Source organism: Micromonospora sp. RTGN7 (genome assembly GCF_033804645.1).
GTDB lineage: Bacteria > Actinomycetota > Actinomycetes > Mycobacteriales > Micromonosporaceae > Micromonospora.
In genome coordinates this window covers 1-113546 of record NZ_JAPZLF010000012.1, presented here as the reverse complement: position 1 = coordinate 113546, position 113546 = coordinate 1, and the positions used below count along the sequence as shown (strand labels likewise).

The 113546-nt window shown below is 72.7% G+C and carries 108 protein-coding genes, 2 pseudogenes and 1 riboswitch (1 of these 111 running past the window's edge); of the genes and pseudogenes, 86 read left to right on the top strand and 24 right to left on the bottom strand.

All coding sequences use genetic code 11. The annotated features are described in order from the left end of the window. From ruvC to SNR22_RS19160, 8 genes are all read left to right on the top strand, one after another. A protein-coding gene (gene ruvC / locus SNR22_RS19195; protein ID WP_320067982.1) for a crossover junction endodeoxyribonuclease RuvC crosses the window boundary here: on the top strand, positions 1 to 415 show its 3' portion. Its footprint begins 113 nt before the window's first position; 415 of the gene's 528 nt are visible here — the last part of the coding sequence; the start codon falls outside the window, past its left edge; it ends in the stop codon at positions 413 to 415. Continuing rightward, a complete protein-coding gene (gene ruvA / locus SNR22_RS19190) occupies positions 412 to 1014 on the top strand; it encodes a Holliday junction branch migration protein RuvA (protein WP_320067981.1) in 603 nt (200 codons plus the stop codon). Before ruvC ends, ruvA begins: the two co-directional genes overlap by 4 nt. Then, complete coding sequence (ruvB, locus tag SNR22_RS19185) at positions 1011 to 2084, top strand: Holliday junction branch migration DNA helicase RuvB (protein WP_320067980.1); 1074 nt, start codon at positions 1011 to 1013, stop codon at positions 2082 to 2084. Before ruvA ends, ruvB begins: the two co-directional genes overlap by 4 nt. 139 nt (positions 2085 to 2223) lie before the next feature. Then, entirely contained in the window at positions 2224 to 2571 is a 348-nt protein-coding gene (yajC, locus tag SNR22_RS19180; RefSeq protein WP_320067979.1) for a preprotein translocase subunit YajC, read from the top strand. A gap of 243 nt (positions 2572 to 2814) precedes the next feature. Beyond that, positions 2815 to 4704, top strand: a complete 1890-nt coding sequence (gene secD, locus SNR22_RS19175; RefSeq protein ID WP_320068070.1) for a protein translocase subunit SecD — start codon at positions 2815 to 2817, stop codon at positions 4702 to 4704. 1 nt (position 4705) lies between these two features. Further along, positions 4706 to 5896 carry a protein translocase subunit SecF gene (gene secF, locus SNR22_RS19170; protein ID WP_320067978.1) on the top strand — a complete coding sequence of 397 codons (1191 nt, stop codon included), beginning with the start codon at positions 4706 to 4708 and terminating at the stop codon, positions 5894 to 5896. 104 nt (positions 5897 to 6000) lie between these two features. Then, on the top strand, positions 6001 to 6567 hold the full coding sequence (locus tag SNR22_RS19165) for an adenine phosphoribosyltransferase (protein ID WP_320067977.1): 567 nt from the start codon (positions 6001 to 6003) through the stop codon (positions 6565 to 6567). A gap of 272 nt (positions 6568 to 6839) precedes the next feature. Continuing rightward, on the top strand, positions 6840 to 9296 hold the full coding sequence (locus SNR22_RS19160; RefSeq protein WP_320068069.1) for a bifunctional (p)ppGpp synthetase/guanosine-3',5'-bis(diphosphate) 3'-pyrophosphohydrolase: 2457 nt from the start codon (positions 6840 to 6842) through the stop codon (positions 9294 to 9296). Positions 9297 to 9354: 58 nt separating this feature from the next. Here the strand turns inward: SNR22_RS19160 and SNR22_RS19155 are convergent, their stop codons facing one another. After that, the gene (locus SNR22_RS19155; RefSeq protein WP_320067976.1) at positions 9355 to 10194 is read right to left on the bottom strand and encodes a peptidylprolyl isomerase; all 840 of its coding nucleotides are present in this window, start codon (positions 10192 to 10194) and stop codon (positions 9355 to 9357) included. A gap of 62 nt (positions 10195 to 10256) precedes the next feature. Further along, on the bottom strand, positions 10257 to 11147 hold the full coding sequence (locus SNR22_RS19150) for a peptidylprolyl isomerase (protein WP_320067975.1): 891 nt from the start codon (positions 11145 to 11147) through the stop codon (positions 10257 to 10259). A gap of 250 nt (positions 11148 to 11397) precedes the next feature. Between SNR22_RS19150 and SNR22_RS19145 the strand changes: the two genes are divergently transcribed. The 4 genes from SNR22_RS19145 to SNR22_RS19130 all read left to right on the top strand — a co-directional run bounded on the left by SNR22_RS19145 (position 11398) and on the right by SNR22_RS19130 (position 15869). Continuing rightward, on the top strand, positions 11398 to 12117 hold the full coding sequence (locus SNR22_RS19145) for an MBL fold metallo-hydrolase (protein ID WP_320067974.1): 720 nt from the start codon (positions 11398 to 11400) through the stop codon (positions 12115 to 12117). A gap of 71 nt (positions 12118 to 12188) precedes the next feature. Further along, complete coding sequence (hisS, locus tag SNR22_RS19140) at positions 12189 to 13517, top strand: histidine--tRNA ligase (RefSeq protein WP_320067973.1); 1329 nt, start codon at positions 12189 to 12191, stop codon at positions 13515 to 13517. A gap of 86 nt (positions 13518 to 13603) precedes the next feature. Beyond that, the gene (locus tag SNR22_RS19135; RefSeq protein ID WP_320067972.1) at positions 13604 to 14542 is read left to right on the top strand and encodes an acyl-ACP desaturase; all 939 of its coding nucleotides are present in this window, start codon (positions 13604 to 13606) and stop codon (positions 14540 to 14542) included. Between the two features lie 280 nt (positions 14543 to 14822). Further along, positions 14823 to 15869 carry a S1 family peptidase gene (locus SNR22_RS19130; RefSeq protein WP_320067971.1) on the top strand — a complete coding sequence of 349 codons (1047 nt, stop codon included), beginning with the start codon at positions 14823 to 14825 and terminating at the stop codon, positions 15867 to 15869. A 174-nt stretch (positions 15870 to 16043) separates the two neighbouring features. On the opposite strand, the gene SNR22_RS19125 is transcribed toward SNR22_RS19130, so the two are convergent. After that, complete coding sequence (locus tag SNR22_RS19125) at positions 16044 to 16820, bottom strand: DUF998 domain-containing protein (protein ID WP_320067970.1); 777 nt, start codon at positions 16818 to 16820, stop codon at positions 16044 to 16046. 196 nt (positions 16821 to 17016) lie between these two features. On the opposite strand from SNR22_RS19125, the gene aspS reads away from it, so the two are divergent. The 6 genes from aspS to SNR22_RS19095 all read left to right on the top strand — a co-directional run bounded on the left by aspS (position 17017) and on the right by SNR22_RS19095 (position 23638). Then, a complete protein-coding gene (gene aspS, locus SNR22_RS19120) occupies positions 17017 to 18837 on the top strand; it encodes an aspartate--tRNA ligase (protein ID WP_320067969.1) in 1821 nt (606 codons plus the stop codon). A 68-nt stretch (positions 18838 to 18905) separates the two neighbouring features. Beyond that, entirely contained in the window at positions 18906 to 19721 is an 816-nt protein-coding gene (locus SNR22_RS19115) for a sugar nucleotide-binding protein (protein ID WP_320067968.1), read from the top strand. Positions 19722 to 19805: 84 nt separating this feature from the next. Beyond that, on the top strand, positions 19806 to 20399 hold the full coding sequence (locus tag SNR22_RS19110) for a winged helix-turn-helix domain-containing protein (protein WP_320067967.1): 594 nt from the start codon (positions 19806 to 19808) through the stop codon (positions 20397 to 20399). Then, on the top strand, positions 20396 to 21748 hold the full coding sequence (locus SNR22_RS19105; RefSeq protein ID WP_320067966.1) for an MFS transporter: 1353 nt from the start codon (positions 20396 to 20398) through the stop codon (positions 21746 to 21748). Before SNR22_RS19110 ends, SNR22_RS19105 begins: the two co-directional genes overlap by 4 nt. Positions 21749 to 21844: 96 nt before the next feature. After that, positions 21845 to 22066, top strand: coding sequence for a hypothetical protein (locus tag SNR22_RS19100; protein ID WP_320067965.1), 222 nt, complete (start codon positions 21845 to 21847; stop codon positions 22064 to 22066). A 75-nt stretch (positions 22067 to 22141) separates the two neighbouring features. Beyond that, positions 22142 to 23638 (top strand): replication-associated recombination protein A, encoded by a 1497-nt coding sequence (locus tag SNR22_RS19095; protein WP_320067964.1) that lies wholly within the window; start codon positions 22142 to 22144, stop codon positions 23636 to 23638. A gap of 398 nt (positions 23639 to 24036) precedes the next feature. Here the strand turns inward: SNR22_RS19095 and SNR22_RS19090 are convergent, their stop codons facing one another. Continuing rightward, complete coding sequence (locus SNR22_RS19090) at positions 24037 to 24942, bottom strand: hypothetical protein (RefSeq protein ID WP_320067963.1); 906 nt, start codon at positions 24940 to 24942, stop codon at positions 24037 to 24039. Positions 24943 to 26052: 1110 nt separating this feature from the next. Between SNR22_RS19090 and SNR22_RS19085 the strand changes: the two genes are divergently transcribed. From SNR22_RS19085 to mltG, 6 genes are all read left to right on the top strand, one after another. Then, on the top strand, positions 26053 to 26670 hold the full coding sequence (locus SNR22_RS19085; RefSeq protein WP_320068068.1) for a hypothetical protein: 618 nt from the start codon (positions 26053 to 26055) through the stop codon (positions 26668 to 26670). A gap of 146 nt (positions 26671 to 26816) precedes the next feature. Beyond that, complete coding sequence (locus SNR22_RS19080; RefSeq protein WP_320067962.1) at positions 26817 to 27278, top strand: DUF948 domain-containing protein; 462 nt, start codon at positions 26817 to 26819, stop codon at positions 27276 to 27278. 28 nt (positions 27279 to 27306) lie between these two features. Beyond that, positions 27307 to 27612: a hypothetical protein gene (locus tag SNR22_RS19075; protein WP_117671624.1), complete on the top strand. Its 306-nt coding sequence runs from the start codon at positions 27307 to 27309 to the stop codon at positions 27610 to 27612. Continuing rightward, entirely contained in the window at positions 27609 to 30287 is a 2679-nt protein-coding gene (gene alaS / locus SNR22_RS19070) for an alanine--tRNA ligase (protein ID WP_320067961.1), read from the top strand. The genes SNR22_RS19075 and alaS overlap by 4 nt, the downstream gene beginning before the upstream one ends. 73 nt (positions 30288 to 30360) lie before the next feature. Then, entirely contained in the window at positions 30361 to 30822 is a 462-nt protein-coding gene (ruvX, locus tag SNR22_RS19065; protein ID WP_320067960.1) for a Holliday junction resolvase RuvX, read from the top strand. Next, positions 30819 to 32018 carry an endolytic transglycosylase MltG gene (gene mltG, locus SNR22_RS19060; RefSeq protein ID WP_320067959.1) on the top strand — a complete coding sequence of 400 codons (1200 nt, stop codon included), beginning with the start codon at positions 30819 to 30821 and terminating at the stop codon, positions 32016 to 32018. Before ruvX ends, mltG begins: the two co-directional genes overlap by 4 nt. A 64-nt stretch (positions 32019 to 32082) precedes the next feature. Here mltG and SNR22_RS19055 read toward each other — a convergent pair whose 3' ends face one another. Then, entirely contained in the window at positions 32083 to 32343 is a 261-nt protein-coding gene (locus SNR22_RS19055) for a hypothetical protein (protein WP_320067958.1), read from the bottom strand. A gap of 277 nt (positions 32344 to 32620) precedes the next feature. Between SNR22_RS19055 and SNR22_RS19050 the strand changes: the two genes are divergently transcribed. From SNR22_RS19050 to SNR22_RS19040, 3 genes are all read left to right on the top strand, one after another. Beyond that, complete coding sequence (locus SNR22_RS19050) at positions 32621 to 33463, top strand: shikimate dehydrogenase (RefSeq protein ID WP_320067957.1); 843 nt, start codon at positions 32621 to 32623, stop codon at positions 33461 to 33463. Between the two features lie 146 nt (positions 33464 to 33609). Beyond that, complete coding sequence (gene aroC / locus SNR22_RS19045) at positions 33610 to 34788, top strand: chorismate synthase (protein WP_320067956.1); 1179 nt, start codon at positions 33610 to 33612, stop codon at positions 34786 to 34788. Between the two features lie 41 nt (positions 34789 to 34829). Next, positions 34830 to 35342, top strand: a complete 513-nt coding sequence (locus SNR22_RS19040; protein WP_320067955.1) for a shikimate kinase — start codon at positions 34830 to 34832, stop codon at positions 35340 to 35342. Here SNR22_RS19040 and SNR22_RS19035 read toward each other — a convergent pair. Both SNR22_RS19035 and SNR22_RS19030 read right to left on the bottom strand, forming a co-directional pair. Continuing rightward, complete coding sequence (locus tag SNR22_RS19035; protein ID WP_320067954.1) at positions 35332 to 36297, bottom strand: cytochrome c oxidase assembly protein; 966 nt, start codon at positions 36295 to 36297, stop codon at positions 35332 to 35334. The two genes, SNR22_RS19040 and SNR22_RS19035, sit on opposite strands and share 11 nt — an antisense overlap. Next, complete coding sequence (locus tag SNR22_RS19030; RefSeq protein ID WP_320067953.1) at positions 36294 to 36869, bottom strand: DUF2243 domain-containing protein; 576 nt, start codon at positions 36867 to 36869, stop codon at positions 36294 to 36296. Before SNR22_RS19030 ends, SNR22_RS19035 begins: the two co-directional genes overlap by 4 nt. A 166-nt stretch (positions 36870 to 37035) precedes the next feature. Here SNR22_RS19030 and aroB point away from each other — a divergent pair, with 166 nt between their 5' ends. From aroB to nusB, 4 genes are all read left to right on the top strand, one after another. Continuing rightward, positions 37036 to 38115 (top strand): 3-dehydroquinate synthase, encoded by a 1080-nt coding sequence (gene aroB / locus SNR22_RS19025; protein ID WP_320067952.1) that lies wholly within the window; start codon positions 37036 to 37038, stop codon positions 38113 to 38115. After that, a complete protein-coding gene (aroQ, locus tag SNR22_RS19020) occupies positions 38112 to 38561 on the top strand; it encodes a type II 3-dehydroquinate dehydratase (RefSeq protein ID WP_320067951.1) in 450 nt (149 codons plus the stop codon). The genes aroB and aroQ overlap by 4 nt, the downstream gene beginning before the upstream one ends. 73 nt (positions 38562 to 38634) lie before the next feature. Next, positions 38635 to 39192: an elongation factor P gene (efp, locus tag SNR22_RS19015; protein ID WP_320067950.1), complete on the top strand. Its 558-nt coding sequence runs from the start codon at positions 38635 to 38637 to the stop codon at positions 39190 to 39192. Positions 39193 to 39215: 23 nt separating this feature from the next. Then, complete coding sequence (gene nusB / locus SNR22_RS19010; protein WP_320068067.1) at positions 39216 to 39626, top strand: transcription antitermination factor NusB; 411 nt, start codon at positions 39216 to 39218, stop codon at positions 39624 to 39626. A 72-nt stretch (positions 39627 to 39698) separates the two neighbouring features. Here nusB and SNR22_RS19005 read toward each other — a convergent pair whose 3' ends face one another. After that, positions 39699 to 40187: a transcriptional regulator gene (locus SNR22_RS19005; RefSeq protein WP_320067949.1), complete on the bottom strand. Its 489-nt coding sequence runs from the start codon at positions 40185 to 40187 to the stop codon at positions 39699 to 39701. A gap of 284 nt (positions 40188 to 40471) precedes the next feature. Between SNR22_RS19005 and pyrR the strand changes: the two genes are divergently transcribed. From pyrR to SNR22_RS18910, 19 genes and pseudogenes are all read left to right on the top strand, one after another. Further along, positions 40472 to 41053 (top strand): bifunctional pyr operon transcriptional regulator/uracil phosphoribosyltransferase PyrR, encoded by a 582-nt coding sequence (pyrR, locus tag SNR22_RS19000; protein ID WP_320067948.1) that lies wholly within the window; start codon positions 40472 to 40474, stop codon positions 41051 to 41053. Positions 41054 to 41174: 121 nt separating this feature from the next. Beyond that, complete coding sequence (locus SNR22_RS18995; RefSeq protein ID WP_320067947.1) at positions 41175 to 42101, top strand: aspartate carbamoyltransferase catalytic subunit; 927 nt, start codon at positions 41175 to 41177, stop codon at positions 42099 to 42101. Then, positions 42098 to 43375: a dihydroorotase gene (locus SNR22_RS18990; protein ID WP_320067946.1), complete on the top strand. Its 1278-nt coding sequence runs from the start codon at positions 42098 to 42100 to the stop codon at positions 43373 to 43375. Before SNR22_RS18995 ends, SNR22_RS18990 begins: the two co-directional genes overlap by 4 nt. Positions 43376 to 43496: 121 nt before the next feature. Further along, complete coding sequence (carA, locus tag SNR22_RS18985) at positions 43497 to 44681, top strand: glutamine-hydrolyzing carbamoyl-phosphate synthase small subunit (protein ID WP_320067945.1); 1185 nt, start codon at positions 43497 to 43499, stop codon at positions 44679 to 44681. Then, on the top strand, positions 44674 to 48021 hold the full coding sequence (gene carB / locus SNR22_RS18980; RefSeq protein WP_320067944.1) for a carbamoyl-phosphate synthase large subunit: 3348 nt from the start codon (positions 44674 to 44676) through the stop codon (positions 48019 to 48021). Before carA ends, carB begins: the two co-directional genes overlap by 8 nt. A 108-nt stretch (positions 48022 to 48129) precedes the next feature. Beyond that, positions 48130 to 49167 carry a quinone-dependent dihydroorotate dehydrogenase gene (locus SNR22_RS18975; RefSeq protein WP_320067943.1) on the top strand — a complete coding sequence of 346 codons (1038 nt, stop codon included), beginning with the start codon at positions 48130 to 48132 and terminating at the stop codon, positions 49165 to 49167. 88 nt (positions 49168 to 49255) lie between these two features. Continuing rightward, positions 49256 to 50530 (top strand): adenosylmethionine--8-amino-7-oxononanoate transaminase, encoded by a 1275-nt coding sequence (locus SNR22_RS18970; RefSeq protein ID WP_320067942.1) that lies wholly within the window; start codon positions 49256 to 49258, stop codon positions 50528 to 50530. Between the two features lie 167 nt (positions 50531 to 50697). After that, entirely contained in the window at positions 50698 to 51543 is an 846-nt protein-coding gene (gene pyrF / locus SNR22_RS18965; protein ID WP_320067941.1) for an orotidine-5'-phosphate decarboxylase, read from the top strand. 171 nt (positions 51544 to 51714) lie between these two features. Then, positions 51715 to 52032: an integration host factor, actinobacterial type gene (gene mihF, locus SNR22_RS18960; RefSeq protein WP_320067940.1), complete on the top strand. Its 318-nt coding sequence runs from the start codon at positions 51715 to 51717 to the stop codon at positions 52030 to 52032. A 49-nt stretch (positions 52033 to 52081) separates the two neighbouring features. Continuing rightward, positions 52082 to 52258 (top strand): annotated as a pseudogene (locus SNR22_RS18955) (guanylate kinase); the annotation flags it as partial. A 141-nt stretch (positions 52259 to 52399) separates the two neighbouring features. Beyond that, entirely contained in the window at positions 52400 to 52663 is a 264-nt protein-coding gene (rpoZ, locus tag SNR22_RS18950) for a DNA-directed RNA polymerase subunit omega (RefSeq protein ID WP_030335666.1), read from the top strand. A gap of 15 nt (positions 52664 to 52678) precedes the next feature. Next, positions 52679 to 53902: a bifunctional phosphopantothenoylcysteine decarboxylase/phosphopantothenate--cysteine ligase CoaBC gene (gene coaBC, locus SNR22_RS18945; RefSeq protein WP_320067938.1), complete on the top strand. Its 1224-nt coding sequence runs from the start codon at positions 52679 to 52681 to the stop codon at positions 53900 to 53902. 71 nt (positions 53903 to 53973) lie between these two features. Next, positions 53974 to 55167 (top strand): methionine adenosyltransferase, encoded by a 1194-nt coding sequence (gene metK / locus SNR22_RS18940; RefSeq protein WP_320067937.1) that lies wholly within the window; start codon positions 53974 to 53976, stop codon positions 55165 to 55167. A gap of 59 nt (positions 55168 to 55226) precedes the next feature. Then, positions 55227 to 57137 carry a primosomal protein N' gene (locus SNR22_RS18935; protein ID WP_320067936.1) on the top strand — a complete coding sequence of 637 codons (1911 nt, stop codon included), beginning with the start codon at positions 55227 to 55229 and terminating at the stop codon, positions 57135 to 57137. Between the two features lie 145 nt (positions 57138 to 57282). Next, complete coding sequence (locus tag SNR22_RS18930) at positions 57283 to 58260, top strand: AAA family ATPase (protein ID WP_320067935.1); 978 nt, start codon at positions 57283 to 57285, stop codon at positions 58258 to 58260. A gap of 99 nt (positions 58261 to 58359) precedes the next feature. Continuing rightward, positions 58360 to 59631 carry a cytochrome P450 gene (locus SNR22_RS18925; RefSeq protein ID WP_320067934.1) on the top strand — a complete coding sequence of 424 codons (1272 nt, stop codon included), beginning with the start codon at positions 58360 to 58362 and terminating at the stop codon, positions 59629 to 59631. A gap of 42 nt (positions 59632 to 59673) precedes the next feature. Further along, on the top strand, positions 59674 to 60234 hold the full coding sequence (def, locus tag SNR22_RS18920; RefSeq protein ID WP_320067933.1) for a peptide deformylase: 561 nt from the start codon (positions 59674 to 59676) through the stop codon (positions 60232 to 60234). 5 nt (positions 60235 to 60239) lie between these two features. After that, positions 60240 to 61166 (top strand): methionyl-tRNA formyltransferase, encoded by a 927-nt coding sequence (gene fmt / locus SNR22_RS18915; RefSeq protein WP_320068066.1) that lies wholly within the window; start codon positions 60240 to 60242, stop codon positions 61164 to 61166. Between the two features lie 272 nt (positions 61167 to 61438). Continuing rightward, entirely contained in the window at positions 61439 to 62791 is a 1353-nt protein-coding gene (locus tag SNR22_RS18910; protein WP_320068065.1) for an RsmB/NOP family class I SAM-dependent RNA methyltransferase, read from the top strand. A 77-nt stretch (positions 62792 to 62868) separates the two neighbouring features. On the opposite strand, the gene SNR22_RS18905 is transcribed toward SNR22_RS18910, so the two are convergent. Continuing rightward, positions 62869 to 63750: a septum formation family protein gene (locus tag SNR22_RS18905; RefSeq protein WP_320067932.1), complete on the bottom strand. Its 882-nt coding sequence runs from the start codon at positions 63748 to 63750 to the stop codon at positions 62869 to 62871. A 179-nt stretch (positions 63751 to 63929) separates the two neighbouring features. Here SNR22_RS18905 and rpe point away from each other — a divergent pair, with 179 nt between their 5' ends. The 7 genes from rpe (at position 63930) to ribH (ending at position 70152) form a co-directional block, all read left to right on the top strand. Next, complete coding sequence (gene rpe / locus SNR22_RS18900; RefSeq protein WP_320067931.1) at positions 63930 to 64610, top strand: ribulose-phosphate 3-epimerase; 681 nt, start codon at positions 63930 to 63932, stop codon at positions 64608 to 64610. 1 nt (position 64611) lies between these two features. Beyond that, entirely contained in the window at positions 64612 to 65568 is a 957-nt protein-coding gene (locus tag SNR22_RS18895; protein WP_320067930.1) for a response regulator, read from the top strand. Between the two features lie 79 nt (positions 65569 to 65647). Further along, positions 65648 to 65819: riboswitch (FMN riboswitch) on the top strand. Positions 65820 to 65964: 145 nt separating this feature from the next. After that, positions 65965 to 67026: a bifunctional diaminohydroxyphosphoribosylaminopyrimidine deaminase/5-amino-6-(5-phosphoribosylamino)uracil reductase RibD gene (ribD, locus tag SNR22_RS18890; RefSeq protein WP_320067929.1), complete on the top strand. Its 1062-nt coding sequence runs from the start codon at positions 65965 to 65967 to the stop codon at positions 67024 to 67026. A gap of 1 nt (position 67027) precedes the next feature. Beyond that, positions 67028 to 67642: a riboflavin synthase gene (locus SNR22_RS18885; protein ID WP_320067928.1), complete on the top strand. Its 615-nt coding sequence runs from the start codon at positions 67028 to 67030 to the stop codon at positions 67640 to 67642. Next, on the top strand, positions 67642 to 68343 hold the full coding sequence (pnuC, locus tag SNR22_RS18880; protein WP_320068064.1) for a nicotinamide riboside transporter PnuC: 702 nt from the start codon (positions 67642 to 67644) through the stop codon (positions 68341 to 68343). The genes SNR22_RS18885 and pnuC overlap by 1 nt, the downstream gene beginning before the upstream one ends. Positions 68344 to 68374: 31 nt before the next feature. Next, complete coding sequence (locus tag SNR22_RS18875; RefSeq protein ID WP_320067927.1) at positions 68375 to 69649, top strand: bifunctional 3,4-dihydroxy-2-butanone-4-phosphate synthase/GTP cyclohydrolase II; 1275 nt, start codon at positions 68375 to 68377, stop codon at positions 69647 to 69649. Between the two features lie 2 nt (positions 69650 to 69651). Next, positions 69652 to 70152, top strand: coding sequence for a 6,7-dimethyl-8-ribityllumazine synthase (gene ribH, locus SNR22_RS18870; RefSeq protein WP_320067926.1), 501 nt, complete (start codon positions 69652 to 69654; stop codon positions 70150 to 70152). Between the two features lie 107 nt (positions 70153 to 70259). Here ribH and SNR22_RS18865 read toward each other — a convergent pair. The 4 genes and pseudogenes from SNR22_RS18865 to SNR22_RS18850 form a co-directional block, all read right to left on the bottom strand. Then, positions 70260 to 70919 (bottom strand): annotated as a pseudogene (locus SNR22_RS18865) (endo alpha-1,4 polygalactosaminidase); the annotation flags it as partial. A gap of 175 nt (positions 70920 to 71094) precedes the next feature. After that, complete coding sequence (locus SNR22_RS18860) at positions 71095 to 71838, bottom strand: amino acid ABC transporter ATP-binding protein (protein ID WP_320067925.1); 744 nt, start codon at positions 71836 to 71838, stop codon at positions 71095 to 71097. A 2-nt stretch (positions 71839 to 71840) separates the two neighbouring features. Next, the gene (locus SNR22_RS18855; protein WP_320067924.1) at positions 71841 to 72686 is read right to left on the bottom strand and encodes an ABC transporter permease subunit; all 846 of its coding nucleotides are present in this window, start codon (positions 72684 to 72686) and stop codon (positions 71841 to 71843) included. After that, positions 72683 to 73558, bottom strand: coding sequence for an ABC transporter substrate-binding protein (locus SNR22_RS18850; protein WP_320067923.1), 876 nt, complete (start codon positions 73556 to 73558; stop codon positions 72683 to 72685). The genes SNR22_RS18855 and SNR22_RS18850 overlap by 4 nt, the downstream gene beginning before the upstream one ends. Positions 73559 to 73757: 199 nt before the next feature. Between SNR22_RS18850 and SNR22_RS18845 the strand changes: the two genes are divergently transcribed. From SNR22_RS18845 to argH, 18 genes are all read left to right on the top strand, one after another. Further along, positions 73758 to 74030: a phosphoribosyl-ATP diphosphatase gene (locus SNR22_RS18845; protein ID WP_320068063.1), complete on the top strand. Its 273-nt coding sequence runs from the start codon at positions 73758 to 73760 to the stop codon at positions 74028 to 74030. 46 nt (positions 74031 to 74076) lie between these two features. After that, on the top strand, positions 74077 to 74922 hold the full coding sequence (hisG, locus tag SNR22_RS18840; RefSeq protein ID WP_320067922.1) for an ATP phosphoribosyltransferase: 846 nt from the start codon (positions 74077 to 74079) through the stop codon (positions 74920 to 74922). Continuing rightward, positions 74919 to 75896 carry a DMT family transporter gene (locus SNR22_RS18835; RefSeq protein ID WP_320067921.1) on the top strand — a complete coding sequence of 326 codons (978 nt, stop codon included), beginning with the start codon at positions 74919 to 74921 and terminating at the stop codon, positions 75894 to 75896. The genes hisG and SNR22_RS18835 overlap by 4 nt, the downstream gene beginning before the upstream one ends. 117 nt (positions 75897 to 76013) lie before the next feature. Next, complete coding sequence (locus SNR22_RS18830; protein WP_320067920.1) at positions 76014 to 76487, top strand: PH domain-containing protein; 474 nt, start codon at positions 76014 to 76016, stop codon at positions 76485 to 76487. Positions 76488 to 76861: 374 nt separating this feature from the next. Further along, positions 76862 to 77512, top strand: coding sequence for a translation initiation factor IF-3 (gene infC, locus SNR22_RS18825; protein WP_320067919.1), 651 nt, complete (start codon positions 76862 to 76864; stop codon positions 77510 to 77512). 18 nt (positions 77513 to 77530) lie between these two features. Next, on the top strand, positions 77531 to 77725 hold the full coding sequence (gene rpmI / locus SNR22_RS18820; RefSeq protein WP_320067918.1) for a 50S ribosomal protein L35: 195 nt from the start codon (positions 77531 to 77533) through the stop codon (positions 77723 to 77725). Positions 77726 to 77757: 32 nt separating this feature from the next. Then, complete coding sequence (rplT, locus tag SNR22_RS18815) at positions 77758 to 78150, top strand: 50S ribosomal protein L20 (RefSeq protein WP_320067917.1); 393 nt, start codon at positions 77758 to 77760, stop codon at positions 78148 to 78150. Positions 78151 to 78233: 83 nt separating this feature from the next. Beyond that, positions 78234 to 79031, top strand: a complete 798-nt coding sequence (locus SNR22_RS18810) for an RNA methyltransferase (RefSeq protein ID WP_320067916.1) — start codon at positions 78234 to 78236, stop codon at positions 79029 to 79031. A 259-nt stretch (positions 79032 to 79290) separates the two neighbouring features. Then, positions 79291 to 80370, top strand: coding sequence for a phenylalanine--tRNA ligase subunit alpha (pheS, locus tag SNR22_RS18805; protein WP_320067915.1), 1080 nt, complete (start codon positions 79291 to 79293; stop codon positions 80368 to 80370). Between the two features lie 42 nt (positions 80371 to 80412). Further along, positions 80413 to 82995, top strand: a complete 2583-nt coding sequence (pheT, locus tag SNR22_RS18800) for a phenylalanine--tRNA ligase subunit beta (protein ID WP_320067914.1) — start codon at positions 80413 to 80415, stop codon at positions 82993 to 82995. 278 nt (positions 82996 to 83273) lie between these two features. Beyond that, positions 83274 to 84275, top strand: a complete 1002-nt coding sequence (gene argC / locus SNR22_RS18795; RefSeq protein ID WP_320067913.1) for an N-acetyl-gamma-glutamyl-phosphate reductase — start codon at positions 83274 to 83276, stop codon at positions 84273 to 84275. 115 nt (positions 84276 to 84390) lie between these two features. Next, positions 84391 to 85563, top strand: a complete 1173-nt coding sequence (gene argJ / locus SNR22_RS18790; protein ID WP_320067912.1) for a bifunctional glutamate N-acetyltransferase/amino-acid acetyltransferase ArgJ — start codon at positions 84391 to 84393, stop codon at positions 85561 to 85563. 175 nt (positions 85564 to 85738) lie between these two features. Further along, positions 85739 to 86788, top strand: a complete 1050-nt coding sequence (argB, locus tag SNR22_RS18785; RefSeq protein ID WP_320067911.1) for an acetylglutamate kinase — start codon at positions 85739 to 85741, stop codon at positions 86786 to 86788. Then, positions 86785 to 87966: an acetylornithine transaminase gene (locus tag SNR22_RS18780; RefSeq protein WP_320067910.1), complete on the top strand. Its 1182-nt coding sequence runs from the start codon at positions 86785 to 86787 to the stop codon at positions 87964 to 87966. Before argB ends, SNR22_RS18780 begins: the two co-directional genes overlap by 4 nt. Next, complete coding sequence (gene argF, locus SNR22_RS18775) at positions 87963 to 88889, top strand: ornithine carbamoyltransferase (RefSeq protein WP_320067909.1); 927 nt, start codon at positions 87963 to 87965, stop codon at positions 88887 to 88889. Before SNR22_RS18780 ends, argF begins: the two co-directional genes overlap by 4 nt. Further along, a complete protein-coding gene (locus tag SNR22_RS18770) occupies positions 88886 to 89404 on the top strand; it encodes an arginine repressor (RefSeq protein ID WP_320067908.1) in 519 nt (172 codons plus the stop codon). The genes argF and SNR22_RS18770 overlap by 4 nt, the downstream gene beginning before the upstream one ends. Further along, entirely contained in the window at positions 89401 to 90603 is a 1203-nt protein-coding gene (locus tag SNR22_RS18765) for an argininosuccinate synthase (RefSeq protein WP_320067907.1), read from the top strand. The genes SNR22_RS18770 and SNR22_RS18765 overlap by 4 nt, the downstream gene beginning before the upstream one ends. A 17-nt stretch (positions 90604 to 90620) precedes the next feature. After that, entirely contained in the window at positions 90621 to 92084 is a 1464-nt protein-coding gene (gene argH, locus SNR22_RS18760; protein ID WP_320067906.1) for an argininosuccinate lyase, read from the top strand. An 89-nt stretch (positions 92085 to 92173) separates the two neighbouring features. On the opposite strand, the gene SNR22_RS18755 is transcribed toward argH, so the two are convergent. The 4 genes from SNR22_RS18755 to SNR22_RS18745 all read right to left on the bottom strand — a co-directional run bounded on the left by SNR22_RS18755 (position 92174) and on the right by SNR22_RS18745 (position 93912). After that, entirely contained in the window at positions 92174 to 92530 is a 357-nt protein-coding gene (locus tag SNR22_RS18755; protein WP_320067905.1) for an MmcQ/YjbR family DNA-binding protein, read from the bottom strand. Continuing rightward, the gene (locus SNR22_RS18750; protein ID WP_320067904.1) at positions 92527 to 93090 is read right to left on the bottom strand and encodes a DNA-binding protein; all 564 of its coding nucleotides are present in this window, start codon (positions 93088 to 93090) and stop codon (positions 92527 to 92529) included. Before SNR22_RS18750 ends, SNR22_RS18755 begins: the two co-directional genes overlap by 4 nt. Positions 93091 to 93134: 44 nt before the next feature. Continuing rightward, positions 93135 to 93374 (bottom strand): hypothetical protein, encoded by a 240-nt coding sequence (locus SNR22_RS29415; RefSeq protein ID WP_413775660.1) that lies wholly within the window; start codon positions 93372 to 93374, stop codon positions 93135 to 93137. A gap of 412 nt (positions 93375 to 93786) precedes the next feature. Continuing rightward, positions 93787 to 93912, bottom strand: a complete 126-nt coding sequence (locus SNR22_RS18745; RefSeq protein WP_320067903.1) for a hypothetical protein — start codon at positions 93910 to 93912, stop codon at positions 93787 to 93789. Between the two features lie 247 nt (positions 93913 to 94159). Here SNR22_RS18745 and SNR22_RS18740 point away from each other — a divergent pair, with 247 nt between their 5' ends. The 7 genes from SNR22_RS18740 (at position 94160) to SNR22_RS18710 (ending at position 100785) form a co-directional block, all read left to right on the top strand. Then, complete coding sequence (locus tag SNR22_RS18740; protein WP_320067902.1) at positions 94160 to 95470, top strand: MFS transporter; 1311 nt, start codon at positions 94160 to 94162, stop codon at positions 95468 to 95470. A 173-nt stretch (positions 95471 to 95643) separates the two neighbouring features. Continuing rightward, positions 95644 to 96285 (top strand): DNA-3-methyladenine glycosylase, encoded by a 642-nt coding sequence (locus SNR22_RS18735; RefSeq protein WP_320067901.1) that lies wholly within the window; start codon positions 95644 to 95646, stop codon positions 96283 to 96285. Positions 96286 to 96390: 105 nt separating this feature from the next. Beyond that, positions 96391 to 97476, top strand: coding sequence for an exo-alpha-sialidase (locus tag SNR22_RS18730; protein ID WP_320067900.1), 1086 nt, complete (start codon positions 96391 to 96393; stop codon positions 97474 to 97476). Then, positions 97477 to 97752, top strand: a complete 276-nt coding sequence (locus tag SNR22_RS18725) for a ubiquitin-like small modifier protein 1 (RefSeq protein WP_320067899.1) — start codon at positions 97477 to 97479, stop codon at positions 97750 to 97752. A gap of 109 nt (positions 97753 to 97861) precedes the next feature. Next, positions 97862 to 99004 (top strand): LLM class flavin-dependent oxidoreductase, encoded by a 1143-nt coding sequence (locus tag SNR22_RS18720; protein WP_320067898.1) that lies wholly within the window; start codon positions 97862 to 97864, stop codon positions 99002 to 99004. After that, positions 99001 to 99624 carry an FMN reductase gene (locus tag SNR22_RS18715; RefSeq protein ID WP_320067897.1) on the top strand — a complete coding sequence of 208 codons (624 nt, stop codon included), beginning with the start codon at positions 99001 to 99003 and terminating at the stop codon, positions 99622 to 99624. Before SNR22_RS18720 ends, SNR22_RS18715 begins: the two co-directional genes overlap by 4 nt. Positions 99625 to 99873: 249 nt before the next feature. Then, positions 99874 to 100785 carry an aminoglycoside phosphotransferase family protein gene (locus SNR22_RS18710; RefSeq protein ID WP_320067896.1) on the top strand — a complete coding sequence of 304 codons (912 nt, stop codon included), beginning with the start codon at positions 99874 to 99876 and terminating at the stop codon, positions 100783 to 100785. Positions 100786 to 101132: 347 nt separating this feature from the next. Here SNR22_RS18710 and SNR22_RS18705 read toward each other — a convergent pair whose 3' ends face one another. The 3 genes from SNR22_RS18705 to SNR22_RS18695 all read right to left on the bottom strand — a co-directional run bounded on the left by SNR22_RS18705 (position 101133) and on the right by SNR22_RS18695 (position 106149). Further along, positions 101133 to 101588 carry an Mth938-like domain-containing protein gene (locus SNR22_RS18705; RefSeq protein WP_320068062.1) on the bottom strand — a complete coding sequence of 152 codons (456 nt, stop codon included), beginning with the start codon at positions 101586 to 101588 and terminating at the stop codon, positions 101133 to 101135. 363 nt (positions 101589 to 101951) lie between these two features. Next, positions 101952 to 102836 carry a universal stress protein gene (locus SNR22_RS18700; protein ID WP_320068061.1) on the bottom strand — a complete coding sequence of 295 codons (885 nt, stop codon included), beginning with the start codon at positions 102834 to 102836 and terminating at the stop codon, positions 101952 to 101954. 619 nt (positions 102837 to 103455) lie between these two features. Continuing rightward, positions 103456 to 106149, bottom strand: coding sequence for a cation-transporting P-type ATPase (locus tag SNR22_RS18695; protein WP_320067895.1), 2694 nt, complete (start codon positions 106147 to 106149; stop codon positions 103456 to 103458). 212 nt (positions 106150 to 106361) lie between these two features. Between SNR22_RS18695 and SNR22_RS18690 the strand changes: the two genes are divergently transcribed. The 3 genes from SNR22_RS18690 to SNR22_RS18680 all read left to right on the top strand — a co-directional run bounded on the left by SNR22_RS18690 (position 106362) and on the right by SNR22_RS18680 (position 109064). Continuing rightward, the gene (locus SNR22_RS18690) at positions 106362 to 106841 is read left to right on the top strand and encodes a GNAT family N-acetyltransferase (protein ID WP_320068060.1); all 480 of its coding nucleotides are present in this window, start codon (positions 106362 to 106364) and stop codon (positions 106839 to 106841) included. Positions 106842 to 106908: 67 nt separating this feature from the next. Further along, positions 106909 to 107547: a hypothetical protein gene (locus SNR22_RS18685; protein ID WP_320067894.1), complete on the top strand. Its 639-nt coding sequence runs from the start codon at positions 106909 to 106911 to the stop codon at positions 107545 to 107547. A 179-nt stretch (positions 107548 to 107726) separates the two neighbouring features. After that, the gene (locus tag SNR22_RS18680; RefSeq protein WP_320067893.1) at positions 107727 to 109064 is read left to right on the top strand and encodes a hemolysin family protein; all 1338 of its coding nucleotides are present in this window, start codon (positions 107727 to 107729) and stop codon (positions 109062 to 109064) included. Between the two features lie 120 nt (positions 109065 to 109184). On the opposite strand, the gene SNR22_RS18675 is transcribed toward SNR22_RS18680, so the two are convergent. From SNR22_RS18675 to SNR22_RS18660, 4 genes are all read right to left on the bottom strand, one after another. Next, the gene (locus SNR22_RS18675) at positions 109185 to 109502 is read right to left on the bottom strand and encodes a PRC-barrel domain containing protein (protein WP_320067892.1); all 318 of its coding nucleotides are present in this window, start codon (positions 109500 to 109502) and stop codon (positions 109185 to 109187) included. Continuing rightward, complete coding sequence (locus tag SNR22_RS18670; RefSeq protein ID WP_320067891.1) at positions 109489 to 109869, bottom strand: PRC-barrel domain-containing protein; 381 nt, start codon at positions 109867 to 109869, stop codon at positions 109489 to 109491. The genes SNR22_RS18675 and SNR22_RS18670 overlap by 14 nt, the downstream gene beginning before the upstream one ends. 9 nt (positions 109870 to 109878) lie before the next feature. Next, complete coding sequence (locus SNR22_RS18665; RefSeq protein WP_320067890.1) at positions 109879 to 111108, bottom strand: NRAMP family divalent metal transporter; 1230 nt, start codon at positions 111106 to 111108, stop codon at positions 109879 to 109881. A gap of 87 nt (positions 111109 to 111195) precedes the next feature. Next, positions 111196 to 111579, bottom strand: a complete 384-nt coding sequence (locus SNR22_RS18660) for a PaaI family thioesterase (protein WP_320068059.1) — start codon at positions 111577 to 111579, stop codon at positions 111196 to 111198. 106 nt (positions 111580 to 111685) lie between these two features. On the opposite strand from SNR22_RS18660, the gene tyrS reads away from it, so the two are divergent. Further along, positions 111686 to 112972: a tyrosine--tRNA ligase gene (gene tyrS, locus SNR22_RS18655; protein ID WP_320068058.1), complete on the top strand. Its 1287-nt coding sequence runs from the start codon at positions 111686 to 111688 to the stop codon at positions 112970 to 112972. Positions 112973 to 113546 lie beyond the last annotated feature (574 nt).

The window sequence follows — 113546 nt, the reverse complement described above, 5'->3', positions numbered from 1 at the left end:
CGAGGACGATCTGCCGCTGCGCCTGCTGCACCTGGACCGTTCGCTTGCCGACCTGGTCGCCGAGCACCGGCCGGACGCGGTCGCGGTGGAGCGGGTGTTCAGCCAGCACAACGTGCGCACGGTGATGGGCACCGCCCAGGCCAGCGGCATCGCGGTGCTGGCCGGTGCGCGGGCCGGCCTGCCCGTGCAGACCTACACCCCGAGCGAGGTCAAGGCGGCCGTCACCGGCTCGGGCACCGCGGACAAGGCACAGATGACGGCCATGGTCACCCGGCTGCTGCGGCTGGCCGAGCCACCGAAGCCGGCCGACGCGGCCGACGCCCTCGCGCTGGCCATCTGCCACGTCTGGCGCGGCGGCACCCGCTCGAAGCTGGCCGAGGCGGCCGACCGGGCACGACGAGGAGGAACGCGATGATCGCCAGCGTGCGCGGCACGGTGACGGCGACCGGCCCGGACCACGCGGTGGTGGAGGTCGGCGGGGTGGGCCTGGCGGTGTACTGCGCCCCCGGCACGCTCGCCGACCTGCGGGTGGGCCAGCCGGCCCGGCTGGCCACCAGCCTGGTCGTCCGCGAGGACTCGCTGACCCTCTACGGCTTCGCCGACGACGATGCCAAGCAGCTGTTCGAGCTGCTCCAGACCGCCAGCGGGGTGGGGCCCCGGCTCGCCCAGGCGGTGCTCGCCGTGCATTCCCCGGGCGCGGTCCGCAAGGCGATCGCGAACGCCGACACCGCGGCGCTGACCCGGGTGCCCGGCATCGGCAAGAAGGGCGCCGAGCGCCTGGTGCTGGAGCTGCGGGACCGGATCGGCCCGGTGCCGGTGGGCGCCGACGGGGCGGTCGGGGTGATCGGGGGCGTCTGGCCCGACCAGGTCCGCCAGGCGCTGGTCGGGCTGGGCTGGACGGCCGGGCAGGCCGACCAGGCGGTGGCCGCCGTGGCGGAGACCGTCGACGGCCCGCCCCCGCCCGTGCCGGTGCTGCTCAAGCAGGCCATCCGCCTCCTCGGTCGGACCCGATGACGGGGCCGGACGGCAGCGACCTGGTCTCGGCGTACGCCACCGACGCCGAGCGGGACGCCGAGGTCAGCGTCCGGCCGAAGCGGCTGGAGGAGTTCATCGCCCAGCACCGGGTCCGCGACCAGCTCGACCTGCTGCTCCAGGGTGCGATGCGGCGCGGCTCCCCGCCCGACCACATTTTGCTGTCGGGCCCGCCAGGATTGGGTAAGACCACCCTGGCCAACATCGTGGCGGCCGAGCTGGGCGCCGGCCTAAGGGTGACCAGCGGCCCGGTGATCGAGCGCTCCGGCGACCTCGCGGCGATCCTGACCAGCCTCGCCGAGGGCGACGTGCTCTTCATCGACGAGATCCACCGGATCGCCAAGCCGGCCGAGGAGCTGCTCTACAGCGCGATGGAGGACTTCCGGGTCGACGTGATCGTCGGCAAGGGGCCGGGGGCCACCGCCATCCCGCTGGACGTGGAGCCGTTCACCCTGGTCGGCGCGACCACCCGGTCCGGCCTGCTGACCGGGCCGATGCGGGACCGTTTCGGCTTCGTCGCGCATCTGGACTTCTACTCCCCGGCCGACCTGGAGGTGCTGCTGCGCCGGTCCGCGCGGATCCTGGGCGTGCCGATCACCGACGAGGGCGCCGTGGAGATCGCCGGCCGGTCCCGGGGGACCCCGCGGATCGCCAACCGGCTGCTGCGCCGGGTGCGGGACTTCGCCGAGGTCCGGGCCGACGGCGTGGTCACCGTGGAGACCGCCCGGGCGGCCCTGACGGTGTACGACGTCGACGCGCTCGGGCTGGACCGGCTGGACCGGGCCGTGCTCACCGCGCTGGTCGACTCGTTCCGGGGTGGGCCCGTCGGGCTCTCCACCCTGGCGGTGGCCGTGGGGGAGCAGCCGGACACGGTCGAGGAGGTCTGTGAGCCGTTCCTGGTTCGGGCGGGGCTGCTCGCCCGGACGCCCCGGGGGCGGGTGGCGACCGAGGGGGCCTGGCGTCATCTGGGCCGCACCCCACCAAATGGTACATTTGGCCTTGATGTTCCCACCGCGCCCGATCTCTTCTCCGCCGCGCCCGACCAGCCGTGATCCCACCGTGATCAACGCCGCATGCGGCGTTCCCAGGTGCAGGGACTAGACTTCGCCGCGGTCTGTACAGGACGTGAGAATTCGCCTCCGCTCCGGCACCCTGGTGTCGAGCCGGAGGCCAACCGGAAGGTCAGTAACCGTGCTTTACGCAGCAGCGGGCGGCGGGGGAGCCGGCGGACTCACGCCGATCCTCATGATCGCCCTGCTCTTCGGCGTCATGTACTTCATGATGATCCGCCCCCAGCAGAAGCGCCGCCGCGAGGCGGAGCGGATGCAGTCCGCCCTCGGTGCCGGCGACGAGGTGGTCACCATCGGCGGCCTCTACGGCACGGTCATCGGCGTGGACGACGACACGGTCCTGCTCGAGGTGGCCCCCGGCGTGCAGACCCGGTACGCCCGCCCGGCCATCGCCCGGGTGGTCACCCAGGCGGAGCGCGTCGAGTCGACGGAGCCGCTCAGCGAGGACGTCGAGACCGTCAAGGAATGACCGCCTCCCCAACGGGGCAGCGGAAACGCCGTTGAAACTGGATAGTTGGGTCGACACCCGACGCCGACACCCGAAAGCTGTCGATCGATGCCCCCGCGTCGACCGTGGTCAGCTGTGTCGGCGTCGGGCCGCCGGCCCGGACACCCGTCGCCGGGACCCCCGGCCCGACTCTCGCGTCGCCGTAGCGGCGGCGCGACCGTAACAGGGAGACAGACAGCCGTGGCACCACCACCCCAGGGACAGATGCGGCCCGGACGGCAACTCGCCGTGCTCGGGCTGATCTTTGTCGTCCTCTATCTCATGGTGTTCTTCTCGGGCGGCGCCAGTGGTGGCTTCAAGGACCGGCTCGAGCCTCGGCTCGGTCTGGACCTGATCGGCGGCACCCGGATGACGCTCGAGGCGACGAACAGCATCGACGGCAAGCCCCCGACGACGGAGAACCTCGAAGAGGCCCGCCAGATCATCGAGAGCCGGGTCAACGCGTACGGCGTGGCCGAGGCCGAGGTGGTCACCGAGGGCAACCGGAACATCGTCATCTCCCTGCCCGGCGAGAACCGCGACCTTACCGACGTCGGCAGCGCCGCCGAGCTGCGCTTCCGCAAGGTGCTCAAGGCCGCCGACGGCAGCGGCGCGGTGGCTCCTCCGGCGGCCACTCCGACTCCGGCCCCCTCCGGCAGTGCCTCACCGGCCCCCTCCGGTAGTGCCTCCGCCAAGCCGTCCGCCAGCGCCTCCGGTGGGGCGAAGGCGAGCGCGTCGCCGAGCGCCGGCGGTCAGGGCGGCATGGCGCCGGCCCCGAGCGCGACCCCGTCGGCGTCCGCGTCGCCGAGCGCCGCCGCCGCGTCGCCGAGCGCCAGCGCCGAACCGGTGCCGCAGGGTATCGAGGAGCAGCGCAAGACCGTCCAGCAGAAGGTCGGCGCCGCCGCCTGGGGGGCCGCCAGCGGTCTCCAGGCCCCGGCCGACCTGACCGCGGACCCGTCGCTGAGCGCGACGCTCAAGCCGTTCGGCACGCTCTCCCCGCGCGAGGTCGCGGTGCTGCCGGTGCAGATGCAGTTCAACGTCCCCACCATCGGCTGCGCCCAGCTCGACCAGCGCCCGGCGGCATCGATCAAGGACGAGAAGCAGCAGGCGGTCGCCTGCGAGGACGGCGTCCAGAAATACCTCCTCGATCAGGCAAAGGTGCTCGGCACCGACGTCGGTGACGCCAGCGCGGTGCTGGACCAGACCAGCTCGTGGGTGGTCAGCCTCGACTTCAAGGGCAAGGGCCAGGAGAAGTGGACCAGCCTGACCCGGGAGGCGTTCACCAACGAGGGCCAGGCGTGTGACCAGACCGCGCTGGGCCAGGACGGCAAGTGCCGGGTCGCCGTCGTCCTGGACAACAAGGTGGTCTCCTCGCCCGAGATCCAGGGCGTGCTGACCGGTGACTCGCAGATCACCGGCAGCTTCGACAACAAGACGGCCAGCGCCCTGGCCAGCCAGCTGCGCTACGGCGCCCTGCCGGTCACCTTCGAGCCGCAGGAGCAGCAGAACATCACCGCCACGCTCGGCGCCAGCCACCTGCGCGCGGGGCTGCTCGCCGCCGGCATCGGCATGCTGCTGGTCATCATCTACTCGTTCTTCTACTACCGCCTGCTCGGCTCGGTCATCTTCCTGAGCCTGGTGCTGTCGGCGCTGCTGGTCTTCGGCGCGCTGGTGGTGCTCGGCCGGCAGATCGGCTTCACCCTTACCCTCGCCGGCATCGCCGGCATGATCGTCTCGCTCGGTGTGGCGGCGGACTCGTTCGTCATCTACTTCGAGCGGCTCAAGGACGAGATCCGCGAGGGACGCAGCCCGCGTAGTGCGGTGCCGCGGGCCTGGATCCGGGCCCGCCGGACGATCATCTCGGCCAACGCGATCACCCTCATGTCGGCCGTGGTGCTCTACGTCGTCTCGGTCGGCACGGTGAAGGGCTTCGCCTTCGCGCTCGGCCTGGCCACGGTGCTCGACCTGCTCGTTGTCTTCCTCTTCCGTCACCCGATCATGACGATGTTCGCTCGGACCCGGGCGTTCCTGTCCCCGCGGGTCAGCGGTCTCGGCCGCGCCCTTCCCGCGCGGACCGAGCAGGCCCCCCGCACCTCGCGCGTCAAGGAGGCCTGAGATGGCTAAGACTGGATTGGCGAGCCGCCTCTACCGGGGCGAGGCCGGCGTCGACGTCATCGGCCGGCGCAAGCTGTGGTTCACCGTGGCCGGGGTGCTGATCCTCATCTCGGTGCTCAGCTTCGGGATCCAGAAGTTCAGCCTGGGCATCGAGTTCGCCGGCGGTAACTCGTTCCAGGTGCCGGCCAGCGTCGGGACGCTGGAGCAGGCCGAGGAGAAGGTCGACGCGGCGCTGGCGAGCACCGCGGCCGGGGCCGAGGTGGCCACCGCGCAGAAGGTCGGCGGCACCGGCGGCGACTACTACGAGATGCGCACCTCGCAGCTCACCCCCGAGCAGGCCACCGCGGCCAAGGCGGAGATGGCCCGGGAGTTCGGCATCCAGCCGGACCAGATCAGTGGCAACCAGGTCAGCGAGGCGTGGGGCAGCCAGGTCACCTCCCGCGCACTGCTCGGCCTGGTGATCTTCGTCGCGCTGGTGATGGTCTACCTGATCCTGCGCTTCGAGTGGCGGATGGCGGTCGCTGCCGTCGCCTCGCTGTTCATGAACCTGATCCTCACCGCAGGCATCTACTCGATGGTCGGTTTCGAGGTGACCCCGTCGACGATCATCGGGTTCCTCACCATCCTCGGCTTCGCGCTCTACGACGTCGTGGTGGTCTTCGACAAGGTCCAGGAGAACACCCGGGGCATCACCGCGAACAACAACCAGACGTACGGCGAGGCGGCCAACCTGGCGATCAACCAGAGCCTCATGCGGTCGCTGAACACGTCGGTGGTGGCCCTGCTCCCGGTCGGTGGTCTGCTCTTCATCGGCGCGGGCCTGCTGGGCGCGGGCACCCTGAAGGACCTCGGCCTGGTGCTCTTCGTCGGCATGGCGATCGCGTTCCTGACCTCGATCCTGCTGGCCACCCCGCTGCTGGTCACGCTGAAGAACTACGAGCCGCGGATCCAGGCGCACAACAAGCGGGTCCTGGCTCGGCGGAGCGCCCTGGCCCGGGGTGAGATCACCCCGAAGGGCGTGCCGCGTCCGGACGGGGAGGACGACGAGCCCATCGATCCGGAGATGGGGGCCCTGGCCGGGGCCGCGCCGAAGGTGGGTGCCCGGCCCGCCGCCAAGCGTCCGAGCGGTGCCCGGGGCGGCCGCCCCGCGGGCGGCGGCGGCAACCGGCCGGGCGGCGCGAAGCGCCGCTGACCCGACCGGGAGACACCCGCCGGAGACGGTGACGACGGCGTCCTTCATGCTGTGCGAGCGGCGTGGAGGACGCCGTCGTCGTTACGAAGGGAGACGGGACCGCCGTGACGGAGACGTACAGCGCCGGGGTACGGGGAGACAGTGGCCCGCAGGTCGCCGAGTTGGTTGCCAGCCGGGTGCTGGACGTGCCGGACTTCCCGAAGCCGGGCGTCATGTTCAAGGACCTGATGCCGCTCTTCGCCGATGGCGGGGTGTTCCGTGAGGTGATCGACGGGATCGTGGCGTACCACGGGCGGGACTCGTTCGACGCCGTGGTGGGGATCGAGGCCCGGGGATTCGTGATCGCCGCTGCCATCGCGTACGCCACCGGGCTCGGTGTGGTGCCGGTGCGCAAGGCCGGCAAGCTGCCCCGCCCCGCCTACTCGGCCTCGTACGCGCTGGAGTACGGCGAGGCGACGCTGGAGCTGCACGAGGACGCGTTCACCGCCGGGCACCGGGTGCTGGTGGTCGACGACGTGCTGGCCACCGGGGGGACCGCCGAGGCCACCCTCGACCTGGTGGAGCGGGCCGGCGGCACGGTCGCCGGCTTCACCGTACTGCTGGAGCTGGGTTTCCTGGGTGGGCGCGATCGGCTGGCCCCGCGTCCGGTGCATGCCCTGCTCCGGGTCTGAGCGCCTCCTGCGGGGCGGGGCGACGGCCCGGCCCCAGCGGTCCGTGACGTCCGGTCCGTGCCGCCGTGACCGATTGGTCGTGACGACCGCCGGGACGACCCGACGTGGTCCGTCCGGCGGAGCGGCGGGGCACCGTGCGTGCGGGTAGCATTGCCCTTTGCTGACCGGGCGGGAGACCGTCCGGGGCGGCGGAAGACCAGGCCGGCCGGCGCACGGCTGGCGTACCCCGGCGAGCGGTGAGGAGGCCGGTGTCCCACGATGTCGTTCCTCCGGTGGAGGGCACGGTGCACCCGACAGGCGACGCTGACGGTTCGGTGACCGACCGGGGGGCTGACGCCCGGGGCGTGGCCGTCGGAGGCGACGCGGGTCCCGCCCGCGTCGACGGTGGCACCCCGGAGGCCGGTGTCGTGACGCCGTCGCCCGTCGAGGGCGACCTCGACGACTCGTTGCCGAGCGCTGGTTTCGCCCTTTCCAACGCGCCCACCGGCCGGCGGGTGCGGGCCCGGCTGGCCCGGTTCAACGCCCCCTGGCAGACCTCGCAGGTCAGCGAGGTGCTGGAGCCGCTGATCTCGTCCCACCGGGTGAACCACCCGAAGGCCGACGCGCGGCTGCTCCAGCGCGCGTTCGACCTTGCGGCCCGCTGGCACTCGGGTCAGTACCGCAAGTCCGGCGACCCGTACATCACCCACCCCCTGGCGGTGGCCACCATCCTGGCCAACCTGGGGATGGACACCACCACGTTGGTCGCCGCGCTGCTGCACGACACGATCGAGGACACCGAATACACCCTCGACCAGATGAAGGTGGACTTCGGCGGCGAGGTCGCGCTGCTCGTCGACGGGGTGACGAAGCTCGACAAGGTCAAGCTCGGCGACGCCGCCAAGGCGGAGACGATCCGCAAGATGGTCGTGGCGATGGCGAAGGACCCGCGGGTCCTGGTGATCAAGCTGGCCGACCGGCTGCACAACATGCGCACCCTGACCTTCCTGCCCCGCCCGAAGCAGGAGCAGAAGGCGAAGGAGACGCTGGAGATCCTGGCGCCCCTGGCCCACCGGCTCGGCATGAACACGATCAAGTGGGAGTTGGAGGACCTCGCCTTCGGCACGCTGTTCCCGAAGCGCTACGAGGAGATCCTCCGCCTGATCGGGGAGCACCAGCCGCAGCGTGAGGTGCTGCTGCGCCAGGTGACGCAGAAGGTGCAGACCGACCTGAAGGCCGCCAAGATCAAGGCGGAGACGACGGGTCGACCGAAGCACCTCTACTCGATCTACCAGAAGATGATCGTGCGGGGTCGCGAGTTCAACGACATCTACGACCTGGTGGGTGTGCGGATCCTGGTCGACACGGTGCGGGACTGCTACGCGGCGCTGGGTGTGATCCACGCGAACTGGCAGCCGGTGCCGGGCCGGTTCAAGGACTACATCGCGATGCCCAAGTTCAACATGTACCAGTCCCTGCACACGACGGTCATCGGGCCCACCGGCAAGCCGGTGGAGATGCAGATCCGCACGTACGCGATGCACCGCACCGCCGAGTTCGGCATCGCCGCACACTGGAAGTACAAGGAGCACAAGGGCACCCAGGTCGTCGGCCCGCCGGCGCACATCGACGAGATGACCTGGCTGCGGCAGTTGCTGGACTGGCAGCGGGAGGCGGCCGACCCGAGCGAGTTCCTGGACGCGCTGCGCTTCGACCTGTCCAGCCAGGAGGTGTACGTCTTCACCCCCAAGGGTGACGTCATCCCGCTGCCGACCGGGTCGACGCCGGTGGACTTCGCGTACGCGGTGCACACCGAGGTGGGGCACAAGTGCATCGGGGCGCGGGTCAACGGCAAGCTGGTGCCGCTGGAGTCGACGCTGTCCAACGGTGACGTGATCGAGATCTTCACCTCGAAGTCCGAGACGGCCGGCCCGACCCAGGACTGGCTGGGCTTCGTCAAGAGCCCCCGGGCGCGGACGAAGATCCGTCAGTACTTCAACAAGGAGCGGCGCGAGGAGGCGATCGAGGCCGGCAAGGACTCGATCGTCAAGGCGATGCGCAAGCAGGGCATGCCGTTGCAGCGGATGCTCACCTCCGACGCGTTGATGGCGATCGCCCGGGACCTGCACCTGGCCGACGTGGCGTCGCTGTACGCGGCGGTCGGCGACAGCCAGGTCTCGGCCCAGTCGGTGGTGCAGAAGCTGATGGCCTCGTACGGCGGCGAGGAGGGCGCGGCGGAGGACATCGCCGAGACCGCCGTCGCCACCCGACCACCGCGCAGCCGGCAGAGCAGCGCCGACCCGGGCGTGGTGGTCCGCGGCGTCAGCGACGTCTGGATCAAGCTGGCCCGGTGCTGCACCCCGGTGCCACCCGACGCGGTCTTCGGGTTCGTCACCCGATCCGGCGGGGTGAGTGTGCACCGGGTGGACTGCGCCAACGCCGGGGACCTCAAGGTCCAGGAGGAGCGGATGGTCGAGGTGAGCTGGAAGCTCACCTCCGCCTCGACGTTCCTGGTGGCCATCCAGGTCGAGGCGCTGGACCGGCACAAGCTGCTCGCCGACGTGACCCGGATGCTCTCCGAGGAGCGGGTCAACATCCTCTCCGCGACGGTCACCACCACCCGGGACCGGGTGGCGGTGAGCAGGTTCACCTTCGAGATGGCCGACCCGAAGCACCTGGGGCACCTGCTGGCCGCGGTCCGCAAGGTCGACGGGGTCTTCGACGCGTACCGGGTCACCTCGGGGGCCTGAGGCCCGCACGACAGCGCCCGCCGGTTTCCGCCGGCGGGCGCTGTCGTGCGGGGAGGGCTCAGCCCTGCGGCTCGCTCATCGTCAGCTTCTTGATGACGACCTCCTTCTTGGGGTGGCCACCGCCGGCCTGCTGGGCGAACGCCTTGTCGTCGCCGGCCTTGGCGACGTCCTTGACGATCTCCATGCCGCCGGTGATCGTGCCCAGGACGGTGTATTTTGGTTCGAGCTGCGAGTCGCCGTAGACGATGAAGAACTGGCTGCCGGTGCTGCCGGGCTGCCCCGAGTTGGCCATCGCGATGACGCCGTCCGGATAGGCGGGGCGCTTGTCGGTGGGCAGGTTCTCCTCCGTCAGCCGGTAGGCCGGGCCGCCGGTGCCGTCGGTCTCCCGCCAGCCCTTGCCGGTCGCGCTCGGGTCACCGCACTGGAGCACCTTGATTCCCTCGGTGACCAGCCGGTGGCACTTGCTGTTGTCGAAGAAGCCCTTGCTGGCCAGGTGGGTGAAGCTGGCCGCCGTGCACGGCGAGGCGGACCGGTCGACCTTGGCGGTGATCGGGCCCAGGTTGGTGTCCATCGTCAGGGTCTGGACGCCGGTGTTCGCCTGCTGGGCCGGCGGCATCCCGACGTCCTTGATCTGCTTGGGGCGGCCCTCCTTGGGGACCTCGGTGAACGCGCACTGCACGACACCGTCCCCGGCGGCGGTGTCCTGCGACTTGTCGTCGTCGTCGCCGAGGGTGGTGGCCAGCCACACGGTGCCGGCGACCACGAGCAACAGGGCCGCCCCGGCGCCGACGATCGCCTGCGTCTGCCGGCGCTTGCGGGCCCTGGCCGACTGCGCGGCCATGTTCCGCTGGAGTCGGGCCTTCGCCGCCGCGCGCTGCCGCTCTTTCGTGGACGTCACGGTCGATCCTCCTGGGCTGGGTCTTAGGCGCGGCGGAGCCGCAGTATGTGGTTCGGGGCCGGTCAGCCGGCGCTCGGGCTGGCTGCCGGGGCGTCCGATGCCGGAGCGGTCGCGGCCGGTTCCGACCCCGTTGTCGGCTCACCGACGGTGAGACTCTGGAGCACCACGTCGGTCTTCGGCTTGACCTTCGCCCCGCTCCCATTGTCCACGGTCGTCAGGGCACCGATCTTGGTGATCACGTCGAGCCCGCCGGTGACCTTGCCGACGACCGGGTAGGCCGGCTTGGCGGGATTGAAGTCCTTGAAGAAGACGAGGAACTGGCTGCCGTTGGCGCCCGGCGGGTTGGCGATCATCGCGACCGTGCCCTTCGGGTACGCCGGGGGCTGGCCGGGGGCGGGGCTGGCCGACGGGCTCGCCTCGGGCACCACGGGGACGTTCTCGTCGTAGAACGAGTAGCTCGGGCCACCCAGGCCGGTGCCGCTCGGGTCGCCGCAGCGCAGCGCGCCCTCGGCGGTGATCTCGTGGCACTTCGTGTTGTCGTAGAAGCCCCGGCTCGCCAGGTGGGCGATGCTCGCCCCGCCGCAGGGGGCCGAGGCGAGGTCGAGCGCCACGGTGACCGGTGCGCCCTGGTTCGTGGTGACGGTCATCGCCCGGGTGCCGTCGGTCGGCAGGTCCTTCGTTGCCGGGGTGCCGACGTCCTTGAGGTTGGTGTTCGCCGTGGCATTCTGCGGGGTCCAGAGGCAGGCGTCCTCGGCGGCCGTCTTCTTCTCCGGGTCGTCGTCGAAGGCGCCCAGCGCCCACGCCGAGCCGGCCACGATCAGCACGAGCACCACGGCCGCGCCGACACCGGCCTGGATCTGCCGACGGCGCCTGGTCCGGGCTGCTCGTCGGGCCAGTTGCCGGTCGAGCTTGGCCCGGGCCAGTTTGCGGTGCCGGTCCCTGCTGGAAGCCACCCGCGCTCCCCTTTCCTCTACCCTGATGGACACCGGCGGGCAGGCGTTGCGCCCCGTCGGGTGCGTACGTGCGCCACGCCACACGCCCGCCAGAGTGTACGGGTAGCGGCGGTGAAAATGGTGTACAGGCCTAGCGCAGTTGTGCACTGCGCCCGGTGGGACCCTCGTGGCGGGTGCGGTGGCGCGATTCGCTCGGCGCTGCGGCTAGGCTGCCGGTGCAGGTACGACAGCTCGACGGAAGGGGACCGGCGTGCTCGTGGCGAGCTTTCCCGCGGACGCCTTCGGCACCAACTGCTATGTGGTGGCGACCGGGCCGGGGGAGCAGTGCGTGGTGGTCGACCCGGGCATCGGGGTGATCGACCGGCTCGACGCCGTGCTCGCCGAGCATCGTCTGCACCCGGCCGCGGTGCTGCTCACCCACGGCCACCTCGACCACACGTTCTCCGTCGCGCCGGTCTGCGGCGCCCGGGGCATCACCGCGTACATCCACCCCGACGACCGGGAGCTGCTGGCCGACCCGGGCCGGGCGCTGTCGATGGACCTCACCCAGCTCTTCGGCGGGCGGCTGCCCTACGCCGAGCCCGACGACATCGCCGAGCTGACCGACGGCGCCACGCTCTCCCTCGCCGGCCTGGAGATCAGCGTCGACCACGCCCCGGGCCATACCGGCGGGTCGGTGCTGTTCCGGCTGCCCGGTGCCGGCTCGCGTTGGGAGGCCGATCAGGTCTGCCTCTCCGGCGACGTGCTCTTCGCCGGCTCGATCGGCCGTACCGACCTGTGGGGCGGCAGCATGCCCCGGATGCTCACCAGCCTCCGGGAGAAGATTCTCCCGTTGGCCGACGACACCGTGGTCCTGCCCGGCCACGGCCCCGTGACCACAATCGGTCGCGAGCGGGTGAGTAATCCGTACCTCGTCGAGGTGGCGGCCCTGGGCGACGCGCGCCCGGCCGGGCCCGCCCGCGGCCTCTAGATCCTCCGCCCGCCGCGCGCGGGCCCACGACCTCACCGCGCCCTGCGACGCGGAGCTGCAAGGAGCACGCCATGAGCAAACCCACGCCCATCTCCGGCTTCCCCGAGTGGACCCCGGGGCAGCGGATGATCGAGCAGTTCGTCCTCGACCGGATCCGCGCCACCTTCGAGCTGTACGGCTTCGCGCCCCTGGAGACCCGCTCGGTCGAGCCGCTGGACCAACTGCTGCGCAAGGGGGAGACCTCCAAGGAGGTCTACGTGCTGCGCCGGCTCCAGGCCGACGCCGACGGCCCGGCCGGCGACGACTCCCTCGGCCTGCACTTCGACCTGACCGTGCCGTTCGCCCGGTACGTGCTGGAGAACGCCGGGAAGCTCCAGTTCCCGTTCCGCCGCTACCAGATCCAGAAGGTGTGGCGGGGCGAGCGCCCGCAGGAGGGGCGGTACCGGGAGTTCCTCCAGGCCGACATCGACATCGTCGACCGGGACACCCTGCCCGCGCACTACGAGGCGGAGATGCCGCTGGTCATCGGCGACGCGCTGCGGTCCCTGCCGATCCCGCCGGTGCGGATCCAGGTCAACAACCGCAAGATCTGCGAGGGCTTCTACCGGGGCATCGGGCTGACCGACCCGGAGGCAGCACTGCGCGCGGTCGACAAACTCGACAAGATCGGCCCGGCGCGGGTGGTCGAGTTGCTGGCCGCCACGGCCGGGGCCAGTGAGGCGCAGGCCAAGGCGTGTCTCGCGCTGGCCGAGATCTCCGCCCCCGACGCCTCCTTCGCCGACGCGGTGCGCGCCCTCGGGGTGACTGACCCGCTGCTGGACGAGGGCATCGCCGAGCTGGTCGCGGTGGTGGAGACCGCCGCCGCGCACTCGCCGGGGCTCTGCGTGGCCGACCTGCGCATCGCCCGTGGCCTGGACTACTACACCGGAACCGTGTACGAGACGTCTCTGCTGGGCTACGAGCGGTTCGGTTCGATCTGCTCGGGTGGCCGGTACGACAACCTGGCCAGCTCCGGCGCCGTCCGCTTCCCCGGGGTCGGCATCTCGATCGGGGTGACCCGGCTGCTCGGCCTGCTCTTCGGCGCCGACGCGCTGTCGGTGTCCCGCAGCGTGCCGACCTGCGTGTTGGTCGCGGTCACCACCGAAGAGCAGCGGACGGCGAGCAACGCCGTCGCCGACGCGCTGCGCCGAAGGGGCGTGGCCACCGAGGTGTCGCCGAGCGCGGCGAAGTTCGGCAAGCAGATCCGGTACGCCGAGCGGCGCGGCATCCCGTACGTGTGGTTCCCGGGGGTCGAGGGCGCGGCGGACGAGGTCAAGGACATCCGCTCCGGCGAGCAGATGGCCGCCGCGGCCGGGGAGTGGACCCCGCCCAGGGCGGATCTGACGCCGCTGGTCGGCTGAGACAGGGCTCACGACCTGGCGTTACTGGCGCGTACGGCGGGGACGACCTACGGTGGCGTAAGTTACGCCACCGTAGGGAGATCGTCGTGACCGCACTGAATGAGACCGCTCTGCTCGTCGAGCTCGAACCCGTCGTGGAGAAGAACCTCGACCGGCACCTCTCGATGGCCAAGGAGTGGTTCCCGCACGAGTACGTGCCGTGGAGCGAGGGGCGCACCTTCGACGGCCCGCTCGGTGGCGAGGCGTGGTCGAAGTCGGACTCGACGCTCCCCGAGATCGCGCGTACCGCGCTGATCGTGAACCTGCTGACCGAGGACAACCTTCCGTCGTACCACCACCAGATCGCCACCCTCTTCGGCCCGGACGGGGCATGGGGGACCTGGGTCGGCCGGTGGACGGCGGAGGAGGGGCGGCACGGCACCGCCATCCGGGACTACCTGACGGTTACCCGGGCGGTGGACCCGGTAGCGCTGGAGCGGGCCCGGATGGTGCACATGACGGCCGGCTACACCAACTCGCACGACGCCTCGATGCTGCGTTCGCTGGCGTACGTGTCGTTCCAGGAGTTGGCGACCCGGATCTCGCACCGCAACACCGGCCGGGTGACCGGCGACCCGGCCTGTGAGGCGCTGCTGGCCCGCGTCGCCGCCGACGAGAACCTGCACATGGTCTTCTACCGCAACCTGCTCGCCGCCGCCCTCGATCTGGCCCCGAGCCAGGCGATGCGCGCGATCGCCGAGGTGCTGGCCGACTTCCAGATGCCCGGGGTGGGTATCGAGGGCTTCACCCGCAAGTCGGTGGCGATCGCCCTGGCCGGCATCTACGACCTGCGCCAGCACCGCGACGAGGTGGTCATGCCGGTGCTGCGCCAGTGGGACGTGTTCAACGTCGCCGGCCTGGACGCCGACGGCGAGGCCGCCCGCGACGAGATCGCCGCGCACCTGGACATCCTGGAGACCCAGGCGTCCCGCTTCGAGCAGAAGCGCGACGCGCGCGCCGCCCGCCTGGCGGCCCAGCGCTCCTGACCGCCGGCCCCGCCGCCGCGAGGGCTGACGGGGTGGGCCGGGCGGGGCTCGTGCCGGCCTTTTGATCGCGCGGTTGGCGAGACGGATCGAGGCGAATCGACGCATGTGATTGCGTGGTGGTGACCCCCGGGTGGGGTGGCGGAGTGGGATCGGGTCTTGTTAGTGATCTTAAGTATGTGAATACTTCACTTCAGTCGGCCGGTCTCCCCAGCTCCGGCCGCCGCCCTTCGGGTCCGTCACCCCCGGCGCGACCCGTCACCCCCTCCCGGGAGGCTGTTACATGCGACCCACGAGGTCATCGCTCCTCCGCGCCGCGTCCTTCGCTGCGGCCGGCACCCTGGCCGCCACCGCGCTGATCGGCGTGCCCGTCCAGGCCGCCCCCGCCGCCACGCCCGACGCCGCGGCCACCCTGGCCGACCGGCTCGGTGACCGCTCCGCCGGCACGTACGCCGACGCCAGCGGCAAGATGGTCGTCACCGTGACCGACGAGGCCGCCGCCCGTCAGGTCCGCGCCTCCGGCGCGACCGCGAAGATCGTGAAGCGGGGCGCCACGGAGCTCAACCGGGCCACCGCCGAGCTGGAGCGCTCGGCGAAGATCCCGGGCACCGCCTGGTGGACCGACGCGATCACCAACCAGGTCGTCGTCTCCGTCGACAGCACCGTCACCGGCGCCAAGCTGGAGCGGGTCAAGGCCGCCGCCGCCCGCACCGGCGGCGCCGTCCGGGTCGAGGCCGAGGCCGGCGTGCTGAGCACCCGGATCTCCGGCGGCCAGGCGATCTACACCGGCGGCGGTCGCTGCTCGCTCGGCTTCAACGTGCGCAACAGCGCCGGCACGACGTTCTTCCTGACCGCCGGGCACTGCACCAACATCGGCTCGACCTGGTACTCCAACTCGAGCCAGAGCAGCGTCCTGGGCACCCGCACCGGCACCAGCTTCCCGGGCAACGACTACGGCATCGTCCGGCACAGCAACTCCGCCAACGCGACCGGCAACGTCTCCCTCTACAACGGCAGCTTCCAGGACGTCACCGGCGCCTCCAACGCCTACAGCGGACAGAGCGTGCGGCGCTCCGGCAGCACCACCGGCGTCAAGAGCGGCTCGGTGACCGCCACCAACGCCACGGTGAACTACGCCGAGGGCTCGGTCTCCGGCCTGATCCGCACCACCGTCTGCGCCGAGCCCGGCGACAGCGGCGGCTCGCTCTTCGCCGGCACCAGCGCCCTCGGCCTCACCTCCGGCGGCAACGGCAACTGCACCTCCGGCGGCACCACCTACTTCCAGCCGGTCACCGAGGCGCTGAGCGCCTACGGCGTCAGCATCATCTGATCCCACGCGCACACCCCGTGAAGCGGGCCGCCGTTCCCGGCGGCCCGCTTCCGGCGTACCGGAGTCCGTCGGCGACCGACGGGCGCAGGCCGGGACGGGTTCTCGAATTCGGCCTCGGCGTCGGGCCGGCGCTGACCCCGCCGGCCTGGCAGGCCCTGATCCCGGAGCTGCCACCTACTCCCCGCCGAGGAGGGATGAACGGCGATCCCCACGCAGCCACCCGACGACCAGCAGGGGACAGAGCGCCTCCACGCCGGCGGCCACCCGCTCGGAGAGGCCGACCCGCCCGCCGTCGGTGACGAACTCGACCGCGAACCAGAGCACCGGGACCAGCAGCCCGACCGACAGCGCCACCCAGCCGGCCCGGCCGCCGACGTACCCGCCGGTGGTGGCCCGTGCCCGCCCTCGGCGGTCCGCCCCGGCGGCGACCGGCGACCCGTCGCCGGGCCCGGCGGGCCCGGCCTCGGCCGGTGACCCGGGCGACCCGTCGTTGGGCGCGGCCGGCTGGGCCTCGGCCGGTGACCCGAGCGGCCGTGGTCCTGGCGGGGACGGTCGCCAACCGACTCCGGTGGGGGCGAGGGCGGGCCAGACTGCCAACGCGGCGAAGGCGACGACGGCGGCGAGCGTGTGTGGTGTCGAGCTGCCATCGACCGGCCGCGGAAGCGCGGCGACCGCGAGAATGCCGACCCCGCCCAGCGCGAGCAGCGCCCGGCCGCCGGGGGCCAGGGGCCGCAGCGCGGCGGCGGTCGCGCAGTGGCACAGCCCGAGACCGACCAGGCCGAGCGTCATGATCCAGCGGTCCGCCGCGCCGACGGCGGCGAGCGCGCTGATCGTCTCGGCCACCTGGTCGAAACCGCCGGGTTGCCGGGCCGTGCCGAGCGTCCAGCCGCCGACGAGGAAGACCGGCGCCGCGCCGGCGCAGAGCAGGGCCCAACGGGGTACGACACGCATCCGCCACACCGTACGCCGTGCGGGCCTGGTCCGGCTCGGTCGGCGGTGGCACGTGCTAACAGGGGGCCCCTCTACAACGGAATGCGGTAAGAAGGCGCCCTTCCTCACCTCGTCACCGCGCCCGGTGGCGGCGGTGGCCGGGGCACCCTGACAGAATGCGGGGGCAGACCGAACGTAGACGAGGGAGACGCAAGCCGTGATCCGTACCCATGACGCCGGCAGCCTGCGCGCGGCGGACGCCGGCACCACGGTGACGCTCGCCGGGTGGGTGGCCCGCCGGCGCGACCACGGCGGTGTCATCTTCGTCGACCTGCGCGACGGCTCCGGCGTCGTCCAGGTGGTCTTCCGCGAGGAGGACGCACACGCGCTGCGCAACGAGTTCTGCGTGAAGGTGACCGGCGAGGTGACCCGCCGCCCCGAGGGCAACGAGAACCCGGAGCTGCCCACCGGCGAGATCGAGGTGACCGCCGTCGCGCTGGAGGTGCTCTCCGAGGCCGCGCCGCTGCCGCTGCCCGTCGACGACCAGGTCGAGGCCGGCGACGACATCCGGCTCCGGTACCGCTACCTCGACCTGCGCCGCAGCGGCCCGGCGAAGGCGATGCGGCTGCGTTCGCGGGCCAACCAGCTCGCCCGCGGCGTGCTGCACTCCCGGGACTTCCTGGAGATCGAGACCCCCACGCTGACCCGGTCCACCCCGGAGGGCGCCCGCGACTTCCTGGTCCCGGTGCGCCTGCAGCCCGGCAGCTGGTACGCGCTGCCCCAGTCCCCGCAGCTGTTCAAGCAGCTGCTGATGGTCGGCGGCATGGAGCGGTACTACCAGATCGCCCGCTGCTACCGCGACGAGGACTTCCGCGCCGACCGGCAGCCGGAGTTCACCCAGCTCGACATCGAGATGTCCTTCGTCACCGAGGACGATGTCATCGCCCTCGGCGAGGAGATCGTCTCGGCGCTCTGGTCCGACCTGGCCGGCCACGAGATCTCCCGGCCGATCCCGCGGATCACCTGGCACGACGCGATGGCCCGGTACGGCTCGGACAAGCCGGACCTGCGCTACGGCGTCGAGCTGACCGAGCTGACCGAATACCTGCGCGGCACGACGTTCCGGGTCTTCGCCGGCGCGATCGACGCGGGCGGGTACGTCGGCGCGGTCGTGATGCCGGGCGGGGCGAGCCAGAGCCGCAAGGAGCTCGACGGCTGGCAGGACTGGGCCAAGGCGCGCGGCGCGAAGGGCCTGGCGTACGTGGTGCTCGACGCCGAGACCGGCGAGGCACGCGGCCCGGTGGCGAAGAACCTCTCCGAGGCGCACCTGGCCGGGCTGGCCGACGCGGTCGGCGCGAAGCCGGGCGACGCGGTCTTCTTCGCCGCCGGCACCGAGGCCCGTCAGGCGCAGGAACTGCTCGGCGCGGCCCGGGTCGAGATCGCCAAGCGGGCCAAGCTGATCGACGAGAGCGCCTGGGCGTTCTGCTGGGTGGTCGACGCGCCGATGTTCGAACGGACCTCGGACGACAATGGCGGGGCGGGCGGCTGGACGGCCGTGCACCACCCGTTCACCTCTCCGAATTCCGATTGGGTCGACCGGTTCGAGCAGGCCCCGGACCGGGCCCTGGCGTACGCGTACGACATCGTCTGCAACGGCAACGAGATCGGCGGCGGTTCCATCCGTATCCACCGGGGCGACGTGCAGAAGCGGGTCTTCGACCTGCTCGGCATCACCCCGGCCGAGGCGCAGGACAAGTTCGGCTTCCTGCTGGAGGCGTTCAAGTACGGCGCCCCGCCGCACGGCGGCATCGCGTTCGGCTGGGACCGGGTCTGCATGCTGCTGGCCGGCGCGGACTCGATCCGCGAGGTCATCGCGTTCCCGAAGACCCGGGGCGGCTTCGATCCGCTGACCGGTGCGCCCACCCCGATCACCGGGCAGCAGCGCGCCGAGGCGGGCATCGACGCCAAGCCGAAGCCGGCCGCCGCGCCGCACACCGGCACCGCCGGCCCGGCCGCCCCGGTGGCCGACCCGGTCTGACCGGTCTTTCGCAGGATGCAGCGGGGCGTCACCTCGGTGACGCCCTGCTGCCGTAGAGGGGGATACGTGTGACGCTGCTCGTGGTGGGTGCCAGCGGGTACCTCGGCGCGGAGGTGTGCCGGCAGGCCGTGGCGGCGGGGCGGCGGGTGGTCGGCACGTACCACGCCAACCCCGTCGAGCTGGCTGGGGTCGAGGCGCATCGGGTCGACGTGACCGACCGGGCCGCCGTGCGTGCGCTGGTCGCGGCCGTGCGGCCCGCCGCCGTGGTGAGCACCCCCTACCGGTACGACGACTGGACGGTCACCGCCGACGGCGCGGCGAACGTGGCGTACGCGGCCGCCGAGGCGGGGGCCCGGCTGGTGCACCTGTCCAGCGACGCACTGCACGCCGGCCGGCCCGAGCCGTACGCCGACGACGAGGTTCCCACCCCGGTCTTCGCGTACGGGGCGGCGAAGGCGGCGGCGGAGACCGCCGTGCGGGCGATCGACCCAGGGGCGGTGCTGGTGCGTACCTCGTTGATCGTCGGCGACGAGCGGAGCAAGCAGATCCGGCTCTGCCTGGACGCCCTCGCCGGCCGGGCGAGCCTGTTCACCGACGAGGTCCGCTGCCCGGTCGACGTGACCGACCTGGCCGCCGCCGTGCTGGAGTTGGTGGAGGGCGACCACGCCGGCCTGCTCAACGTGGCCGGCCCGGAGGCGGTCAGTCGGGCCGAGCTGGGGCTGCTGGTGGCCCGCGGGTTCGGCATCGACCCGGCCGGCTTGCGGACCGGCACCCGAGCGGAGACGGGCCTGATCCGCCCCACCGAGGTACGCCTCGACAGCTCCCGCGCCGCCGGCCTGCTGAGCATCCGCCTGCGCGGGGTCAGCGAACTCCTGGCTCTCTGAGCTCTCCACGGCCACTGTCAGATGTTGCACACTTTCTATGCACAACTATTGTGCATAGAAAGTGTGCATGGATATTGTGCAGGCATGGACAGCGGAACCTCGCCAGGAACGCCCAGTGCCGTCCGGCTGGACCACCGACAGGTGCGGGTGCTCGCGCATCCGCTGCGGCTGCGGCTGCTCGGCGCGCTGCGGGTCGACGGCCCGGCGACCGCCACGGCCCTCGCCGGGAAGCTCGACACCAACACCGGCGCCACCAGCTACCACCTGCGCCAGCTTGCCGAGGTAGGGCTGGTCGTGGAGGACCCGGATCGGGCCATCGGCCGGCAGCGCTGGTGGCGCGCCGCGCACGACGTGACCGACTGGGAGCCGACGGACTTCGACGACGACCCGGACGCCCGGGCCGCGATCGAGTGGATCCAGGGTGACCAGGTGCGACTGCTCGCCGAGCGGGCCGAGCGGTGGTTCGCCGCCCGCCCGGACTGGTCGCCCGCGTGGCGGGACGCCGCCGGCATGAGCGACGCCCTGCTCCACCTGGGACCGGCCCGGCTCCAGGCGCTCGAAGCGGAGATGTGGCAGGTCCTCATGCGCTACCGCGAGGAGTCCGTCCCCGACGAGCCGGATGCCCAGCCGGTGCACGTCTTCCTGGCCGGGTACCCGATGATCGGAGAGACCCGGTGAGTATCCTCACCGTGCGCCAGGTCCGGTTCCGCTTCCTCGCCCTCGGCGGCTTGCGCTGGCTGCCCACCGGCCTGCTGATCCCGGTCATGATCCTGCTGATGCAGGAGCGCGGTCTGTCGCTGTCGGAGATCGGCCTGGCGGTCACCGCGCAGGGGCTGGTGGTGCTGGCGCTGGAACTGCCCACCGGCGGGTTCGCCGACGCGCTCGGCCGCAAGCCGGTGCTGGTCGCCGCCGGGGCGCTCAACCTGGTTTCCCTGGCGCTGTTCGTGGTGGCCGACTCCGTCGCACTGTTCTTCCTGGTCTTCGCGGTGCAGGGGGCCTACCGGGCGCTGGACAGCGGCCCGCTGGAGTCCTGGTACGTCGACGCCACCCTCGCCGCCGACCCCGACGCGGAGTACGAGCGCGGCCTCGGGCACGCCGGCACGGTCACCGGCCTTGCCATCGCCGGCGGCGCGCTGCTCAGCGGTGGACTGATCGCGCTCGGCCCCGTCGGCCCGGTGAGCACGCTGACCGGGCCGGTGCTGGCGGCCTTCGCAGCGCAGGCGGTGGCGCTGGCCGCCCTGCTGGCGCTGCTGGTTGAGGTCCGGCCCGGTCGGGGATCTGGGGCGCTGCGGGCCTCGGTCGCCGCGGCGCCCCGGATGGTCGGGCAGGCGATCGGGCTGCTGCGCCGCTCCCGGGTGTTGCTCGCCCTGGTCGCGGTAGAGCTGTTCTGGGGCTTCGGCATGGTGACCTTCGAGTCGTTGCTGCCGGTCCGGCTCGCCGAGGTGGTCGGTGACCCCGAGCGGGCCGCCGCGCTGCTCGGCCCCGCCAACTCCGCGGCCTGGCTGGCCTCGGCGGCCGGGGCCGCGCTGACCCCGCTGCTGCTGCGCTGGCCGGGTGCTGCGGCCGGCGCCGCCCTGCTGCGCGTCGGCCAGGGCGCGACCGTCGTCGGGATGGGCCTGCTCGCCGGCCCGGTCGGGGTGCTGATCGCCTACCTGGCCTGCTACGCCGTGCACGGCGCGTCGAACCCACTGCACACGGGGCTGCTGCACCGCCAGGTCGACGGCCCGTACCGGACCAGCGTGCTCTCGCTGAACTCGATGATGGCCCAGCCGGCCGGCGCGCTCGGCGCGCTGGCACTGACCGCGCTCGCCGGCCGCAGCAGTGTCAGTACGGCGATGCTGGCCGGCGCGGTGGTGCTGGCCCTCGCCGCGCCGCTCTACCTGCCGGCCTGGCGAGCCGGTCGGCACGCCGCCCCGGCCCCCGCCCCCACACCGGAGAAGGTCCGCCGGCCGGTGCCCGTGAACGACTCGACGGCTGACGCGGTGGACGGGTCGCTTCCATCCCCGGCCGCTTGCCGGGGCGGATGACGGTGAACGGCGGGCGGATCCACCCCGGAGATTGACGCGAGGACCGATTGGGTACATCAGGCGTCGACCTACTGGTAACCCCCACCGGAGGACCACATGCTCGCCATTCTTGCGGCAATCGTCTTTGGCTTCGCCCTGCTGATCGACCTGCTCGACACCAACTTCGGTGCGCCGGACCTGTTCAATGTGCACACCCTGCTGATGCTCGGTCTGCTGCTGCTCTCCCTCTACCTGGCCGGGGTCGGCAGCGCCCCCCGCGGCGGTGGCGGTGGTGGCGGCGGCCGCTGGTACCGAGGCCGTCGTCCCGGCCGCGGCTGACCGCAAACGATCATTGCGGGCCGGGTCCGCGGCGCAGTTCCGGCGTCGCGGACCCGGCCCGGTACTGTCTTCCTGATGGAGTCCGACGCCCTCTTCTCCCTCGGTGCGTCCGTCGGGGCACCCAGCGCCCCCACGGGTTCCGTCGGCGTCGACGGTTTCACTCCGGCGTCGGCCGACTCGCCCCTTCCTGTCCGGATGCGTCCGGCCAGCATCGACGAGCTGGTCGGGCAGGAGCACCTGCTCGCCCCGGGCGCCCCGCTGCGCCAGCTCGTCGGCGGTGCCACTCCGATGTCGGTGATCCTCTGGGGCCCGCCCGGGTGCGGCAAGACCACCATCGCCCACCTGGTGGCGCACGCCACCGACCGCCGTTTCGTGGCGATGTCGGCGCTCTCCGCCGGGGTCAAGGACGTCCGCGCGGTGATCGAGGCCGCCCGCCGGCAGCGCCGTTCTGGCGGCCCGCAGACGGTGCTCTTCATCGACGAGGTGCACCGGTTCAGCAAGACCCAGCAGGACTCGCTGCTCGCCGCCGTCGAGGACCGGACGGTCACGCTGCTGGCGGCCACCACGGAGAACCCGTACTTCTCGGTCATCTCGCCGCTGCTGTCCCGGTGCGTGCTGCTCACCCTCCAACCGCTGGACGACACGGCCGTGCGCGGCCTACTGCGCCGCGCGGTCGCCGACTCCCGGGGCCTCGGTGGCGCGCTCGCCCTGGAGTCCGACGCCGAGGACCATCTCGTCCGCCTCGCCGGTGGCGACGTGCGCAAGGCGCTGACCGCGCTGGAGGCGGCTGCCGCCTCGGCCGCGGCGCTGGGCGTCGAGCGGATCGACCTGGCCACCGCCGAGCAGGCGGTGGACGTCGCGGCGGTGCGGTACGACCGCGACGGCGACGCCCACTACGACGTCACCAGCGCCCTCATCAAGAGCATGCGCGGCTCCGACGTGGACGCGGCGCTGCACTGGCTGGCCCGGATGTTGGTGGCCGGCGAGGACGCCCGGTTCATCGCCCGCCGCCTGGTCATCTTCGCCAGCGAGGACGTCGGGATGGCCGACCCGGGCGCGTTGGGCGTTGCCACCGCCGCCGCCCACGCGGTGGAGTTCGTCGGCCTGCCCGAGGTGCAGCTCAACCTCGCCCAGGCGGTGATCCACCTGGCGACCGCGCCGAAGTCCAACTCGGCGACCACCGCGATCGGCGCCGCGATGGCCGACGTCCGCGCCGGCCGGGGCGGGCCGGTGCCCCGCAACCTGCGAGACGCCCACTACTCCGGGGCCCGGGGGCTCGGCCACGGCACGGGCTACCGCTATCCGCACGACGACGCCCGTGGGGTGGTCACCCAGCAGTACGCTCCGGACGATCTTGTCGGAGCCGACTACTACCGTCCCAGCGGGCACGGTGCCGAGCGGTCGGTGGCCACCCGGCTGCCGCTGCTACGCCGGATCGTCCGAGGGCTGCCCGCCCCGGCGCGTCCGGACGACTCGACTACCGCACGGAACGGCCGCCACCCGTCGGGCAACGGGCACGCCACCGTGGCGGACGAGGACGGCGCAGACGCCGTCGGGGAGGGCCAGCAGTGAGATCCCGTGGTTCGGAGCGACCGGAGGACGACCCCGACGACCGGCGTGACCAGCGCGCCAAGGGGCGCCGGTGGGGCCGGGGCCGACCCGACAGCGAGCCCGAGGAGCCGGTCAGCGGCGAGGAGTTCGGCTGGATCGACGACCTGCGCTCCGCCAAGCAGCAGCGCACCGAGTTGGGCCCCGCCGCCGGTACGCCCGGACAGGCCCCGCCGCCGGGTCGCCCCGACCCGGAGTCCCGGCGCGTCCCGGCCGACCCGCAGGCCGTGCCGCCGGCCCGTCCCGCCGAGCCCGGCCCCGCCCGGCCCCGCCCGGCCGCCGGCCCGTGGCCCGGCTCGCCCGAGCAGGGCCGCCGTCCCGACCCGGCCGAGCCGCCCCGCCCGCCGCAAGGCTCGCCCCCGTCACCGGCGGTCCCGCCCGGGCGCGCGGCGCAGGGCCAGCCCCAGGGCCAGCCCCAAGGCCAGCCGTCCCCACCGTCGCCGACGGGCCCGCCCGCCCGTCCGGGGCAGAATCCGGTCCAACCGCCCCCGCCGCCGGTGGGCGTGGCCCGTCCGCCGCACCCCGGAGGGCAGCCGGCCCGTCCGCCGTATCCGGCGGACAACGCGCCCCGGCGACTGCCGGCCGACGGCGCGCAGCCCCGTTCGGCGGGGCAGACCGGGCCGGTGAGCGGTCCGCCGGGTGCCGTTCCGGTCCCCGGCGTCCCGGGGCAGGCATCCCGGCCGCCGGGCTCGTTCGGAGCCCCGGCCACTCCTCCCGTACGCGGCGGACAGCCCCCGACCGGCGGATGGCCGGTCGGTCCGGCCGCGCCGCCTACGGCCGGCCGCGCCGCAGCCCCGGTTGCCCCTGTCGGGCGTCGTGCCGTCCCGGAGCAGCCTCCCGCCGGCACACCTCAGCCGTCTGCTGTCGACGGCCCCCGGGTCGAGCAGGGGGAGCATCCCCGCGGTTCCGTCGCGGCCGGGCCGGGCGTGCCGACCGGTCGAGGCGCGGCAGGGCCGGTCCCGCCCCCCGCTCTCCCGGCGGGTCGTCGGCGCGCCGCCGAGGAACAGCCGACGGTGGTTCCGCTCAGCGGCAACGCCCCCCCGGTGCCCGGAGTGCCGTCCGGTCCCCAGCCGACCGTTGCGCAGGCCGGAGCCGGCCGGCGGGGTCGACCCGACCCGGACCCGGGTGAGGAGACCGCGCACCGGCGGGCCGCACCCGCCGAGCCGGTGGGCGACGCCCCCGGCGAGCGGGGCGGGCCGACGCCGGGCCAGGGCGACCGTCCGCAGCGTCCGGCGCAGTGGCTGCGCCAGGCCGGTCGCGGCACCCACACCGACCCGGCCATGCCGATGGTCAACCGGGCCCCCGGGCCGCCGCCTCCGCCGTCGTCCGTCGTGCCGCCGTCGTCGACCGCGTCGACCGGCCCCCGCCGGCCCGTCGGTGACGCCGCTCGGGCGTCGGTCGGCCGTGACCGACCCGGCGACGGGCACGGGGACTCCGGCCCGCCGCCCGCCGCCCGCGCCGGAGTACCGTCCCACCCGCCGGCGGATGCCCGCCCGGGCGAGGGCCGGCCGCCGCACGAACCGGGCGCCGGCGAGGTCGGGCCGTCGCGTGAGCGCGGTACCGGTGAGGTCCGCGGGCCCAGGGACCCCGGCACCGGTGAGTTCCGGCAGCCGGGAGCGGCCCGGGGTGCCGCCCGCCCGGGTGCGCCCGTCGACGGTCCGAACACGGGCCGCGCGTCCGGTTCCGGGGAGCGCCGGTCTCCAGCTATTCCGACCGGGGGAGCTCCGCGACCGGGTGAGGCTCACCCCCCCAGGGCGGCATCCGCCCCGGGGACCGTCCCCGTCCAGGGCGCGGCCACCGGTTCCCGGCCGGCCCCGGGCGCCCGATTCGGCCCGGCCGTTCCGCAGCCCGGCGTCGAGCCCGGTTCGGGCCGCCCGCCTGAACCCGGAACCCGTCCCGGCGTCCCCGCCGGCCGGGCCGCCACGGCCGGCGGCCCCGCTCATCCCGCCGTGGCGCGGGCCGCGGCCCCCGTGGGCCACCCCGACGGCGGCCCGGACGACCGTGCGGCCCGGCCGCCCGAGCCTGGTCGTCCCGAGCCTGGTCGTCCCGAGCCTGGTCGTGTCGAGCCTGGTCGTGTCGAGCCTGGTCGTCCCGAGCCTGGTCGTCCCGAGCCTGGTCGCCCCGAGGCCGCCGGGGGGCGTGCCGTCGTGCCGCCGATCCGACCCGAGCAGCCGTCCGCGGTGGCCCGGGCCGCCGTCGTGGTGCCCGCCGCCGAGACCCCCGCCGGTCGCGCCGGGGTGGCCACGATCGGCAGCCCCGGCGCCGAGACCTCCGGCGAGATCGCGCTCCGGCGGCCCGCCGAGCCGGGCGAACCCGACGAGGACGCGCCCGCCGGCACCGGTGCCCTGCGCGGCGCCCGCTCCGAGCTGCGTCGGCAGATGCGGGAGCGTCGCCGGCTCCGGATGGGCGTGCTGGCGCTGGTCAGCCTGGTGCTGCTCGGCGCGATCCCGCTCTACTTCGGCCTCCGGGCGCTGAGCCACGACCCGGTCTTCGACACCCTGGACGAGCTGAACGTGCCCGGCTGGGCGGCCACGGAGATCGTCGACAACGTCAGCGGCAGCCGCTGGTGCCTGCAGGAGTGCCGGCTGCGGGAGCGCACCGTCTCCTCCGAGCGGGCGGTCAAGGAGACCACGCAGGCATACGAGCGGGCCCTGGCCGAGGACAGCTGGCAGCCATGGAAGGTGAGCCGCTGCCCGCAGCAGCAGACCAAGGGCGACTACACCTGCTGGCGCCGCGACGAGCTCACCCTCGACCTGTGGGTTCGCGAGCGGACCTGCGTCCCGCCGCCGGTGGATGGCGAGCCCGCGCCGACGCCGTTGGCCTCGCCCGCAGCGCAGGAGTGCGCCGGCTCGTTGGTTTCGGTGAAGGTCCGCAACGCGATCGACGACGAGCGGACCCGGCCCCAACCGAGCACCGACCCCTCACTCACCGGCGAGGATCCCTTCCCGACGTTGAGTGAGGACCCGCTCGGCGAGCCGACCCCCTCACCGTCGTGAGCCGGGTTCCATAACTGACGGTAGGGTCTGGGGCTGGCAGGCCCGCCTGCTTCCTGGCCCCTCGTGGTCACCGAGCGACGGTGCGGGTATGACGGTCGCACGTTCCGGGACGTCGGGTCCCGGAACTCTGCACTAGGAGGACAGGCGTGAGTTTTGGAGAGGTCGCGGCCCTGATCGCGGCTATCGCGTTCGCGATGCTCGTGTTGATCCTGACGCTGCCCATCCTGCGGCTTCGGCACACCGTGGACGCCGCCACCCGGATGATCAACGACCTCAACGACCGCACCGCGCCCCTGCTCGGTGACGTCAACACCACGGTGAAGAACGTCAACACCGCGCTGGAGCAGGTGCAGACGTCCCTGGACGGGGTGAACCTGCAGCTGGCCAAGGTCGACACGATGACCAGCCACGCCCAGAACGTCACCGCGAACGTGGCGAACCTGGCCACCGTGGTCTCCGCCGCCGCGGCGAACCCGCTGGTGAAGGTGGCCGCGTTCGGCTACGGCGTGCGCCGGGCCGCCTCCGCCCGACGCGGCGCCGAGACCGAGCGTGAGGTGCGCGACACCATCAAGCAGCAACGCCGGGCCGCCAAGCGCGGCAACGGCTGAGCCGGCCGGCGACGGAGGGAATGAGATCATGAGGCGCCTGTTCTGGTTGGGCATCGGGCTGGCCGTCGGCGTGGTGGTGGTCCGTAAGGCGACCCGCACCGCGCAGGCGTACACGCCGGCCGGCATCGCCGGCGGCCTGTCGCAATCCGCTGGCGGTCTGGTGGAGTCGCTGCGTAGCTTCGTGGAGGACGTCCGGATCGGGATGGCCGAGCGGGAGCAGGAAATCCACGAGGCCTTCGCCCGAGGCGAGGCGTTCGACGACCAGTTCGCCGAGCTGCGCGAGGACCCGCGCATCGGCGACCGAGAGATCTTTCCGGAGGAGCACCAGCGATGAAGACGGCGGAGATCAAGCGGCGGTACCTCGCGCACTTCGAGGCGAACGGCCATGCCGTGGTGCCGTCCGCTCCGCTGCCCGCCATCAGCGACCCGAACCTGCTGTTCGTCAACGCCGGCATGGTGCAGTTCGTCCCCTACTTCCTGGGGCAGCAGACCCCGCCATACCGGCGGGCGGTCAGTGTGCAGAAGTGCATCCGTACCCCGGACATCGACGAGGTCGGCAAGACCAGCCGGCACGGCACGTTCTTCCAGATGAACGGCAACTTCTCCTTCGGTGACTACTTCAAGGAAGGCGCGATCCCGCTCGCCTGGGAGTTGGTCACCAAGGCGGTCGCCGACGGTGGCTTCGGGCTGGACCCGGAGCGGCTCTGGCCGACCGTCTACCACGACGACGAGGAGGCGTACCAGCTCTGGCGCTCGGTCGGCGTGCCGACGGAGCGGATCGTCCGCCGGGGCCGGAAGGACAACTACTGGTCGATGGGCATCCCCGGCCCGGCCGGGCCCTGCTCGGAGCTCTTCTACGACCGGGGCCCGTCCTACGGCCGCGAGGGCGGGCCGGAGGTCGACGAGGACCGGTACATGGAGTTCTGGAACCTCGTCTTCATGCAGTACGAGATCGCCGACGTGACCAGCAAGGAAGAGTTCCGGATCGTCGGCGAGCTGCCGGCGAAGAGCATCGACACCGGCATGGGCCTGGAGCGGATGGCCTCCATCCTCCAGGGCGTCGACAACCTCTACGAGATCGACGAGGTGCGGCCGATCCTGGCCCGCGCCGCCGAGCTGACCGGCAAGCGGTACGGCGTGCACTCCGGCCAGGTGGCCAGCGAGTCGCACCCCGACGACGTACGGCTGCGGGTGATCGCCGACCACGTGCGCACCGCGCTGATGCTGATCGGTGACGGGGTCACCCCGAGCAACGAGGGGCGTGGCTACGTGCTGCGCCGGATCATGCGCCGGGCGATCCGCTCGGTCCGGCTGCTCGGGTACGGCGACCGGGCGCTGCCCGAGCTGCTGCCGGTGGCACGGGACTGCATGGCCCCGTCGTACCCGGAGCTTTCGGCCGAGTTCGACCGGATCTCGCAGTACGCGTACGCCGAGGAGGACGTCTTCCTGACGACGCTGCGCGCCGGGACGACGATCCTGGACACGGCGATCGCCGAGACGAAGTCGGCGGGGAAGCCGGCACTGGCCGGCGACAAGGCCTTCCAGCTGCATGACACCTATGGCTTCCCGATCGACCTGACCCTGGAGATCGCGGCCGAGCAGGGCCTGAAGGTCGACGCCGAGGGCTTCCGCCGGCTGATGGCCGACCAACGCAACCGGGCGAAGGCCGACGCGCGGACCCGCAAGACCGGGCACACCGACCTGTCGGCGTACCGGTCGGTGCTGGACGCTGGCGGGCCGGTGGAGTTCACCGGGTACACCGAGCTGAACCGGGAGTCGCTGGTCCGCGCGGTGCTGGCCGGCGGCGGTGCGGTCGGCGCAGCCGTCGAGGGGGACACCGTCGAGCTGGTGCTCGACACCACCCCCTTCTACGCCGAGGGCGGCGGCCAGCAGCCCGACCAGGGTCTGATCACCGTCGGCGGCGGCCAGGTCGAGGTCTTCGACGTGCAGCAGCCGGTGCCGGGCCTGATCGTGCACCGGGCCCGGGTGCTCCGGGGCGAGGTGCGCACCGGCGAGACCGGGTACGCCGAGATCGACGTGACCCGGCGGCGAGCGATCTCCCGCTCGCACACCGCCACCCACCTGGTGCACCAGACGATGCGTAACTTCCTCGGCGAGTCGGCCACCCAGGCCGGTTCGCTGAACGCCCCGGGTCGGCTGCGCTTCGACTTCAATACCCCGACGGGGGTGTCGCCGAGTGTGCTGCACGACGTGGAGCAGCAGGTCAACGAGGTGCTCCTGGCCGACCTGGAGGTGCATGCCTTCATCACCACCCAGGAGGAGGCCCGCCGGATCGGCGCGATGGCGCTCTTCGGCGAGAAGTACGGCGAGCGGGTCCGGGTCGTCGAGGTCGGCGACTACGCCCGCGAGCTGTGCGGCGGCACCCACGTGGCCCGTTCGGCCCAGCTCGGCCTCGTCAAGATCCTCTCCGAGGCGTCGGTCGGCTCCGGTGTGCGCCGGATCGAGGCCCTGGTGGGCATGGACGCCTTCGGTTTCCTGGCCCGCGAGCACCTGCTGGTCTCCCGGCTCGCCGAGCTGTTCCGGGTCCCCGGCGATCAGGTCGCCGACCGGGTGGAGCAGACCGTCACCCAACTGCGTGACGCCGAGAAGGAGCTGGAGAAGCTCCGCGCCCAGCTCGTGCTCGGCGGCGCGGCGGCCCTCGCAGCCCAGGCGAAGGACGTGCACGGGGTGGCGTACGTCGGCACCGAGGCGCCCGAGGGGGCGGCCGGCAACGACGTGCGGACCCTGGCCCAGGAGATCCGTGGCCGGATCGACCCGGCCCGCCCGGCCGTGGTGGCCGTGGCGGCCCGCTCAGGCGGCAAGGCATCCCTGGTGGTGGCCGTGAACGCGGCGGCCCGGGGCCGGGGCCTGGCGGCGAAGGACCTGGTCAAGGCTGCCTTCTCCGGTCGCGGCGGCGGCAGCGACGACCTCGCCCAGGGTGGCGGCCTGCCCGCGGCCGTGGCGCCGAAGGTGCTGGCCACCGTCGAGATGGCGATCGCCGCGGCGTGATCGCATCCCACCTCGGGTCAGGGCGACCCTTTGCGTTTCGCCCTGACCCGTTCCACGGCAAGGTGAAGGACGAATGACCGAAACGTTGCGCGGAGTTCGACTCGCGGTGGACGTCGGGCAGGTCCGGGTCGGGGTCGCCCGGTCCGACCCGCACGGGGTGCTGGCCACCCCGTTGGTTACCCTCGCCCGGGACCTGACCACAGCCTCCGACGCGGTGCCCAGTGACATGGCCGAGGTGGCCGCGCTGATCGCCGAGCACGACTGCGTGGAGGTCGTCGTCGGTCTTCCGATCAACCTGGCCGGCCAACACGGCCCGGCGGCGCAAAACGTGAAGGCGTACGCTGACCGGTTGGCTGAGGTGATAGCCCCCGTTCCGGTAACGCTCACCGACGAGAGGATGTCGACCGTGGTGGCTTCTCGTAGGCTGGCTGAGCGTGGCGTCCGGGGAAAGCGCCAACGCGCGGTGGTCGACCAGGCTGCCGCAGTCGAGATCCTGCAGAGCTGGCTGGACGCGCAGCGGAGGCGGACGCGATGATCGACGATCTGGACCTCGGTTTCGACGAGTCGGAGCGGAGTGGTGACAAGGGCAAGCACCGGCGCAGCTACGTGCGCAAGCGCAACGGCGAGTCCTCGGGCGGCCGGGGCAAGACCGCCCTCGCCCTGCTGATGGCCTTCGTCCTGCTCGGCGTGATCGGCGGCGGGGCCTTCTACGGTTTCGACCGGGTGCAGAGCTACTTCGTCACCCCCGACTACGACGGGGCCGGCACCGGCGAGGTGACGGTCGAGATCAAGCCGGGGCTGATCGCCGACATGGCCGACGCGCTCTACACCGCCGGGGTGGTCAAGAGCTCCAAGGCCTTCATCGAGGCCGCCGAGGAGAACGCCCGCAGCAAGAACATCCAGCCCGGCACCTACAAGGTGCGCAAGCAGATGAGCGCCGAGCAGGCCCTCGTCATGCTGCTGGACCTCAAGAACAAGGTCAACAACGGGCTCACCATCCCCGAGGGTACGACCGCCAAGCGCGTCTACAAGCTGCTGTCGGAGAAGACCAAGATCCCGGTCAAGGAGTTCGAGGCCGCCGCGAAGGACCCGAAGGCGCTCGGCGTGCCGGACTGGTGGTTCAAGCGCACCGACGGCAAGCCGGTCCAGAAGTCGATCGAGGGATTCCTCTTCCCGGACACCTACGAGATCCCGCCGAAGGCCACCGCCGAGAGCATCCTCAGCCTGATGGTGGAGAACTTCCTCGCCGTCACCGTCGAGATGAAGTTCGCCGACCGGGTTCAGGAGGAGCGCGGCGGCATCAGCCCGTACGAGGCGCTGATCGTCGCGTCGCTGGCCCAGGCCGAGGCGGGCAACAAGGACGACCTCGGCAAGGTCGCCCGGGTCGCCTACAACCGGGTGTACGGCGAGTTCCCGTGCAACTGCCTCGAGATGGACGTCACGGTCAACTACTACCTCGAGTCGATCGGCCAGGAGGGCAAGCGGTCGAAGGATATGACCGAGGCGGAACTCCTCGACACGAAGACCCCGTACAGCCGCAAGCTGCGGGGCCTGCCGCCCACCCCGATCGACAACCCGGGCAAGCAGGCGCTGGAGGGTGCGGTGGACCCGCCGCTCGGCAAGTGGCTGTTCTTCGTCGCCATCGACGAGGAAGGTCACTCCGCGTTCGCCGTGACTCCCGAGGATCACGAACGCAACAAGGCCAAGGCCAGGAAGGCCGGGATCATCTGATTTGCGTGGCATAACGATGGTGGGGTGAAGGCAAGCGACTTCACCCCACCATCGTTTATGCCAATCAGCCGATGACCGTCGCTCCTGGCGGAATTTGGGAGACGTTGACGCAGCCCAAGGCTACGTACCGCAGGGTCAGGTTGTGACCGACCTTGAGCCACTTGTTGCTGGTCGTGCCGTTGCAGGTGTAGGAGTCTCCGGTCGTCACACCGGTGCTGGTGTTGTTGCAGTCGGTGGTTACCGGATACCAGCATCCGACCCACTGGCCGGAACCCATCTGCGCGACCGCCGTGTATCCCGCCCCGGGGCCGGTGCGGATCTTCACGGCACTAGTGCCTGACTTCGGCGTTGCGCCTGCGTCGAGAATGCTGGCGACGGCTGGCGGGACGGCCATGGTGAGTGTTGCGAGCGCGCCGATAACAGCGGCCGTCGCTACTTTCCGCATAATCATGGTAACTCTTAGTTGGGTTGGGGGGTGGTGAAGATGTAACCATCAACATCCACTTAGTCACAAGACCCTCGGACGAGAAAATCGTTGATCTTCGCTTTCTGCCGAGGCCTGCTACGGTTCGGCTTTGGACGTAGGTTGGATAGGTCAGGGGATGAAGCGAGAGAATCGGGCGGCGGTGGTCGGCAAGCCGATCGGGCACTCCCTCTCCCCGGTGATCCACAACGCCGGCTACGCAGCCGCCGGCCTCACCGGGTGGTCGTACACGACGATCGAGTGCGCGGAGGCCGAGCTGCCGGCCGTGGTCGGTGGGCTCGGCCCCGAGTGGGCCGGGCTGTCGGTGACCATGCCGTGCAAGGAGGCGACCCTCGCCCTCGCGGCCGAGGTGTCGCCGGTCGCCGCCGCGATGGGCGCGGCGAACACCCTCGTCCACCGGCCCGACGGCTCCTGGTACGCGGATAACACCGACGCCGCCGGAATGATCGAGCTGCTCGGTGCGGCGGGCGTGCGGCCCGGGGCCCGGGTGACCGTGCTCGGGGCGGGCGGCACCGCGCGGGCCGCCCTGGCTGCCGCCGCCCGGCTCGGCTCGGCGGCGGTGACCGTGGTGGCCCGGCGGGCGTCGGCGCTCGATGAGTTGCGCCCGGCCGCCGACGCGCTGCGCCTCCGGCTGACCGGTGCGGACTGGGCCGACGCGGCCGCCCACACCGACGTCGACGTGGTGGTCTCCACCGTGCCGAAGGGCGTCGCCGACTCGCTCGCGGCCGACGCCCGTTGGACGCCGGGAGCGGTTTACTTCGACGCGCTCTACGACCCGTGGCCGACCCCCCTCGCCGCCTCGGCCGAGGCGGCCGGGTGTCGGGTGGTCTCCGGGCTGGACCTGCTGGTCGCCCAGGCGGTCGGCCAGTTCGAGCACTTCACCGGCGTCCGTGCCCCCGTCCCTGCGATGGCCGCCGCGCTCTCCGCGGTGGTCGGGATCGAGATTCACCCGAGCCGGTAGCCCGGCCGTGCCGACGTCGCGTCCGGTCCGCCGGCCCGCAACCGCGCGCTGTCCCAAGGGACGTAGTCGTCGTGTGTCGCGTCCGCAGGGCGGGACACGGCGGGCGGCGCGGTGGGACGTGACCCGGCCGTGACAGACTTGCCGACGTGTTGCGTTGGCTGACTGCAGGTGAATCGCACGGTCCCGCCCTTGTCGCGATGATGGAGGGCGTGCCCGCCGGGATCGAGGTGACCACCGGCGAGATCGCCGGTGAGCTGGCCCGCCGCCGGCTGGGCTACGGCCGGGGCGCCCGGATGGCGTTCGAGCAGGACGAGGTCGAGGTGATCGGCGGGCTCCGGCACGGGGTCACCCTCGGTAGTCCGGTGGCCATCCGGGTCGGCAACTCCGAGTGGCCCAAGTGGCAGACGGTGATGGCCGCCGATCCGGTGGACCCCGACGAGCTGGCCCGGCAGGCGCGCAACGCGCCGCTGACCCGCCCCCGCCCGGGCCACGCCGACCTGGCCGGCATGCAGAAGTACGGCCACACCGACGCCCGGCCGATCCTGGAGCGGGCCAGCGCGCGGGAGACCGCCGCCCGGGTGGCCGTCGGCACCGTGGCGAAGGCCCTGATCAAGCAGGCCCTCGGCATCGAGATCGTCTCGCACGTGGTGGAGCTTGGCCCGGTCGCGGTGAAGCCGGGGCTGCGGCCGACCCCGTCTGACGCCGAGCGTATCGACGCCGACCCGCTGCGCTGCCTCGACCCGGAGGTCAGCGCCCGGATGGTCGCCGAGGTCGATGCCGCGAAGAAGGCCGCCGACACGCTCGGCGGCGTGGTCGAGGTACTGGCGTACGGCGTGCCGCCGGGCCTGGGCAGCCACGTGCAGTGGGACCGCAAGCTTGACGCCCGGCTCGCCACCGCCCTGATGTCCATTCAGGCGATCAAGGGCGTGGAGATCGGCGACGGCTGGCAGCAGGCCCGCTCCCGCGGCTCCGAGGCGCACGACGAGATCATTCCCACCGCGACCGGGGTGCGCCGGGTGACCGACCGGGCCGGTGGCCTGGAGGGCGGCATCACCACCGGAGAGCCGCTGCGGGTGAAGGCGGCGATGAAGCCGATCTCCTCGCTGAACCGGGCCCTGGCCACCGTCGACGTGACCACGGGGGAGGCGGCGACGGCGATCAACCAGCGCTCCGACGTCTGCGCCGTGCCGGCCGCCGCCGTGGTCGCCGAGGCAATGGTGGCCCTGGTGCTCGCCGAGGCCGCCACGGAGAAGTTCGGTGGCGATTCGGTCGCCGAGATCCGCCGAAATCTGGCTGGCTACCTCGACGCACTGGTGATCCGGTGAGCATGCCCGCGACCGACGGTGGCGATCAGGGAGATGGTCCGGTGAACCAGACGCGACCGGCGGTCGTCCTCGTCGGGTCGCCGGGTTCCGGCAAGACCACCGTCGGGAAGTGCCTCGCCGCCCTGCTCGGGGTGGAGTTCCGGGACACCGACTTCGACATCGAGCGGCTGGCCGGCAAGCCGATCCCGGAGATCTTCATCGACGAGGGGGAGGGCCACTTCCGTGCCCTCGAACGGGCCGCCACCGCCGCGGGGCTGGCCTCCTGCGCCGGAGTGCTCGCCCTCGGCGGCGGCGTGGTGCTGGCCGAGGAGAACCGGGCGGCCCTGATCGGGCACACCGTGGTGCACCTGAGCGTCGAGCTGCCCGCCGCGGTGAAGCGGGTCGGGCTGGGTGCCGGCCGGCCGCTGCTGGCGATCAACCCGCGGGCGACGCTGAAGCACCTGATGGACCAGCGCCGCCCGCTCTACGCCGAGGTGGCGACCGCGACGGTGGTCACCGACGGGCGCACGCCGGAGGAGATCGCCGCCGAGATCGCGGCCCTACTCAAGCCCTGACGCCTCCGCCCACCACCGGCGCGCCTCCGCCCACCACCGGCGCGCTTCCGCCCACCACCGGCGCGCTTCCGCCCACCACCGGCGCGCTTCCGCCCACCACCGGCGCGCTTCCGCCCACCACCGGCACGCTTCCGCCCACCACCGGCGCGCCCCCGCCCGGGGTGTTAACAAGGGGCCCTTCCTCTACCGGATGCGTTAAGAAGGTGCCCTTCCTTTCCGGGCGCCAGGTGGTGAGGAGGGTCAGGGCCAGGGCGATCTCGGCCAGGTCTCCGCCGTAGTACATGACCGTCGCTCCGGCGCGCAGGTCGTCCGGCGGGGCGGGGACGTCCACCGCGAGGCCCGCGTACATGAGTTGGGCCAGGGCGGCGTGGCCGGCCACGGCGGCACCGAGGACCACCAGCCGGACCGGCACCCGGGCGCGGCGCGGGCCCGGGTCGGGTCCGGCGACCGACCAGGTGAAGAGCAGCCCGGAGAGCAGGAAATGCAGGTGCACCAGGTGGTGCAGCGCCGGGGAGGTCAGCGTCGCCCGGTACAGCGGCGTCAGGTAGAGCAGGTAGAGACCGCCGACGGTCAACGCCAGGCCGGTGGCCGGGTGGGAGAGCGCGGCCAGGGCCGGCCGGCGCAACAGCCGGACCAGCGCCCGGCCGCGCCGCCGGTCGACGGTGCGCAGCAGCAGGGTGACCGGCGCACCGAGCACCAGCCCGAGCGGCGCGAGCATGCCGACCAGCAGGTGCTGCCAGGCATGCGCGGCGAAGCCGCCGACCGGCAGGCCGAGGCCGACCGCGAGCAGGCCCGCGCCGACGCCGAAGGCGGCCGTCCGCCGGTGCGGCCAGCCGATGCCGCCCGGCCTCCGCTGCCGCAGCGCGGCGGCCAGGTAGATCCAGAACAACACCAGCGGTACGAGCAGTGCCGGGCCGGGGGCGAACCCGTGGTGGCCGGCGTGGGCCGGATTCACCGCCGCTCGGCGCAGACGTCCACGGCCGTGCTGCGGCGTTGCACCAGCCAGCCGACGACGACGAGCACCACCCCGAACGCCAGGAACCCGAGGTCCCACCAGGTCTGGTGGGGGCCCCCGCGCACGTGGTGGACGCCGAGCAGGTGGTGGTCGATGATCCCCTCGACGAGGTTGAACAGCCCCCAGCCGATCAGCGCCCAGCCCCAGAGCGCGGGTGAGCGCCACAGCCGGCCCCGGGACCGGGTCACCCGGGAGTAGAGCAGGGCCAGCCCGGCCAGCACCGCCACCCAGGTCACCACGTGGAAGATCCCGTCCCACAGGGTGTTCATCTCCAGGCCGGGCACGGTGTCCACCGGGTACGCCTTCACCCCGATGTTGTCGGTGTCGGTGCTGCTGAGCAGATGGTGCCACTGGAGCACCTGGTGCAGCACGATGCCGTCGGCGAAGCCGCCGAGGCCGATGCCGAGGATCGTGGCGGGCAGCCGGATGTCGGTGCCGTCGGTCGTGTCCGGCACCCGGGTGTCGCGGGTGTCGGGCACCCGGGTGCCGGTGCCGTCGGTCGGTGTGGTCATCGCGGGTACCTCCGCCTCGTAGGCTGGTGTGCGTGCCGAACGCTGCCCCCGCTTCCCCTGGCTAAACGCCCCTGGGCCGTGCTGGTCACGCCCTGGTGACGATCCGCCCGCCACGGAGTGGACAGCCGCCGCCGGGCCCCCGCCGGCTGGACTAGGCTCCCGGGCGATGGACGAGTTGACCCGAATTCCGGTCGGCGGCGAGCGGCCGTACGACGTGCTGGTGGGACGCGACCTGCTCGACGCGCTCCCGACGTTGTTGCCCGGCGCGACCCGGGTGGCGGTGCTGCACGCACCGCCGTTGAAGGGGCTCGCCGATGCGATCGGCGCCCGCCTGGCCGCCGCCGGCATCGCCCCGCTGGCCGTCGAGGTGCCGGACGCCGAGGCGGGTAAGGCCATCGAGGTGGCCGCCGCGTGCTGGGACCGGCTCGGCGAGGCGGGCTTCACCCGTACCGACGCGGTGATCGGGGTGGGCGGCGGCGCGGTCACCGACCTGGCCGGCTTCGTCGCGGCCTGCTGGCTGCGCGGGGTGCGCTGGGTGCCGGTGGCGACCTCGCTGCTCGGCATGGTCGACGCGGCGGTCGGCGGCAAGACCGGGGTCAACACCGCCGCCGGCAAGAACCTGGTCGGTGGCTTCCACCCGCCGGCAGGGGTGCTCTGCGACCTCGCGGTGCTCGACAGCCTGCCGCCGGCCGACCTGGCGGCGGGGCTGGCCGAGGTGGTCAAGTGCGGCTTCATCGCCGACCCGGTGATCCTCGATCTGGTCGAGCGGGACCGGGCGGCGGCCACCGACGCGACGTCGCCGGTGCTCCGGGAGCTGATCGAGCGGGCGATCCGGGTGAAGGCCGACGTGGTCTCCGGCGACCTGCGCGAGTCCGGGGTGCGTGAGGTGCTCAACTACGGTCACACCCTGGCCCACGCGATCGAGAAGGCGGAGGGGTATCGCTGGCGGCACGGGCACGCCGTCGCCGTCGGCCTGGTCTACGCCGCCGAGCTGGCTCGGCTTGCCGGCCGGCTGGACGCCCCGACCGCGCAGCGGCACCGCACGGTGCTGGCGGCGCTCGGGCTTCCGACGGGATACCGGGCCGACGCGTGGCCGCAGCTGCTGGCCGCGATGCGGGTGGACAAGAAGACCCGCGGTTCCCGGCTGCGGTTCGTGGTGCTCGACGGCCTGGCCCGTCCGGCGATCCTGGAGGGCCCGGACGACGAGCTGCTGCACGCCGCCTACCGGGAGGTCATCACCTCATGAGGGTGTACGTGCTGAATGGGCCGAACCTGGGCCGGCTGGGCACCCGCCAGGTCGACGTGTACGGGGCGACCAGCTACGCCGACCTGGTGGCACTCTGCGTCTCCACCGGCCGGGAGCTGGGGCTGGACGTGTCGGTGCGGCAGACCGACGCCGAGCACGAACTGGTCGGCTGGCTGCACGCGGCGGCCGACGAGGGCGCGGCGGTGGTGCTCAACCCGGCGGCCTGGTCGCACTACTCGATTGCGGTCCGGGACGCCTGCGCGATGCTGCGCGGACCCCTGGTCGAGGTGCACATCTCCAACATCCACGCCCGGGAGGAGTTCCGCCGGCACTCGGTGGTCTCCGCCGTGGCGACCGGGGTGATCTGCGGATTGGGCGTCGACGGCTACCGCCTCGCCCTGCACCACCTGGCGGGTTGGGCGAGCACCGAGCCGGTCGGGCCCTGACGGCGGGAACGGCCGGGGGCGACAGCGAGTAGACTTGCCAGGTCTGTCCGCCAATTGATGATCAAGGCAGGAAATGGCCTCCACCAACGACCTGAAAAACGGCCTGGTACTCAACCTCGACGGAGAGCTCTGGGCCGTCGTCGAGTTCCAGCACGTCAAGCCCGGTAAGGGTGGTGCCTTCGTGCGCACCACCCTGAAGAACGTGCTGTCCGGCAAGGTGGTCGACAAGACCTTCAACGCGGGCACCAAGGTCGAGACCGCGACCGTGGACAAGCGCACGATGCAGTACCTCTACGCCGACGGCGAGGACTACGTCTTCATGGATCTGGAGACGTTCGACCAGATCATCGTCCCCGGCCTCACCGTGGGTGAGGCAGCCAACTACCTCCTCCCCGAGGCCGAGGCGACCGTCGCCACTCACGAGGAGGTGCCGCTCTACATCGAGCTGCCGACCTCCGTCGTGCTGGAGGTCACCTACACCGAGCCGGGCCTGCAGGGTGACCGGTCCACCGGCGGCACCAAGCCGGCCACTGTGGAGACCGGCGCGACCGTGCCGGTGCCGCTGTTCATCACCACCGGTGAGAAGATCAAGGTCGACACCCGCGACGGCCGTTACCTCGGCCGCGCCTGATGGCCGAGGGCGCCAAGCAGCAGATGCCGGCGCGTCGCAAGGCGCGCAAGCGGGCGCTGGACGTGCTCTACGAGTCCGACCTGCGGGACCGGCCGCCGGTGGAGGTGCTCGTCGGGTACCTCGAGCGGATCGAAAAGCCTCACCCGGAGCACCTCGGGTACGCCGTCGGCCTCATCGAGGGCGTCGCCGCGCACCTGGACCGGATCGACGAGCTGATCGCCAGCTACGCCGAGGGGTGGACGCTGGACCGGATGCCGGTGGTCGACCGGAACCTGGCCCGCATCGCGGTGTACGAACTGCTCTACGTCGACGAGCTCGATGACGCGGTGGCGATCAGCGAGGCCGTCGAGCTGGCCCGGCAGATGTCGACCGATGACTCGCCGCGCTTCCTCAACGGGGTGCTCGGCCGGATCGCCGAGTACGCCACCCGCTGACCGGCACGCCGGGCAGGGAGACGACGAAAGGGGCCCGTGCCGATCGGCACGGGCCCCTTCACCGATCGCGGGTCAGGACGCGAAGAACGCCCGCGGGTCGGCGACGAGCACACCGTGCTCGGTGAGGCGCTCGATCAGGCCGGACGGCGAGGCGTCGTAGACGATCGCCAGGGCGCGCAGGTCGTCGGCGCGGATGGAGAGCACCCGACCGTTGTAGTCGCCGCGCTGCTGCTGGATGGCGCGGGCGTACCGGGCGACGTAGGCCAGTTCCTCGGAGGCATCGTCGTAGAGCCGCTCCAGGTCCAGCACGATCTTGCTGGTGGGTTCGTGGCGGACTCCGCTGCCGTCGGGCAGTAGTTCGGAGACGGGCACCCGGTAGAAGTCGGCCAGCTCGGCCAGGCGGGACACCGTGACGGCGCGGTCGCCGCGCTCGTACGAGCCGACCACTACGGCCTTCCACCGCCCGGTCGACTTCTCCTCCACCCCCTGCAGGGACAGGCCCTGCTGCTGGCGGATGGAGCGCAGGCGGGCGCCCAGCGACTTGGCGTATTCAGAGGGCATTCGGACACTCCCAGTGTTGCTCGGGGTTCACCCCGTGGTGGCTACGGAGCGTGACGGTACGGGGATTGCGACAACTGGTCAAGTGGTCGTGATCGTACCGTTGGAGGAGCAGGGTGACTTGTCCCGGTTCGTCATCTTGATCACGGTGTCAGTGCCGGCGTCGGACCGCCTCGTGACCGCTGGTAGCGTGGCCTGTAGCCCCCGCTCGGGCCGTTCGCGGTCCGGCGGAGGCTGTCAGACATCCTTTAACGACCCGTCCCGTGAGGCGGGGAAGGAGGTCCGCCGTGGCCTACCCACCGGCTGCCCACCCGTCGCCACCGCAGCAACCCTCGGTGAAGGTGATCCTCACCGCAGCGGACGTATCGCGTGTGGTGGACCGCATTGCCCACCAGATCCTCGAGAAGACCCAGGGCGCCGCCGACACGGTGCTGCTCGGTATTCCCACCCGCGGCGTCCCCCTCGCGAGGCGCCTCGCCGCCCGGATCGGCACCTTCGAGAACATCGCCGTCCCGGTCGGTGTGCTCGACATCACCCTCTACCGCGACGACCTGCGCCGAAACGGCACCCGTGCGGTCGGCCCGACCCAGCTGCCGTCCACCGGGATCGACGGCAAGCGGGTCGTCCTCGTCGACGACGTGCTCTTCTCCGGCCGGACGGTCCGGGCCGCTCTCGACGCGCTCGGCGACGTCGGCCGTCCCGCCTCGGTGCAGCTCGCCGTGCTGGTCGACCGGGGCCACCGGCAGCTGCCGATCCGCGCCGACTACGTGGGCAAGAACATCCCGACCTCGCTGGCCGAGAACGTGCGGGTCACCCTCGCCGAGACCGACGGCGCCGACGAGGTCCGGCTCTTCGGGGGCACCCAGTGAGCGCGAGGAGTGCAGCGCAGCGGAGCCCCGCAGTCGCGATCGAAGGGCAGGCATCAGTGAGCGCGAGGAGTGCAGCGCAGCGGAGCCCCGCAGTCGCGATCGAAGGGCGGGTCCAGCTCCCATGATCAAGCACCTGCTCTCCGGTGCCGACCTGGACGCCGCCATCGCCACCCAGATCCTCGACACCGCGGCCGAGATGGCCACCGTGGCCGGGCGCGAGGTCAAGAAGCTGCCCGCGTTGCGCGGGCGGACGGTGGTGAACCTCTTCTACGAGGACTCCACCCGGACCCGGATCTCCTTCGAGGCGGCGGCGAAGCGCCTCAGCGCCGATGTGATCAACTTTTCGGCCAAGGGCTCCAGCGTGGCCAAGGGCGAGAGCCTGAAGGACACCGCGCTCACCCTCCAGGCGATGGGGGCCGACGCGGTGGTCGTCCGGCACCCCGCCTCCGGCGCCCCGCACCGGCTGGCCACCTGGATCGACGGGTCGGTGGTCAACGCCGGCGACGGCACCCACGAGCACCCCACCCAGGCGCTGCTCGACGCGTACACGATGCGCTCCCGGCTGGGCCGGATCGCCGGCCTGCACGTCGCGGTGGTCGGGGACGTGTTGCACTCCCGGGTGGCCCGCTCCAACGTGCTGCTGCTCTCCACCCTCGGCGCGAAGGTCACCCTGGTCGGCCCGCCCACGCTGATCCCGGTGAACATCGCGCACGCACTGGCGTCCGGCGTCGACGTCTCCTACGACCTCGACTCCGTGCTGCCCAACGTCGATGTGGTGATGATGCTGCGGGTGCAGCGGGAGCGGATGCACGACTCCTACTTCCCCTCGGCCCGCGAGTACGCCCGCCGCTACGGCCTCGACGGGCCGCGGATGCGCCGGCTGCCCGCGCACGCGATCGTCATGCACCCCGGGCCGATGAACCGGGGCATGGAGATCACCCCCGAGGTCGCCGACTCGCCCCGCTCCACCATCGTCGAACAGGTCGCCAACGGGGTCTCCGTGCGGATGGCCGTCCTCTATCTGCTGCTCGGGGGGAACAACCTGTGACCGCGTACCTGATCACCAACGTGAGCGTCGTCGGCGCCGCTCCGACCGACCTGCTGATCCGCGACGGCGTCGTCGCCGCCGTCGGCGCGGGCCTGAGCGCGCCGGACGCCGCCGTGGTCGACGGCACCGGGCTGGTCGCCCTGCCCGGCCTGGTCGACCTGCACACCCACCTGCGCGAGCCGGGCCGCGAGGACGCCGAGACCGTCGAGTCCGGCTCCCGGGCGGCGGCGCTCGGCGGGTACACGGCGGTCTGCGCGATGGCCAACACCTCCCCGGTCGCCGACACCGCCGGGGTGGTGGAGCAGGTCTGGCGGCTCGGCCGGGAGGCCGGCCTGGTCGACGTGCAGCCGATCGGGGCGGTCACCGCAGGCCTGGCCGGCGAGCGCCTGGCCGAACTGGGCGCGATGGCCGACTCGGCGGCCCGGGTGCGGATCTTCTCCGACGACGGGCACTGCGTGGCCGACCCGGTGCTGATGCGCCGGGCGCTGGAGTACGTCAAGGCGTTCGACGGGATCATCGCCCAGCACGCCGAGGAGCCCCGGCTCACCGAGGGCGCACAGATGCACGAGGGCGAGGTCTCCACCCGGCTCGGGCTGACCGGTTGGCCGGCGGTCGCCGAGGAGGCGATCATCGCCCGGGACGTGCTGCTCGCCGAGCACGTCGGCAGCCGACTGCACGTCTGCCACGTCTCCACCGCCGGCAGCGTCGAGGTGCTGCGTCAGGCCAAGGCCCGCGGCGTACGGGTCACCGCCGAGGTCACCCCGCACCACCTGCTGCTCACCGACGTCAAGGCCGAGACCTACGACCCGGTGTACAAGGTCAACCCGCCGCTGCGCACTGCAACCGACGTCGCCGCACTGCGCGCCGCCCTGGCCGAGGGCGTGATCGACATCGTCGCCACCGACCACGCCCCGCACGCCGTGGAGGACAAGGAGTGCGAGTGGGCGTACGCCCGGCCGGGCATGCTCGGCCTGGAGACGGCGCTGTCGATCGCCCTGGACGTGCTCGGCCCGCAGTGGGACCTGATCGCCGAGCGGATGTCCCGGGCCCCGGCCCGGATCGCCGGCCTCGACTCGCACGGCCTCGACCCGGTCACCGGCGTGCCGGCCAACCTGACCCTGATCGACCCGGCTGCGCGCCGCACCATTGAGCCCGCGGAGCTGGCCAGTCGTAGTCGCAACACCCCGTACGCCCGCATGACGCTGCCGGGTCGCATCGTGGCGACCTTCCTGCGCGGCGAGCCGACGGTCCTGGACGGAAAGGCTGTCAAGTGATTCGTGCGAGGAATGCAGCGAAGCGGAGCCCCGCAGTCCGGATCGAAGGAAGTGCAGCAGTGATTCGTGCGAGGAGTGCAGCGAAGCGGAGCCCCGCAGTCCGGATCGAAGGAAGTGCAGCATGAGAAGGCGTCCCGCGATTCTCGTCCTGGAGGACGGGCGCACGTTCCACGGCGAGGCGTACGGCAGCGTCGGGGAGACCTTCGGCGAGGCGGTCTTCAACACCGGCATGACCGGCTACCAGGAGACCCTGACTGACCCGTCGTACCACCGGCAGGTGGTGGTGCAGACCGCCCCGCACATCGGCAACACCGGCGTGAACGCCGAGGACGACGAGTCCGGCCGGATCTGGGTCGCCGGGTACGTGGTCCGTGACCCCGCCCGGATCGGCTCGAACTGGCGGGCCACCGGCGGGCTGGAGGACCGGCTCACGGCCGAGGGCGTGGTCGGCATCAGCGGGGTGGACACCCGGGCGCTGACCCGGCACCTGCGCGAGCGCGGCGCGATGCGGGTCGGTATCTCCAGCGTCGAGGTCGACCCGCGGGCCCTGCTGGCCCGGGTCCGTCAGGCCCCGCCGATGGTCGGCGCGGACCTCTCCGCGCAGGTGACCACCGCGCAGCCGTACGTGATCGCCGCCGAGGGTGTGCACCGCTTCACCGTGGCCGCCCTGGACCTGGGCATCAAGCGCAACGTGCCGCGTCGGCTCGCCGCGCGCGGGGTCAGCACCCATGTGCTGCCCGCCTCGTCGAGCATCGACGAACTGCTCGCCACCGGCGCGGACGCGGTGTTCTTCTCGCCCGGACCGGGTGACCCGGCCACCGCCGACGGCCCGGTCGCCCTCGCGCAGGAGGTGCTGCGCCGCCGGATCCCGCTCTTCGGCATCTGCTTCGGCAGCCAGATCCTCGGTCGGGCGCTCGGCTTCGGCACCTACAAGCTCGGCTACGGCCACCGGGGCATCAACCAGCCGGTGCTCGACCGGGCCACCGGCAAGGTCGAGGTGACCAGCCACAACCACGGCTTCGCGGTCGCCTGGCCGGGCCGCGAACCGGAGTCCGGTGCGCTGGAGGTTCCGGGCGCGGTCGTCCCCGACCAGGTGATCGAGACCGAGTTCGGCGGCGTCCAGGTGTCGCATGTCTGCCTCAATGACAACGTGGTCGAGGGGCTGCGGGCGAGGGACGTGCCCGCCTTCACCGTCCAGTACCACCCGGAGGCGGCGGCCGGCCCGCACGACGCGGACTACCTCTTCGATCGCTTCGCCGAGCTCATCGAGGGCCGGAACCACAGCGAGGGGCGCACGAATGCCTAAGCGGACCGATCTCAAGCACATCCTGGTGATCGGCTCCGGGCCGATCGTTATCGGGCAGGCCTGTGAGTTCGACTACTCCGGCACCCAGGCGTGCCGGGTGCTGCGCAGCGAGGGGATCCGGGTCAGCCTGGTCAACTCCAACCCGGCGACCATCATGACCGACCCGGAGTTCGCCGACGCCACGTACATCGAGCCGATCACCCCGGAGTTCGTCGAGCTGGTCATCGCCCGGGAACGCCCCGACGCCCTGCTGGCCACCCTGGGCGGGCAGACCGCGCTGAACACCGCGGTCGCCCTGCACGCCGCAGGCGTGCTGGAGAAGTACGGCGTGGAGCTGATCGGCGCGAACATCGACGCCATCAACCGGGGCGAGGACCGGCAACTGTTCAAGGACATCGTCGCCAAGGCCGGCGTACGCCTGGGCCTGGACGACCCGACCGGCCTGGTGCCGCGCTCCCGGGTCTGCCACTCCATGGACGAGGTCGAGGCAACCGCCGCCGAGCTGGGCCTGCCGGTGGTGATCCGGCCGTCGTTCACCATGGGCGGCCTGGGCTCCGGCATGGCGCACACCGACGCCGATCTGGCGCGCATCGCCGGCGCCGGCCTGGCCGCCAGCCCGATGCACGAGGTGCTCATCGAGGAGAGCGTGCTCGGCTGGAAGGAGTACGAGCTCGAACTCATGCGCGACCGCCGCGACAACGTGGTGGTGGTCTGCTCGATCGAGAACATCGACCCGATGGGCGTGCACACCGGCGACAGCGTCACTGTGGCCCCGGCCATGACGCTCACCGACCGGGAGTACCAGAGCCTGCGCGACCTGGGCATCGCGGTGCTGCGCGAGGTCGGGGTGGACACCGGCGGCTGCAACATCCAGTTCGCGGTGAACCCGGCCGACGGCCGGATCGTCGTGATCGAGATGAACCCCCGGGTGTCCCGCTCCTCGGCGCTGGCGTCGAAGGCGACCGGCTTCCCGATCGCGAAGATCGCCGCGAAGCTGGCCATCGGCTACACCCTGGACGAGATCCCCAACGACATCACGCTCAAGACCCCGGCGGCGTTCGAGCCGGCCCTGGACTACGTGGTGGTGAAGATCCCCCGGTTCGCGTTCGAGAAGTTCCCCGGCGCGGACCCGGAGCTGACCACCACCATGAAGTCGGTGGGCGAGGCGATGAGCCTCGGGCGCAACTTCACCGAGGCGCTGAACAAGGCGATGCGCTCGATGGAAACCAAAGCAGGCGGCTTCTGGAGTGTGCCGGATCCGCAGGGGGCAACCAGGGAGAACACCCTCGAGGCCCTGCGCGTCCCGCACGACGGGCGGCTCTACACCGTGGAGCGGGCGCTGCGGCTCGGCGCGTCGATCGCCGAGGTCGCCGCCGCGTCCGGCGGGATCGACCCGTGGTTCCTGGACCAGATCGCCGGGCTGGTCGAGCTGCGCGCGGAGATCGTGGACGCCCCGGTGCTCGACGCCGACCTGCTGCGCCGGGCCAAGCGGGCCGGCCTGTCCGACCGGCAGCTCGCCGCGCTCCGTCCGGAGCTGGCTGCCGAGGACGGGGTACGCATCCTGCGGCACCGCCTCGATGTCCGCCCGGTCTACAAGACGGTGGACACCTGCGCCGCCGAGTTCGAGGCGACCACCCCGTACCACTACTCCACCTATGATTCCGAGACCGAGGTCGCGCCGTCGGCCCGGCCCAAGGTGCTCATCCTCGGCTCCGGGCCGAACCGGATCGGCCAGGGCATCGAGTTCGACTACTCGTGTGTGCACGCCGTGATGGCGCTGCGGGAGGTCGGCTACGAGACGGTGATGATCAACTGCAATCCGGAGACCGTCTCCACCGACTACGACACCGCCGACCGGCTCTACTTCGAGCCGCTGACCTTCGAGGACGTTCTCGAGGTGTGGCACGCCGAGGACTCGTCCGGTCGGGCGGCCGGCGGGCCGGGCGTGGTCGGGGTGGTCGTGCAGCTCGGCGGGCAGACCCCGCTGGGGCTGGCGCAGCGGCTCAAGAACGCCGGCGTGCCGGTGGTCGGCACGTCGCCGGAGTCGATCCACCTGGCCGAGGAGCGGGGCGCCTTCGGGTCGGTGCTGGCCCGGGCCGGCCTGCGCGCCCCGGCGCACGGCATGGCCACCTCGTACGAGGAGGCCAAGGCGATTGCCGAGGAGATCGGCTACCCGGTGCTGGTCCGCCCGTCGTACGTGCTGGGCGGGCGGGGCATGGAGATCGTCTATGACGACCCGACGCTGCGCGACTACATCGGCCGGGCCACCGAGATCTCCCCGGACCACCCGGTGTTGGTGGACCGGTTCCTCGACGACGCCATCGAGATCGACGTGGACGCGCTCTGCGACGCCGACGGTGAGGTCTACCTCGGCGGGGTGATGGAACACATCGAGGAGGCCGGCATCCACTCCGGCGACTCGTCCTGCGTGCTGCCGCCGATCACCCTGGCCAAATCGCACCTGGCCCAGGTGCGCCGGTACACCGAGGCGATCGCCAAGGGCGTGGGGGTACGCGGCCTGCTCAACGTCCAGTACGCCCTCAAGGACGACGTGCTGTACGTGCTGGAGGCGAACCCGCGGGCGTCCCGGACTGTGCCGTTCGTCTCCAAAGCTACGGCGGTGCCGCTGGCCAAGGCGGCGGCCCGGATCGCCCTCGGCGCCACCATCGCCGAGCTGCGCGCCGAGGGACTGCTCCCGTCGACCGGCGACGGCGGGACGATGCCGGCCAACGCGCCGATCGCGGTGAAGGAGGCGGTGCTGCCGTTCAAGCGGTTCCGTACCCCGTCCGGTCAGGGCGTCGACTCGCTGCTCGGGCCGGAGATGAAGTCCACCGGCGAGGTGATGGGCATCGACACGAACTTCGGCCACGCCTTCGCCAAGAGCCAGTCCGCCGCGTACGGGTCGCTGCCGACCGAGGGGAAGATCTTCGTCTCGGTGGCCAACCGGGACAAGCGCGCCATGATCTTCCCGATCAAGCGCCTCGCCGACCTGGGCTTCGAGATCGTCGCCACCACCGGCACCGCCGAGGTGTTGCGTCGGCACGGCATCGCCTGCGAGCAGATCCGCAAGCACTATGAGTCCGGCGCGGGTGAGGACGCGGTCTCGATGATCCTCGGCGGCGACGTGGCGCTGGTGGTCAACACCCCGCAGGGCTCCGGGGCGAGCGCCCGCTCGGACGGCTACGAGATCCGCAGCGCCGCCGTGACCGCCGACATCCCCTGCATCACCACGGTCCAGGGCGCGGCGGCAGCCGTGCTGGGCATCGAGGCCCGCATCCGCGGCGACATGATCGTCCGTCCCCTCCAGGACCTGCACGCCACCCTTCGGGCCGCCCGGTGACCCCCACGCCCACGCCCGCCTCGATCATGGGGTGGGCGGCGGCGGGGGAGATCCACACTGCCGCCAACCCCATGATCGGCGGCCGTAGCCGGGGGAGGGGGCGGGGCGGTGATGTTTGAGCGGGGGGTGCGGCCCTGGTTGTTCCGGGTAGGGGGTGGGGACGCCGAGGCGGCGCACGAGTGGACGCTGCGGCGGCTCGCCGCGGTGTCGCGGTCGCCGATGGTGCTGGCCGGGCTGCGGGCCCGGTACGCCGTGCGGGCACCGCGCACGGTGTTCGGGGTGCGGTTCGCCAACCCGGTGGGGCTGGCCGCCGGGATGGACAAGGACGGCGCGGCGTTGCCGGCGTGGCCGGCGCTGGGCTTCGGCTTCGTCGAGGTCGGCACGGTCACCGCGCACGCCCAGCCGGGCAACCCCCGGCCCCGGCTGTTCCGGCTGCGCGACAGCGACGCCGTGGTCAACCGGATGGGCTTCAACAACGCCGGGGCGCAAGCCCTGGCGGATCGCCTGGCGGCGCTGCCCCGCCCGATCGGGGTGCCGCTGGGGATCTCGCTGGGCAAGTCCAAGGTGACCCCGCTGGACGAGGCGGTGCAGGATTACCTCGCTTCGTACCAAGCGCTGCGTGGGCACGGGGACTACTTCGCGGTCAACGTCTCGTCGCCGAACACCCCGGGGCTGCGGTCGTTGCAGGACCGGTCCCACCTGGACGCGCTGTTGGCGGCCCTGGTGGGGGAGAAGCCGGTGCTGGTGAAGATCGCCCCGGACCTGACCGAGCCGGCGATCGCCCAGCTGCTGGAGGTCTGCCTGGCCCGGGGTGCGGCCGGGGTGATCGCCACCAACACGACCCTGGCCCGCGACGGCCTCGCCCCGGCCGATCGCCCACGGGGCGCGGAGACCGGCGGCCTCTCCGGTCGTCCGTTGGCCGCCCGCGCCCGGGAGGTGGTCTCCTTCGTCCACCGGGAGACCGGCGGCCGGCTCCCGGTGATCGGGGTGGGCGGCATCGTCGACCCCGACGACGCCGCCCGCATGTTCGACGCCGGCGCGTCCCTGGTCCAGCTCTACACCGGTTTCATCTACCGGGGGCCGGGACTGGTCCGGTCGGTGGCCCGTGCGGCCGGCAGGGCGACAACGCCGGCCGGCAACCGGTGAACGAGGGACCGGCGACATCGTCCCACCGAGCGGTGGGGCTTAAGGCCGGTCCGCACGACACGCCCGTGAGGACACGGAGGAGGGCCCTGTGACGCCCGAGGAGATCCTCGCCGCCGACCGGGAGCACGTGTGGCACCCGTACGCGCCGCTGCCGCCCGCCACGGCGCCGTACGTGGTGGAGAGCGCCCAGGGGGTGCGGCTGCGGCTGGCCGACGGCCGGGAGCTGGTGGACGGGATGTCGTCCTGGTGGGCGGCGATCCACGGTTACCGGCACCCGGCGCTGGACGCGGCGGTCACCGACCAGCTCGGCCGGATGAGCCACGTGATGTTCGGCGGGCTGACCCACGAGCCGGCGGTGCGCCTGGCCGGCACGCTGGTCGAGCTGGCGCCGGACGGGTTGGAGCGGGTGTTCCTCTGCGACTCCGGTTCGGTGGCCGTCGAGGTCGCGGTGAAGATGTGCCTGCAGTACCAGCGGGCCACCGGGCGACCGCAGCGACGCCGGCTGGGCACCTGGCGGGGCGGCTACCACGGTGACACGTTCCACCCGATGAGCGTCTGCGACCCCGAGGGTGGCATGCACCACCTGTGGGGCGACGTGCTGCCCCGGCAGGTCTTCGCACCCGCCCCGCCGGCCGGCTTCGACGCCCCGCCCGACCCGGCGTACCTGGCGGAGCTGGCCGACGCGGTGGAGCGGCACGCCGACGAACTGGCCGCCGTGATCGTGGAGCCGGTGGTCCAGGGCGCCGGCGGGATGCGCTTCCACCACCCGGCGTACCTGCGGATGCTGCGCGAGGTCACCCGCGCCCACGGGGTGCTGCTGGTCTTCGACGAGATCGCCACCGGCTTCGGCCGGACCGGGACGATGTTCGCCGCTGAGCACGCCGGGGTGAGCCCCGACGTGCTCTGCGTCGGCAAGGCGCTCACCGGCGGCTACCTGACGCTGGCCGCCGCGCTCTGCACGGCGGAGGTGGCGTGGGGGATCTCCCGCGACGGAGTCCTGGCGCACGGACCGACGTTCATGGGTAACCCGCTTGCCTGCGCGGTCGCCAACGCCTCCATCGGCCTCCTGCGGGCCGGGGACTGGGCCGCAGAGGTGTCGAGGGTGGGCGCGGGGCTGCGGGCGGGCCTGGAGCCGCTGCGCGCCGCGCCGGGAGTCGTTGACGTCCGGGTGCTCGGCGCGATCGGTGTGGTCCAGCTCGACCACGAGGTGAATCTCACGAGGGCCACCGCCGCCGCCGTCGACCGGGGGGTCTGGCTGCGGCCGTTCCGCGACCTGGTCTACACCATGCCGCCGTACGTCACCGACGACGCGGACGTCGCCCGGATCGTCGCCGGGATCGCCGCCGCGGTGGCGGTCGGCTGACCCGCGTCGCGGCCCCACACCGACCCACCACGGCCCTCCGGGGCTCCGGCGGGCCGGTGCGCGGCGGACGGCGTGCGGTGCGCGGCGGGCCGGTGGGCCGGCGGCGGCACGGGTACGTGCGCGGCGGGTGCCGTCGCGCCCAGGAGAGGTCGAGAGGGAGAGGTCTGATGGAGAGCTTTGGTGGCCGGTTGCACCGGGCGGTGGCGGAGCGTGGGCCGCTCTGTGTGGGCATCGACCCGCACCCGGGGCTGCTGGCCCGATGGGGCCTGTCGGACGACGTGAACGGGCTGGAGCGCTTCAGCCGCACGGTGGTGGAGGCGCTCGGTGACCGGGTTGCGGTGGTCAAACCCCAGTCCGCGTTCTTCGAGCGCTTCGGTTCCCGTGGCGTGGCGGTACTGGAGTCAACTATCCGACAGTTGCGGGATTCCGGCTCGCTCGTTCTGCTTGACGTCAAGCGTGGAGACATCGGTTCGACCGTTGCGGCGTACGCCTCCGCGTACCTCGACCCATCCAGTCCGCTGTATGTCGACGCGGTCACGGCGAGCCCCTACCTGGGAGTAGGGTCCCTCGCCCCGATGTTCGAGCTCGCCGCCGCGCACGGCGGCGGGGTGTTCGTCCTGGCGCTGACGTCCAACCCCGAGGGGGCCGCCGTGCAGCGGGCCCGCGGCGCCGACGGGCGGACCGTCGCGCAGACCGTGATCGATGAGATTGCCCAGCTCAATCGGGGTGCCAAACCGCTCGGCAGCTTCGGTCTGGTGGTCGGTGCGACCATCGGTGACACCGGTCACGACCTCTCCGCCCTGCACGGTCCGCTGCTGGCCCCAGGGCTCGGCGCGCAGGGTGCCACGGCGGCCGATCTGCGTACCGTCTTCGGCACCGCCCTGCCGTCGGTGCTGCCGTCGTACTCCCGCGAGGTGTTGCACGCCGGGCCCGACGTGGCGGCGCTGCGGGCCGCCGCCGAGCGGGTCCTGACCGAGTGCCGGGCGGCCCTGGGCGAGGCCCGGACTGAGTGAAGGCTCGGTCACTTTGCCGTGGTCGCCGCGCGCCCACGTTGCCGAATGCTCCCGCGAACGCTAGTTTTCCCCGCGCTGGGAACCACGGACCCCTTTGGTTCCCGGCGACTCCACGTTTCACAACTGCGGCGCGGCGTCCCGCCCGTCGCGATAGGGACCTGAGGAGAACTGGTGCCCCTCCCGTCACTGACCCCCGAGCAGCGCGCAGCCGCGCTCGAAAAGGCTGCGGAGATCCGCAAGGCCCGTGCTGAGCTGAAGGAGCAGCTCAAGCAGGGCAAGATCACCCTCGCCTCCATCCTCGAGCGTTCCGAGGGCGACGACGTCGTCGGCAAGCTCAAGGTCTCGGCCGTCCTGCAGGCGATGCCGGGCATCGGCAAGATCCGGGCGACCCAGATCATGGAGAAGCTCCGGATCGCCGACAGCCGGCGCTTGCGCGGGCTGGGCGAGCAGCAGCGCAAGGCGCTGCTCGGCGAGTTCGCCGCGAACTGACCGCGGCGGTTCGCCGCAACCTGCCCATGGCAGCGTGTAGAAACGAGCCGTGAGCACGGATGACGAGGCGCGCCCGGCGGCTCGGCTCACCGTCCTGGCCGGCCCTTCCGGGGCCGGCGTGGGCAGTGTCGTCGAGCCGTTCCGGGCGCGTTCTCCGTCGGTCTGGACTCCGGTGCCGGCGACCACCCGCCCCCGCCGCCTCGGCGAGGTGGACGGCGTCGACCGAACCGGGCGGGCGGTCCATGAGCTGGTAGGCTTGCTCGGTTCTTCCTTTATGGCTCCGTCTCAACCACGCCTGCGCGGTTGAGAGCCCCACCGCTGAGAGATCCACCGCGACCGCGCGGTAAAGAGACGCAGAGGTTATTTCGTGGGATCCATCGCCAACCCCGAAGGCATCACCAACCCGCCGATCGACGAGCTTCTCGAGAAGACGACGTCGAAGTATGCCCTGGTGATCTTCGCCGCCAAGCGTGCCCGCCAGGTCAACGCCTACTACAGCCAGCTCGGCGAGGGCCTGCTGGAGTACGTCGGCCCCCTCGTGGAGACCACCCCCCAGGAGAAGCCCCTCTCCATCGCCATGCGCGAAATCAACTCGGGCCTGCTCACCGCCGAGCCGACCGACCAGCCGTAGCCCCGCCGCGCGTCGATGTCCGCCGAGATAGTCCTCGGAGTCGGCGGTGGCATCGCCGCCTACAAGGCGTGTGAGCTGCTGCGACTCTTCACCGAGTCGGGCCATCGGGTCCGCGTCGTGCCGACCGCGTCGGCGCTCCGCTTCGTCGGGGCGCCGACCTGGGCCGCCCTGTCCGGCCAGCCGGTCGCCGACGACGTCTGGGCCGACGTGCACGAGGTGCCGCACGTCCGGCTCGGCCAGCGGGCCGACCTGGTCGTGGTCGCCCCCGCCACCGCCGACCTGCTCGCCAGGGCCGCCCACGGCCTCGCCGACGACCTGCTGACCAACACGCTGCTCACGGCCCGCTGCCCGGTGCTGCTCGCCCCGGCGATGCACACCGAGATGTGGGAGAACGCGGCCACCGTGGCGAACGTGGCCACATTGCGCTCCCGGAGCGTGCGGGTGATCGAGCCCGCCGTCGGCCGACTCACCGGCGCCGACACCGGCAAGGGGCGGCTGCCCGACCCGGCCGAGATCTTCGCCGTCGCCCGGCGGGCACTGGCCCGGGGCGTCGACGCCCCGGCCGACCTGGCCGGTCGGCACGTGGTGATCACCGCCGGCGGCACCCGGGAACCGCTGGACCCGGTCCGGTTCCTGGGCAACCGCTCCTCGGGCAAGCAGGGGTACGCCTTCGCCCGTGCCGCGGTCGCCCGCGGCGCCCGGGTCACCCTGATCTCCGCCAACGTGGCGCTCGCCGACCCGGCCGGCGTCGACCTGGTCCGGGTCGGCACCACCGAGGAGCTGCGCGAAGTCACCGTGAAGGCCGCCGCGGGCGCTGACGCGGTGGTGATGGCGGCGGCGCCCGCCGATTTCCGTCCCGCCACCTATTCGGCGGGGAAAATCAAGAAATCAGACGTCGGGGCACCTACGATCGAACTCGTCACCAATCCGGACATCGCCGCTGAGCTGGGTCGGCTCCGCCGACCGGAACAGGTGCTGGTGGTGTTCGCGGCCGAGACCGGCGACGCCGAGGCCAACGGGCGGGCCAAGCTCGCTCGCAAACGGGCCGACCTCATCGTCATCAACGAGGTCGGCCCGGAGAAGGTTTTCGGCGCTGAGACCAACACGGCGACTGTCATCGGCGCGGACGGCTCGGTGCGAAACATGCCCGAACAGTCCAAGGAGGACCTGGCCGACGGCGTCTGGGATCTGGTGGTGGCGCGGTTGGCACTGGGTGTCCGAATGGTGACGCCGACCTGACCGATCGAGTGTTTCGCGAGGGTCGTTGACTACACTTCCGCGGAACGACCTTCCACATACTTAGGAGTGCCGTGACACGCCGCCTCTTCACGTCCGAATCGGTCACGGAAGGCCACCCGGACAAGATCGCCGACCAGATCAGCGACGGCATTCTCGACGCACTGCTCGCCCAGGACATGCACAGCCGGGTGGCCGTCGAGACCCTGATCACCACCGGCCAGGTGCACGTGGCGGGGGAGGTGACGACCAAGGCGTACGCCGACATCCCGACCATCGTCCGGGAGACGATCCTGGAGATCGGCTACGACTCGTCGAAGAAGGGCTTCGACGGGGCCTCCTGCGGGGTCAGCGTCTCCATCGGGGCCCAGTCGCCGGACATCGCCCAGGGCGTGGACAACGCCATGGAGTTGCGTACCGGTTCGTCGGAGAGCGCGCTGGACGCCCAGGGCGCTGGCGACCAGGGCATGATGTTCGGCTTCGCCTGCTCGGAGACCCCCGAGCTGATGCCGCTGCCGATCGCGCTGGCGCACCGGCTCGCCCGCCGGCTGACCGCGGTGCGTAAGGACGGCACGGTCCCGTACCTGCGGCCGGACGGCAAGACCCAGGTCACCGTCGAGTACGAGGGGCTGCGCCCGGTCCGGCTGAACACGGTCGTTGTGTCCAGCCAGCATGCGGCCGACATCTCGCTGGACAGCCTGCTCACCCCGGACGTGCGTGACCACGTCATCGCCCCGGAGCTGGAGAGCCTCGGCCTGGACACCGACGGCTACCGGCTGCTGGTGAACCCGACCGGGCGGTTCGAGATCGGTGGCCCGATGGGCGACGCCGGCCTGACCGGCCGGAAGATCATCGTCGACACCTACGGCGGTTACGCCCGGCACGGCGGTGGCGCGTTCTCCGGCAAGGACCCGTCCAAGGTGGACCGCTCCGCCGCGTACGCGATGCGCTGGGTGGCCAAGAACGTGGTGGCCGCCGGCCTCGCCGAGCGCTGCGAGGCCCAGGTCGCGTACGCGATCGGCAAGGCCCACCCGGTGAGCCTGTTCATCGAGACGTTCGGCACCGAGACCGTGGCGGTCGCCTCGATCGAGAAGGCGGTGTCCGAGGTCTTCGACCTGCGCCCGGCCGCCATCATCCGGGACCTGAACCTGCTCCGTCCGATCTACCGGCAGACCGCCGCGTACGGCCACTTCGGCCGGGAACTGCCCGACCTGACCTGGGAGAGCACCGACCGGGCGGCCGACCTCAATTCGGCCGCGGGAGCCTGACCGGCACCAGGCACAGCGACCGGCGACCCGCGCAAGGGTCGCCGGTCGCTCGCGTCTGCGTGGATGTGCCGCTGGCCCACCTCGACCGCCCCTTCGACTACCTGGTCCCCGCCGAGCTGGACGACGTCGCCATCCCCGGGACCCGGGTGAAGGTGCGCTTCGCCGGCCAGCTCGTCGACGGCTGGCTGCTGGAGCGCGCCGACGACTCGGGGCACACCGGCAAGCTGGCGTACCTGGAGAAGGTCGTTTCGCCGGAGCCCGTGCTGGCCCCGGAGATCGCCCAGTTGGCCCGGGCCGTCGCCGACCGGTACGCCGGTAGCCTCGCCGACGTGCTCCGGCTGGCCGTGCCGCCCCGGCACGCCCGGGTGGAGAAGGAGCCGCACGAGCCCGGCGAACCACCGGCCCCCCTGGATCCGCCCGACCCGGGTGGATGGGGGGCGTACCCCGCCGGGCCGGCGTTCCTGCGCGCCCTGACCGAGGGGCGGCCCGCCCGCGCGGTCTGGTCCGCCCTGCCCGGGGAGGACTGGCCCGCCCGGTACGCCGAGGCGGTCGCCGCCACCGTGGCCGGCGGGCGGGGCGCCGTGGTCGTCGTGCCCGACGCCCGGGACCTCGACCGCCTCGACGCCGCGCTCACCGCCGCGCTCGGCCCCGGCCGGCACGTCGCTCTCGCCGCCGCGGCCGGCCCCGCCCGCCGGTACCGGGCGTTCCTGGCGGCCCGGCGCGGCGAGGTGTCCGTCGTGGTCGGCACCCGGGCGGCCATGTTCGCCCCGGTGGCCCGGCTCGGCCTGGTCGCCGTCGTCGATGACGGCGACGACCTGCACGCCGAGCCGCGCGCGCCGTACCCGCACGCCCGCGAGGTGCTGCTCACCCGCGCCGGGCTCGCCGAGGCGGCGGCCCTGGTCGGCGGGTACGCCCGCAGCGCCGAGGCGCAACTGCTGGTGGAGACCGGCTGGGCCCGGGAGGTGGTCGCCGACCGGGCCACCGTGCGGGCGCGTACCCCCGCGATCGCCCCCACCGGCGACGACCCGCAGCTGGCCCGCGACCCCGGCGCGGCGACGGCCCGGCTGCCCAGCCTGGCCTGGAGCGCCGCCCGGGACGCGATCCGCGCCGACGCCCCGGTGCTGGTCCAGGTGCCCCGCCGGGGTTACCTACCCTCGATCTCGTGCGCCGAGTGCCGCACCCCGGCCCGCTGCCCGCACTGCGCCGGCCCGCTCGCCCTGCCCTCGGCCGAGGGCATTCCGGCCTGCCGCTGGTGCGGCCGGGTCAACGCCGCGTACGCCTGTCCGGAGTGCGGCGGACGGCGGCTGCGCGCCGCCGTCACCGGAGCCCGGCGCACCGCCGAGGAGCTGGGCCGAGCCTTCCCGGGCGTGCCGGTGCGCACCTCCGGCCGGGAAGAGGTGCTCACCACCGTTCCCGGCGGGGCCGGCCTGGTGGTGGCCACCCCGGGGGCCGAGCCGGTCGCCGAGGGCGGTTACGGCGCGGTGCTGCTGCTCGACTCGTGGGCCATGCTCACCCGGGCCGACCTGCGGGCCGGCGAGGAGGCGCTGCGCCGCTGGCTGGCCGCCGCCGCACTGGCCCGGCCCGCCGCGGCCGGCGGCCGGGTGGTGGTGGTCGCCGACGGCGCCCTCGCCCCGGTGCAGGCGCTGCTGCGCTGGGACGCCGCCTGGTTCGCCGCCCGGGAGCTGGCGGAGCGGCGGGAGTTGGGCTTCCCGCCGGCGGTGCGGATGGCCAGCGTCACCGGCTCGGCCGACGCGGTGGCCGACCTGCTGGCCGAGACCCGGCTGCCCGAGGAGGCCGAGCTGCTGGGTCCGGTGCCCGCCGACGGCGAGAAGGAGCGGATGCTGGTACGGGTGCCCCGGGCCCGGGCGGCGGCCCTGGCCGGTGCGCTGCACTCGGCCGCCGGGGTCCGCGCGGCCCGCAAGGCGGCCGACCCGGTGCGGCTCCAGGTAGATCCGCTGAGCCTGTTCTGAGCGCCGTCACCGTCCGTGGTCGCGGCTGCGTGATAACATCGCCCGTCATGCCCGGGCGCACGGATCGCGCGACGATGGCGGGGGCGCGTCGGTACGACGCCATGTCGAGGACATCAATCAGTCGGTGATCAGGGGTGGACCAGTCGTGACCGTTCGTCAATCGATCGTCTTCAACGGTGACCTCGGCAGCGGCAAGAGCACCGTCTCCGTCGAGATCGCCAAGCGGCTGGGGTTGCGCCGAGTGAGCGTCGGTGACCTCTACCGTCAGATGGCCCAGGAGCGGCAGATGACCGCCCTCCAGCTCAATCTGCACGCCGAGCTCGACCAGGCCGTCGACGGCTACGTCGACCAGCTCCAGCAGAACATCGCCGCTTCCGGCGAGAGCCTGGTGATGGACTCCCGGCTGGCCTGGCACTTCTTCACCGATGCGCTCAAGGTGCACATGATCACCGATCCGACCGAGGCGGCCCGCCGGGTGCTGGCCCGCCCCTCCGGCCCGGCCGAGAGCTACGCCTCCCTGGAGGAGGCGAAGGCCAAGCTGCGCGAGCGCAGCGAGAGCGAGCGGAGCCGGTTCATCGTCCGCTACGGCGTCGACAAGGCCCGGCTGCGCAACTACGACCTGATCTGCGACTCCACCCGCGCCACCCCGGCTCAGGTGATCGCCCACATCATCGACGCCTACGAGGGCCGCCTCGGCGCCGACGTGCTCCGCGACGCCCCGCCGCTGCTGCTGCTCGACCCGGCCCGGGTCTACCCGACCGAGGAGATCGGCGCGCTGCGCGGGCTGGGCGACGGCGGGTTCGTCGGTGCGGTCGCCGGCGATGAGGCGCTGGAGCCGCTGACCATCGGCTTCACCGGGGAGTACTTCTTCGTCGTCGACGGCCACCGTCGGCTCAGCGCGGCCCTGCGCAACGGGTTCCCGATGGTCCCCGCCCGGCTGGTCGCCGAGGTCGACGAGCCGGTGGTCGGCGGGATGAGCGCCGTGGAGTACTTCGCTGCCCAGGTCCGCCCCGGCACCGTGTACGGCTGGGAGGCGGCCCACGACATCGAACTGCCGCTGCCGGAGCACTGCCTGCGCGCCGGGGACAGTGTGCTCGCCGGGGACCCCGCCCCCGGCGCCTGACGGCGTCCCGCCGCCCGACGCCGGCCCGTTCGCGGGGGCGGCGGACGCGGACTTCGGCGGGCATGATGGAGCCTCGGACCGGACGCCGGGGAGGCCGTCATGGATGCTGCCGAGGCGCTCGCGCTGCTGCTGTCGCCGGCCGGGCGGGTCGATCCGTACCCGGCCTACGAGCAGTTGCGTGAGCACGGCCCGGTCGTCGAGGCCGGCCCGTCCCTCTTCGTGGTCACCGGCCACGCCGAGATCGACCTGTTTCTCCGCGACCCCCGGACGCGGGTGCTCGACGGCCCGCTGCGCGACCAGTTCACACCGGGCTGGCGGGACAGCCCCGCCGTGGTGTCGCTCTCCCGGTCCATGCTGCGTACCGACCCGCCCGACCACACCCGGATGCGGCGGCTGGTGGCCGGGGCGTTCACCCCACGCCGGATCGCCGCCCTGCGCGAGGTGGTGGTGGCCCAGGCCGGCGAGCTGGCCGACGCGATGGCGCACCGGTTGCGCGCCGGCGAGCCGGTGGACTTCCTGGCCGAGTTCGCCTACCCGCTGCCGGTGGGGGTGATCTGCGCCCTGCTCGGCGTGCCGGTGCGGGATCGGCCGCTGTTCCGCCGCTGGGCCATCGACCTGACCGGGGTGTTGGAGCCGGAGATCACCTCCGAGGAGTTGGCCGTCGCCGACCGGGGCACCGCCGAGCTGGGCGGGTACCTCACCGATCTGATCGCCGACCGTCGCCGCGCCCCGACCGACGACCTGACCACCGCGCTGGTGCGGGCGCACGACGCCGACGGCGATCGGCTCTCCGCCGAGGAACTGCTGGCCAACCTGATGGTGCTGCTGGTCGCCGGCTTCGAGACCACCACGAACCTGCTCGGTAACGGCCTGGTCACGCTGCTGGCGCACCCCCGCGCCGCCGCCGCGCTGCGCTCCCGGGCCGAACTGGCCCCGGCGTACGTCGAGGAGCTGTTGCGCTACGACTCGCCGGTGCAACTGACCACCCGGCTCGCCGTCGAGCCGGTGCCCTACGGCGAGTCGACGCTGCCGGCCGGCAGTTGGCTGCTGCTGCTCCTCGGGGCGGGTAACCGGGACCCCCGGGCGCACCCGGAGCCGGCCCGGTTCGACCCGTGGCGGGCGCAGATCCAGCCGCTCTCCTTCGGCGCCGGCCCGCACTACTGCCTCGGTGCCGCGCTGGCCCGGCTGGAGGCGCAGGTGGCCTTCCCGCTGCTGCTGCGCCGGTTCCCCGGGCTGGCGTCAGCCGGCGTGCCCGAGCAGCGCTCCCGGCTGACCCTGCGTGGCTACGCCACCCTGCCCGTCACCCTGCGCGAGGAGTCGCCGCCCACCGACCCCGGTACGCCGGCCAGCGCCCTCCCGGGCACTCCGTAGACTGGTACGGCACGAGTCGTCCGACCGAAGGAGCCACCCCGAGTGACCGTCCAGCCCATCCGTCTGTTCGGGGACCCGGTGCTGCGCACACCGGCCGATCCGGTGGTCGACTTCGACGTGGAGCTGCGCAAGCTCATCGCCGACCTGACCGACACGATGCGCGAGCAGAGTGGCGCCGGCCTCGCCGCGCCCCAGCTCGGAGTGGGCCTGCGGGTGTTCGCCTTCGACGTCGACGACGTGCTCGGTCACCTGGTCAACCCGGTGCTGGAGTTCCCCGACGAAGAGGAACAGGACGGCCCGGAGGGCTGCCTGTCCATCCCCGGGCTCTACTTCGACACCAAGCGCCGCCAGAACGTGATCGCCAAGGGCTTCAACGGCCACGGCGACCCGGTGCAGATCGTCGGCACCGGCCTGATGTCCCGCTGCGTTCAGCACGAGACCGACCACCTCGACGGGGTGCTCTTCCTCGACCGGCTCGACGCGGCCGGCCGCAAGGAGGCGATGAAGGCGATCCGCCAGGCGGACTGGTACGACCCGGCGGTCCCGCCGACGGTCAAGCTGAACCCGCACGCCGTGGACAGCCCCTTCGGTCTGGGCCGGTGACGCGGGTGCGCCTGATCTTCGCCGGAACCCCGGCCGTCGCCGTTCCCGCCCTGGCCGCCGTCGCGGCCTCCGACCATGAGCTGGTCGCCGTGGTGACCCGTCCCGACGCTCCCGCCGGCCGCGGCCGTGGCCTGGTCCGCTCGCCCGTCGGGGCGTGGGCCGACGAGCGCGGCATCGAGGTGCTCACCCCGGTCCGCCCGCGTGAGCCGGAGTTCCTCGACCGGCTGCGCGAGTTGGCCCCCGACTGTGTGCCGGTGGTCGCGTACGGCGCCCTGGTGCCCCCGGCCGGGCTGGAGATCCCTCGGCACGGCTGGGTCAACCTGCACTTCTCCCTGTTGCCGGCGTGGCGTGGCGCGGCACCGGTCCAGCATGCCGTGCTGCACGGCGACGAGCTGACCGGGGCGAGTGTCTTCGCACTGGAGGAGGGGCTGGACACCGGTCCGGTCTACGGCACCCTCACCGATGAAATCCGTTCCACCGACACCTCGGGGGCCCTGTTGGAGCGACTTGCCGGATCCGGGGCGGGCCTGCTGGTGGCCGTCCTCGACGCGATTGCGGCGGGCACCGCCCGGGCCGAGCCGCAGCCGGCCGACGGGGTGTCGCTCGCGCCGAAGCTGACCGTGGAGGACGCCCGGGTGCGCTGGGATGACCCGGCGTTCGCGGTGGACCGGCGGGTCCGTGCGTGTACCCCGGCGCCGGGGCCGTGGACCACCTTCCGTGGCGAGCGGGTCAAGCTCGGCCCGGTCGTCCCGGTGCCGGACGGCCCCGAGCTGAAACCGGGGGAGCTGCTGGCGGAGAAGTCCCGGGTGCTGGCCGGCACGGCCACCGTCCCGGTGGCCCTCGGCGAGGTGCGGGCGGCGGGCAAGAAGGCCATGCCGGCGAGCGACTGGGCGCGCGGCGCCCGGGTCGCCGCCGGGGAGGAACTCGCGTGACGGCCCCGGAGGAGCGGCCCGAGCGGCGGCCCGACGAGCAGCGCAGCCCACGCCTCGACCGGGCGTCGGCCGACCGGCGCCCCGAGCGGTCGTTCGGCGACCGTCCGGCTCGCGGTGACCGACCGACGTTCGGCGACCGTCCGGCTCGCGGTGATCGTCCGGCGTTTGGCGACCGGTCGCCCCGCAGCGACCGGCCGACCTACGGCGACCGGTCGCCCCGGGGCGGTCGGGGCGGCGACGACCGGCGGGACAGCCGGCCGGCGCGCCCGGTGATGGACCTGCCCCGGTACGTCGCGTACCAGGCGGTCGCGGCGGTGCACCGCGACGACGCGTACGCCAACCTGGTGCTGCCGGCGCTGCTGCGCGAGGAGGGGCTGACCGGCCGGGACGCCGCCTTCGCCACCGAGTTGACCTACGGCACCCTGCGGCACCTCGGCACCCTCGACGCGATCCTCACCGACGCGGCCGGCCGGGACGTGGCCCGGATCGACCCGCCGGTGCGCGATGCGTTGCGGCTGGGGGCCTACCAGTTGCTGCACACCCGGGTGCCGGCCCACGCGGCCGTCTCCTCGACCGTCGACCTGGTCCGCACCGTCGGCATGGGTGCCACCGGTTTCGCCAACGCGGTGCTGCGCGAGATCGCCGGCCGGGACTCCGACGCCTGGGTGGCGAAGCTCGCCCCGGCGAGCGAGACCGACCCGATCGGGCATCTGGCCTTGGCGTACAGCCACCCGCAGTGGATCGTGCGGGCGTTCGCCGAGGCGCTCGACGGCGACCTGGGCGAGACCACCCGCCTGCTGATCGAGGACAACGAGCGCCCGGCGGTGCACCTGTGCGCCCGGCCGGGCCTGGCCGACGCGGTCGAGCTGGCCGACCAGGTCGGCGGGACCCCGGGGGCGTTCTCCCCGTACGCGGTCTACCTGCCCGGCGGCGCGCCGGGCGAGCTGGCGGTGCTCGCCGAGGGGCGGGCACACGTGCAGGACGAGGGCTCCCAGTTGGTGGCCGAAGCCCTCGCGGTCGCCCCGCTGGACGGCCCGGACGAGCACTGGCTGGACCTGTGCGCCGGGCCGGGCGGCAAGGCCGGGCTGCTCGGTGCGCTCGCCGCCCAGCGGGGGGCCCGGCTGACCGCGGTCGAGGTCTCCGAGCACCGGGCCCGGCTGGTCAGCCTGGCCACCCGGGGGCTGCCGGTGACCGTGCTGCAGGCCGACGGACGCACGGTCGGGGCCGAACCGGGGCTGCCGGAGGGGCACTTCGACCGGGTGCTGGTCGACGCGCCGTGCACCGGGCTGGGCTCGTTGCGCCGCCGGCCGGAGGCCCGCTGGCGCAAGCAGCCGTCGGACCTGCCGCCGCTGACCCGATTGCAGCGGGAGTTGCTGGTGGCGGCGCTGCGAGCGGTTCGTCCGGGCGGCCTGGTGGCCTACGTGGTGTGCTCCCCGCACGTGGTGGAGACGCACGTGACAGTGACCGAGGCGGCGCGACGGGCCGGAATCCCGGCCGACTTCGTCGACGCCCGGCCGCTGCTGCCGGCCGGCATGCCGGGGCTGGGCGACGGGCCGTCGGTGCAACTGTGGCCGCACCGGCACGGCACCGACGCCATGTTCCTCGCCGTGCTGCGCCGGGGCTGAGCGACGCGACAACAGGGGGCGGCCGGTCGGCCGCCCCCTGTTGTGTGTCAGCTTCTCCGCCGAACCGGCGGAGCGGGTCACTGGATCGGCAGGGCCCTGGCGCCGGCGCCCTTCATCGAGCGGGTGAGGACGCGCTCGACCCAGAGGAAGCACTGCACCCCACGGTTGCCGTTCTTCCACTCCTCCTCGAAGGGGTGGTAGAAGATCGTCCCCGCCCGGTACTGCATGTCGCCGTTGTTCGGCAGCTTGGCGTACGAGGCGATCAGGGCCTGGCAGCCCTTGTGGATGCGCAGCCGGTTCTTGTCGATCTGGTCGAAGGGGACGTCGGGGGCCCGGTAGATGCCGACGAACTCCGCCCGGTGCCTGCTGGTGCAGGGGGTGGGGGCCATCTCCTTCACGTCGTCCTTGACGGTCTTCGGGTTGAAGCAGCGGTGGGCCAGGGTGGAGCTTGCGGTCAGCGCGCCCTTCAGGCTGCCGCTGCGGGGAACGACGGTGAGGTCGTCGAGGCTCTCCACCTCGTTGAGGTCGCAGCGGAACCACCGCGCCCCGCCCTCCCACGCCTGCTGCGACGGGAAGACCGTGGTGACGGCGAGCCGGCCCGCGCGCCAGTTGGCGCCGACCGCCCTGTCGACCTTTCGGTCGCATTCGGTGCGGGCGGCCTTCCTCCCGGCCGATCCGACGGCCGGGGGAGCGCTCCGCTCGGCGGGCGCTCCGGTCAGCGTGCCGACGTGGACGGTCTCCACCCGGTGGGTGGTGCCGCAGTCCACCGGCTGGTAGCCGGTGAGGTAGCCGACGTCGGAGAACGCGGAGTGGCAGACCCCGGCGGCCGGCACGAACTGTGTCGGCGCGGCCATCGCCCGCCAGTCGTCGGCGAGGTCCCCGTCTATCCCGGCGGGCGTGCCGCAGCCGGTCAATGCCACTGCCGCGCCCACGGCGACCACCGCCCACCATCGCCGCATCCGTCCGACCTCCCATCGCCGATGGTCGCGGTCATCCGGATCCCCCGCCGGTCGCGCCACGGAGCGTGGAGCATACGACACCGGTGCCCGGCTCGCGGGTGCTCCCGGTCGCACCGGGCGCGCCTCCCAGATGGTGCCGCGATGCGGGCGACGGAGGACGGCATTCGTACACTGGCCCGGTGACCGTACCGCCTCTGATCGTCGCGCCCAGTATTCTCGCCGCCGATTTCGCCCACCTCGCCGATGAGGTCCGTGCCGTCGAAGGCGCCGCGGACTGGCTGCACGTGGACGTCATGGACAACCACTTCGTGCCGAACCTGACCATCGGGCTGCCAGTGGTGCAGAGCCTGCGGGCGGTGACCCGGCTGCCGTTCGACGTGCACCTGATGATCACCGACCCGCGCCGTTGGGCCCCCGGGTACGCCGACGCCGGGGCGTACAACGTCACGTTCCACGCCGAGGCGTGCGACAACCCGGTGGCGCTGGCGAAGGACCTGCGCGCGGCCGGCGCGAAGGCCGGTCTGGCCATCGACCGGGACACTCCGATCGAGCCGTACCTGGAGCTGCTGCCCAGCTTCGACACGTTGCTGATCATGACGATCAAGGCCGGCTTCGGCGGGCAGCGGTTCGTCCCCGAACTGTTGGACAAGGTGCGCGCCGCCCGCCGGCACGTCAACGCGGGCCACCTGGAGCTGCGCATCGAGGTCGACGGCGGGATCGCCGCGGATACCATCGAGCAGGCCGCCGCCGCCGGCGCGGACGCCTTCGTCGCCGGTACCGCGGTCTACGGCGCCGAGGACCCGGCCGAGGCGGTCCGCCGCCTGCGGGGTCTGGCGGAGCGCGCGGTCGCCGGGGCCTGAGGTGGAGCCGGCCGAGGAGCGACCCGACGTCATCCTCGTCGTCGACGACGACGCCGATATCGCCCGGTTCGTCGAGTTCAACCTGCGGCTGCACGGCTTCGAGGTGATCCACGCCGGTGACGGCCAGGAAGCGCTCGAGATGATCGAGCGGCAGCGGCCCGACCTGGCGGTGATCGACCTGATGATGCCGCGCATCGACGGGCTGGAGCTGACGCGGCGGCTACGCGCCGACCCGATGACCTCCGCCCTGCCGGTGATCATGCTGACGGCCAAGGGGATGACCGTGGACAAGGTCCACGGGCTCAGCGCCGGCGCGGACGACTACCTGGTCAAGCCCTTCGACACCGCCGAGCTGGTGGCCAGGGTCAGCTCCACCCTGCGCCGCAACAAGGAGTTCCGGGAGGTCTCACCGCTGACCGGCCTGCCCGGCAACTCCCGCATCCGCCGGGAGATCACCGACCGGGTTCGCAACGGCGCCGACTACGCAGTCGGCTACGTCGACATCGACCGGTTCAAGAGCGTCAACGACCGGTACGGCTTCGTCCGGGGCGACGAGTTCATCTCGGCGCTGGCCCGCAGCCTGCACCGGGCGGTCGTCGCGATCGGGCTGCCACCGGCGTTCCTCGGCCACGTCGGCGGCGACGACTTCGTCATCGTCTGCGTCCCCGAGCAGGTCCGGCCGTTGACCTCCCGGGCGGTGGTGGACTTCGAGAACGCCGCCGATCGGCTCTACGACCCGTCCGATGCCGAGCGCGGCTACGTCGAGCTGAAGGACCGCCGGGGCAACATCCGCCGCGCGGCGTTGGTCACCCTCTCGATCGGGGTGTCCGTCTCCGACTCCGACAAGCGTTTCGTCAACCCGTTGGAGGCGATCGCCGCCGCCTCGGAGATGAAGACGGTGGCGAAGAGCCAGCCCGGCTCGTACGTGGCGGTCGATCGGCGACGCAGCGTTTCGTGAATCAGCTGTACGTGTGTGAGGTGGCACCCTGAGGGCAGACGCGAGACGCGTGCCGTGCCACACTTCTGGGGTACCCACCACGCGCTGGCGGGACTCGGTGTAATTCCGAACCGGCGGTGATCCACGGTCCAACCGTGGTAAGCCCGCGACCCGGACGGCCATGCTGCCCGGTGGACCTGGTGAGACTCCGGGGCCGACGGTTGGGGGCGGGCCAGCCCACCCCCAGAAAGTCCGGATGGGAGACAGCGCGCGGGACGGGGCGGGCCCTGTCGGCCGCTGACTCAGCGCCGTCCGGGCTTGCCGGGGTCGGCTCTGCCGTCCCCGGATTCCGCTTCCGCCTGCCCGTAACCTCCCGCCCCGCCCGCGCGATCGGCGAGCGAGAGGACAGGCAGGGCGATGGCCAGTGGCTCCGTGGACGAGGCGATGCGTCGGGCGATCACGCTCGCGGCCCGGGGGATCGGCACCACCAGCCCCAACCCGGCGGTCGGCTGCGTGCTGCTCGATCCGGACGGCGAGGTCGTCGGGGAGGGATTCCACGCGTACGCGGGCGGCCCGCACGCCGAGATAGTCGCCCTCGCCCAGGCCGGCCGACGGGCCCAGGGCGGCACCGCCGTGGTCACCCTGGAACCATGCGACCACACCGGCCGCACCGGCCCGTGTAGCCACGCCCTGATCGTCGCCGGCATCGCCCGGGTGGTCGTCGCCGTGCCCGACCCCAACCCGGTGGCCTCCGGCGGCGCCGCCACCCTGCGCGCCGCCGGCGTCCAGGTCGAGTTCGGGGTTGGCTCCGAGGAGGCCGAGGCCGGCAACGTCGCCTGGCTCACCTCGATGCGCCGCGGCTGGCCGTACCTGATCTGGAAGTACGCCGCCACCCTCGACGGGCGCTCCGCCGCCACCGACGGCACCAGCATGTGGATCACCTCGGAGGCCGCCCGGACCGACGTGCACGCGCTGCGCGGCACGGTCGACGCGGTGATCGTCGGGGTGGGCACCGTGCTCGCCGACGATCCCCGGCTCACCGCCCGCAACCTGCGCGACGGCACGCTGGCCATCCGGCAGCCGCTGCGGGTGGTGGTGGACAGCCACGGGCGTACCCCCGCCGACGCCCTGGTCCGTGACGGCGCCGCCCGGACGTGGATCGCCACCGCCGCGGAGGTCGGTGCCGGCCCGGACGGCCGGGTCGACCTGCCGTCGCTGCTCGCGGAGCTGCACCACCGGGGGGTCCGGGCCGCACTGTTGGAGGGTGGCCCCACGCTGGCCGGCGGCTTCCTCGCCGCCGGCCTGGTCGACCGGGTCATCGGGTACGTCGCGCCGAAGCTGCTCGGCGCCGGGCCGACCGCGCTGGCCGACGCCGGGGTGACGACCATCGCCGACGCCATCGACCTGGAACTCACCGACGTCACGCAGGTCGGCCCCGACCTGCGGATCACCGCGCTGCCCCGCAAGAGGGAGGGCTGAGATGTTCACCGGCATCGTCGAAGAACTGGGCGAGGTCGTCCGGGTGACCGAGACCGGGGGCGACTCCGCGCTGGTCGCGGTACGTGGCCCGCTGGTCACCACCGACGCCCGGCACGGCGACTCCATCGCAGTCAACGGAGTCTGCCTCACCGTGGTCGACGTCGACCAGGGCGTCTTCACCGCCGACGTGATGGGGGAGACGCTGCGCCGCTCGGCGCTCGGCACGCTGCGCCCCGGTGGCCCCGTCAACCTGGAACGCGCCGCCGCGCTGAACAGCCGGCTCGGCGGGCACATCGTGCAGGGCCACGTCGACGGGGTCGGTGAGGTGCTCTCCCGGGAGCCGGCTGAGCAGTGGGAGACGGTCCGCTTCCGCCTCCCCACCGCCCTGGGCCGGTACGTGGTCGAGAAGGGCTCGATCACCGTCGACGGGGTGTCGCTGACGGTCGCCGACGTCGGGCCGGACTGGTTCGCCGTCGGGCTGATCCCCACCACCCTCAGGCTGACCACCCTCGGCGCCCGCGAGGTCGGCGACCCGGTCAACCTGGAGGTGGACGTGCTCGCCAAGTACGTGGAGCGGCTGCTCGGCGATCGGGTGACCGGCGGGGGCGGGCGGTGATGGGCCCGCTCGGCTGGCTGCTCGACGCCCAACTGCATGTCGCCGGCTCGCCGGTGCTGGTCCGGGAGATCGTCGGCAATGTCTTCGGCCTGGGCTCGGCGCTGCTCGGCCTGCGCCGCGTGGTCTGGGCCTGGCCGGTCGGCATGGTCGGCAACGCGCTGCTGCTGACCGTCTTCCTCGGCGGGGTGTTCGTCACCCCGCAGGAGCACGACCTCTACGGCCAGGCCGGCCGGCAGGTGTTCTTCTTCGCGGTCAGCGTCTACGGCTGGTGGCGCTGGTCGCGCAACCGCCGCAGCAGCGGCGTCGACGGAGACCAGCCCGCGGTCGCGCCGCGCTGGGCCACCGGGCGGGAGCGGATCGGCGTGCTGCTGGCCGCCGTGATCGGCACCGCCGTCGCGTACCCGGTGCTGGCCGCGCTCGGCTCCTGGGGTCCGCTGCCGGACGCCTGGATCCTCACCGGCAGCCTCCTGGCCACCTACGGCATGGCCCGGGGCTGGGTGGAGTTCTGGCTGGTCTGGATCGCCGTGGACGCCGTCGGCGTGCCGCTGCTGCTGCGCGGCGGCTTCTACCCGTCGGCGGCCATGTACCTCGTCTACGGCGCCTTCTGTGCCTGGGGCTTCGCCGCCTGGTGGCGCACCTCCCGCGCCGTCCGACCGACCCGCGCCACCCTCCCGCCCAGCTACTCGGAGGTCGTCGCATGAGCGCACCCAGCGAGCGAATCGGAGTGTCGGCATGAGCGAGCAAAGCCCCTTCGCCAGCATCGGGCAGGCGGTGGCGGACATCGCCGCCGGCCGGCCGGTCGTCGTGGTCGACGACGCCGACCGGGAGAACGAGGGCGACCTGATCTTCGCGGCCGAACTGGCCACCCCGGAGCTGGTCGCGTTCATGGTCCGGTACACCTCCGGCTACATCTGCGTGCCGCTCACCGACAGCGAGTGCGAGCGGCTGGACCTGCCGCCGATGCACCACACCAACCAGGACCGGCGGGGCACCGCGTACACGGTGACGGTGGACGCCCGGGAGGGGATCAGCACCGGCATCTCGGCGGCCGACCGGGCGCACACCATCCGGCTGCTCGCCGCCGCGTCCACCGACCCCACCGACCTGGCCCGGCCCGGGCACGTGGTGCCGCTGCGGGCCCGCGAGGGCGGGGTGCTGCGCCGGCCCGGGCACACCGAGGCGGCGATCGACCTGACCCGGCTGGCCGGGCTGCGGCCCGCCGGGGTGCTCTGCGAGCTGGTCAACGACGACGGCACCATGATGCGCCTGCCCGACCTGGAGAAGTTCTGCGCCGAGCACGGCCTCACCCTGATCACCATCGCCGACCTGGTCGCCCACCGGCGGCACACCGAGAAACAGGTGGAGCAGGTGGCCGCGGCCCGGATGCCCACCCCGCACGGGGTTTTCCGGGCGCTGGGGTACCGCGCCGAGCACGACCCGGCCGAGCACGTCGCCCTGGTGATGGGGGAGCTCGGCGACGGGGAGGACGTGCTGGTGCGGGTGCACTCCGAGTGCCTGACCGGCGACGTCTTCGGCTCGCTGCGCTGCGACTGCGGCCCGCAGTTGCAGGCCGCGCTGGCTCGGGTCGCCGAGGAGGGCCGTGGCGTGGTGCTCTACGTACGCGGGCATGAGGGGCGTGGGATCGGCCTGCTGCATAAGCTCCAGGCGTACCAGCTGCAGGACCTGGGCCGGGACACCGTGGACGCCAACCTCGACCTGGGGCTGCCGGCCGACGCCCGGGACTACGGCACCGGCGCGCAGATCCTCTATGACCTGGGCGTGCGGTCGATGCGGCTGCTGACCAACAATCCGGCCAAGCGGGCCGGCCTGGAGGGGTACGGCCTGACGGTCATCGGCCGCGAGGGGCTGCCGGTGCGCTCGAACCCCGAGAACGTGCGTTACCTGCGCACGAAGCGGGACCGGATGGGCCACCTGTTGGACGAGTTGGACGAGGTGACCGAGGCCCCGATGGGCCGCCCGGTCGCCGACGACGAGATCGGAGCGTAGCGATGGCGGGTTTCGGTGAGCCAGGGGTGGTGGCGGTGGACGCCGCCGGGATGACGGTCGGCATCGTCGCCGCCCGCTGGCACGGCGAGCTGACCGACCACATGCTCGACCGGGCGGTCGCCGCCGCACAGGCGTGCGGGGCCCGGTCGGTGGTGGCCCGGGTCGCCGGCTCGGTGGAGCTGCCGGTGGTTGCCCAGGCGATGGCCCGCCGCTTCGACGTGGTGGTCGCCCTCGGCGTGGTGGTCCGGGGCGCCACCGCCCACTTCGACTACGTCTGCCGCTCGGTCACCGACGGGCTGACCCGGGTGGCCCTCGACGAGGGCAAGCCAGTCGCGCACGGGGTGCTCACGGTGGAGACCATCGAGCAGGCCCGGGACCGGTCCGGGCTCCCCGGATCCGCCGAGGACAAGGGCTGGTCGGCGACGGTGGCGGCGCTGGACGCCGCGCTGTCCGTGCGGGGCCTGGACGCCGCCGCCGGGCAGCGGCTCGGCTTCGGCCGCTGACCGGTCCCGCCGGGCCCGGTGCTCGTCGGTGTGGAGTGCGGCACGTACGCCGGGCGGCCGGCGTCGGGAGCGAATCCCGATGCCGGCCGCCGTGGCCAATCGTGGCGTCAGCAGGCGTTGTAGACGTACGTGGAGCTGCCCGGCGCGGTGACGTTGACGTCGCGGCGGACCACCGAGACGCTCGCGCCGACCGCGGTGCAGGCCTTGGTGTAAGCGTTGCTGGTGTATTCGATGACGATCAGGTTGTTGCCGTAGACGGCCTTGTAGTCGCCGCACTCGTTGTAGCGGCCGCACTCCTCGGCGATGGCGAAGTCCAGGCCGGCGGCCTTGCCCTTGGTCCCGAGCTCGACGGTGTTCTTCTGCCCGATGGCGAGCCCGGCGGCGTGCGCGTACGGGGCCAGCAACTTCAGGTACGCGACCGCGTTGGCCATGGTGAGCAGGTCGTCGGAGCGGTCGTACGAGTCGATGTTGTCGGGCTCGACCGCCTTGAAGCCGTCGGCGGCGCAGCCGCTGATCCAGCCGTTGACGATGGCGGCGATCGCGGTGCGCTTCGCGGCGGTGCGGATGTCGAGCAGGATCTCGTCCCAGTCGCCGTCGACGACGTACTCCCCATCGGAGTCGCGCAGCAGCAGGTCGTCGTGGTTCTGCTGCCACCAGGAGACCTCGCCGGGCTGCACCTGGAAGGCGTTGACGTAGCAGATGTTGTACTTCCCGGCGGCCGGGGTCGCGTCCAGGTCCCGGCTGACCACCGTGACCCCGCTCGGCGGTTCGATCGGTTTGACCAGTGGGTCGAGCGAGCCGGGATTCGACTAGCCTCGGCCCTTCGCTGGGGGATGGCAAGGATATGAATAGAAAAGTGCCCTGCTCAGGAGGTGCCCTTGGTGGCTCGGAACCCCGGTGAGCGTGCCCTTCCTCGGCCCTGGGCAGTGCCGTAGCGGCCGGTTAGAGGCGGCCGGCTTCGATGATGCGGTGCAGGAATTGACGCGTCCGGGGTTCGGTCGGCTCGCCGAGGACCCGTTCTGGCGGCCCGGCCTCGATGACCCGTCCGCCGTCGAGGAAGCAGACTTGGTCGGCGACCTCGCGGGCGAAGCTCATCTCGTGGGTGGCCAGCACCATCGTCATGCCGTCGGCCTTCAGGTCGCGGATCAGGGTCAGCACCTCGCCGACCAGTTCCGGGTCGAGCGCGGAGGTCACCTCGTCGAGGAGCATCAGCCGGGGGGAGTTGGCCAGCGCCCGGACGATCGCCACCCGCTGCTGCTGGCCGCCGGAGAGCCGGTCGGGGTAGGCGTCGGCCTTCTCGCCGAGCCCCACCCGGTCCAGCAGCTCCCGGGCCTGCGCCTGTGCCTCGGCGCGGGCCCGCCGGTGCACCCGGACCGGGGCCAGGGTGACGTTGTCGAGCACGCTCAGGTGCGGGAAGAGGTTGTACGACTGGAAGACCATCCCGATCCGCCGGCGCACCCGGTCCGGATCCACCCGGGGGTCGGAGATGTCCGTCCCGTCCAGCTCGATGGTGCCGTCGTCCAGCTCCTCCAGCAGGTTGACGCAGCGCAGCAGGGTCGACTTGCCCGACCCGGACGCCCCGATCAGCGCCACCACCTGATGCTCGTCGACGGCCAGGTCCAGGCCGTCGAGCACCACCTGACCGGCGTACGACTTGCGCAGCCCCCGACACCTCAGCAGCGTCATCGTCAGCCCCTTCCCTGGCGGCGGGCGGCCCGCAGCGTCACCGCGTCGGTGACCGCGATCAGCGGGATCGCCAGCAGCACGAACAGCACCCCGGCCAGCACGTACGGCGTGTAGTTGAACGTCTCGGCGGTGGCGATCTGCGCGGCCCGGACCGCGTCGATCGGGCCGGCCAGCGAGACCAGCCCGACGTCCTTCTGCAACGCCACCACGTCGTTGAGCAGCGGCGGGGCGACCCGGCGGACGGCCTGCGGGAGCACCACGTGGCGCATGGTCTGTCGGTAGTTCAGCCCCAGCGAGCGGGCCGCGGCGAGCTGGCTGGGGTGCACCGACTCGATGCCGGCGCGGATCACCTCCGCCAGGTATCCGCCGTAGGTGAGCACCAGCGCCAGCCCGCCGAGCACCAGCACCGACGGCATGCCCTGCAACCGCAGCCCGGGAACGCCCAGGGTGAGCAGGTAGAGCACGATGATCAGCGGCAGTCCCCGGAAGGTGTACGTGTAGCCGGTGGCCAGCACCCGGACCGGGAAGAAGACCGGGCCGCGCAGCGTCCGCAGCAGCGCGATCACCAGGCCGAGCAGGAGCGCGCCGGCCGCGCAGCAGACCAGCAGCCGGAGGTTGAGCCAGAGCCCGGTGAGCACCGCGGGTAGCGCGTCCCGGGCGATCGCCGGGTCGGCGAAGGACTCCCGGACCCGGTCCCAGCCGGGTGCCCCGGTCACCGCGACGACCAGCAGCGTGCCGAGCGCCGCCGTGGAGGCGGCGGCGACCAGCACGCTGGTGATCGTCTGTCGACGCCGGTACGCGGCCCGCCGTCGCTGTGCCTCGGAGGGGACGTATGCGAGCGCGGTCACGTCAGCTCGGTCGCTCCCGCGACCTGGGCCAGCCACTTCTGCTCCAGCTTCTTGATCGTGCCGTCGCCGCGGAGCTGGTCGACCGCCCCGCTGACGCAGGCGGTGAGCGGGGAGCCACGGTCCAGCAGCAGCCCGAACGCCTCGGGGGCGCCAACCTGGGGGAGCTGCCCGACGATCGTGGTGTCGGTGAGCTCCGCGCCGGTGATGTAGAAGGCGGTGGGCAGGTCCACCACCAGGCCGTCGATCTGCCCGTTCTGCAGGGCCTTCTTGGCGTCGTCGTTGCTGTTGTAGACCTGCGGCTTCGTCTTCGGCTTGATCACCTGGGTGATGGCCTGGTAGCTGGTCGTCCCGACCTGGGCACCGAGCTTCGCGCCGCGCAGGTCGGCCAGGGACTTCTTCCCGGCGATCTTTCCGGACTTCGGCGCGATCACGGCCTGCCGGACCAGGTGGTACGGGCTGGAGAAGTCGACCGCCCGCTTGCGCTCCTCGGTGATGGAGAACTGGTTGATGTCGAAGTCGAAGTTCTTCGGTCCGGGCGCGACGGCCGTGTCGAACTTCACCCGGGCCCAGGTGACGTCGCCGGGGGCGTACCCGAGCTTCCCGGCCACCGCATAGGCCACGGCGGCCTCGAAGCCCTCGCCGCTCTCCGGCTTGTTGTCGGTGAACCACGGCGCGTACGCCGGCTCGTCGGTGGCGACGGTGAGCTTGCCGGCGGTGCGGGTGGGCAGCTTGTCCTTGGAACACGCCGGGCCCGCCGTGGCGGCGGGGGTGGCAGTGTCGGTGGGAGCGTCGTCCTGGGGCGCGCAGGCGGCGACCGAGACGAGGACGGCGCAGAGGGCGGTGAGCGTGAGGGGTCCTGAGCTGCGGGGCATGGCCGAAAGGGTACGACCGGCGGTGGAATTTCCGCAGGGTTGTCCCACCATGTTGATAGGAAACCGGGCCCCGTCCGGTCCTTGCCTTGCCGTCGCACCCGAACCGTGCCTTGCCGTCGCGCCGGGACCGGCCCATGCGGCCGGACCGGCCCATGCGGCCGGGACCCGCCGCGCGGCCGGGCTCGCGGGTGCTGGAAGAATCGCATCCGTGAAGACGTTCGAGGAGTTGTTCGCCGAGCTGCAGGCCAAGGCCGCTGCCGGCACCCCCGGCTCGGGCACGGTGGCCGCGCTGGAGAAGGGGGTGCACTTCATCGGCAAGAAGGTCGTAGAGGAGGCGGCCGAGTCGTGGATGGCGGCCGAGCACGAGGGCCCGGAACGGGCGGCCGAGGAGATCTCCCAGCTGCTCTACCAGGCGCAGGTGCTGATGCTGGCCACCGGTCTTGAGCTGAAGGACGTCTACCGACATCTGTGAGTGCCCGCCCGCTGATCTTCTCCACCGATCGAAGGAGCACTCCGCTATGTTGCGTGTCGCCATTCCCAACAAGGGCACCCTGGCCGAGCCGGCCGCCCAGATGCTGCGCGAGGCCGGTTACCGGCAGCGCCGCGACCCCAAGGACCTGGTCTGCCGGGACGAGGCCAACGACGTCGAGTTCCTCTACCTGCGTCCCCGGGACATCGCCACCTACGTCGGCTCCGGGGACCTGGACCTCGGCATCACCGGCCGGGACCTGCTGGTCGACTCCGGCGCACCCGCCGAGGAGGTCGTCGACCTCGCCTTCGGCGGCGCCACCTTCCGCTTCGCCGCCCGCCCGGATGCCATCGCCTCCCCGAATGAGTTGGGCGGCCACCGGATCGCCACCGCGTACCCGGGGGTGGTCCGCCGCTACCTCGACGAGCACGGGCTGACCGCCGACGTGATCCGGCTGGACGGGGCGGTGGAGAACGCCGTCCGCCTCGGCGTCGCCGACGTGGTGGCCGACGTCGTCTCCACCGGGGCCACCCTGCGCCAGGCCGGCCTGGAGATCATCGGCGACCCGCTGCTGGTCTCCTCGGCGGTGCTGGTCCGCCGGGTCGACGCCCCCGAGCACCCGCAGGCGGCGCAACTGCTGCGCCGGATGCACGGGGTGCTGGTCGCCCGCCGCTACGTGATGCTCGCGTACGACGTGCCGGCCGGGCTGCTCGACCGGGCCAGCTCGCTCACCCCCGGCATCGAGTCGCCCACCGTCTCACCGCTGCACCGCGAGGGCTGGGTGGCGGTGCAGGCGATGGTGCAGCGCGACGACGTGCACCGGATCATGGACGAGCTCTACGAGCTCGGTGCCCGCGCCATCCTGGTCACGAATATCCACGCCTGCCGGCTGTGAGGCCGCTGCCTCCGGCGGCAGCCCTCGCCCTGGTGGTGCTGGGCGGGGTGGCCTCCGCCGCCCAGGGGACGGGCAACGCCTTGCTGGGAGAACGGGCCGGCGACCCGGTCTTCGGCGCGCTGGTGAACAACCTCGGCGGGTGCCTGGTGGTGCTCGTCGGCCTGCTGGGCCTCAGATCGACCCGGGTCGGGCTCGCCGCATTGCGGCGGGCCCGGCTGCCGTGGTGGTCGTACCTCGGCGGGTTGGGCGGGGCGGTGATCGTGACGGTCGCCGCCTACGTCGTCCCGGTGCTCGGCATCGCGGTCTTCACCATCGCGCAGGTGGCCGGGGGCAGCATCGGTGGGCTCACGGCGGACCGGGTCGGGCTGGCACCGCTGGGCCGGCTGAGGTTGACCGCTCCCCGGGTCACCGGCGCGCTGCTCGGCGTGCTCGCCGTCGCCCTGGCCCAGTTGGGCCGGCCGGTCGGCGGCGTTGCCGTCGGCGGGGTCCTGCTCGCTGTGGCGGGCGGGGCGGCGGTCGCACTCCAGTCCGCGCTCAACGGCCGGGTCTCGGCCGCCGGCACCACCACCGCGGGCATCGCGATCAACTTCACCGTTGGCACCCCGGCCATCGTCGTGGTGGCCGCGCTCGCCGGCGCCTTCACCGGGCCCGAGCCGACCTGGCCGCACGACTGGTACCTGTACGCCGGCGGGCTGCTCGGCGTCGGCATCGTGCTCGCCCTGATGCTCGGGGTGCGGGCGGTGGGGGTGCTGCGCACCGGGCTGGCTCTGGTCGCCGGCCAGCTCGGCGGCGCCCTGCTGCTGGACCTGGTGCTGCCGGGCGGGGCCGGACTGCGGTGGCCCGTGCTGGTCGGTGCGCTGCTGACCCTGGCCGCGGTGGTGGTCGCCGGCCGGGGCAGGCCCCCGTCGACACCGGTTCCGGCCGCCCCGGCCCAGGCCGTTGCGGGCGTGGCCGGCCGGCCGAACCGGGGCTGACGGGGCTCCGCCGGCCGGGGCGGTGACGCCGTTCGCAGGCCGGGGCGGTCGTCGCCTGGGGCGGTGATTGAGTGTGGCGGCGGGTGGGCCGGTGCGGCCGGGTGGCAGACTGGTGGGGTGAGCGATACCGAACTGGTGACCCTGCGGCCCCGCCGGATCCGGCTGGTCTGCTGGGTCTCGGCCGCCGCGCTGCTGGTGGTGTTCAGCCTGGTGGCGACCTCGCTGACCGGCGCAACCGGCGGGGGCTACGGCGCCTTCCAGCGTGGCGACCAGCTCGCCATGATCGGCCTGGGCCTCTTCGGCGCGCTGGGCATCCTGCTGTTCACCCGGCCTCGCGTGGAGGCGGACGCGCGCGGCGTGCGGGTGCGTAACGTGCTCGGCTCGCACGAGCTGCCCTGGGAGGTCGTCCGGGGGGTCCGCTTCGACCGGGGCGCGCCGTGGGCGAGCCTGGAGCTGCACGACGACGACCTGCTGCCGATGGTGGCGCTCCAGGCGGCCGACAAGGAGTTGGCGGTCGAGGGGGTCCGCGCCCTGCGCCGACTGCACCAGGCCCACCTCGCGGCCCTTGCCGGCGGTGCGGCCGGCCGCTGATTGCCGCTGCCGGCCAGCCCGTCGGCCGAGCGGGCGACGTCGTGACCCGGGTGCCCGATTCGGGGTGGGATCGGGCCAGGGTGTAGGGTTACTGAGTCGACCAGACTGCCCCCGTGTCCCACGTGTGGGTGGTCATGAAGCGGAGCGCCTGCTCCCACCCGAGTCACCCCAGTTGGTGGCCGGGTCCCGGTCACCGGTTCCGGGCACGTCCCGGTCCCGGATGCGCGATCATCTGATCGTGCCGACCGGTCGAGCGGGCCCTGGCATGCGCCGGGGCCTTCTGCTTTCCGAGTCGGCTCCCACTACGGGAGCCGCGGAGTCGGCCACCAGAGGAGACATCGACTCGAGGAGGCCCCATCAGCGTCGAACCACGCGTGAACGAGCAGATCCGGGCACGTGAGGTCCGACTGGTCGGCCCCGAGGGTGAGCAGGTGGGCATCGTCCCGCTGGAGCGCGCCCTTCAGCTGGCCGCGGACGTCGACCTGGACCTGGTCGAGGTTGCGCCGATGGCGCGCCCGCCGGTGTGCAAGCTCATGGACTTCGGCAAGTTCAAGTACGAGAGCGCACTCAAGGCGCGCGAAGCGCGGCGTAACCAGCAGCAGACCGTCATCAAAGAGATGAAGCTCCGGCCGAAGATCGACCCGCACGACTACGAGACCAAGAAGGGTCACGTGGTGCGGTTCCTCAAGGCCGGCGACAAGGTCAAGGTGACGATCATGTTCCGCGGTCGCGAGCAGAGTCGTCCGGAGCTGGGTTACCGGCTCCTGCGTCGGCTCGAGTCCGAGATCACGGAGCTGGGATACGTCGAGGCCGCTCCGAAGCAGGACGGCCGAAACATGATCATGGTTCTCGCTCCGCACCGGGCCGTCAAGGCCTCCGCGGTCGCCGCAACGGCGTCCCGTGGTGCCCCTCGGGACCGGGCCGCGGAGGAATCCGCGGCTCCGGCGGCTGACGAGACCCCGACGGCTGGCGAGACCGCAGCAGCCGGTGAGACCGGCACGACCGCCGACACCAGCGGCCAGTAACAGGGGAGAGACGTTCCAATGCCGAAGATGAAGAGCCACACGGGCATGGGTAAGCGGGTCAAGGTGACCGGCAGGGGCAAGCTCGTCACCGAGCAGGCCGGCAAGCGCCATCTCCTGGAGAAGAAGGCCTCCACCCGCACCCGCCGGCTGACCGGCACCGTCGAGGTGGCCAAGGCCGATGTCAAGCGCATCAAGAAGCTGCTCGGCCGCTGACGCGCGCCACCTGAACCGAATAAGGAGTTGAGATGGCACGCGTCAAGCGGGCTGTAAACGCCCAGAAGAAGCGTCGTACCCTGCTGGAGTCCGCGAGCGGTTATCGCGGTCAGCGCTCCCGGCTGTACCGCAAGGCCAAGGAGCAGGTGCTGCACTCGATGCAGTACGCCTACCGGGACCGTCGCGACCGCAAGGGCGACTTCCGGCAGCTGTGGATCACCCGGATCAACGCGGGCGCCCGCGCCAACGGGATGACCTACAACCGGCTGATCCAGGGCCTGCGCCTGGCCGGCGTCGAGGTCGACCGCAAGATCCTGGCCGACCTGGCCGTCAACGACACCGTGGCCTTCGCCGCGATCGTCGAGGTCGCCCGCGCCGCTGTGGCGGCCGAGGGCACCGGTGGCGCGGCGGCTCAGGCCGCCTGATCCGCCAGCACCCGACCGAGGCGCCTCCCGTGTCGTCCACGACGCGCGGCGGGCGCCTCGGTCGTGCTCCGGAGCCGCATCCCATGCCTTTCACCCCGCGTACCCCCAGGGTCGCCGCGGCGCGGCGGCTGCACCGCCGCCGGGACCGCGACGCCGCCGGCCGGTTCCTCGCCGAGGGCCCACAGGCTGTCCGGGAGGCCCTCGCCCGCCCCGGTACCGTCGTCGAGCTGTTCGGCACCCCGGCCGCCCTGGACCGGCACGCCGACCTGGCCGCGCTCGCCGCCCGCGCCGACCTGCCGGTCTCCGAGGTCACCGACGACGCCCTCGCCGCGCTCGCCGAGACCGTCGCCCCGCAGGGGCTGGTCGCCGTCTGCGGGCACCTCGACGTGTCGCTGCACGCCGCCCTCGCCGCTGGTCCCCGCCTCGTGGCGGTGCTCGCCGAGATTCGCGACCCCGGCAACGCTGGCACCGTGCTGCGCACCGCCGACGCCGCCGGAGCCGGCGCGGTGGTCTTCGCCGGCGACGCCGTCGACCCGTACAACGGCAAGTGCGTGCGGGCCTCCGCCGGCAGCCTCTTCCACGTCGACGTGGTGCGCGCGCCCGACCCCCACGCGGTGGTCGAAGCGCTCCGCGCCGCCGGGCTCTCGATCTTCGCCACCACCGGGTACGGCGACAGCGACCTCGACGACCTCGTCGACTCCGGTGCCCTCGCGGCCCCGAGCGCCTGGCTGTTCGGCTCCGAGGCGCACGGGCTCTCCGAGGAGCTGACCGCCGCCGCCGACGCCCGGGTACGGGTGCCGCTGCACGGCCGGGCCGAGAGCCTCAACCTGGCTGCGGCTGCCGCCGTCTGCCTGTACGCTTCAGCGAGAGCGCTGCGCTGACGCTGATCGTCAGTGATCCCAGAACAGCGTCAGCGCGGTCCACAACAGCGTCAGCGCGATCCCACAGCAGGGGAGCGGTCCACATGATGAACGCGTCACGGCGTTCGTTTAGCCAGCCCGCCGGTGTCGGCGGGCGGCGGGCCTGACCCTTCCCCCTGCGCGAACTCCCACCGGCGGGCTGCGGCACAGCCGCGCGTCCGTAGACTCAGCTAGCCACCCGTGAGGGTCGGCCGCCGCCGTGAGGGAGTGCCCGTACGCCATGAGTTACCGCAACGATCCGTACGACCCGAAGCAGGTCGCCCTGCTCGACCCGGACGCCCTGGCCGGCGCCGTGGCCGACGCCGAACGGGCGTTCGCCGCCGCTGCCGACCCGGACGCGCTGACCGCGCTGCGCCCCGCGCACCTCGGCGACCGGTCCCCGGTCTCGCTGGCCCGCCGGGAGATCGGCGCGCTGCCGCCGGCTGCGAAGTCCGACGCAGGCAAGCGGGTCAACGAGGCCCGCCGGGCGATCGAGGCCAGCTACGCCGCCCGCGCGGAGGTCCTCGAACGCGAGCAGGCCGAGCGGGTGCTGGTGGAGGAGCGGGTCGACGTCACGCTGCCCTACGACCGCCGCCCGCGCGGTGCCCGGCACCCGCTGAGCACCCTGATGGAGCAGATCAGCGACCTATTCGTCGGGATGGGCTACGAGGTGGCCGAGGGGCCCGAGGTCGAGCTGGAGTGGACCAACTTCGACGCCCTCAACATCCCCGCCGACCACCCGGCCCGGGGCCTGATGGACACCTTCCACATCGCACCCCCGGAGGGTGCGGAGAGCTCCGGCCTGGTGCTGCGCACCCACACCTCCCCGGTGCAGGCGCGCACTATGCTGACCCGTCGGCCGCCGATCTACGTGGTGGTGCCCGGCCGGGTCTACCGCACCGACGAGCTGGATGCCACCCACGCCCCGGTCTTCCACCAGGTCGAGGGCCTGGTGGTGGACCGGGGAATCACCATGGCGCACCTGCGCGGCACCCTCGACCACTTCGCCCGGGCGATGTTCGGCGAGGGTGCGAAGACCCGCTGGCGGCCGCACTACTTCCCGTTCACCGAGCCGTCCGCCGAGTTCGACGTGTGGTTCCCGGAGCACCGCGACGGGCCGCGCTGGGTCGAGTGGGGCGGCTGCGGGATGGTCAACCCCCGGGTGCTGCGCGCCTGCGGGATCGACCCGGAGGTCTACTCCGGATTCGCGTTCGGCATGGGCATCGACCGGACCGTGATGTTCCGCCACGGGGTCAGCGACATGCGGGACATGGCCGAGGGCGACGTGCGGTTCACCCGCGCGTTCGGGGCCGGGGCGTAGACGGTGCGGGGACGAGACAACGAGACGGTGGTCTGAAAAGTCATGCGAGTTTCTGTCAGCTGGCTGCGGGAGTACGTCGACCTCCCCGTCGACCTGCCCGCCGACGACCTGGAGCAGGCGCTGGTCGACCTCGGCATCGAGGTCGAGTCCGTGGTGGACCTGCGCGCGAGCGTCACCGGCGCCCTGGTTATCGGCGAGGTCCTGGAGGTCGAGGAGCTCACCGGCTTCAAGAAGCCCATCCGGTTCTGCCGGGTCGACGTCGGTGCGGCCAACGGCACCGGCGAGCCGCAGGAGATCGTCTGCGGGGCGCGTAACTTCGCCCCCGGCGACCGGGTGGTGGTGATCCTTCCCGGCGGTGTGCTGCCCGGCGGCTTCGCCATCGGCGCGCGCAAGACGTACGGGCGCAACTCCGCAGGCATGATCTGCTCGGCCAAGGAGTTGGGCCTGGGCGACGACCACTCGGGCATCATCGTGCTGCCCGCGGACTCCCCGGCGAAGCCCGGCGACGACGCCCGCCCGGTGCTCAGCCTCGACGACGTCGTCGTCGAGCTGGAGATCACCCCGGACCGGGGGTACGCGCTGAGCGTCCGCGGCATCGCCCGGGAGCTGGCCCACGCCCTCGGCGTGCCGTTCCGCGACCCGGGCCTGGCACCCGCCCCGGCTCCCACGGCCGAGCCGGCGTACCCGGTCGAGGTGCGCGACACCGTCGGCTGTGACCGGTTCGCCGCCCGGATGGTGCGCGGGATCGACCCGACGGCGCCGAGCCCCGGCTGGATGCGGCAGCGGCTCACCGTCGCCGGCATCCGCAGCATCTCGCTGCCGGTCGACGTCACCAACTACGTGATGCTCGAACTGGGCCAGCCGATGCACGCCTTCGACGCCGACCGGATCTCGGGGCCGCTGGTGGTGCGCCGGGCCGAGGCGGGGGAGAAGCTCACCACCCTGGACGGGGTCACCCGCACCCTGACCGCCGAGGACATGGTGATCTGCGACGCCGGGCTGCCCGGCACCCTCGCCGGGGAGGGCGGTGGCGTCCCGATCTCGCTCGCCGCTGTGATGGGCGGCGAGACCAGCGAGGTTGTCGCCTCCACCACCGACGTGCTCTTCGAGGCCGCGCACTGGGACCCGGTGATGGTCGGGCGCACCGCCCGCCGGCACCGGCTGTTCAGCGAGGCGGCGAAGCGCTGGGAGCGGGGCGTCGACCCGGCCCTGGCGCTGGTCGCCATCGAGCGGGCGGTCCGGCTGCTCACCGAGCACGCCGGCGGCACCGCCGGTGCGGAGATCCTCGACCTCGACCACGTCCGGCCGCGGACCCCGGTCACCCTCCCGGCGGACCTGCCAAGCCGGCGGGTCGGCGTCAGCTACTCGCCCGAGCGGGTGGTGTCCCTGCTGGAGCAGGTTGGCTGCACCGTCACCCGGGGCACCGACCGGCTGGGCGAGGATCCGGGCTCCGCAGCCGTCCCGGCCGCCGGCGGTGCGGACGTGCTCACCGTCGTCCCGCCGAGCTGGCGTCCGGACCTCACCGACCCGGCCGACCTGGTCGAGGAGGTGGTCCGCCTTGACGGGTACGACCGGGTGCCGTCGGTGCTGCCCACCGCGCCCCCCGGCCGGGGGCTGACCTGGCAGCAGCGGCGGTACCGGGCGGTGGCCCGGTCGCTCGCCGAGCGCGGGTACGTCGAGGTGCTGGCCCACCCGTTCGTCGCCGGTGAGCTGGCCGACCTGCTCGGCCTGCCCGCCGACGACCAGCGCCGCCGCGCGGTGCGGGTGGCCAACCCGCTGTCGGAGGAGGAGCCGCTGCTGCGCACCACGCTGCTCGGTCCGCTGCTGGGCATCTGCAAGCGCAACCTCGGTCGGGGTCACCGCGACATCGCCCTGTACGAGATCGGGGCGGTCTTCCACCCGCGCCCCGGCGCCGGCGCCCCGCCGGTGATGGGCGTGCAGCGGCGGCCCACCGACGCCGAGTTCGCCGCCGCCGACGCGGTCGTGCCCGACCAGCCCCGGCACGTCGCCGTGGTGCTGGTTGGGGACGTCGAGCCGGCCGGCTGGTGGGGCGCCGGACGGGCGGCGAGCTGGGCGGACGCGGTCGAGGCCGGCCGGGCCGTGCTCGCCGCTGCCGACATCCCCGCCGACCGGGTCGAGGTGCGGGCCGCCGCGCACGCACCCTGGCACCCTGGCCGCTGCGCCGAGCTGCTGGTCGACGGGGTCGTGATCGGGCACGCCGGTGAGCTGCACCCGAGCGTGCTGGCCGCGCTGGAGCTGCCGAGGCGCACCAGCGCCATGGAGCTGGACCTCGACGCGCTGCCGCCCGCCCCGGTCGCCCCGGCCCCGACGATCTCCGGCTTCCCACCGGCGCTGATCGACGTGGCCCTCGTGGTGGACGAGCGGGTGCCGGCCGCCGAGGTGCAGCATGCCTTGGTCGAGGGGGCCGGCGAGCTGCTGGAGGGCCTTCGGCTCTTCGACGTGTACGCCTCCGAGCAGCTCGGCGCGGGGCGCAGGTCGCTGGCGTACAAGATGACCTTCCGGGCCACCGACCGGACCCTGACGGTCGAGGAGGCGGTGGCGGCCCGCGACGCGGCCGTCGCCCGTGCTGCGGAGCGTTTCGGCGCTACCCTGCGCGGCGCCTGAGGTGTAAGCAGGGGCCCCTTCTTGACGCTTTCCGTGCAGGAAGGGGCCCCGGCAAACCTCCCCGGGTGTCCGTTACCCCGCCTCCGGGTCCAGCTCCCCGAGGGTACGTAGCCGGGGAGGTCGCGGAGTGCTGTCTCGCCCCGCGCCTCAACTGACCCCACCGCCCAGCGGCGAAGTGATCACTATCACCCTTGTCATTTCCATACGCCGGTACGCATGACCTTGCAGTACTCCGCCCTCGGCGGTAGCCTGGCCTGCATATTCATGCGGAGGTGGGAATGGGTATCCGAGTTGCGGTCGCGGGGGCAAGTGGTTATGCCGGTGGCGAGCTGCTGCGCCTGATCGCCGGTCATCCCGATCTCGACCTGGTCGCCGCCACGGCGCACCGCCAGGCCGGCGCGCCGGTCGCCGCCGTACACCCGCAGCTTGTCGGGCTGGAGATGGTGTTCGCGGCGACCGACCCGGCGGCCCTGGCCGACGCGGACCTGGTCTTCCTGGCCCTGCCACACGGCGAGTCGGCGGCCCTGGCCGCCGCCCTGCCCGAGTCGGTTCGGGTGGTCGACCTGGGCGCGGACCATCGGCTGCGCGACGCCGCCGCCTGGTCGCGGTACTACGGCGGCGAGCACGCGGGCGCCTGGACCTACGGCCTGCCCGAGCTGCCCGGCCAGCGCGCCGCTATCGCCGCCGCGACCCGGGTGGCGAACACCGGCTGCTACGCCGTGGCCGTCACGCTCGCGCTCGCCCCGCTGGTCGCGGCCGGCGTGGTCGCGCCCGCCGACGTGGTGGTGGTCGCTGCGTCCGGCACCTCCGGCGCGGGCCGGGCCGCCAAGGCCCACCTGCTCGGCAGCGAGGTGATGGGGGACCTGTCGCCCTACAAGGTCGGCGCCCACCAGCACGTGCCGGAGATCAAGCAGGCCACCGGCGCGACCAGCCTCTCCCTCACCCCGGTCCTGGCGCCGATGCCGCGCGGCATCCTCGCCACGGTCACCGCCGTGCCGACCGGCAACGCCGACCCCCACGTGGTGCTCGCCCAGGCGTACGCGGACGCGCCGTTCGTGCACGTGCTGCCCGAGGGGGCCTGGCCGCACACCGCGGCCACCCTCGGCGCGAACTCCTGCCACCTCCAGGCGACCGTCGACGCCGACTCCGGCCGGGTGATCGTGGTCAGCGCCGTCGACAACCTCGGTAAGGGCGCGGCCGGGCAGGCCGTGCAGAACGCCAACCTGATGCTCGGCCTTCCGGAGACCACCGGCCTGTCCGTCTGGGGGATCGCACCATGAGCGTGAGGAGTGCAGCGCAGCGGAGCCCCGCAGTCGCGATCGGAGGGCCAGCGTCGGTGAGCGTGAGGAGTGCAGCGCAGCGGAGCCCCGCAGTCGCGATCGGAGGGCCAGCACAGTGACAGTCACCACGCCGAGAGGGTTCCGGGCGGCAGGGGTCGCCGCCGGGCTCAAGACCGACGGCGCGAGCGATGTCGCCCTCGTCGTCAACGACGGCCCGGACGCCGGTGTCGCCGGTGTCTTCACCGCCAACCGGGTCAAGGCCGCCCCCGTGATCTGGACCCAGCAGGTGGTCCGGGGCGGCGTGGTCCGCGCCGTGGTGCTCAACTCCGGCGGCGCGAACGCCTGCACCGGCCCGGCCGGCTTCCAGGACACCCACGCCACCGCCGAGCACACCGCCGCCGCCCTGACCTCGTCCAGCCCTCGGCTGCGCCTCGGTGCCGCCGACGTTGCGGTCTGCTCCACCGGGCTGATCGGCGAGCGGCTGCCGATGCCGAAGCTGCTGCCCGGGGTACGGGCGGCGATCCGGGGTCTCTCCCGCGACGGCGGCACCGCCGCCGCCGAGGCGATCATGACCACCGACACCCGGCCCAAGACCACTGTGGCCCGGGGCAGCGGCTGGGCCGTCGGCGGGATGGCCAAGGGCGCCGGCATGCTCGCCCCGGCCATGGCGACCATGCTCTGCGTGTTGACCACCGACGCGGTGGCCGGGCCGGAGACACTCGACGCCGCGCTGCGGGCGGCCTGCCGGATCACCTTCGACCGGATCGACTCCGACGGCTGCATGTCCACCAACGACACCGTGCTGCTGCTCTCCAGCGGCGCGTCCGGTGTCGAGCCGACGCAGGCGGAGCTGAACGAAGCGGTCACCGCAGCCTGCCACGACCTGGCCCAGCAGCTCATCGCCGACGCCGAGGGCGCCACCAAGCAGATCGCCATCGACGTGGTCGGCGCCGCGAGTGAGGATGACGCGGTCGAGGTGGGCCGGTCGGTGGCCCGCAACAACCTGGTGAAGACCGCACTGTTCGGCAACGACCCGAACTGGGGTCGCATCCTCGCCGCCGTCGGCACCACCGCCGCCGCGTTCGAGCCGGACGCCGTCGACGTCGCCGTGAACGGGATCTGGGTGTGCCGCTCGGGTGCCGCCGCCGAGGACCGGTCAAAGGTCGACCTCACCGGGCGGAACATCACCATCCGGATCGACCTGCGCGCCGGCGACGCGGTGGCCACCGTGTGGACCAACGACCTGTCGCACGCGTACGTACACGAGAACTCGGCGTACTCATCGTGAGCGTGAGGAACGTAGCGCAGCGGAGTCCCGCAGTTCGCGAACAAGGGGTCGGCGCTGTGAGCGTGAGGAACGTAGCGCAGCGGAGTCCCGCAGTTCGCGAACAAGGGGTCGGCGCTGTGAGCGCGAGGAACGTAGCGCAGCGGAGTCCCGCAGTCGCGATCGGAAGGTCGGCACTGTGAGCCTCACCGCGGACCTTACCCGGGCCCAGGCCAAGGCCGAGACGCTGATCGAGGCGCTGCCCTGGCTCGCCCGCCTCTCCGGCACCACCGTCGTGATCAAGTACGGCGGCAACGCCATGGTCGATCCCGAACTCCAGCGGGCCTTCGCCGCCGACATGGTTTTCCTGCGCTATGCCGGCCTCAAACCGGTCGTGGTGCACGGCGGCGGCCCGCAGGTCTCGGCCATGCTGGGCCGGCTCGGCATCGCCAGCGAGTTCAAGGGCGGCCTGCGGGTCACCACCCCCGAGGCGATGGACGTCGTCCGGATGGTGCTGGTCGGCCAGGTCGGCCGGGAGCTGGTCGGGCTGATCAACGCCCACGGCCCGTTCGCCGTCGGACTCTCCGGCGAGGACGGCGGCCTGTTCACCGCCGTGCGCCGCCCCGCGTACGTCGATGGGGAGCCGGTGGACGTCGGCCAGGTCGGCGACGTCGAGTCCGTGGATGTCTCGGCGGTCACCGACCTGATCGCGGCGGGCCGCATCCCGGTGATCTCCACCGTCGCGCCGGATGTCGACGGGGTGCTGCACAACCTCAACGCCGACACCGCCGCCGCGGCGCTCGCGATCGCCCTTCAGGCCCGCAAGCTGGTCGTCCTCACCGACGTCCCCGGTCTCTACGCCGACTGGCCGGACACCGGCAGCCTGGTCAGCGAGATCACCACCGACGACCTGGCGAAGCTGCTGCCGTCCCTTTCCTCGGGGATGGTCCCGAAGATGGAGGCCTGCCTGCGGGCGGTACAGCAGGGCGTCCCCGCAGCGCACGTCGTCGACGGCCGGGTGGCCCACTCCACGCTGCTGGAGGTCTTCACCTCGGAAGGATTCGGAACGATGGTCGTGAGCGCGAGGAGTGAGCTTGCGAGCCCCGCAGTCGCGAACATGGAGGGTGTCGTGAGCGCGAGGAGTGAGCTTGCGAGCCCCGCAGTCGCGAACATGGAGGGTGTCGTGAGCGCGAGGAGTGAGCTTGCGAGCCCCGCAGTCGCGAACATGGAAGGCACGGTTTCGTCATGAGCACGTTGGTGGACCGCTGGCGGCAGTCGTTGATGGACAACTACGGCACGCCGCCGCTCGCGCTGGTCTCCGGTGCCGGCGCCGTCGTGGTCGACGAGGCCGGCCGGGAGTACGTCGATCTGCTCGGCGGCATCGCGGTCAACGCCCTAGGCCATGCCCACCCGGCCGTGGTGGCCGCCGTATCGAAGCAGGTTGCCACCCTCGGGCACGTGTCCAACCTGTTCGTCGCCGAGCCCCCGGTGGCCCTGGCCGAGCTGCTGTTGGCCCTGGCCGGCCGGTCCGGCCGGGTCTTCTTCGCCAACTCCGGCGCCGAGGTCAACGAGGCGGCGTTCAAGCTGTCCCGGCTCACCGGCCGCTCCCACGTGGTCGCCGCCGCTGGGGGCTTCCACGGCCGGACCATGGGTGCCCTCGCGCTCACCGGCCAGCCCGCCAAGGCCGACCCGTTCCGCCCGCTACCCGGCGATGTCACCCACGTCCCGTACGGTGACACCGCCGCCCTGGCCGAGGCGGTGACCGACGCGACCGCCATGGTGATTCTTGAGCCGATCCAGGGCGAGGGCGGCGTCGTCGTCCCGCCGGCCGGCTACCTCGCCGCGGCCCGGCGGATCACCGCCCGGCACGGTGCCCTGCTGGTGCTCGACGAGGTGCAGACCGGCGTCGGCCGCACCGGGCACTGGTTCGCCCACCAGGCCGAGGGCGTCGAGCCCGACATCGTCACCCTCGCCAAGGGCCTCGGCGGCGGCCTGCCGATCGGTGCCTGCCTGGCCTTCGGGCCCGCCGCCGACCTGCTCGCCCCCGGCTCCCACGGCACGACCTTCGGCGGCAACCCGATCAGCTGCGCCGCTGCCCTCGCGGTGGTGTCGACCATCGCCAGCGAGGGGCTGCTCGACCACGTCAAGCGGGTCGGCGAGCGGCTGCGCCGGGGCATCGAGACGCTCGGCCACCCCCTGGTCGCCGAGGTGCGCGGCGCGGGCCTGCTGCTCGGGATCGTGCTCACCGCTGACGTCGCCGGCCCGGTGGCGGCTGCCCTGCGCGAGGCCGGTTTTCTGGTCAACCCGGTGCAGCCCGGGGTGCTCCGGCTCGCCCCGCCGCTGATCCTGACCGCCGACCAGGTCGACACCTTCCTGGCCGCTCTCCCCGCTGCCCTTGACGCCATCACCCCGGAGGTCACCGCATGATCCGGCACCTGCTGCGCGACGACGACCTCTCGCCCGCCGAGCAGTCGGCCGTGCTGGATTTGGCCGCCCTGATGAAGGCCGAGCGGTACACCCACAAGCCGCTCGCCGGGCCGAAGTCGGTGGCGGTGCTGTTCGACAAGCAGAGCCTGCGCACCCGGATCTCCTTCGACGCCGGCATCGCCGAACTGGGCGGGCACCCCCTTGTGGTGGACACCCAGGTCACCCACTTCGGCCGGGGCGAGACCCTCGCCGACGCCGGCCGGGTGCTGTCGCGGTACGTGGTCGCGATCGTGCTGCGCACCCACGGCGACGACCGCCTGGCCGAGGTCGCCGAGCACGCCACCGTGCCGGTGATCAACGCACTCACCGACGGCTTTCACCCCTGCCAGCTCCTGGCCGACCTACTCACCGTCCGCGAGCGGTGCGGCGGCACGGCCGGGCGGACCCTGGTGTACGTCGGGGACACGGCGAACAACCTGTCCCACTCGTACCTGCTGGCCGGGGCGACCGCCGGGATGCACGTGCGGGTCGCCGGGCCGGACGGGTTCGACCCTGACCCGCAGGTGGTGGCCCGGGCGGCGGAGATCGCCGCCGGCACCGGCGGGTCGGTACGCGTGCTGCACGATCCGGTCGAGGCGGTCCGGGGCGCCGATGTGGTCGCCACCGACACCTGGACCTCGATGGGGCAGGAGGCCGACGGGCTGGACCGGATCACCCCGTTCCTGCCGTACCAGGTCAACGAGGAGCTGCTCGGGCACGCCGCGCCGGAGGTGATCGTGCTGCACTGCCTGCCGGCGCACCGGGGCGAGGAGATCACCGACGAGGCGCTCGACGGCCCGCGCAGCGCCGTGTTCGACCAGGCGGAGAACCGGCTGCACGTGCAGAAGGCGCTGCTGACGTACCTGCTGGGGGACCGGCGATGACCGCGCCGCTGACCCGGGCCGCGCGGCACGCCCGCATTGTGGAGCTGATCCGCGACAAGGAGGTCCGCTCGCAGACCGAGCTGGCCGACCTGCTCGCCGGCGACGGCGCGGGAGTCACCCAGGCCACCCTGTCGCGGGACCTCAAGGAGTTGGGCGCGGTCACCGCCCGGGGCGGCGACGGGCGCGCCGTGTACGTCATCCCCGAGGACGGCCACCGCCCGCTGCGCGACGCCGAGGCCGCACCGGCCCGGCTGATCCGGCTGCTGCGGGAGCTGCTCAACGAGGTCGACTCCAGCGGCAACATCGCCGTGCTGCGTACCCCGCCGGGCGCAGCCCAGTACCTGGCCAGCGCGTTGGACCGAGCGGGCCTGCCCGAGGTCGTCGGCACCATCGCCGGCGACGACACCATTCTCGTCGTGGCCCGCGAGGCCGTCGGCGGTGCCGCGTTGGGCGAGAAGCTCACCGCGTGGTCCCGTCGGGAAGAACAACAAGTTGAAGGGAGCAGCACACCATGACCGAGCGGGTCGTCCTTGCGTATTCCGGAGGGTTGGACACCTCTGTCGCCATTCCGTACCTGGCCGAGCAGACCGGCGCCGAGATCATCGCGGTGGCGGTGGACGTCGGGCAGGGCGGCGAGGACCTCGACGCCATCCAGCAGCGCGCCCTGGACTGCGGGGCCGTCGAGTCGGAGGTGGTCAACGCGCGCGACGAGTTCGCCGCCGACTACTGCCTGCCGGCGATGCGGGCCAACGCCCTCTACATGGACCGGTACCCGCTGGTTTCCGCGCTGTCCCGGCCGCTGATCGTGAAGCACCTGGTGGCCGCGGCCCGCAAGCACGGCGGCACGATCGTGTCGCACGGCTGCACCGGCAAGGGCAACGACCAGGTCCGCTTCGAGGTCGGCCTGGCCGCGCTCGCCCCCGACCTGAAGATCATCGCTCCGGCCCGGGACTTCGCCTGGACCCGGGACAAGGCGATCGCCTTCGCCGAGGAGAAGGGCCTGCCGATCGACGTGTCGGCCAAGTCGCCTTACTCGATCGACCAGAACCTGTGGGGCCGGGCCGTGGAGACCGGCTTCCTTGAGGACATCTGGAACGCCCCGATCGAGGACCTGTACTCGTACACGTCCGACCCGGCGCAGGAGCGCGACGCCGACGAGGTGGTCATCACCTTCGAGGCCGGCGTCCCGGTCGCGATCGACGGCGAGACCGTCACCCCGTACCAGGCGATCGGTGAGCTGAACCGGCGCGCGGGCGCGCAGGGCGTCGGCCGGCTCGACATGGTCGAGGACCGCCTCATCGGCATCAAGAGCCGCGAGGTGTACGAGGCCCCCGGCGCGATCGCGCTGATCACCGCCCACCAGGAGTTGGAGGCGGTCACCGTCGAGCGGGACCTGGCCCGGTTCAAGAAGGGCGTCGAGCAGCGTTGGGGCGAGCTGGTCTACGACGGCCTGTGGTTCTCCCCGCTGAAGCGGGCCCTGGACGCCTTCATCGACGACGCCCAGCAGCAGGTCACCGGCGAGGTGCGGCTCACCCTGCACGGCGGCCGGGCCACCGTCACCGGTCGGCGCTCCGAGGCCAGCCTGTACGACTTCGGCATGGCCACCTACGACACCGGCGACACCTTCGACCAGTCCCTGGCCAAGGGCTTCGTGCAGCTGTGGGGCCTGCCCAGCAAGATGGCTGCCGCCCGGGACGCCCGGTTGGGCGGCTGACAGTAGTGGGAACCACAATGGGTGGCGTGGACGACAAGAGCCTCACCGAGAACAGCGCCGCGACCAACCGTACGAGCCTGTGGGGCGGCCGGTTCGCCGGCGGTCCCTCCGAGGCCCTGGCCCGGCTGTCGGTCAGCGTGCAGTTCGACTGGCGCCTCGCCCCGTACGACCTCGCCGGGTCCCGGGCGCACGCCCGGGTCCTGGCGGGCGCCGGCCTGCTCGACCCGGAGGAGCTGGGTCGCATCCTCGCTGCCCTGGACGACCTGGAGGCCGCCTGCGCCTCCGGGTCGTTCCGCCCCACCGTCGACGACGAGGACGTGCACACGGCCCTGGAGCGGGGGCTGCTGGAACGCCTCGGCAGCCTCGGCGGCAAGCTGCGCGCCGGCCGGTCCCGCAACGACCAGGTCGCCACCGACCTGCGGCTCTACCTGCGCGACCACGCCCGCGGTGTGGCCGGTCGGCTGGTCGAGCTGGCCGAGGCCCTCACCGAGCAGGCCGAGCGGCACGTCGACACGGCCGCGCCGGGGATGACCCATCTCCAGCACGCCCAGCCGGTCACCTTCGGCCATTGGCTGCTGGCCCACGTGCAGCCGCTGCTGCGCGACCTGGACCGGATGCGCGACTGGGACCACCGGGCCGCGGTGAGCCCGCTCGGCGCGGGCGCGCTCGCCGGCTCCGGGCTGCCGCTGGACCCGGTGGCGGTGTCGAAGGAGCTGGGCTTCCGCACGTCCTTCGCCAACTCGATGGACGCGGTCGCCGACCGGGACTTCGTGGCCGAGTTCCTCTTCATCACCGCGATGATCGGGGTGCACCTGTCCCGCCTCGGCGAGGAGGTGGTGCTCTGGACGTCGCAGGAGTTCGGCTGGGTCGAGCTGGACGACGCGTTCGCCACCGGCTCGTCGATCATGCCGCAGAAGAAGAACGCGGACATCGCCGAGCTGGCCCGGGGTAAGTCCGGCCGGCTCATCGGCGGCCTGGTGAGCGTGCTGACCATGCTCAAGGGCCTGCCGATGGCGTACGACCGGGACATGCAGGAGGACAAGGAGCCGGCCTTCGACGCGGTCGACACGCTGGAGCTGCTGCTGCCGGCCCTCGCCGGGATGATCTCCACGATGACCGTACGCGTCGACCGCCTCGTCGCCGCCGCGCCGGTCGGCTTCTCCCTGGCCACCGAGGTCGCCGACTGGCTGGTCCGGCGCAACGTGCCGTTCCGGGACGCCCACGAGATCACCGGCAGGCTGGTGGCGCTCTGCGCGGTCCGCGACTGCGCCCTCGACGAGGTCTCTGACGCCGACCTGACCACGGTCAGCGAGCACCTCGACCCGTCGGTACGCGACGTGCTCTCGGTCCGCTCGGCGCTGGCCGCGCGGACCACCCCCGGCTCCACCGGCCCCGGACCGGTCGCCGACCAGCTCGCCGCCGCCGTCGACCAGCTCGCCGGCTGGCGGGAGTGGGCGGCCGAGCAGGTCGTGCCCCGCTGACGACGCTGTCCTGACGCGGCGCGCGGGAGCCTCCCGCGCGCCGCGTCGGCCGTTGCGCCGCGCTCAGCCGGCCGCCGGGCGGTCCCAGCTCAGTCGGCCGCCGGGCGGTCCCGCTTCGGCAGCTTCGCCACCACCGCCTCGTACGAGGCGTCGACCGCCTCGCGCAGCTCGTCGCCGTCGATTGCGCCGGCCAGCCGCAGGCTGTTCCACCCCGACCGGCCGAGGTAGGGGGAGGGGACCGCGTCGTCGGGGAACCGGTGCAGCCACTCGTCGGCCACGTCCCGGGTCGGGCCGCACTTGACGCCCACCCGCTCGCCGGACTCCGGGCCGAGGAAGGCGAAGATCCGCCCGCCCACCTTCACCACCTCGTTGTCCTCCCACGGCTGGTCCAGCCACGCCCCCGGCTTCGCCAGGCAGTACGCCAGCAGCTCCGCGCGCTCCGTCACCTTCCCCGTCCCCCGCCGTCGCGCTCGCCGTCGCCGCCGTCCGGTCTGCCGTCGCCCTCGCCGCTGCCTTCGCCGTCCGGTCTGCCGCCGCCGTCGTCGTTCTGCCGGGTGCCGTCGTTCCGTGCGTTGCTCCCGGCCCCGGCGTCGACCCGGCCGGTGAGCCGCTCGAAGCGCTGCCGGGCGGCCTGGGGCGTGCCGAGGCCCAGCCCGTAGGCGATCGACTGCCAGGTCAGCCCCCGGTCGCGGGCGAGCCGGAGCAGCCCGGCCTCCAGCGCGTCCAGCTCGGCCCGCACGTGCGGCACGAGGGTGAGCGCGGCCACCAGGTCGGCGGAGTCGACCGGCTCCTCGTCGGCGGCCAGCTCCGCGCCGCCGGCGGCCAGCGCGGTCACCAGGGCCACCGCCTCGTACGGGTCCGGCACGTACGGGTTGGTGTGGCGTCGGCGGCGTGCGTCGTCGGACGCGTGCCGCTCGGCGATCCGGGTCAGCGCGGCATAGGTGCGGTGCGCCCGGGCGTGCGCCGGATCGGGCGCGGTGAACAGATCCTGCTCCGCTGCGGTCATGCCGTCGATTCCAGCAGGCAAACGCACTGTTGTCAACGAAGTGTTCAACGCGTCGCGCTCGTCCGCCTGGCTGCTGTCCGTGGTTCGGGTGTGGGAGGTGAGTTCATAACGCTCACTCCTGCCCTCATGACGAACAACTCCCGGCGTGCGGCGGCCTCTCCCTTGGCGTCGAGCTGGTAGCCGTCGATCCACAACCAGCCGTCGTACGTGTGAATCTCCGTGCGGATCTTGATTAGGCGAAAGAAGATCGGACTGATGAACTGGACGCTTGCCGCACGGGTGATATGGAAAACGTCTCACGGTTTCGCGGATTTGGTGAGGCTGTTCATCGGTAACCTCGGCCATGATTTCCCGAGCCTCTATCAGTAGGCCGATCCACCCGAAGTGCCGCCCTCGGGCATCAGGGTCGGGCGGAAGGTCGCGGGCCTTTCGTTCCAACAGACCCGCCTGAATCCAGGCACCCAGGTAGGAACAGCTTCGGTCGGATGGTGGGCGAATTCCTTCATCATTGCCGCCTGGCGGGGAATGCAGGGCCAGGGATCGCCGCACCCGAGACAGGGGCCCCCGGCGTACTCCGGTGGGTGTTCGTTGATCACCAGCGACCCCCGTTCCCGCGATAACCCCGAGCGTGCCGTCTGGTGCAGGCGCAGCGCCGGCCCCAGCGCCCCCGGTGCCAGCCTCCACGGTGCAGGCCCATCACTTGCCCTCCTGCTCCTGCTCCTGCTCGGGCGACGGCTCGGCCGCCGGCTTCTCCCGACTGACCATCTTCTCCGCGGGGCGGCGGCCAGCGTCGCTCCCGGTTAAATTGCGAGCCACAGCCACCTGGCACCGGTATGGTCTTTAGCGCGCCACGGGAGCGTTCACGCTGCCGGAAATCAACTGCAGCACCAGACGTAACCCCGGCTCCGCCCGGCGGTTGCCGGTTGGGTTGATCGGGCGAGTGCTCACCGACGTACGAGTCAACCGGCCTCCCGAACCGAGCTGGGCCGTTCGCCAGTGCCCCGATGGCGTCACACCCTGCGGTTATCGTTGCCGTCGCCGCTGACGAACTGCCCTGATTGAGGAGACCGTGCCCGAGACAAGCCTTGTCCCCGAGAGCAGTCCCGCGCTGGCACCCGGACGCTGGAAACGCAACGTGGCGCTCTTCCTGTCCGGCCAGACCGTGTCGCTGTTCGGTTCAATGATCGTCCAGTACGTGGTCATGTGGTACGTCACGCTGGAGACCAAGTCCGGCCTGGCGATCGCGCTCTACGCCGTCTGCGCGTTCGCCCCCCAGGGTGTCGTGTCGATCTTCGGCGGGGTGCTGGCCGACCGGATGAACCGCAAGACGCTGACGATCATCGCCGACGCGGGCATTGCGGCGGCGACCCTGGTCCTGGCCCTGTTGATGTTGAACGGCATCACGGAACTGTGGGTGATCCTGCTGGCGGTCGCGGTCCGCTCCTTCGGGGCCGGGGTGCAGACACCGACGGTGCAGGCGATCATTCCGCAGATCGTGCCGGCCGACCAGCTGATGCGGGTCAACGGCATGTTCCAGACCACCAGCTCCGCGATGGCGCTGCTGGCTCCGGCGGTGGCTGCCGCCATCTACGCCGGTTTCGGAGTGGTGTCGGTCTTCTTCCTGGACGTGATCACCGCCGTGATCGGGATCGGGCTGCTGGCCCTGGTCGCGGTGCCCACCCTGGATCGGGCGACAGAGACCACGACCACCTACCGACAGGATCTGGTCGAGGGCATGCGGTACATCTGGACCCACCGGATCGTCCGCTGGCTACTGCTGGTCTACGCGATCATCTTCATGCTCACCGTCGCGCCGTCGTTCGTCACGCCGCTGATGGTGGCCCGCACCTTCGGTAGCGAAAAGTGGATGCTGGCCGTACTGGAGATCGCGTTCAGCGTGGGAATGTTGCTCGGCGGAGCGTTGATCGCCACCTGGCTGGCCAAGCGCAGCCGGATCGGACTCATCCTGATCTCCACCTTCAGCTTCGCGATCCTCACCGTGGCGCTGGGCCTCAGCACCAACCTGTGGGTCTTCTACGGCTTCATGTTCTTGTTCGGGCTCGCGGTCCCCCTGTTCTCCACCCCGTTCATGACGTTGATCCAGGAGACGGTGGAGCCGGAGAAGCACGGCCGGGTGTTCAGCTACGTCGGCATCGTGATGGCCCTGGCCACCCCGATCGGCATGGTGGTGTTCGGCCCGCTGGCCGACGTGATCAGCGTCCAGACTCTGCTGATCGTGGCTGGCCTGGTCACGGTCGCCGTGATGATCGTGGCGATCATGGTGCCGTCCGGGCAGGCGGCGATCGCCGCCGCCCGAGCCACGTCGTCGCCGGTAGCCGAGGGACCAGTTGCCGAGGAGCCGCTGGTCGCCCCTAGCTAGGCGCTGCGTCCGTCGAGTGGCGCAGGCGTACCAGCAGGGACTGCGCGCGGCAGGGCTGCCGGTGATCATTTTCGCCGTCGCCCCCGGGGCGGTGGGCGACGCGGTCGCCGGGGCGGTGGTCGCCAGAGCCGTGGTCGCCCGGCGCACCGGACCGTCCCGGATAGGCTCGGGCCATGGTGCCGCCCTCCGATGCGCCGGTGCGCGACGCCGGCCTCGCCGCGCTGGCCGAGCTGCTGGCCGGGCCGGTCGTGCCGGCCGCCCGGGGCCTGCTCGGCTGCCGGCTCTCGACCGGCGGGGTCACCGTCCGGATCACCGAGGTCGAGGCGTACGCCGGCACGGCCGGCGACCCGGCCTCGCACGCGCACCGGGGCCGCACCCCGCGCAACGCCGTGATGTTCGGCCCGGCCGGGTACGCCTACGTCTACTTCACCTACGGCATGCACTGGTGCGTGAACGTGGTGACCGGGCCGGACGGGGAGGCCTCGGCGGTGCTGCTGCGGGCCGGCGAGGTGGTCGAGGGCGTCGAGGCGGCCCGGGCCCGGCGGGCCGCCGTGCGGCGGGACGTCGACCTGGCCCGCGGGCCGGCCCGGCTCTGCGCCGCCCTCGGCATCGACAAGGCGGTGTACGGGCGCTACCTGCTCGGCGACGGTCCCGTGCGGCTGCGCCCGGCTGTCGAGCCGGTGCCCGAGGCGGCGGTCACGGCTGGCCCCCGGGTCGGGGTGACCGGCGCGCACGACGTGCCATGGCGGTTCTGGCTGGCCGGTGACCCGACCGTGAGCGGGTACCGCCGACACGTGCCGCGCTCCCGCCGCTGAGCCGGCGCCGACCGACCCGACCCGACCCGACGCGTCTGCGCGATTCTTGTCTGACTCTATGGCCATAATCACGCCATCTGTCCCCGGCTGACCGGAGAACCGCCCATGACCACCCTGCTCGCGATCGGCACCGGCAAGGGTCTCTTCCTTGCCACCAGCACCGACGGCCGCAGAACGTGGCAGCTCGACGGTCCGCACTTCCCGATGACCGGCGTCTACGCGCTGGCGGTGGACAAGCGGCGCGCCGTTCCCCGCCTGCTCGCCGGGACGTCCAGCTCGCACTTCGGGCCGAGCGTGGCGACCAGCGACGACCTGGGGGCGTCCTGGCACGAGCCCGAGCACGCCCCGGTCGCCTTTCCGGCCGACACGGGGGCGACCCTCGGCCGGGTCTGGCAGCTCGCCCCCGCCGGGCCGGCCGAGCCGGACGTGGTCTGGGCCGGCACCGAGCCGTCGGCGCTCTTTCGTTCCGTCGACGGCGGCCGCACCTTCGAGCTGGTCCGCGCGCTCTGGGACCATCCCCACCGCACGCAGTGGGAAGCGGGCTTCGGTGGGCAGGCGGTGCACAGCGTCCTGCCGCACCCGCACGACCCGGCTCGCCTCGTGGTGGCCATGTCGACCGGCGGGGTCTACCGCTCCGACGACGCAGGGGCCAGTTGGGCACCGGGCAACACCGGCATCCACGCCTACTTCCTGCCCGACGAGTGGCCCGAGTTCGGCCAGTGCGTCCACAAGATCGCCCGGGACGCCGGCGACCCCGAGCGGCTGTACGCCCAGAACCACCACGGGGTCTACCGCTGCGACGACGGGGGCCGCACCTGGGCCTCGATCGCCGACGGCCTGCCCAGCGACTTCGGCTTCCCGGTGGTGGCCCATCCCACCCGCCCCGGAATGATCTGGTCGTTCCCCCTCGTCGCCGACGGCGAGCGCTTCCCGGCGGACCACCGCTGCCGGGTCTACCGCTCCGCAGACGCCGGTGGAACGTGGGAGCCGCTCTCCGTCGGCCTGCCCGACGGCCCGTTCTACCCGGCGGTGCTGCGCGACGCGATGTGCGCCGACGACGCCGACCCGACCGGGGTCTACTTCGGCACCCGCTCCGGCGCGGTCTACGCCAGCCGCGACGAGGGCGACTCCTGGTCGCTGGTCGCCGCCCACCTGCCCGACGTGCTCTGCGTCCGGGCCGCGGAGGTCTGAGTGGTCACCGTCCTGGTGCCCGGTCCGCTGCGCGGCGAGGTCGGCGGCGCGGCGCGGCTCACCGTCCGGGCCCACGGCACGCTGCGGGATGTTCTCGACGAGTTGGCCGACGGTTGGCCCCGGCTGTCCCGCCGCCTCCGCGACGAGCGCGGTGAGCTGCGCCGGTACGTCAACGTCTACGTCGACGGGGAGGACTGCCGGCACGTCGGTGGCCTGGCCGCGCCGGTCCGCCCCGGTGCCGAGGTGCGGGTGCTTCCCTCGGTGGCCGGTGGCTGACTCGGCCCGGCCGGCGGGGCCCGCCTGACGGAATAGTTGACTCGTCAAATAGGTTGTGCGCTGCGTCCGACGGTCGGAGACGGCCCCGGTAGTCAGCGAGGAGTGGGTCATGCAGTTCGGGATCTTCAGCGTCGGAGACGTCACCGTCGACCCGACCAACGGGCGGGAGCCGTCCGAGCACGAACGGATCAAGGCGATGGTGACGATCGCCCGCAAGGTGGAGGAGGTCGGCCTCGACGTCTTCGCCACCGGCGAGCACCACAACCCGCCGTTCGTGCCGTCGTCGCCCACCACCATGCTGGGCTGGATCGCGGCCCGCACCGAGCGGCTGCTGCTCTCCACCGCGACCACGCTGATCACCACCAACGACCCGGTGAAGATCGCCGAGGACTACGCGATGCTCCAGCACCTGGCCGACGGCCGGGTCGACCTGATGCTCGGTCGGGGCAACACCGGCCCGGTCTACCCGTGGTTCGGCAAGGACATCCGCGCCGGCATCCCGCTGACCATCGAGAACTACGACCTGCTGCACCGGCTGTGGCGCGAGGACGTCGTCGACTGGTCCGGCAAGTTCCGTACCCCGTTGCAGTCCTTCACCGCCACGCCGCGCCCGCTCGACGGGGTGCCGCCGTTCGTCTGGCACGGCTCGATCCGCAGCCCCGAGGTCGCCGAGCAGGCCGCCTACTACGGCGACGGCTTCTTCGCCAACCACATCTTCTGGCCTCCGGAGCACACCCAGCGGATGGTCGGCCTCTACCGGGAGCGCTTCGCCCACTACGGGCACGGCTCACCGGACCAGGCGATTGTGGGGCTCGGCGGGCAGGTGTTCATGCGGCGCAACTCGCAGGACGCGGTGCGGGAGTTCCGCCCGTACTTCGACAACGCCCCCGTCTACGGCCACGGGCCGTCGCTGGAGGAGTTCACCGAGCAGACCCCGCTGACCGTGGGCAGCCCGCAGCAGGTGATCGACCGCACCCTGGGCTTCCGCGACTACGTCGGCGACTACCAGCGGCAGCTCTTCCTGATCGACCACGCCGGCCTGCCGCTGAAGACCGTGCTGGAGCAGCTCGACCTCCTCGGCGAGGAGGTGGTCCCGGTGTTGCGTCGGGAGTTCGACGCACTGCGCCCCGCGCACGTGCCCGAGGCGCCCACCCACGCGTCGCTCGTCGCCGCCCGGGCCGCCGAGTCGGCCGTCGCCGGTTCTGCCGCCGAGTCGGCCGTCGCCGGTGCGGGGACGGAGGCCGGCCGATGAGCCGCCGAACCCTGGCCGTGGTCTCCGCCGGGCTCTCCCAGCCCTCGTCCACCCGGCTGCTCGCCGACCAGCTCGCCGCGGCCACCCGCGACGAGCTGGCCCGGGTGGGCGTCGAGGTCGAGCTCCGCCCGGTTGACCTGCGCGACCACGCCCACGACGTGGTCAACAACCTGCTCACCGGCTTCCCGCCGGCCAGCCTGCGCGAGGCACTGGACGCCGTCGCCGGGGCCGACGGCGTCGTGGCGGTCACGCCGATCTTCAACGGGTCGTACAACGGGCTGTTCAAGTCGTTCTTCGACGTGCTCGACTCCGGCACGCTGGTGGACCGGCCGGTGTTGATCGCCGCCACCGCTGGTACGGCCCGGCACTCGCTGGCTCTGGAGCACGCCCTCCGGCCGATGTTCGCGTACCTGCGGGCGGTGGTCGTGCCCACGGCGGTCTTCGCCGCACCGGAGGACTGGTCCGGTGGGACCGCCGACGGCGCTCTGCGCGCCCGCATCCTCCGCGCGGGCGGGGAACTGGCCGACCAGGTGCGGCGGCGGCCCGGCACCTCCCCGCCCGATCCGTTCGCGCTCACCACCAGCTTCGACGACCTGCTCGCCGGCCGCGACCGGCCCTGACCGGCACCGGCCCTGACCGGCACCAGCCGCTGACCCCGCCGGCCGCGTCGGTCCCCCGGGCCGGCTGCCCTCGCCGGTCGAGCCCAGGTTCTGAAGCCCTGTCGAGTCTTACCTGATGCTTGACGAATCCGCCCCAGCACATCCTGGACAGCTGACCTTCCCGCATGCAAGCCGCCCTCCGGATGATGAAGTGTCACGGTGACCAACCACGATGACGCGGCGGCTGTCCTACCGTTGACACTGGCTTGGGTGAGCCGGCACCTGGAAGTCGGCGAGCGAATCGTCGAGACCGAGATGCTGCACGGCGGCATCACTGCCCAAATGCGAAGGCTGACCATCGGCACGCCGGACGGCAGCACCCGGGTCCTGGTGCTGCGGAGCTTCGTCGACCCGTTCTACGTGGGACACGCCGAGGACTGGCTGAGCAGGGAGGCCGACGCCCTTTCTCTGCTCACGCGGACCAGCGTGCCGGCTCCTGGACTGGTCGCGGTCGATCCGACCGCCACGCATTGCGCGTATCCATCGCTCCTGATGACACATCTGGCAGGCCGGACGATCCTCCACGATGAGGGAGCGGGGACGCGGGTTCTCCTGCTGGCCCGTCAGCTCGTGGCGATCCACGCAGTGCGACCTGCCGAGCGGCCCCGAAAGTATGCGACGTTGACGACCGCCGACACCGTTGTGACTCCGAAGGGCGCCGACCCGGGGGCTTGGGCCGCAGCGATCGACGTGATCCGCAAGCCCGCGCCGCCCTATGAAGGGCGATTCCTGCACCGGGACTTTCAACCCGGCAACGTGCTGTTCGACGTGCCGCCCCCAGGGCCGGCAGGTGCCCGGATCACCGGGGTCGTCGACTGGGCAGGGACCTCCTGGGGCCCGGCGGATCTCGATGTGGCGCACTGCTCCACCAATCTCGCGCTGTTGCACGGGCCGGCCTGGGGCCCGCGGTTCGTGCAGGCGTACGAGGAGGCCGGTGGGGTGCTGGCCGCAGCCGCGAGTGAGCGGCTGTATTGGCAAGTGCGGGACGCGCTGGCGTGCTCAGAAGAGGTGCAGTCGATGGCGCAGCCATGGCGCGAGGCAGGCAGGACAGACCTGACAACGCGGGCCGTGGAGGAGCGTCTGGACGCCTATGTCACCGCCCTGATGGACACGTCGGGCTGAATCGAAGCAGGTCCCGGCGCACGGCCTGACCAAGAGGGAACCGTGCAGCCCTTTGCGCACGATCCCGACCCAACTGCCTGCCGGCACGGTGACGATGGCGGCGTCGCCCAACGCGACGATCCCGACCAGCCCGGTGGACAGAGCAGCGATCTGGCCGAGACGGCTACTTCAACGACGTCGACGTCGAGGACCGTGCCGGCCCGTTCCGCGTACCACACCTTCGATGAGGTCGCTGTCGACGGTGCGCGGGGTGGTGCCGAGCACGAGCAGCACGACCCGCCACGTACAGCGCGAGATGCCGCCGCGCGTCCGCATCTGCCGCTGCCAGCGTGTGTCTGTGGTGGCGTTTAGCAGGTCGAGTGGAACAGTCCTGCGACGGCGGTGCCACTGGTGGCGAGGTTGTTGTAGATCTGGACTGCCCCGGTGGTCTCGGCCATGTGGACGGTGACCCCGCGCTCGTCCAGCAGTCTGAGGGTACGCGGGTCGACCTGGAGTTGAAGTTGCATGCCACGCGACAGTACGACCGTCGTGGCGCCGTGAGCTAGAAGCTCTTGGACATCGTCGGGCTGAACACCCGGGCTGTGGCGAGTACCGGTTTCGGACCAGTCCCACGGGCGGCCACCCCCGGGGTAGAGCTTGAAGTCCTTGCCAACTCCAAAGTTTTCGACGTCCATGCGACCCCATGAGATCGACAGGACGAGGGGCGACCGAGTTGTTTCGCTAGACACCGCGTCCCCTCGTTCAGCGGAGCCGCGTCGGCCGCGGCCAAACGTTCTGTACAGGCTGTCAGAACTTACTCTCATGCCGCGATCCGCGCGCCAAAAGCGCAGCAACAGCGAGGCCGCGCCCGGCCATGTGCCAGGCGAGGATCGCAACCGCGCCAGCTTGTCCACGTCCCCGGGCCCGATCCGGTGGCTGCGCCTGGCCGCCGTGCCCGGCGGGGATCGCAACTGATGGGCCACTCCCCGCTTTGCCTCCGGCGCTGCCCTGTACCCGGTCGCCATGCGGGGCGAGGATCGCAGCGTCAGCGCCCGGCTACGACGTCAGTAGGTGCGGAGGAGGGGAGCGTTCACACCTGCGCCGGGGCGGCGCGGCATCGGCCAGTCCGGAATGAGGGTGCTTGTCGTTTGTGGGGGTGACCGTGGCCGGGGTGGCCGCCCGGCCGCTCAGCCGGCGTCGGTCGGGTACGGGTGGGCCACCAGCACCGGGCAGTGCGCGTGCTGCACCAGCGCCTGGCTGACCGAGCCGAGCAGCAGCCCGGCGAAGCCGCCGCGCCCACGGGAGCCGACCACCACCAGGGTCGCGTCCCCGCTCGCCTCGATCAGCGCCTGCTCGGGCTTGGCCGCCCGCAGCGGTCGCCGCTCGACGGTCAGGCCCGGGTGCGCCGCCTCCACCTCGGCGGCGGCCCCGGCGAGCAGGTCCGTCGAGTCGGCCCGGCCCGCCGCCCCCGACTCCGCGACCTCGTCGGGCACTGGGCGGCCGTCGTCGGCCGTCGCGACGTGCGCCAGCACCAGGCCGGTGCCCCGGTGGGCCGCCTCGGCGGCGGCGAGGGCGACGGCGAACCGCCCCGGCTCCGACCCGTCCACCCCGACGACCACCGGGCCGTCGACCGGGATCGGCTGCTCCTCGGGGCGGACGACCAGCACCGGGCAGTGCCCGTGCCCGGCCACCTGGGCGCTGACCGAGCCGACCAGCAGGCCGGCGAAGCCGCCCAGCCCTCGGCTGCCGACCACCACCAGTTCCGCCCGCCGGGACTCCTCGACCAGGCTCGCCGCGGGACCGCCGGCCACCTCACGCACCCCGAGGTCGACGCCGGGCCAGCGCCCGCGCAGCTCGGCCGCCGTCCGGTCGAGCATCCGCCGGGACTCGTCGGTCGGCGCGGGCACCCCGAGGTCGTACGGGTTGATCGGCACGCCGTAGCCGAGCGGGTGCAGGTAGCCGTGCACCAGCAGCAGCGGCCGGGACCGCCATACGGCCTCCTGCGCCGCGTGCTCGGCGGCGACCAGGCTCGACGGCGATCCGTCCACGCCCACCACGACAGGTCGGTTCATCAGCTCTCCTGGGCTCGTGTTCAGGGACCATTGTCGACGGCGCCACCGCCGAGAAACGGCATTTGCCCGGACCCGCCGCCGGACCCGCCGCCGGGCACGCCTCGCCGGGCACGCCTCGCCGGGGCGCATGCCGCAGACCGCCACCCGACGCCCGGGCTGCCGGGCCCGACGCCGCCACCGGAGCCCGTCGTGCCCGTACGCGGGAGCTTGTCCTGCCTGTTCCCGGCTCCGGGCCTGCCTGTTCCACTGCGCTGGTCGTGCCCGTCCCGGGCGGGGGAGCGGCCGGGGCGGGCACGGGGTCGGCCGGAGCCGCACCTGCGGGTATTGCGCCGCCCAGCCGGCGACCGTCTCGGCGAGCGCCCGCTCGGCGAAGCCGCCGAGGCCGCGGGAGCCGAGCACCAGCAGTGCCGCGTCGTGGGACTCCCGCAGCAGCACAGGGTCGGGGGAGCCGTCGACGATGTCGCCGACCACGTCGACCGCGGCGGAGACCTTCTTCGCTTCGGCGACCGCCTCGGCGACGATGTTCTGCGCGTGGTGACGCACGACCGGGGCACCGGAAACGTTGGTCATCGCATCTTCCTTCGTCCGGCTCCAGCCTGCTCCGGCGCGGGCCTGCCGGTCAGGGCCGCGGGCCCCGACCGGCGGGCCTCTGGTCCCGATCCCCGCCGCCGGTGGGGTCGGGCACCGCGCCGGCGGGGTCGGATTCCCCGCGAGGGCTCGCCGGGGTGGCTCCCGGCCCGGCGGGAATGCCGCCGCGACGGGGGCGCAGCAGGCGCAGCGCCAGCGCCGGCAGCACGGCGACCGCCGCGCACGCCGCCAGCTCGCTCGCCCCGAGCGGGTCGGTGCCGAGCAACGCCCGCAGCGGCTCGACCAGCACCCCGCCGACCTGGAGCAGCGCCGAGACGGCCACCGCGACCAGCAGCGCCGGGTTGCCCGCCCGCCCGCCCGCGGGCCGCGGCGCCCGGACCGCCAGCGCCACCCCGAGCTGCGCCAGGCCGAGGACCACGAAGACCACCGACTGCCAGGGGCGGTCCCAATGGGCGGCGAGCACCCCGGCGCCCAACGTCACGGCCGCGATCAGCCCGCCGGTGAGCAGGACGTCCCGGCCGAGGCCGGCGCCCAGCACCGACTCCTGCGGCGAGCGCGGCGTGCGGTGCAGCGTCCCCGGCTCGGCCGGCTCCGCCCCGAGCGCCACCCCCGGCACCCCATGGGTGAGCAGATTGATCCAGAGGATCTGCGCCGGCAGCAGCGGCACGGCCAGCCCGAACAGCGGGCCGATCAACATCACCGCGATCTCGGCGAGCCCGCCGGAGAGGGCGTAGCGCAGGAACCGGCGGATGTTGTCGTAGACGCGTCGGCCCTCGCCGATCGCGGCGGCAACGGTGGACAGTTCGTCGTCGACCAGCACCAGGTCGGCGGCCTGCCGGGCCACCTCGGTGCCCCCGCCCATCGCCACCCCGATGTCGGCGCGGCGCAGCGCCGGGGCATCGTTGACCCCGTCCCCGGTCATCGCCACCACATGACCCCGGGCCTGTAACCCGGCGATGATGTCGAGCTTCTGCTCCGGCTGGGTGCGCGCGTACACCCGGGCCGCCGGGTGCGCATCGGCCAGGTCGCCGTCGTCGCCCCGGACCAGCGGGTCACCCTCGCGCCAGATGCCGAGCTGACCGCCGATCGCGGCGGCCGTCGCCGGGTGGTCCCCGGTTACCAGCAGCAACCGGACCCCGGCCGCGTCGAAGCTCGCTGCGAGGTCGGCGGCGCCGGCCCGCAGCGGATCGCCGACGGCGACCAATCCCGCGGGCCGCAGCCCGGTCGGCACGGCCGGGTCGGGCAGGGTCTCGACCAGTGCCGTCGCGACCGCGAGTACCCGTAGCCCCGCGCCGGCCAACTCCTGCGCCCGGGCCGCCAGCGCGGCGATCTCCGCGTCGTCCGCGTCGAGCAGCGGCGCGGTGAGGACGTTCTCCGGAGCGCCCTTGCACACCACCAACCAGCGACCGTCGCAGGACCGGTGCACCGTGGTCATCCGGCGGGTCGCCTGATCGAAGGGGTGCTCGGCGACCCGGGGCCAGGCGGTCCGGGTGGTCTCCGGGGTCAGTCCGCACCGGGCGGCGAAGGCCACCAGCGCCGCCTCCAGTGGGTCGCCCACCGCGTCCCAGCCCGGTCGCTCGTCCGTCGGCGGAGAGAGCACGGCATCGTTGCAGAGCAGCCCGGCCCGCGCCAGGCGGCGCAGCTCATCAGGAACGGCCACGGTGGCGCCGTCGCGCCGAACCGCCCCGCGCGGCTCGTAGCCCGCGCCGGTGACGTCGTAGGCGGATCCGTCGGCGGTCACCGCCCGCTGCACCGCCATCCGGCCCTCGGTCAGGGTGCCCGTCTTGTCGGACGCGATCACGGTCACCGAGCCCAGCGTCTCCACCGCGTGCAGTTGCCGGGGGATGGCCCGCTTCGAGGCCATCCGACGGGCGCCGAGGGCCAGCGCCAGCGTCACCACGGCCGGCAGCGACTCCGGCACCGCCGCGACGACCAGGCTGACAGCGGTGACCGCCATGTCCACCACCGGCCGCCCGCTGAGGATGCCGAGGCCGAACACGAGCCCGGACAGTGCCACCGCGACCAACCCGAGCATCCGGCCCAGTCCGGCGAGCCGGCGCTGCAACGGGGTGGCCCCGGGTCGGGTGGCGGTGACCAGGGCGCTGATCCGGCCCAGCGCGCTCGCCGCCCCGGTACGGATCACCGTGCCCGCCGCCCGGCCGACGGTCACCACGGTGCCGGCCGCCACTTCGTCGTCGACGTCCCGGTCCACCGGCACCGACTCGCCGGTCAGCGCCGACTCGTCCAGGCGCAACCGGCTCGCCTCGACCAGCCGCAGGTCCGCCGGGACGACGTCGCCGGCCTCGACGCGTACCAGGTCGCCGCGGACCACCCCGGAAGCCGGCACGATCAGGTCGTGGCCGTCGCGGATCACCCGCGCGTTCGGCGCGGCGATCTGGTCCAGCGCGGCGATCGCCCGGTCCGCGCGGACCTCCTGCACCACGCCGATCGCGGTGTTCACCAGCACGACCAGGACGATGACCGCGGTGTCCGGCCAGTCGCCGAGCGCGGCGGTGACCACGGCCGCGACCAGCAGCAGTGCCACCAGCGGGTCAACGAGCTGACGTAGGACGCGAGCGGTCAGGTGCCGGCGGGCCGGCCTGGCGATGCTGTTCGGGCCGTCGGCGTGCAGCCGGGCGGCGGCCTCGTCCGAACTCAGCCCGCCCGGTTCGTCTTCGTCCAGCCTGCCCGGTTCGTCCAGCCGGGTCCTGGTCTCAGTGCGCATCCGTCCGTTCCCCTCCGACCGGTGCCGGCCCCTCGTCCCCGTGGCGCGTAGCCGGGAACGCCGTCCCCCTCCACCGTCGTGCGCGCGAGCCGACGGCGGCAGGGGCGTTGCGCCCGACCGGCCCGGGACCAACGGCCCTGACGCCGAGGGCCCGCGCGGGGTGGTGCCCGAACCGTAGGTCCCGTTCCGGCGACCGATACCCTGCCCCGGTGATCGCCGAGGATTTGCGTCTGCGACCGGTACGCGACGACGACCTGCCCCACCTCTTCGCCTTCGAGCAGGACCCGGAGGCCAACCGGGTGGCCGCCTTCGGCCCTGCCGACCCGGCGGACCGGGCGGCGTTCGAGGCGCACTGGCGGCGTATCCGCGCCGACCCGGCCATCGTCGTGCGCACCGTAACCGTCGACGACGCGGTCGTGGGCCACGTGGTCGCCTTCCCCGTCGACGAGCAGACGGAGGTCAGCTACTGGATCGACCGGGCCGGCTGGGGCCGTGGGTACGCCACCCGGGCCCTTACCGCGCTGCTGGCCGAGTTGCCGCAGCGACCGGTGCACGCCCGCATCGTCAAGGACAACGCCGCCTCCCTCGCCGTGCTGCGCAAGTGCGGCTTCGTCGTCCGGGGTGAGGACCGGGGGTACGCCAACGGTCGTGGTGCCGAGGTCGAGGAATGGGTCCTGGAACTCGCCGGCTGACCTCGGGCGCGGCAACCGGGTGGCGGCCCCGCAGGCGAGCTGAGCTGGTTGCCACTAGTCTCGCGGGGTGAACTGGCTGGATTTGATCGGTTGGATCGGCTCGGCGCTGCTGGTCTGGTCGCTGCTGCAGACGCGCGTCCTCCGGCTGCGTGCGCTCAACCTCGTCGGCTGTCTGGTGCTGATCGGCTACAACGCCGCCCTCGCTGTCTGGCCGATGGTCGGGCTGAACGTAGTGCTCGCCGTGATCAACGTGTGGTACCTGCGGAAGATGCTGCGCACCCGGCACGACGAGGAGACGTACCAGGTCGTCGAGGTGGGCGTCCACGACCAGTTCCTGGCCCACACCCTGCGGGTGCACGCCGCTGACATCGCCCGGTTCAACCCTGACTTCCACTGGGTTGGGCACACCAGCCAGCGTTCGGCGTTCCTGGTGGTCCGCGCCGACGAGGTGGTGGGGGTGGTGCTGGCGCACGCCGAGGCCGACGTAGTCCAGGTCGACCTGGACTACGTGACCCAGCGCTTCCGCGACTTCACTCCCGGGGAGTTCGTCTACCGGCGCAGCAGCCTCTTCACCGATCGGGGGTTCCGTCGGGTGGTGAGCCCGTCCGGCATGGTCGCCCCCTACTACCACCGGCTCGGCTTCCGCCCCGAGGGCGGCTCCTACGTGCTCGACCTGCCCGCCCCGCCCGTCGCCGACCGGGCCTGACCCACCGTCGCCCCCGGGCCCTGACCCGCCGCTCGGCTCGGCCCTGACCGGCCGATTGGCCGGGGCAGGATTCACGGACCCGTGCACGGGGCACAAACAGCCCAGTGCCGGCCGAATCCTTGGGGCGGCGCCACCGGTCGTACCCGACCGGGTCGTCCTCGTGAGGGAGAGAACCAGGCGTGCAGAGCTACTGGAGCCAACTGGCCCTGGTCGGAGTCCTGGTCGTCCTCAACGCGATCTTCGCGGGCAGCGAGATGGCGCTGGTCTCGCTGCGGGACAGCCAGATCCAGCGGCTGGAACGCACGAGCCGGGCCGGCCGGGTGCTGGCCCGCCTCGCCAAGGACCCCAACCGCTTCCTCGCCACCATCCAGATCGGCATCACCCTGGCCGGCTTCCTCGCCTCGGCCGCCGCGGCCGTCTCCCTGGCCAAGCCAGTCGTGCCGCTGCTCGGGATGTTCGGCACCGCCGCGGAGACCCTCGCCATCGTGGTGGTCACCCTGGCCCTGACCTTCGTGACCCTGGTCTTCGGCGAGCTGGCCCCGAAACGGATCGCCATGCAGTCCGCCGAGCGCTGGGCGTTGCTGGTCGCCCGCCCGCTGGACCTGCTGGCCACCCTCACCCGGCCGGCGGTCTGGCTGCTCGGCGCGACCAGTGACCTGGTGGTCCGCCTGGTCGGGCTCAACCCGAAGCACGAACCGGACGAGATCGGCCCGGACGAGCTGCGCGACATCGTCGCCGGCAACCACGGCTTCACCAAGGAACAGCGGATCATCATCGCCGGCGCGGTGGAGATCGCCGACCGGCGGCTGCGCGCGGTGCTCGTACCCCGGTTGCGGGTCTTCACGCTCGACAGCGGGACCACCGCGGAGGCCGCGCGGCTGGTGCTGGCCGCGACCGGGCACTCCCGCGCGCCGGTGGTGCGCCACGGCGGCCTCGACGACGCGGTCGGCGTCATCCACCTGCGTGACCTGGTCGGCGTGCCCGACGACCGCCCCGTCGACGACTGCGCCCGCCCGCCGATGCTGCTGCCCGACTCGCTTCCGGTGGTCGACGCGCTGCGCCAGTTCAAGTCGGAACGCCAGCACATCGCCCTGGTCGTCGACGAGCGCGGCGCGGTCGACGGAATCGTCACCCTGGAGGACATCCTCGAGGAGATCGTCGGCGAGATCTACGACGAGACCGACCGGGACGTGCACGGCGTACGCACCGAGGCCGACGGGGCGTTGCTGCTGCCCGGCACCTTCCCGGTGCACGACCTCTCCGACATCGGCGTCGACCTGCCCGGCCGTCCCGGCGGCGACTACACCACCGTCGCCGGGCTGGTGCTCACCCTGCTCGGGCACATCCCCACCGTCGCCGGCGAGGACATCACCATCGACGGGTGGGAGCTGGAGGTCGCCGACATCGACCAGCGGGCCATCACCGCGGTACGGCTGCGCCGGGTCACCGTACCGGCCGAGCCGGACACCGAGGGGACCGCCGAGGCCGCGCCCGCCCTCGACCCGGCCCGCGGCTGACCCGACCGTCCGTCTCGCCGCCGTGCACTCCTGTCCTTCCGCCGACCCGACCGTCGGTTCCGCCGCCGCGCCCTCCCGCCGAGCGGGGTCGCGGCTGCGCCCCGGCTGTGCCGGCGCGGCTCAGCGCGGCTCCTCCGGCTCCCCGAACGGGAAGCCGGGCACCGGCGGGACCAGTCGGACCGCGTCGGTCGGCACCTGCTGGCTGTTGTGGCTGAGCAGCCGGGCCACCCAGCGGATCAGCCACGGGCCCGACGGGTGCCGCTCGGGTCCGATCAGCCGGCCGATCACCCGGTTGAACCAGTGCCTCGCGACGACCACGTCGGTCAGCCGCAGCCTCCCCTGCGGGCCGGATCCGCGCACCACCACGTCCGCCACCCGGCCCAACCGCCGGCCGTGCAGGTCGTACGCGGACCGGCCGATCAGCTCACCCGCTCGCACGGTTCGACCCCGGGATCCGGTCGATCAGGTGCCGCCGTACCCACGCCTCCGTCGGGGAGCCGGGCAGCTCGTCGAGGCGGGTCCGTAGCCGTACCGCGCTGTCCACCCGCTCGACCATCGGGTACGGGATACGCAGCGGCGCCGCCGACGGGTCGTCGACGAACCGGTCCGCGACCGCGACGAGGAGCCGCCCGACCCGCCCGCCGATCCGCTGCCCGAGCGCCCCCTGCCCGGTCAGCAGGGCGGTCACGTACGGCACCCTGTCGGTGTCGACCCCGAACTCCACGTCGTCGACCTTGCCGACCAGCCGCCCGTCCCGGTCGACGATCTGTCGGTCGAGCAACTGTCGGCCGAGCTGCATCCTCATGGCTCGTCCTCACCGTCCCATCCTCGTCATCACCGCCAGCGGGATCGCCGCCACCGAGGCGGCGACGATGAGCAGCAGGACCACCGCCCCCAGTAGGTTCAGCACCGGCCCGTTCACCCGGTCGCCCAGGTACGTCCGGTCGTTCGCCACGATCAGGATCGGCAGGTACGTCAGCGGCAGCACCACCGCGCTGACGATCAGCATGTACTCGGTCAGCGTCACCGGGTTGATCGTGGTCAGCAGTACCAGCACCCCGAGCAGGACGCTGACCAGCAACACGCCGTGGAACCGGGCTGCCTCCCGCGGGCTCACCCGCTTGCCCCACTGCCAGCCGAAGTACTGCGCGGCGGCGTACGCGGCGCCCAGCCCGGTCTCCAACGCGGCGCCGAAGGTCACCGCGAAGAACGCCAGCACCGCCACCGCCAGCCCCAGGCCCCCGAATGCGAGCACCACCGGCTGCGCCACCTGGTCGAGGGAGTCCAACGACGCCCCGCCCGGGTGGTACACCACCGTCGCCGTGGCGATCAGCGACAGGGCGAGGAACCCGCCGACCGGGAAACCGATCAGCACGTTGGTCCGGGCGTCGGCCAGGTCCCTGCTGCTCCACCGCTCCTCCACCCCGCCCGAGGAGAAGAAGAACACCTCGTACGGGCTGACCGTCGAGGCGAACAGGGCCACCGCCACGAACCAGTACGCCCCCCAGCCCTGCCCCGCCGCCCCGCCGTGCAACACAGCGCCCCGGCCGAGCGCCGCCCAGTCGGTGGGCAGCCGGAACAGCGCCACCGCGAAGACCACCAGGGTCAGCCCGGCCAGCCCGAAGATCCGCTCCATCAGCTGGAACCGCATCCGCCACAGCACCAGCCAGACGGCCAGGGCGGCGACCGGCACCCAGATCAGGTAGTTCAGCCCGGAGGCCAGTTGCAGGGCCAGCGCCACCCCGCCCAACTCGGCGGCCAGGGTCAGCACCGTCACCAGGTAGGAGGCCACCAGGTTGAGCAGCGCCACCCGCGGCCCCAGCCGCTCCCGGACCAGGTCGAAGACCGCCCGCCCGCTGACCGCCGCGATCCGTCCGGCCATTTCGGCGTACGCGCAGATGCCGACCACCCCGAGCAGCAGCACCCAGGCGTGGGCCATGCCGAAGCGGGCCCCGGCCTGACTCGCCGCCACCAGGTCGCCGATGTCCACGAACCCGCCGACGGCGGAGAGGACGCCGAGCGTGGCGGCGAGGAGTTTCCTCACCTGGGGCGCGGATCAACGGGTGCCATCGCCGCGACGATACCGGGCGGAAAGCCCCGAAAGCCCCTAACCGGGCACCCGGTGGGCGGTTCAGTCGACGGTCAGGTTCTGCAACCGGACCTGCCCCCGGGAGACCAGCCGCCCCGCCTCGTCGGCGATCTCGACCTGCCACAGCTGCTGGCTGCGGCCCCGGTGGACCGGCGTGCCGACGGCCGTCAGCTCGCCGCTGCGCACCGCGCGGAGGAAGTCCGTCTGGTTCGCCACCCCGACCACCCGGCCCTGCTCGCCCAGCCACAGGGAGCCGCCGATGCTCGCGGCGGTCTCCACCACCGCGCAGTACACCCCGCCGTGCTGGATGCCGTGCGGCTGGTGCAGCTCGGGGCGGACCCGCCACCGGATCACCACCCGATCCCCGCTCGCCTCGTCGAACTCGAGGCCGAGCAGGGCCACAAAGCCTCCGGTTTCCTCCGGCATCTCCACGACGGCTCCTCCTCGCGTACGAAAGGGCCCAGCCTAGCCAACGGTGAGCGGAGAGAACCCGGTACCGCACGGACCCTGGGGTGGGGGAGAATCGGTGACCGTGACCGACAGCAGCCCCCCGCCGACCGTGCGGGACTCCCTGACCGAAGACCTGCAGTGGCGAGGCCTGATCCAGGACTCGACCGGCGCCGACGAGCTGTGCGCGCTGCTCGACGGCGGGGTCGCCACCTTCTATGTGGGCTTCGACCCGACGGCGGCGAGCCTGCACGTCGGCCACCTCATGCAGGTCATCACCGCCCGCCGGCTCCAGCTCGCCGGGCATCGGCCGCTGCTGCTCGTCGGCGGGGCCACCGGCCAGATCGGCGACCCCAAGGAGAGCGCCGAGCGCTCACTGAACCCGCCGGAGGTGGTCGCCGGCTGGGTGGGCCGGATTCGCGACCAGCTCTCGCCCTTCGTGTCGTACACCGGGGACAACGCGGCGCAGCTGGTCAACAACCTGGACTGGACCGCCGAGATGTCGGTGGTCGAGTTCCTCCGTGACGTCGGCAAGCACTTCCCGGTGAACAAGATGCTGGCCCGGGAGGTGGTCAAGGCCCGGCTGGAGACCGGCATCAGCTTCACCGAGTTCAGCTACCAGCTCATCCAGGCCAACGACTTCTACGAGTTGCACCGCCGGCACGACTGCCGGCTCCAGTTCGGCGGCTCCGACCAGTGGGGCAACATCACCGCCGGCGTCGACTACGTCAGGCGACGGGGGGCCGGGCCGGTGCAGGCGTTCGTCACCCCGCTGGTGACCAAGGCCGACGGCACGAAGTTCGGCAAGACCGAGGGCGGCGCCGTCTGGCTCGACCCCGAGCTGACCAGCTCGTACGCGTTCTACCAGTTCTGGCTCAACGCCGACGACCGGGACGTGCTCCGCTACCTGCGCTACTTCAGCTTCCGCTCGCGTGCGGAGATCGAGCAGCTGGAGAAGGAGACGGCGGAGCGGCCGGCGGCGCGGCTCGCCCAGCGGGCCCTCGCCGAGGAGCTGACCACCCTGGTGCACGGCGAGCGGGAGATGGCCCAGGCGGTCGCCGCGAGCCAGGCGCTGTTCGGCCGCGGGTCGTTGGACGAGCTGACCCCGGAGACGCTGCGTGCGGCGCTGGCCGAGGCAGGGCTGGTGCACCTCGCCGAGCTGCCCGATGTCGCCGGCCTGCTCAAGGAGTCGGGCCTGGTGTCGAGCATGAAGGAGGCCCGGCGGGTGATCGCGGAGGGCGGTGCGTACGTCAACAACAATCGGATCACCGAGGTCGACGCCGAGGTCTCCCCGACGGAGCTGCTGCACGGCCGGTACCTCGTCCTGCGTCGCGGCAAGAAGTCCTTCGCCGGGGTCGAGCTGCGCGCATAGCGGGTACGGCGCGATTGTGATGCGGGACGCCCCCGACGGATTTGACGATCAATCCGTCGGGGGCGTAACTTTCTCTCTGTCAGCGCGGAACGGACGAAACGGGACGGAAGTCCTCAAGGCCGGAGCGCGACAACGAGCACGGATCACGAGGGAAGCACTCCTCGCGAGCCGGGCCGGGCGGGGCCCCGGATCTGCCGCAGGGCGGATTTGGCGAGGCGAGACCGACCGGGTATCGTTCAACGCCGGTAGGGAACCGGGCGAGCTTGCGGTCACCGCAGCGGCCGGCCTGCCGGAAGCCACAGACGAGCTGGCAAAAGCCGGTGACTGTGTGGTGCCCGCAAATTGGGTGGAAGCGGGTCGGATCGGGAAACACCGGTTTGACAAGGCAGAAACCAGCGGGTAACGTAGTAAAAGTGCCCAGCGCGAAAGCGGCGGGTGCGAGGAACGGAACGGTGAACGGAAATGCCCCGGATGGGCTCCCATTGTGTGGGGGTTTCGGATGGTGTGTGGTTGTTCTTTGAGAACTCAACAGGGTGCTTGATAAGCCAGTGCCAATTATGATTTATACCCCGTG

Coding starts and splice junctions, on each gene's coding strand:
- ruvA (WP_320067981.1), top strand. CDS start 412: ATGATCGCCAGCGTGCGCGGCACGGTGACGGCGACCGGCCCGGACCAC.
- ruvB (WP_320067980.1), top strand. CDS start 1,011: ATGACGGGGCCGGACGGCAGCGACCTGGTCTCGGCGTACGCCACCGAC.
- secD (WP_320068070.1), top strand. CDS start 2,815: ATGCGGCCCGGACGGCAACTCGCCGTGCTCGGGCTGATCTTTGTCGTC.
- secF (WP_320067978.1), top strand. CDS start 4,706: ATGGCTAAGACTGGATTGGCGAGCCGCCTCTACCGGGGCGAGGCCGGC.
- hisS (WP_320067973.1), top strand. CDS start 12,189: ATGAGCAAACCCACGCCCATCTCCGGCTTCCCCGAGTGGACCCCGGGG.
- SNR22_RS19130 (WP_320067971.1), top strand. CDS start 14,823: ATGCGACCCACGAGGTCATCGCTCCTCCGCGCCGCGTCCTTCGCTGCG.
- SNR22_RS19125 (WP_320067970.1), bottom strand. CDS start 16,820: ATGCGTGTCGTACCCCGTTGGGCCCTGCTCTGCGCCGGCGCGGCGCCG.
- SNR22_RS19110 (WP_320067967.1), top strand. CDS start 19,806: ATGGACAGCGGAACCTCGCCAGGAACGCCCAGTGCCGTCCGGCTGGAC.
- SNR22_RS19100 (WP_320067965.1), top strand. CDS start 21,845: ATGCTCGCCATTCTTGCGGCAATCGTCTTTGGCTTCGCCCTGCTGATC.
- SNR22_RS19095 (WP_320067964.1), top strand. CDS start 22,142: ATGGAGTCCGACGCCCTCTTCTCCCTCGGTGCGTCCGTCGGGGCACCC.
- SNR22_RS19085 (WP_320068068.1), top strand. CDS start 26,053: ATGCGGGAGCGTCGCCGGCTCCGGATGGGCGTGCTGGCGCTGGTCAGC.
- SNR22_RS19075 (WP_117671624.1), top strand. CDS start 27,307: ATGAGGCGCCTGTTCTGGTTGGGCATCGGGCTGGCCGTCGGCGTGGTG.
- alaS (WP_320067961.1), top strand. CDS start 27,609: ATGAAGACGGCGGAGATCAAGCGGCGGTACCTCGCGCACTTCGAGGCG.
- ruvX (WP_320067960.1), top strand. CDS start 30,361: ATGACCGAAACGTTGCGCGGAGTTCGACTCGCGGTGGACGTCGGGCAG.
- mltG (WP_320067959.1), top strand. CDS start 30,819: ATGATCGACGATCTGGACCTCGGTTTCGACGAGTCGGAGCGGAGTGGT.
- SNR22_RS19050 (WP_320067957.1), top strand. CDS start 32,621: ATGAAGCGAGAGAATCGGGCGGCGGTGGTCGGCAAGCCGATCGGGCAC.
- SNR22_RS19030 (WP_320067953.1), bottom strand. CDS start 36,869: ATGACCACACCGACCGACGGCACCGGCACCCGGGTGCCCGACACCCGC.
- aroB (WP_320067952.1), top strand. CDS start 37,036: ATGGACGAGTTGACCCGAATTCCGGTCGGCGGCGAGCGGCCGTACGAC.
- aroQ (WP_320067951.1), top strand. CDS start 38,112: ATGAGGGTGTACGTGCTGAATGGGCCGAACCTGGGCCGGCTGGGCACC.
- efp (WP_320067950.1), top strand. CDS start 38,635: ATGGCCTCCACCAACGACCTGAAAAACGGCCTGGTACTCAACCTCGAC.
- nusB (WP_320068067.1), top strand. CDS start 39,216: ATGCCGGCGCGTCGCAAGGCGCGCAAGCGGGCGCTGGACGTGCTCTAC.
- SNR22_RS19005 (WP_320067949.1), bottom strand. CDS start 40,187: ATGCCCTCTGAATACGCCAAGTCGCTGGGCGCCCGCCTGCGCTCCATC.
- SNR22_RS18995 (WP_320067947.1), top strand. CDS start 41,175: ATGATCAAGCACCTGCTCTCCGGTGCCGACCTGGACGCCGCCATCGCC.
- carA (WP_320067945.1), top strand. CDS start 43,497: ATGAGAAGGCGTCCCGCGATTCTCGTCCTGGAGGACGGGCGCACGTTC.
- carB (WP_320067944.1), top strand. CDS start 44,674: ATGCCTAAGCGGACCGATCTCAAGCACATCCTGGTGATCGGCTCCGGG.
- pyrF (WP_320067941.1), top strand. CDS start 50,698: ATGGAGAGCTTTGGTGGCCGGTTGCACCGGGCGGTGGCGGAGCGTGGG.
- coaBC (WP_320067938.1), top strand. CDS start 52,679: ATGTCCGCCGAGATAGTCCTCGGAGTCGGCGGTGGCATCGCCGCCTAC.
- SNR22_RS18925 (WP_320067934.1), top strand. CDS start 58,360: ATGGATGCTGCCGAGGCGCTCGCGCTGCTGCTGTCGCCGGCCGGGCGG.
- SNR22_RS18910 (WP_320068065.1), top strand. CDS start 61,439: ATGGACCTGCCCCGGTACGTCGCGTACCAGGCGGTCGCGGCGGTGCAC.
- SNR22_RS18905 (WP_320067932.1), bottom strand. CDS start 63,750: ATGCGGCGATGGTGGGCGGTGGTCGCCGTGGGCGCGGCAGTGGCATTG.
- ribD (WP_320067929.1), top strand. CDS start 65,965: ATGGCCAGTGGCTCCGTGGACGAGGCGATGCGTCGGGCGATCACGCTC.
- SNR22_RS18885 (WP_320067928.1), top strand. CDS start 67,028: ATGTTCACCGGCATCGTCGAAGAACTGGGCGAGGTCGTCCGGGTGACC.
- pnuC (WP_320068064.1), top strand. CDS start 67,642: ATGGGCCCGCTCGGCTGGCTGCTCGACGCCCAACTGCATGTCGCCGGC.
- SNR22_RS18875 (WP_320067927.1), top strand. CDS start 68,375: ATGAGCGAGCAAAGCCCCTTCGCCAGCATCGGGCAGGCGGTGGCGGAC.
- ribH (WP_320067926.1), top strand. CDS start 69,652: ATGGCGGGTTTCGGTGAGCCAGGGGTGGTGGCGGTGGACGCCGCCGGG.
- SNR22_RS18860 (WP_320067925.1), bottom strand. CDS start 71,838: ATGACGCTGCTGAGGTGTCGGGGGCTGCGCAAGTCGTACGCCGGTCAG.
- SNR22_RS18850 (WP_320067923.1), bottom strand. CDS start 73,558: ATGCCCCGCAGCTCAGGACCCCTCACGCTCACCGCCCTCTGCGCCGTC.
- hisG (WP_320067922.1), top strand. CDS start 74,077: ATGTTGCGTGTCGCCATTCCCAACAAGGGCACCCTGGCCGAGCCGGCC.
- rpmI (WP_320067918.1), top strand. CDS start 77,531: ATGCCGAAGATGAAGAGCCACACGGGCATGGGTAAGCGGGTCAAGGTG.
- rplT (WP_320067917.1), top strand. CDS start 77,758: ATGGCACGCGTCAAGCGGGCTGTAAACGCCCAGAAGAAGCGTCGTACC.
- SNR22_RS18810 (WP_320067916.1), top strand. CDS start 78,234: ATGCCTTTCACCCCGCGTACCCCCAGGGTCGCCGCGGCGCGGCGGCTG.
- pheS (WP_320067915.1), top strand. CDS start 79,291: ATGAGTTACCGCAACGATCCGTACGACCCGAAGCAGGTCGCCCTGCTC.
- pheT (WP_320067914.1), top strand. CDS start 80,413: ATGCGAGTTTCTGTCAGCTGGCTGCGGGAGTACGTCGACCTCCCCGTC.
- argC (WP_320067913.1), top strand. CDS start 83,274: ATGGGTATCCGAGTTGCGGTCGCGGGGGCAAGTGGTTATGCCGGTGGC.
- SNR22_RS18780 (WP_320067910.1), top strand. CDS start 86,785: ATGAGCACGTTGGTGGACCGCTGGCGGCAGTCGTTGATGGACAACTAC.
- argF (WP_320067909.1), top strand. CDS start 87,963: ATGATCCGGCACCTGCTGCGCGACGACGACCTCTCGCCCGCCGAGCAG.
- SNR22_RS18770 (WP_320067908.1), top strand. CDS start 88,886: ATGACCGCGCCGCTGACCCGGGCCGCGCGGCACGCCCGCATTGTGGAG.
- SNR22_RS18765 (WP_320067907.1), top strand. CDS start 89,401: ATGACCGAGCGGGTCGTCCTTGCGTATTCCGGAGGGTTGGACACCTCT.
- argH (WP_320067906.1), top strand. CDS start 90,621: ATGGGTGGCGTGGACGACAAGAGCCTCACCGAGAACAGCGCCGCGACC.
- SNR22_RS18750 (WP_320067904.1), bottom strand. CDS start 93,090: ATGACCGCAGCGGAGCAGGATCTGTTCACCGCGCCCGATCCGGCGCAC.
- SNR22_RS18735 (WP_320067901.1), top strand. CDS start 95,644: ATGGTGCCGCCCTCCGATGCGCCGGTGCGCGACGCCGGCCTCGCCGCG.
- SNR22_RS18730 (WP_320067900.1), top strand. CDS start 96,391: ATGACCACCCTGCTCGCGATCGGCACCGGCAAGGGTCTCTTCCTTGCC.
- SNR22_RS18720 (WP_320067898.1), top strand. CDS start 97,862: ATGCAGTTCGGGATCTTCAGCGTCGGAGACGTCACCGTCGACCCGACC.
- SNR22_RS18715 (WP_320067897.1), top strand. CDS start 99,001: ATGAGCCGCCGAACCCTGGCCGTGGTCTCCGCCGGGCTCTCCCAGCCC.
- SNR22_RS18705 (WP_320068062.1), bottom strand. CDS start 101,588: ATGAGAGTAAGTTCTGACAGCCTGTACAGAACGTTTGGCCGCGGCCGA.
- SNR22_RS18700 (WP_320068061.1), bottom strand. CDS start 102,836: ATGAACCGACCTGTCGTGGTGGGCGTGGACGGATCGCCGTCGAGCCTG.
- SNR22_RS18695 (WP_320067895.1), bottom strand. CDS start 106,149: ATGCGCACTGAGACCAGGACCCGGCTGGACGAACCGGGCAGGCTGGAC.
- SNR22_RS18670 (WP_320067891.1), bottom strand. CDS start 109,869: ATGAGGATGCAGCTCGGCCGACAGTTGCTCGACCGACAGATCGTCGAC.
- SNR22_RS18660 (WP_320068059.1), bottom strand. CDS start 111,579: ATGCCGGAGGAAACCGGAGGCTTTGTGGCCCTGCTCGGCCTCGAGTTC.